The 88,211-nt window shown below is 44.3% G+C and carries 78 protein-coding genes and 1 other RNA gene; 53 read left to right on the top strand and 26 right to left on the bottom strand.

The features are described 5' to 3' along the window. Positions 1-1,668, top strand: a 1,668-nt coding sequence (locus AC1DVJ_RS15740; RefSeq protein WP_477592179.1) for an MMPL family transporter, incomplete at its 5' end; no start/stop codon positions are given. 50 nt (positions 1,669-1,718) lie between these two features. On the opposite strand, the gene AC1DVJ_RS15735 is transcribed toward AC1DVJ_RS15740, so the two are convergent. From AC1DVJ_RS15735 to AC1DVJ_RS15725, 3 genes are all read right to left on the bottom strand, one after another. Then, positions 1,719-2,366 carry a nitroreductase family protein gene (locus tag AC1DVJ_RS15735; RefSeq protein WP_477592178.1) on the bottom strand — a complete coding sequence of 216 codons (648 nt, stop codon included), beginning with the start codon at positions 2,364-2,366 and terminating at the stop codon, positions 1,719-1,721. Positions 2,367-2,515: 149 nt separating this feature from the next. Next, the gene (locus AC1DVJ_RS15730) at positions 2,516-3,694 is read right to left on the bottom strand and encodes an MFS transporter (RefSeq protein WP_477592177.1); all 1,179 of its coding nucleotides are present in this window, start codon (positions 3,692-3,694) and stop codon (positions 2,516-2,518) included. 20 nt (positions 3,695-3,714) lie between these two features. Further along, the gene (locus AC1DVJ_RS15725) at positions 3,715-5,049 is read right to left on the bottom strand and encodes a multi antimicrobial extrusion protein MatE (RefSeq protein ID WP_477592176.1); all 1,335 of its coding nucleotides are present in this window, start codon (positions 5,047-5,049) and stop codon (positions 3,715-3,717) included. A 170-nt stretch (positions 5,050-5,219) separates the two neighbouring features. On the opposite strand from AC1DVJ_RS15725, the gene AC1DVJ_RS15720 reads away from it, so the two are divergent. The 5 genes from AC1DVJ_RS15720 to serS all read left to right on the top strand — a co-directional run bounded on the left by AC1DVJ_RS15720 (position 5,220) and on the right by serS (position 9,858). Next, entirely contained in the window at positions 5,220-5,534 is a 315-nt protein-coding gene (locus tag AC1DVJ_RS15720; RefSeq protein ID WP_477592175.1) for a hypothetical protein, read from the top strand. A 28-nt stretch (positions 5,535-5,562) separates the two neighbouring features. After that, positions 5,563-6,195 carry a hypothetical protein gene (locus tag AC1DVJ_RS15715; RefSeq protein WP_477592174.1) on the top strand — a complete coding sequence of 211 codons (633 nt, stop codon included), beginning with the start codon at positions 5,563-5,565 and terminating at the stop codon, positions 6,193-6,195. A 49-nt stretch (positions 6,196-6,244) separates the two neighbouring features. Continuing rightward, positions 6,245-7,270 (top strand): tetraprenyl-beta-curcumene synthase family protein, encoded by a 1,026-nt coding sequence (locus tag AC1DVJ_RS15710; RefSeq protein ID WP_477592184.1) that lies wholly within the window; start codon positions 6,245-6,247, stop codon positions 7,268-7,270. Positions 7,271-7,306: 36 nt separating this feature from the next. Then, on the top strand, positions 7,307-8,275 hold the full coding sequence (pfkA, locus tag AC1DVJ_RS15705) for a 6-phosphofructokinase (RefSeq protein ID WP_477592173.1): 969 nt from the start codon (positions 7,307-7,309) through the stop codon (positions 8,273-8,275). Between the two features lie 302 nt (positions 8,276-8,577). Then, positions 8,578-9,858, top strand: a complete 1,281-nt coding sequence (gene serS / locus AC1DVJ_RS15700) for a serine--tRNA ligase (RefSeq protein WP_477592172.1) — start codon at positions 8,578-8,580, stop codon at positions 9,856-9,858. Between the two features lie 73 nt (positions 9,859-9,931). On the opposite strand, the gene AC1DVJ_RS15695 is transcribed toward serS, so the two are convergent. The 7 genes from AC1DVJ_RS15695 to AC1DVJ_RS15665 all read right to left on the bottom strand — a co-directional run bounded on the left by AC1DVJ_RS15695 (position 9,932) and on the right by AC1DVJ_RS15665 (position 15,331). Further along, positions 9,932-10,888, bottom strand: coding sequence for a D-2-hydroxyacid dehydrogenase (locus AC1DVJ_RS15695; protein WP_477592171.1), 957 nt, complete (start codon positions 10,886-10,888; stop codon positions 9,932-9,934). 122 nt (positions 10,889-11,010) lie between these two features. After that, the gene (locus tag AC1DVJ_RS15690; RefSeq protein WP_477592170.1) at positions 11,011-12,207 is read right to left on the bottom strand and encodes a putative glycoside hydrolase; all 1,197 of its coding nucleotides are present in this window, start codon (positions 12,205-12,207) and stop codon (positions 11,011-11,013) included. Between the two features lie 185 nt (positions 12,208-12,392). Further along, positions 12,393-12,626, bottom strand: coding sequence for a Sec-independent protein translocase subunit TatA/TatB (locus AC1DVJ_RS15685; RefSeq protein WP_477592169.1), 234 nt, complete (start codon positions 12,624-12,626; stop codon positions 12,393-12,395). A 122-nt stretch (positions 12,627-12,748) separates the two neighbouring features. Next, positions 12,749-12,943, bottom strand: coding sequence for a hypothetical protein (locus AC1DVJ_RS15680; RefSeq protein ID WP_028556555.1), 195 nt, complete (start codon positions 12,941-12,943; stop codon positions 12,749-12,751). Positions 12,944-13,073: 130 nt separating this feature from the next. After that, complete coding sequence (locus AC1DVJ_RS15675) at positions 13,074-13,895, bottom strand: YitT family protein (protein ID WP_477592168.1); 822 nt, start codon at positions 13,893-13,895, stop codon at positions 13,074-13,076. A gap of 147 nt (positions 13,896-14,042) precedes the next feature. After that, positions 14,043-14,732, bottom strand: coding sequence for a DUF4247 domain-containing protein (locus tag AC1DVJ_RS15670; protein WP_477592167.1), 690 nt, complete (start codon positions 14,730-14,732; stop codon positions 14,043-14,045). Positions 14,733-14,794: 62 nt separating this feature from the next. Continuing rightward, complete coding sequence (locus AC1DVJ_RS15665) at positions 14,795-15,331, bottom strand: DUF4178 domain-containing protein (protein ID WP_477592166.1); 537 nt, start codon at positions 15,329-15,331, stop codon at positions 14,795-14,797. Positions 15,332-15,617: 286 nt separating this feature from the next. Here AC1DVJ_RS15665 and cshA point away from each other — a divergent pair, with 286 nt between their 5' ends. The 3 genes from cshA (at position 15,618) to ssrS (ending at position 18,662) form a co-directional block, all read left to right on the top strand. Further along, entirely contained in the window at positions 15,618-17,243 is a 1,626-nt protein-coding gene (gene cshA / locus AC1DVJ_RS15660; RefSeq protein ID WP_477592165.1) for a degradosome RNA helicase CshA, read from the top strand. Positions 17,244-17,603: 360 nt separating this feature from the next. Then, positions 17,604-18,431 (top strand): YesL family protein, encoded by an 828-nt coding sequence (locus AC1DVJ_RS15655; protein ID WP_477592164.1) that lies wholly within the window; start codon positions 17,604-17,606, stop codon positions 18,429-18,431. A gap of 49 nt (positions 18,432-18,480) precedes the next feature. Then, a non-coding RNA gene (gene ssrS, locus AC1DVJ_RS15650) (6S RNA) lies at positions 18,481-18,662 on the top strand. Between the two features lie 53 nt (positions 18,663-18,715). Here the strand turns inward: ssrS and xylB are convergent. Continuing rightward, positions 18,716-20,254 (bottom strand): xylulokinase, encoded by a 1,539-nt coding sequence (gene xylB, locus AC1DVJ_RS15645; protein ID WP_477592163.1) that lies wholly within the window; start codon positions 20,252-20,254, stop codon positions 18,716-18,718. Between the two features lie 315 nt (positions 20,255-20,569). Between xylB and AC1DVJ_RS15640 the strand changes: the two genes are divergently transcribed. Both AC1DVJ_RS15640 and AC1DVJ_RS15635 read left to right on the top strand, forming a co-directional pair. Then, the gene (locus tag AC1DVJ_RS15640; protein WP_477592162.1) at positions 20,570-21,916 is read left to right on the top strand and encodes an Nramp family divalent metal transporter; all 1,347 of its coding nucleotides are present in this window, start codon (positions 20,570-20,572) and stop codon (positions 21,914-21,916) included. A 146-nt stretch (positions 21,917-22,062) separates the two neighbouring features. Further along, positions 22,063-22,452: a DUF1499 domain-containing protein gene (locus AC1DVJ_RS15635; RefSeq protein ID WP_477592161.1), complete on the top strand. Its 390-nt coding sequence runs from the start codon at positions 22,063-22,065 to the stop codon at positions 22,450-22,452. Positions 22,453-22,500: 48 nt separating this feature from the next. On the opposite strand, the gene tpx is transcribed toward AC1DVJ_RS15635, so the two are convergent. Beyond that, positions 22,501-23,019 carry a thiol peroxidase gene (gene tpx / locus AC1DVJ_RS15630; protein WP_477592160.1) on the bottom strand — a complete coding sequence of 173 codons (519 nt, stop codon included), beginning with the start codon at positions 23,017-23,019 and terminating at the stop codon, positions 22,501-22,503. A gap of 158 nt (positions 23,020-23,177) precedes the next feature. On the opposite strand from tpx, the gene gltC reads away from it, so the two are divergent. After that, positions 23,178-24,062, top strand: a complete 885-nt coding sequence (gltC, locus tag AC1DVJ_RS15625; protein WP_477592159.1) for a glutamate biosynthesis transcriptional regulator GltC — start codon at positions 23,178-23,180, stop codon at positions 24,060-24,062. 55 nt (positions 24,063-24,117) lie between these two features. Here the strand turns inward: gltC and AC1DVJ_RS15620 are convergent, their stop codons facing one another. Together AC1DVJ_RS15620 and AC1DVJ_RS15615 are read right to left on the bottom strand one after the other, a co-directional pair. Continuing rightward, on the bottom strand, positions 24,118-24,807 hold the full coding sequence (locus AC1DVJ_RS15620; RefSeq protein ID WP_477592158.1) for a zinc metallopeptidase: 690 nt from the start codon (positions 24,805-24,807) through the stop codon (positions 24,118-24,120). Between the two features lie 22 nt (positions 24,808-24,829). Further along, entirely contained in the window at positions 24,830-25,270 is a 441-nt protein-coding gene (locus tag AC1DVJ_RS15615; protein WP_477592157.1) for a MerR family transcriptional regulator, read from the bottom strand. Positions 25,271-25,576: 306 nt separating this feature from the next. On the opposite strand from AC1DVJ_RS15615, the gene AC1DVJ_RS15610 reads away from it, so the two are divergent. From AC1DVJ_RS15610 to AC1DVJ_RS15600, 3 genes are read left to right on the top strand one after another with little or no spacing between them, the layout of a single operon-like run. Further along, the gene (locus AC1DVJ_RS15610) at positions 25,577-26,962 is read left to right on the top strand and encodes an ammonium transporter (protein ID WP_477592156.1); all 1,386 of its coding nucleotides are present in this window, start codon (positions 25,577-25,579) and stop codon (positions 26,960-26,962) included. Positions 26,963-27,001: 39 nt separating this feature from the next. Next, a complete protein-coding gene (locus AC1DVJ_RS15605) occupies positions 27,002-28,084 on the top strand; it encodes a DUF294 nucleotidyltransferase-like domain-containing protein (protein ID WP_477592155.1) in 1,083 nt (360 codons plus the stop codon). A 49-nt stretch (positions 28,085-28,133) separates the two neighbouring features. Further along, positions 28,134-28,868 (top strand): exonuclease domain-containing protein, encoded by a 735-nt coding sequence (locus AC1DVJ_RS15600; RefSeq protein WP_477592154.1) that lies wholly within the window; start codon positions 28,134-28,136, stop codon positions 28,866-28,868. Here the strand turns inward: AC1DVJ_RS15600 and AC1DVJ_RS15595 are convergent. Then, positions 28,862-29,290, bottom strand: coding sequence for a M67 family metallopeptidase (locus tag AC1DVJ_RS15595; protein ID WP_477592153.1), 429 nt, complete (start codon positions 29,288-29,290; stop codon positions 28,862-28,864). The two genes, AC1DVJ_RS15600 and AC1DVJ_RS15595, sit on opposite strands and share 7 nt — an antisense overlap. Positions 29,291-29,333: 43 nt before the next feature. Beyond that, positions 29,334-30,590, bottom strand: coding sequence for an MFS transporter (locus tag AC1DVJ_RS15590; RefSeq protein WP_477592183.1), 1,257 nt, complete (start codon positions 30,588-30,590; stop codon positions 29,334-29,336). A gap of 177 nt (positions 30,591-30,767) precedes the next feature. Between AC1DVJ_RS15590 and AC1DVJ_RS15585 the strand changes: the two genes are divergently transcribed. After that, positions 30,768-31,304 (top strand): TlpA family protein disulfide reductase, encoded by a 537-nt coding sequence (locus AC1DVJ_RS15585; protein WP_477592152.1) that lies wholly within the window; start codon positions 30,768-30,770, stop codon positions 31,302-31,304. 60 nt (positions 31,305-31,364) lie between these two features. Here AC1DVJ_RS15585 and cimA read toward each other — a convergent pair whose 3' ends face one another. Beyond that, on the bottom strand, positions 31,365-32,984 hold the full coding sequence (cimA, locus tag AC1DVJ_RS15580; RefSeq protein WP_477592151.1) for a citramalate synthase: 1,620 nt from the start codon (positions 32,982-32,984) through the stop codon (positions 31,365-31,367). 237 nt (positions 32,985-33,221) lie between these two features. On the opposite strand from cimA, the gene AC1DVJ_RS15575 reads away from it, so the two are divergent. The 7 genes from AC1DVJ_RS15575 (at position 33,222) to AC1DVJ_RS15545 (ending at position 42,592) form a co-directional block, all read left to right on the top strand. Further along, on the top strand, positions 33,222-34,523 hold the full coding sequence (locus AC1DVJ_RS15575; protein WP_477592150.1) for a DNA polymerase IV: 1,302 nt from the start codon (positions 33,222-33,224) through the stop codon (positions 34,521-34,523). Positions 34,524-34,529: 6 nt separating this feature from the next. Next, positions 34,530-35,033 (top strand): molybdopterin-guanine dinucleotide biosynthesis protein B, encoded by a 504-nt coding sequence (gene mobB / locus AC1DVJ_RS15570; protein WP_477592149.1) that lies wholly within the window; start codon positions 34,530-34,532, stop codon positions 35,031-35,033. A 67-nt stretch (positions 35,034-35,100) separates the two neighbouring features. Next, the gene (locus AC1DVJ_RS15565; protein ID WP_028556576.1) at positions 35,101-35,334 is read left to right on the top strand and encodes a ferredoxin; all 234 of its coding nucleotides are present in this window, start codon (positions 35,101-35,103) and stop codon (positions 35,332-35,334) included. Between the two features lie 171 nt (positions 35,335-35,505). Beyond that, entirely contained in the window at positions 35,506-37,356 is a 1,851-nt protein-coding gene (locus AC1DVJ_RS15560) for a CHASE2 domain-containing protein (protein WP_477592148.1), read from the top strand. Positions 37,357-37,383: 27 nt separating this feature from the next. Further along, a complete protein-coding gene (locus AC1DVJ_RS15555) occupies positions 37,384-39,273 on the top strand; it encodes a FecR family protein (protein ID WP_477592182.1) in 1,890 nt (629 codons plus the stop codon). Between the two features lie 39 nt (positions 39,274-39,312). Continuing rightward, positions 39,313-40,935 carry an NHL domain-containing protein gene (locus tag AC1DVJ_RS15550; RefSeq protein ID WP_477592147.1) on the top strand — a complete coding sequence of 541 codons (1,623 nt, stop codon included), beginning with the start codon at positions 39,313-39,315 and terminating at the stop codon, positions 40,933-40,935. A 130-nt stretch (positions 40,936-41,065) separates the two neighbouring features. Further along, a complete protein-coding gene (locus AC1DVJ_RS15545; protein WP_477592146.1) occupies positions 41,066-42,592 on the top strand; it encodes a L,D-transpeptidase in 1,527 nt (508 codons plus the stop codon). 187 nt (positions 42,593-42,779) lie between these two features. Here AC1DVJ_RS15545 and AC1DVJ_RS15540 read toward each other — a convergent pair whose 3' ends face one another. Next, positions 42,780-42,914, bottom strand: coding sequence for a hypothetical protein (locus AC1DVJ_RS15540; protein WP_477592145.1), 135 nt, complete (start codon positions 42,912-42,914; stop codon positions 42,780-42,782). A gap of 373 nt (positions 42,915-43,287) precedes the next feature. Here AC1DVJ_RS15540 and AC1DVJ_RS15535 point away from each other — a divergent pair, with 373 nt between their 5' ends. From AC1DVJ_RS15535 to AC1DVJ_RS15500, 8 genes are all read left to right on the top strand, one after another. Beyond that, on the top strand, positions 43,288-44,637 hold the full coding sequence (locus tag AC1DVJ_RS15535; RefSeq protein ID WP_477592144.1) for an ABC transporter substrate-binding protein: 1,350 nt from the start codon (positions 43,288-43,290) through the stop codon (positions 44,635-44,637). Between the two features lie 88 nt (positions 44,638-44,725). Then, positions 44,726-45,631, top strand: a complete 906-nt coding sequence (locus tag AC1DVJ_RS15530) for a carbohydrate ABC transporter permease (protein WP_477592143.1) — start codon at positions 44,726-44,728, stop codon at positions 45,629-45,631. Between the two features lie 41 nt (positions 45,632-45,672). Then, positions 45,673-46,512: a carbohydrate ABC transporter permease gene (locus AC1DVJ_RS15525; protein WP_477592142.1), complete on the top strand. Its 840-nt coding sequence runs from the start codon at positions 45,673-45,675 to the stop codon at positions 46,510-46,512. 146 nt (positions 46,513-46,658) lie between these two features. Next, on the top strand, positions 46,659-48,104 hold the full coding sequence (locus tag AC1DVJ_RS15520) for a PTS transporter subunit EIIC (protein ID WP_477592181.1): 1,446 nt from the start codon (positions 46,659-46,661) through the stop codon (positions 48,102-48,104). 129 nt (positions 48,105-48,233) lie between these two features. Next, positions 48,234-49,067, top strand: coding sequence for a PRD domain-containing protein (locus AC1DVJ_RS15515; protein WP_477592141.1), 834 nt, complete (start codon positions 48,234-48,236; stop codon positions 49,065-49,067). Between the two features lie 155 nt (positions 49,068-49,222). After that, positions 49,223-50,320, top strand: coding sequence for a quinone-dependent dihydroorotate dehydrogenase (locus tag AC1DVJ_RS15510; protein WP_477592140.1), 1,098 nt, complete (start codon positions 49,223-49,225; stop codon positions 50,318-50,320). A gap of 26 nt (positions 50,321-50,346) precedes the next feature. After that, positions 50,347-51,144 carry a GTP diphosphokinase gene (yjbM, locus tag AC1DVJ_RS15505; protein ID WP_477592139.1) on the top strand — a complete coding sequence of 266 codons (798 nt, stop codon included), beginning with the start codon at positions 50,347-50,349 and terminating at the stop codon, positions 51,142-51,144. 3 nt (positions 51,145-51,147) lie between these two features. After that, positions 51,148-51,567, top strand: a complete 420-nt coding sequence (locus tag AC1DVJ_RS15500) for a DUF309 domain-containing protein (protein WP_477592138.1) — start codon at positions 51,148-51,150, stop codon at positions 51,565-51,567. 59 nt (positions 51,568-51,626) lie between these two features. Here the strand turns inward: AC1DVJ_RS15500 and AC1DVJ_RS15495 are convergent, their stop codons facing one another. Beyond that, on the bottom strand, positions 51,627-52,142 hold the full coding sequence (locus tag AC1DVJ_RS15495; protein ID WP_477592137.1) for a thioredoxin family protein: 516 nt from the start codon (positions 52,140-52,142) through the stop codon (positions 51,627-51,629). A gap of 184 nt (positions 52,143-52,326) precedes the next feature. Between AC1DVJ_RS15495 and AC1DVJ_RS15490 the strand changes: the two genes are divergently transcribed. From AC1DVJ_RS15490 to AC1DVJ_RS15460, 7 genes are all read left to right on the top strand, one after another. Further along, positions 52,327-53,853 carry an RsmB/NOP family class I SAM-dependent RNA methyltransferase gene (locus tag AC1DVJ_RS15490; protein WP_477592136.1) on the top strand — a complete coding sequence of 509 codons (1,527 nt, stop codon included), beginning with the start codon at positions 52,327-52,329 and terminating at the stop codon, positions 53,851-53,853. A gap of 6 nt (positions 53,854-53,859) precedes the next feature. After that, entirely contained in the window at positions 53,860-54,606 is a 747-nt protein-coding gene (locus AC1DVJ_RS15485; protein WP_477592135.1) for a pseudouridine synthase, read from the top strand. A gap of 237 nt (positions 54,607-54,843) precedes the next feature. Further along, positions 54,844-56,058, top strand: a complete 1,215-nt coding sequence (locus tag AC1DVJ_RS15480) for an S-layer homology domain-containing protein (RefSeq protein ID WP_477592134.1) — start codon at positions 54,844-54,846, stop codon at positions 56,056-56,058. A gap of 218 nt (positions 56,059-56,276) precedes the next feature. Then, positions 56,277-62,465 carry a PKD domain-containing protein gene (locus AC1DVJ_RS15475; RefSeq protein ID WP_477592133.1) on the top strand — a complete coding sequence of 2,063 codons (6,189 nt, stop codon included), beginning with the start codon at positions 56,277-56,279 and terminating at the stop codon, positions 62,463-62,465. A gap of 111 nt (positions 62,466-62,576) precedes the next feature. Continuing rightward, on the top strand, positions 62,577-63,377 hold the full coding sequence (locus tag AC1DVJ_RS15470; protein WP_477592132.1) for a Cof-type HAD-IIB family hydrolase: 801 nt from the start codon (positions 62,577-62,579) through the stop codon (positions 63,375-63,377). A gap of 80 nt (positions 63,378-63,457) precedes the next feature. Next, the gene (locus tag AC1DVJ_RS15465; protein WP_477592131.1) at positions 63,458-65,245 is read left to right on the top strand and encodes a hypothetical protein; all 1,788 of its coding nucleotides are present in this window, start codon (positions 63,458-63,460) and stop codon (positions 65,243-65,245) included. Further along, positions 65,242-66,675, top strand: coding sequence for a glycosyltransferase (locus AC1DVJ_RS15460; RefSeq protein ID WP_477592130.1), 1,434 nt, complete (start codon positions 65,242-65,244; stop codon positions 66,673-66,675). The genes AC1DVJ_RS15465 and AC1DVJ_RS15460 overlap by 4 nt, the downstream gene beginning before the upstream one ends. A 67-nt stretch (positions 66,676-66,742) precedes the next feature. Here the strand turns inward: AC1DVJ_RS15460 and AC1DVJ_RS15455 are convergent, their stop codons facing one another. Further along, positions 66,743-66,829: a YjcZ family sporulation protein gene (locus AC1DVJ_RS15455; RefSeq protein WP_477592180.1), complete on the bottom strand. Its 87-nt coding sequence runs from the start codon at positions 66,827-66,829 to the stop codon at positions 66,743-66,745. A gap of 154 nt (positions 66,830-66,983) precedes the next feature. On the opposite strand from AC1DVJ_RS15455, the gene AC1DVJ_RS15450 reads away from it, so the two are divergent. Then, the gene (locus AC1DVJ_RS15450; protein WP_477592129.1) at positions 66,984-68,069 is read left to right on the top strand and encodes a hypothetical protein; all 1,086 of its coding nucleotides are present in this window, start codon (positions 66,984-66,986) and stop codon (positions 68,067-68,069) included. A gap of 65 nt (positions 68,070-68,134) precedes the next feature. Here AC1DVJ_RS15450 and AC1DVJ_RS15445 read toward each other — a convergent pair whose 3' ends face one another. Continuing rightward, positions 68,135-68,764, bottom strand: a complete 630-nt coding sequence (locus AC1DVJ_RS15445) for a nitroreductase family protein (protein ID WP_477592128.1) — start codon at positions 68,762-68,764, stop codon at positions 68,135-68,137. Between the two features lie 212 nt (positions 68,765-68,976). Here AC1DVJ_RS15445 and AC1DVJ_RS15440 point away from each other — a divergent pair, with 212 nt between their 5' ends. The 7 genes from AC1DVJ_RS15440 (at position 68,977) to AC1DVJ_RS15410 (ending at position 76,551) form a co-directional block, all read left to right on the top strand. After that, on the top strand, positions 68,977-69,258 hold the full coding sequence (locus AC1DVJ_RS15440) for a hypothetical protein (RefSeq protein ID WP_310222541.1): 282 nt from the start codon (positions 68,977-68,979) through the stop codon (positions 69,256-69,258). A gap of 70 nt (positions 69,259-69,328) precedes the next feature. Next, positions 69,329-69,802, top strand: coding sequence for a 6-carboxytetrahydropterin synthase QueD (gene queD, locus AC1DVJ_RS15435; protein WP_056616183.1), 474 nt, complete (start codon positions 69,329-69,331; stop codon positions 69,800-69,802). Continuing rightward, positions 69,802-70,482, top strand: a complete 681-nt coding sequence (locus AC1DVJ_RS15430) for a 7-carboxy-7-deazaguanine synthase QueE (protein ID WP_477592127.1) — start codon at positions 69,802-69,804, stop codon at positions 70,480-70,482. The genes queD and AC1DVJ_RS15430 overlap by 1 nt, the downstream gene beginning before the upstream one ends. A 65-nt stretch (positions 70,483-70,547) precedes the next feature. Beyond that, positions 70,548-71,243, top strand: coding sequence for a 7-cyano-7-deazaguanine synthase QueC (gene queC, locus AC1DVJ_RS15425; protein ID WP_477592126.1), 696 nt, complete (start codon positions 70,548-70,550; stop codon positions 71,241-71,243). A 30-nt stretch (positions 71,244-71,273) separates the two neighbouring features. Next, positions 71,274-71,951 carry a response regulator transcription factor gene (locus tag AC1DVJ_RS15420; RefSeq protein WP_477592125.1) on the top strand — a complete coding sequence of 226 codons (678 nt, stop codon included), beginning with the start codon at positions 71,274-71,276 and terminating at the stop codon, positions 71,949-71,951. Continuing rightward, complete coding sequence (locus AC1DVJ_RS15415) at positions 71,948-73,345, top strand: sensor histidine kinase (RefSeq protein WP_477592124.1); 1,398 nt, start codon at positions 71,948-71,950, stop codon at positions 73,343-73,345. Before AC1DVJ_RS15420 ends, AC1DVJ_RS15415 begins: the two co-directional genes overlap by 4 nt. Before the next feature lie 101 nt (positions 73,346-73,446). Further along, positions 73,447-76,551, top strand: a complete 3,105-nt coding sequence (locus tag AC1DVJ_RS15410; protein WP_477592123.1) for an efflux RND transporter permease subunit — start codon at positions 73,447-73,449, stop codon at positions 76,549-76,551. Positions 76,552-76,625: 74 nt separating this feature from the next. Here the strand turns inward: AC1DVJ_RS15410 and AC1DVJ_RS15405 are convergent, their stop codons facing one another. Continuing rightward, positions 76,626-77,534 (bottom strand): AraC family transcriptional regulator, encoded by a 909-nt coding sequence (locus AC1DVJ_RS15405; RefSeq protein WP_477592122.1) that lies wholly within the window; start codon positions 77,532-77,534, stop codon positions 76,626-76,628. Between the two features lie 154 nt (positions 77,535-77,688). Here AC1DVJ_RS15405 and AC1DVJ_RS15400 point away from each other — a divergent pair, with 154 nt between their 5' ends. The 3 genes from AC1DVJ_RS15400 (at position 77,689) to AC1DVJ_RS15390 (ending at position 81,092) form a co-directional block, all read left to right on the top strand. Further along, positions 77,689-78,531: a sugar phosphate isomerase/epimerase family protein gene (locus tag AC1DVJ_RS15400; protein ID WP_477592121.1), complete on the top strand. Its 843-nt coding sequence runs from the start codon at positions 77,689-77,691 to the stop codon at positions 78,529-78,531. 1 nt (position 78,532) lies between these two features. Further along, entirely contained in the window at positions 78,533-79,552 is a 1,020-nt protein-coding gene (locus tag AC1DVJ_RS15395; protein WP_477592120.1) for a Gfo/Idh/MocA family protein, read from the top strand. A 157-nt stretch (positions 79,553-79,709) separates the two neighbouring features. Beyond that, positions 79,710-81,092, top strand: coding sequence for an MATE family efflux transporter (locus AC1DVJ_RS15390; RefSeq protein ID WP_477592119.1), 1,383 nt, complete (start codon positions 79,710-79,712; stop codon positions 81,090-81,092). A 167-nt stretch (positions 81,093-81,259) separates the two neighbouring features. Here the strand turns inward: AC1DVJ_RS15390 and AC1DVJ_RS15385 are convergent, their stop codons facing one another. From AC1DVJ_RS15385 to AC1DVJ_RS15375, 3 genes are all read right to left on the bottom strand, one after another. Further along, positions 81,260-82,021 carry a MerR family transcriptional regulator gene (locus AC1DVJ_RS15385; protein ID WP_477592118.1) on the bottom strand — a complete coding sequence of 254 codons (762 nt, stop codon included), beginning with the start codon at positions 82,019-82,021 and terminating at the stop codon, positions 81,260-81,262. A 49-nt stretch (positions 82,022-82,070) separates the two neighbouring features. After that, on the bottom strand, positions 82,071-83,414 hold the full coding sequence (locus AC1DVJ_RS15380) for an amino acid permease (RefSeq protein WP_477592117.1): 1,344 nt from the start codon (positions 83,412-83,414) through the stop codon (positions 82,071-82,073). A gap of 73 nt (positions 83,415-83,487) precedes the next feature. After that, positions 83,488-83,787, bottom strand: coding sequence for a Rieske (2Fe-2S) protein (locus tag AC1DVJ_RS15375; RefSeq protein ID WP_477592116.1), 300 nt, complete (start codon positions 83,785-83,787; stop codon positions 83,488-83,490). 110 nt (positions 83,788-83,897) lie between these two features. On the opposite strand from AC1DVJ_RS15375, the gene AC1DVJ_RS15370 reads away from it, so the two are divergent. Together AC1DVJ_RS15370 and AC1DVJ_RS15365 are read left to right on the top strand one after the other, a co-directional pair. After that, positions 83,898-84,989, top strand: a complete 1,092-nt coding sequence (locus AC1DVJ_RS15370) for a threonine aldolase family protein (RefSeq protein WP_477592115.1) — start codon at positions 83,898-83,900, stop codon at positions 84,987-84,989. Between the two features lie 347 nt (positions 84,990-85,336). Then, positions 85,337-85,582 (top strand): hypothetical protein, encoded by a 246-nt coding sequence (locus AC1DVJ_RS15365; RefSeq protein ID WP_477592114.1) that lies wholly within the window; start codon positions 85,337-85,339, stop codon positions 85,580-85,582. Between the two features lie 336 nt (positions 85,583-85,918). On the opposite strand, the gene AC1DVJ_RS15360 is transcribed toward AC1DVJ_RS15365, so the two are convergent. Continuing rightward, positions 85,919-86,137, bottom strand: coding sequence for a hypothetical protein (locus AC1DVJ_RS15360; protein ID WP_477592113.1), 219 nt, complete (start codon positions 86,135-86,137; stop codon positions 85,919-85,921). Between the two features lie 158 nt (positions 86,138-86,295). On the opposite strand from AC1DVJ_RS15360, the gene AC1DVJ_RS15355 reads away from it, so the two are divergent. Further along, positions 86,296-87,615 (top strand): ABC transporter substrate-binding protein, encoded by a 1,320-nt coding sequence (locus AC1DVJ_RS15355; protein WP_477592112.1) that lies wholly within the window; start codon positions 86,296-86,298, stop codon positions 87,613-87,615. Between the two features lie 88 nt (positions 87,616-87,703). Next, positions 87,704-88,211, top strand: a 508-nt coding sequence (locus tag AC1DVJ_RS15350; protein WP_477592110.1) for a carbohydrate ABC transporter permease, incomplete at its 3' end; no start/stop codon positions are given.

Below are 88,211 nucleotides of genomic sequence, written 5' to 3'. Positions count from 1 at the left end.
GTGGGCATTCAAACAGATGCAACAGCCCTGTTCAAAGGAGCCGACTTTACACTCTTGTTGGCAACGGTGCTTATCGTACTACTTCTTCTCATTTTACTGTATCGCTCGCCAATTCTGGCTCTAATTCCACTGGTAGGCGTTGGATTTGCTTATGGGATCATTTCACCTATTCTTGGTTTCTTAGCTAAACAAGGTTGGATCACCGTAGACGCACAGGCGATTTCGATTATGACGGTGCTGCTGTTCGGTGCAGGAACGGATTATTGTCTTTTCTTCGTTGCTCGTTTCCGACAATCTCTACTGGTAGAGAAAAACAAATATAGCGCACTTCGCGTGTCATTCGGTGGCTCAACGGGTGCGATCGGAATGAGTGGACTCACGGTAATTGTTTCCTTACTGGGCTTGTTATTCGCTCACTATGGCTCGAATCATCGCTTCGCGATTCCGTTCAGTGTGGCGATCTTCATTATGGCAATTGCCAGCTTAACGCTAGTTCCAGCACTGCTTGCAATCATTGGACGCGTATCATTCTTCCCGTTCATTCCTTTGACGGCAGAAATGCGTGCGGAGAAAGAGGCGCGCAAAGGGAAACGCATTCGTGAGCAAAAGCCTGTTGGGGCCATGAATGCTGCTCTTGGACGTGTGGTAACTGAAAAACCAAAAAGTGTGCTTGTTATCTCTTTAATCGTTCTTATCACGCTTGCTGCATTTGCCCCCCAGATCAAGTTTACGTATAACATATTGGAATCTTTCCCTTCCACCATGCCGTCACGTGAAGGTTTTACCTTGTTATCCGAGCATGTTTCACCTGGATCATTGGCTCCTGTTAAAGTGGTTGTAAATACGGAAGGTAAGAATGTGGATGTCACTGGTGCTCTTGCCAAGTTATCTTATGTAGAATCGGTGAGTAAACCAGAGGATAGCAAGAAAGACGCAAACTATAAGGCATTTGAATTGATTTTTAAGCAAGATCCCTACGATTTGGAAGTTATCAATCGGATTCCTGAGATTCGGAGCACCTTGGAGCAGAAGCTGGTAGAAGCGGGCGTCGCTGCACCACAGGTGTGGGTTGGTGGTGAAACCGCCACACAATATGATACCAAAACCGTCGTAGAGCGCGATACTAAGATTGTCATTCCCGTTGTAATCACCGTGATTGCGATACTCTTACTTGTGTATTTACGTTCCATTGTGGCTACTGTTTATCTGATCGCAACAGTGCTGCTCTCGTATTACTCAGCGTTAGGGGCAGGTTGGCTCATTTTGCACTACTTAATGGATACTTCCGCGATTCAAGGCTTAATTCCGCTTTATGCCTTCGTCTTCCTTGTTGCGTTAGGAGAGGATTATAATATTTTCATGATTTCGAGCATTTGGCAGGAAAAGAATCGCTTAAAACTGAAGGATGCCATTCGATTGGGCGTAAGTTCAACGAGCAGTGTTATCACCTCAGCAGGTTTAATATTAGCAGGTACATTTGCAGTCCTAGCCTCGCTGCCTATTCAAGTGCTTGTGCAGTTCGGTGTGATCTGTGCCGTTGGTGTCATTCTGGATACTTTCATCGTAAGGCCGTTCCTTGTACCTTCCATTACTATGTTGCTTGGGGATGCCGTGTTCTGGCCAAGTAAAGTGAAGCGCGGGACACAGGAGACTTTAACTGAAAACTGATTGTGATGTGAAAAAGGAGCTGCCCGCATTTGCGGACAGCTCCTTAGCATTTAGTCGATGATCTGAAGAATATCATCCACTTCTTTGCGTGCCATTTTACCAGGTCGATCCTTCGGATAGCCAAGGGAAATCACCATGTTAATTTGATATTCAGCTGGAATTTCAAGGTAAGCTCGGATTTGATCCTGTGCAAGCAGCACAGGGCCCGTCATAGGGCATGTTGCTAGACCTCTAGCATGTGCGGCAAGCATCAGGTTCTGTGAAGCTAGACATGAGCTCTTGATGCCTTCTTCCGCCCATACATGATCATCGACTAATTGAATCGGGTCGAAGATGCGATCGCGAAACTTGGATTCATACGGCGTTGCCAAGCAAATGATGAGAACAGGCGCATCCGAGAAGGCTGTCGCATAAGGACCGAAGGATCTCACGAGCATGCGTGCTTCTCTGGATAGGCCCTTCTCCTCTGCAGCCGCGGCACGCAGGTGCAGCTGATCCCAAGTCAATTGCTCAATATGTTTGATCTTTTCTGTATTTCGAATGGCGATAAATTTCCACGTTTGTGAATTCGTATCACTTGGCGCATAACGAGCACAATCAATAATTTCACGTATATCTTCTACTGCGACTGCTTGCTCAGTAAAGTTACGAATGCTGCGTCGTTCAAGGACAATGGCTTTGAAATCTTCATAATTCATAGTAAATGTGTACCTACCTTTGCTGCTCATATTATTCTGTGTTCTTTAATACTTGGTACTAAGACTATATCCTTAGTATAAGGGAGATGGGCTAGGAGTACAACTGCCGCGACACCCAATCTGCTCAAGTGGAAAGGCCTTCCCATGTATCATCGACTAGGAAGGGCGTCCTCATTCTTCTGAAAAAGATAAGTGCATAGAAAACCAATGGCTGACGTTATCGATAAGCACGCGGCAATGATATAGACGGTACTGCCGCCAGCTTCATTATAAATCCAACCACCTGCCGTGCCACTTATCAAGCCAGCAATACTGGACCAAGCTACCGCGAATATCGCTTGACCTGAGGAGCGATACTCGTCCGGAATAATCTGGCTCAAATAGCGATTCGCTGTAAATAAGAAAACACCGAAAGTTAGACTGTGCAGAAGCTGAATACCAATCACCCAAGTTGGATCTTGTATAATGCCCATCATGATAAAACGGAATGCATAGATAACGCCTGCAAAGGCAAGTAACGGCAGTTCTTTAAAGCGATGGCCATGCTTACTTAGATAGAAAAATACGGGAATCTCGCTCAGCGCCGATATCATCCAAGCATACCCAATCAATGAATCTGAAGCGCCTAGCTGACGCATATAGAGTGCTAAGAAACCATCATTGAACCGATGTGAAACCGACATGATAATCACGAGTATAAGAAACCAAATGAATTTTTTGGAGCGGATGATATTGACCATGCCACCGAAGGCCATCTTCTTGCCGCCTTGACGTGTGTCTTTTAGCAGAAAAAGGATAATCAATGTACAGCTGATCGTGATAAAAAGCAGGACAGGTGTTAGCCCTGTACCATATGCCCGAAGTAATAAGCCAAAGCCTCCTGCGGAAAGTGCGAAGCCGATGGAGCCATACACGCGGAAGGAGGCGTAGCTTTTTCCGCTGGAGCGGATGTGGAGCATGACTTGGCTGTCATTCAAGGAATTAACCGGCTGCTGGAAGAAGAAAAACGCCGCCAAGCAGACGTAGAGCAGGGAGAACCAGCCTGCTGTAAATACCAAGACCGCTGTTACGAGCTGTCCTAGAATCAGAATGATCATGATCTTCTTTACAGTTTGATAGCGATCGCTCAGGAAACCCCACAGCAGGTTGGTTGCAATACCGATCAACGGCCCAATGGCATATAGCAAGCCGATTTGGATTTTGGAGTAGCCTTTATAATCGAAATAAAGGGGGAAGAAGGTCACAACAATCCCCATCGTCATAAAAAAGGAAAGAGTAAACATTTTAAGCAATCGATCGTTCGTATCCACCGGATTTGATTTGGACAAGCGTAATCATCACCATTTCGTTACATATTTTCTTGAGGTTGGCTAGGTTGCGGAACATCGGCTGTTCGCTTGAGCACATAAATGACGACAAGCAGCTCTGCCAGCATGCCCACCGATTGTGCAAGCGCGCCAATCATCCCATTCCAGCCTGGAACAGTTGCAATGGCAACGAATAAAGTTAATATCGTAATAGTAGCATTCGCAGATTGGGAGAAAACCATGATTTTTGTTTGGCCGCGCAGCATAATAATTCCATTCATATAATCAAGCCATGGGAATACAATCGTCATAATCATGAAAATACGCATGGCACTCAGGCTGGCTTGTCTCAATTCGGCATTTACACCCATTACGTGTGTCATAAACCAGGGTCCAATCGGTGTATAGGCTAGTATGGCAATGAGTGCTCCTGGAATGAAGCTAAGCAGGAGAATGAATTTTTTAACACGCACAGGATCTTTGCGATAAAAGTTAAGGACAATTTGATGTATGTACGAGAAAAAACTCATCACTAGCTGCGTTAAGGACCCAGCAATCGCAAAGGATGCGATGGCAAGATGGATATGTGTTGTTTTGCCTAATATCGCATTAATGGACGGTCCGATAATTACAGCAATAACAGACGAATATAATAGCGGTTTATAAAAGCTGAAAATTTGTTGCTTCGTCTCAATCGGATGATTGGGCGCTTTCTCTGGAATGACTCGCTTCAGTAAGCTTGTCCCTTCCCAAATGGCAACCGTGGCCTCGATCATCATCCCGACAAGGAAGATAATGGCACCTACTTTTCCGCTAGAGACATTATCCGTTGTAATGAAATATAAAGATAAGAGGTACATCGCGATAATCCGGATACCCATACCAATGGTTAACCATTTGGTCCGCAGATTGAATATGATAATCCCATGAAATAAACAGCGCAGGCCGGAGAAGATGCTAACGTACATGAGAATGCGATATACACTTAATGTTGCAGCTAGCATTTCGCGTTCTACGCCGAAAAAATAAAGAAACACCCATTCGCCAACCGGTGTGTAGCAAAGTATAAGGCCAAGCAGAATGATACAAGCAAATACATAAGAGCTGACAACGCCCATGGCACGGAACGAAACCCGATCCCTGACGAGTGCAGAGCAGGCTTGTCGCAGCAATACAACTGGTTTTTCAGTCAGTCCTAGAAGACTTAGGGGGATGGCATAGCTGGCAATGACGAGCTCGGGATTATCAGCCCTAGCCAAAGTGCTATTAATAATAACATGAGAGAGGGTTACAAGCGTTGCAGAAAGTCCGAGGGGGAGGAAAAAGGAGATGAGCTGTTTCCATGTGATGTTTTCTTTTAATGTCTTAGCGGTCATCCAAATCGCACTCCTTCGCATTTTGCAAAACATTTCTTAAGTATATCAGAAAATGAAATCAGGATGACATACAATTTTAACTGGAAACCCAAGGTTTGAAGTGATACATTTAAAGGTAGAATGTTTCTTGAACAAGACAGACTGTTTTGCCTGCAAGGAGGTACATAGGAATGAATAGTTATTTTCAGTATGATGAGAGGTTAGGTATCGAGATCCCCGTTTTGGAATTGGAATGGGAAATGTATGAGGCTTCTATTCGCATAAATCTCTTGTTACAGTGGGAGCAAATACGAGGCGTTATCCCGGATCGCATTATGAAACTGGAAGCACAAATCATTGAAAAGCAAAATAAGCTCGATAAGGAAGATGATTTTGTAACCTCCTGCCGTTTGAACTCTGATATTGCTGACTTGGCTTCAATCATAAATGATCTTCATCTCTGGTTCCGTACTAATCAGGATTTAGAATCAAAAACCCACCATTAATGGTTGTCAATGAAGGGAGAATGACTGCATGCATAGCAATAAGGATGGGAATAACTGGGTTGGAACGATTGCAAAACAACTTCTGGAGCATCTCCCTGCTCTTTATCCRATTGAAGAGTGGGATGCCGCAATGGATACACGCATTGAAGCACTTTCTGCAGCGTTGATTACGGAAGGTAGCCCTGAGCAGTTGCCCTATGGTCTAGCTATTAAAGCAGGACTCTTTCTACTAAATGAAAGTCTGGATAAATCGCACGATATTTCGCAGGAAATTACGAATGCAACGGGTAGCTATTGGCATGCTCTCATGCATAGAATGGAAGGCGACTATAGTAATGCGAAATATTGGTTTAACGATGTTGGCCATCATCCTATTTTTTCGAATTTGATCCAATGTGTAAGAGATAATTTATCGCTTAAGGACTTCATGGAATTGGAAAATGAAGCCCTTCGTCATAAGCTTGAAGTACTTGTAACATCGCCCGTTTGGAATCCATACGTATTTATTGATGTAATTGAAATACAGGTTTCGCTTGTACAGAATCCCACAGTTGATAGTTGGTTACGTCACATACAGCGATCTGAAATGCAATTATTACTTCAATTCTGCTATGAACAAAGTTGTGGAGGAAGTTTACTTGAAGCAATTGGACAGAAGTAGGATAAGGATTAGGAGCCATGCGAAGGTTCCGCAAGGACCCATTCGGTTAATGATCAGTGTATATCGCTATATTTTACCAGATGTCAATGAACAGCTGACCCGCTGGAAGAGTAAAGCAGCGAATATTCCCGATGAAGAGCTTCGTACTCAAGCGTTAGCAAGCATTGCGACGAAGCAATTCCATTGTCAAGGAGGAGCTGTATATGCAGCTGCTCATTTATCGATGCGTCATGTGCTCATTCCACTTATCGTTGCTTTCCAATCCATAAGCGACTATTTAGATAATTTATGTGATCGCAGTACGTCGTTAGATCCTTTGGATTTTCGGCAATTGCATCAATCGATGCTAGATGCTGTTGATCCTGCGAAGCCGCAGCATGAGTACTATGCGTACAGAGATGAGAAAGAAGATGGCGGCTATTTAACAGATCTTGTTCAACAATGTCAGACTTCGATTAGCCAGATGCCATCGTATTTGAAAGTGGCTGATCAGGTAAAAGAACTCGTAGGTTTATACTGTGATTTGCAGGTGTACAAGCATATTCGTAAGGATCTGCGCGAGCCTCAGCTGCATCAATGGTGGGATAACCATCATCATAAGTATCGCCAGATTGATTGGAATGAGTTTGCTGCCGCTACAGGTTCAACTTTAGGTATGTTTATGTTGTTTTTGGCTGCTTGTGATCCAGTTCTGACGGACAAGCAGGTGGATTCCATTCGGGAAGCTTATTTCCCCTATGTTTGTGGACTCCATATCCTGCTTGATTATTTGATTGATCAGGAAGAAGATATTGAAGGCGGAGACCTGAACTTCTGTACCTACTATGATTCATTGGATACAACGGTAGAGCGTATTGCTTTCATTGTCCAAGAGGCGCGAAGTAAAATTTTGTTCTTGGAACATCCACGATTTCATCGTATGATAATCGAAGGTTTGCTTGCTCTCTATTTATCTGACCCCAAGGTCAACAGTCAACACCAGGTGAAGAAAATTTCAAAGCGTCTGATGAAAAATAGTCCCCTAACAAGGCTCTTTTTCTGGATAAATAGCATGTATATCCGTACGACATCATGAATGTCACTCACAAGAATTATGAAGGAGGAAATGTAAATGTCAGCAGTAAAGTCAATTGCCGTTTTAACTAGTGGAGGAGATTCTCAGGGGATGAATGCAGCCGTTCGAGCAGTTGTTCGAAGTGCATTATTCCATGGGCTGGAAGTGTATGCTGTTCAACGTGGGTATCAAGGTCTTATCAACGATGATATCCGTAAAATGGACTTGCGTAGTGTTGGTGACATCATTCAACGTGGAGGGACGATTCTTCAAACGGCTCGTTGTAAAGAATTTATGACGTCTGAAGGACAACAAATCGGCGCGGATAATTTGCGCAGACGTGGAATTGACGGCCTTGTTGTCATTGGTGGGGATGGTTCCTATCAAGGAGCGAACAAGCTTAGTAAGCTGGGTATCAAAACGATGGGTCTGCCGGGCACGATTGACAATGACATCCCGTTCACTGACTTTACTATTGGATTTGATACAGCGGTTAGCATCGTAGTGGATGCTATTAACAAACTGCGTGATACTATGACATCACATGAGCGCTCATCGGTTGTCGAGGTTATGGGTCGTCATTGTGGTGAAATCGCCCTGTATGCGGGACTTGCAAGCGGCGCTGAAACAATTATTGTGCCAGAGGTGGATGTGGACCTCACAGAGGTAGCTAATCGGATGAAAGATAACTTCAACCATGGCAAGCGTCACAGTATTATTCTTGTGGCTGAAGGTGCAGGAACTGGTGAAGGTATTGCCAAGAAGATCACGGAAACGAACGGTATAGAGCCTCGTGTGACAGTTCTTGGTCATATCCAACGCGGTGGAGCGCCTACGCACAATGACCGTATTTTGGCAAGCCGTCTAGGTGACTTCGCGGTTCGTAAACTCATGGAGGGTGATTCTTCCAAAGCTTGCGGCATCATCAAAGGTGAACTAGTAGCAACGGATATCGATTTAGTTGTGAACACGAAACGTACCTTTAACATGGAGCTTTACGAATTGGCAAGCCGTTTGTCTCAATAAGCCTAATTTCGTGAATGTGTCTTGATCTTCATGGTGATTTCAGCTATAATAGCCAACAACCTATACATCAACATCATGTCTATGAAGAGCATCCAACTCGGAGACGTTCATGATCGGAAGGCATGGAAAGGTCTTCCTTAAATAAACCGGCACCGCCCGTTATCGCGGAACCAAGCGGATGAATGACAGATCATGTCATCATCAAGTTGGGTGGCACCGCGAGCAGAACGCTCCTCGTCCCAATCGGACTGAGGGCGTTCTTTGTCTTTTTCACACATACGAAGAGGAAGCGGTGACGGGAAATGCTGGATATCAAATGGATTCGAGGCAATCAAGAGCAAGTGAAAGCAGCAGCAGTTCAAAAAGGGGTAAAATGCCACGTAGATGAATTGCTCGTAGTCGATGAGAAGAAGAGAGAGCTCCTGGGGCAAGTTGATGTGCTCCGTGCAGATCGCAATCGTGCTTCGGAGCAGATTGCGTTGCTGATGAAGCAAAAGATGGCTGCGGAAGCTGAAAGCTTGAAGGAGAAAGTGCGCGGTTGGAATCAGAGACTAGTTGGTTTGGAAGCTGAATTAACAGAATACGAACAACGATTTGATACGCTAATTCTGGAAATACCAAATTTACTTTCGCCCGACACTCCTTTCGGTAAGAGTGACGCAGAGAATGTTGAACTGAGGGTTGTAGGTGAAAAGCCAACTTTTGACTTCGAGATGCGAGATCACCTGCAGCTTGGGGAAGCATTAGATATGATCGATGTTGCTCGGGGAGTCAAGGTGGCTGGCAGCCGCAATTATTATCTCAAAGGGATGGGGCTTTATTTGCACAGGGCTGTCCAGCAGTTAGCAATCGACCTGCTAACAGATCGTGGATTCACCGTGATGGATGTGCCGCTAATGGTGCGGGAGGAAACACTGCTGAATGCGGCTTTCTTTCCAGCGGGCAAGGATCAGACTTATGGACTGCCAGATGACAACACTTGGTTAGTTGGAACTTCGGAAGGACCGCTCATTTCGTACTATGCTGGTGAGATTGTCGATCTTTCGGAGGGACCGATTCAATTAGCAGCAGTGTCGAATTGCTTCCGCAAAGAAGCGGGTTCGGCGGGCCGGGATGTAAGAGGCTTATATCGCGTTCATCAATTCGCGAAAGTTGAGCAAGTGATCCTTTGCGAGAATAATGCAGATGAGGCAGATCGCATGCTGCAGCAGATTACACAAAATGCCGAAGATTTACTTGCTCGCCTAGAGCTGCCCTATCGCGTTGTAGCGGTGTGTTCGGGGGACATGGGAGCCAAAAACTACAAACAATTCGATATTGAAACGTGGATGCCTAGCCGCGGAGCATACGGCGAAACGCATTCGTCGTCGAGCTTACTTGACTTTCAAGCAAGACGGAGCAATTTGCGCTATCGGGATAAGGTGGGAGAGTTACGCTATTGCTGCACGCTGAACAATACAGCTGTTGCATCGCCGCGAATCCTTATTCCAATACTTGAAAATCATCAACAGGCGGATGGTTCGATTTATATACCTCCTGCGCTCAGACCTTATATGCGAGGCTTGGAAGCAATTAGAGTTTAATAATAAGTAAGCACCTTATCCTAAGTTTTTCAGTAGGATAAGGTGCTTTTTTGTTGAAGGTGGCGGCTGCAGTCTAGTACCCTTCCGCTAAGTCCACGACATTGATCATATCGCCACCGTCCAGCATCACGCGTAAATTGTGATAGAAGATGGTGGATACGCGATCTGTATAATGTTCGGAGGACCCTGCGATATGCGGAGTCAGTATGACATTGCTCATTCCCCAAAGTGGAGATGATGAGGGTAATGGTTCTTGGGCAAAAACGTCCAATGCTGCACCGGCTAGCTTGCCTTCCTGCAAGGCGTGAATCAAGGCTTCTTCATCGAGGACATCACCGCGAGCTAAATTAATGAAAAAAGCACTCCGCTTCATAAGCTCTACATGCTCCTTACGTAGAAAGCCTCGCGTTTTCACCGTGCTCGGAAGAAGGACGACGATGAAATCGCTTTGTGACAGCAGATGCTGGAGGCCATCCTCCCCATGGACGGTTTCGTCGAAAGCGGCTTGCGGCGTCCCTGATCGATTCAGACCAATTACTGTCATATCAAATGCTTTTGCCTTTCGCGCGACGGCTTCGCCTATTGCACCAGCACCGATGATGCCGATCGTCTTGCCATGGAGCTCTCCGAAACGGATTTGATTGTCCCAGACATGTTGTTTCTGGTTATCATAAAGAAGGTTTGCTTTACGCACCCATTGCAGCATGAGACTTAGGGCGAATTCACTCATTTGAATGGTGTGAACACCACGGGCATTCGTAACGATTACTTGACGCTGTGAAAGCTCATCTAAAGGCAGCTTATCAACGCCTGCTGATATCGTTTGTACCCACTTCAGATTCGTTGCTCGTGAGAGGAGATCAGGGTGCAAGCGACCTGCTGTAAGTAGAACATCGGCACTCGGTAGCAGCTCAGCTGCTTCTTTGGTGGAGGAAAACCAATGGAAATGACAGCGTTCCTTTAAGTCATGGGGCATTTGCTCATGCATAGAAGTTAAATCCATGCCTGTCATAGCGACAATATTTAACATGTCATCACATCCTTTTGTTAATCGAAATGAATACCTACTATGATAAATGATATGGAAACCGAAAGTAAACTCGAGCCCTGCATGAAAATACCCCGAGAGCGTAATGCGCTCTCGGGGTAATGTTAATAGTTTACATTAGCCGTGTAGTTATTGTTTGCATTCCATAATAGATACTCGTTCACGCCGTTGTCTTTCAGGGCACGAATTTGCTCATCTAATTCATGCTTGCCGTATTTAATATATCCAGGCACCCATGATGCTGTGAAATCCTGTATCCAAGGACGAATAACCGGCTTCCAGCCCTTCTTATCAATGGCTTCCAGCTTCTTATTCGTATCCTTGGAAGCACCATTGATTGTAGCGTACGGTGCAGCATCAGGGACCTTGGAACCGAACCAGCCTGTGCTGTAATGGCTTGGGTAAATCATCGGAGCAATAACGTCGACATTCTGCGAGATTTTCTCGAAATCTTGACCAATCCCTTCAGCAGCAGGGACAGAAGCCGCATAGCCGAATATATCGACAGAAACGCGTACGCCTAGAGGTGATAATTGTTCTCTGGCATATTTCACGAATGAAGAGACCGCATCAATCCGTGAACGCTCATCTTTGGTATATTTGAGAATATCTGCTCTTTTCTCAAAGCCCTCAGGGAAACGGACATAATCGAATTGAATTTCTTTAAAGCCAGCTTTGACAGCTTCCTTGGCAACGGCAATATTGTAATCCCAAACTTCTTTGTTATACGGATTGACGAAGCTATCTGGTGGGTTCTTACCGTTCCCCCACACGGTGCCATCTGGATTGATGAAAGATAATTCCGGTTTCTTCTTGGCAAGAATGGTGTCTTTGAAGACGACAATACGTGCAATTGGATAAATGTTATGCTCTTGCAGTGTTGTCATAAGGCCGGGCATATTGCCAATGATTTTCTGAGTTGTTTCCATCGCATCAAGCTCGGCATTCCCGGTTTCCCAAGTAATGTAGCCCCAGTCATCCTTCACATCAATAACCATCGCGTTCAAATCGGTATCATCAAGCAGCTTTACAAGCGTATTAAGTCGCGAACCACCTGCACTATGAGCAGTGGAGTAGATCCCTTTAACAACAGGGGCATCCTTCTGTGGATCTATCTTGTTGACAGGTGCGAGTGGATCCGTCTCTTCCGTAGGCGTAGCAGGTGGTGTTACAGGTTGAACGATAGCTACAGCGTTCTTCGCATCGAGCGAAGCCTGTACAAGCTGTTCAAAGCTTGCCTCGGGGTTTGCGGCCGTAACATTACCCCAAATGAGGGCAAGTGAAGCGAGTAATATTTCCATGATGTATAAGTCCACTCCAATCCTTGTTTCTAGCTTTCATTATAAGGCAAGCGGGAAACTACGCACAGAGGAAATTTGTAGGCTTTTGTAGAACCTTGTATGAGCATTTTGACGCATGTGGAGTAAGCCGTTTGTAGGGTGAGAAATCAAAAACACCCAGAAGCTTGGCCTCCGGGTGTTTAGACTTACTTATTAACTTGTCCTGAGTCACTTTTCGATACTTCAGGGTTAACTTCTTTCCGTGCGATAGTGGGTTGATCATCCGTCGATGAGTTGTTGCCGTTCCCATTTGTTGCATCTTTGAACTCGCGGAACATTTTGCCAAAACCCCGACCAAGCTCAGGCAGTTTATTAGGCCCAAACAAAAGCAGGGCAACGATCGCAATTAGAATGATGTGCCAAGGAGATAGAGCTCCCATTCCAGACACCTCCAGTAAAATTTAAGTTATCTTCAGTATATCATGGACTTATCATAACCCATATAGCCTATTTATTACAATTTTAATAATATTGTCACGGATGGATGCAAAAAAAGACACCCTCAATGGTACAGGGTGTCCTTATGATGTTCCGAAATGCTGAATTGAATAATTTCCATGACATCTTCCGCTGCGAGTGCCTCTATACCGAACCGTAGGACGATCTCGGATTCCAACTCATAGCTGGTTAAAGAGGGATACAACTCGGGCGTTAATTTCATTACAATCCTGGATAATTTGACTGTCTCCACAAGCATCACCCTTCCAATCAGAAGATTAGAATAAGAACTACGCCTGAACCTACCATCGATGAAAACCAGAACTATATGAAATTACATTCATTATAACACAATTCAAACTGGAATAAAGGGGCAAATGGCTGATTTCTCACTTGGGCTTTCGAAATTCCCCTACAACACCAACTGTTTCCACAATATTCACGAACGCTTTCGGGTCAATCTCTTTAATAATTCGCTTTAATTCTACGAGCTCATAGCGCGTCGTAACCGTCATAAGCATATCATGCTGCTGTTTCGTATACGCACCTTCCGTTTTAATTAAAGTGACACCGCGGGGGATCATAAGCAGTTTATTAATGATGGCGTCCTTTTGTTTGGTAACAATGAACGCGGTTACTTTAATATGGCGGATATGTATCATATCTACAGTTTTCCCGCTAATAAAAATAGCTAACATTGAAAATAACGCGAGGTCCCAATTATCTTTAAAATAGCCGAGCGCGACGATGACGATACCGTTCATCGAAGAAAGGATAGTTCCAAGAGGGAAGTCGTATTTCCGGGTTAAGATCAGGCCGACAATGTCAAACCCGCCGCTGGAGCCGCCGATGCGAAGCGTGATACCGCTGCCGATACCGATAAGTACGCCGCCAAAAACAGCACCTAACATGGGATCTTGGGCAACGAAGTTCGTGGGAATAATTTGCATCATCCAAGTTGTTAAGACAACGGATACAACACTAATCATTATGAAACGTTTACCAATCGAAACAAGTCCCCAAATCATCAATGGCATGTTAAACAATAAGTAAAGAAATCCAATATTGTAGTCTGTAAAATAACCAATAATCATAGCAATTCCGGAAACTCCGCCGCTAAGCAGCTGATGGGGAATGAGAAACATATTGAAGCCGACTGCGACAAGCAGTGCGCCAACTAGAATGATTAGAACATCTAGCGCCTTTTTCAAAACAAATCACCTCTAAAATAGTATGCAGCATATTGCAAGTATAATTCATTCTTATAAAACTGCAATCATTATTTAACAAGTGGACAAATAAAAAAACGCATAAAAAAAGCTGTGTCCAAGATAGGGACAACAGCTTTAGTACAGGATTTATCGGCGCTTGAACGAGCCTGTTTTTTTGGTTGTGCTTGGCTTGCTAGTCGTTGGCTTCGTTACTTTATTTGGTGTTGAACCATCATTCTTACGGGCAGTGGAAGAACTTCCAGCGCTCGGATTTGCTGCGCCACTCGTAAATCCGCCCGTTCGATCGGACGTAGTTGGCTTCGTCTCCTTGGAGGAACCTGCCGCGGGTTTAGTCGTTGTTCCCGTTCCGGCATTGTAAGTCGGTGTTTTCGTGTAGCCGCGATAGTCATAGGAACCTTTTTTGCTATACCAGCCTCCACCAAATAAGGATTGAAGCAAGGTGGCTGTCAAGTAGCCTTGTAAGAATGAGGAATCGTAATGGCTCTTGGCATACTCGATACTATCTAGTTGAACTAATGTATTGTTATTATCGGCTGGATCCTTCTGGATATTGATTACCTTGTCCTTATAAACAAGGAACATTTGATCCTCAGATTCCTTACTCTTCTCTTTGGGGGTTTCTTTGGCAGCTAGTTCACTCGCGACAGTTGGCACGTTCTTGCCTTCAACCGAGTAAACCTTGGACATATTGCTTCCCTTGCCATCAACGCTTACTAATGGATATTCATCTTTGATATAACGCCCAGCGTCAGCGCCACATGCGGTTAGAAGAGCGATAATTAGTAAGAAAGAAAGCCATGAAGTCCATCTCTTCATTTTCTAGTAGTCCTCCTTTCAGGGTACATCCGAAACCTGTTTCAATGATAACATAGGTTCGTCTAAGGCGTCGATTTCAAAAATTTAATTTGATTGCCTGGTGTGCGCTCACCCTCTAGGGCAACGAATTTACCATCCTGCCATTGAAGGAAAAAGAAGCGCTGATCCGGTCCGAAATATCGCCAGAAGATGATATCATCCCCACTGCGGAAATCCGTGTTGCCTTCTGTTCGCGAGACATCGTTCCGATGGGATTCCAAGTCGAAAGTGACATCTCCATCCAACTCTAAGCGAGTAGGCACATCATTCGGATCATCTAAAGCTCCTTCAATAAAGCTGCACAAGAAGCAGTCATAGGTTCTGCCTTTTTCCACAATCAAACACTGAATATTTTTGCCGCTTTGTAGATAATAAGCATAGCGATGTGGCGCAAAGCCGCGGTCAAAATAAATGACTTTACCGGAGATCACATATTCCTCTAAGTCTACATTAACAATATCACCAACGCGTGAATCTTCAAGCGGATTACCGGTCGATGCGGTTGTTGGTACTTGCTTTTGACTGCGAAGAATGTTGCTGACACGTTTGAAAATGGACATAAGAAACTCTCCTCTGTACGATTCCGTTTTATTGTTCTCCCCATTAATACGAGTTACTTATTCAATCGGTTTCGTTCGATTCGTTAAAAGAAGCCACTGGCAATGTAGGTATCACTTGTGCTATAATATTTTAGATGTTCTTAAGGGCGGCCAGTTGGATCATGGAAGATGACGAATCGAAAGTGTATTCCACCAAGAAACTATAGAGACGGATAGGAAGTCGTACTTAAGGGTAAAAAAGATACAAGGCATTAGCCTGCCCTGTACAAAAGGAGATTGAATTTATTTGAAAACATTTCAGGAGTTTGGTTTAGACGCATCGGTACTACGTGCGATTACGGAAATGGGCTTTGAAGAGTCCACACCAATTCAAGAGAAAACAATACCATTGGCCATGGATGGCCGTGATTTGATCGGGCAAGCACAAACAGGAACAGGGAAAACAGCAGCGTTCGGTATTCCTTTGGTTAACAAGATCGATGTAAAAGAAGAACGTATTTCAGCGTTAATTATGTGTCCAACACGGGAACTTGCCATTCAGGTTGCGGAAGAGATTGAAAAACTCGGCCGTTTCAAAGGCATTCGTTCTTTGCCAATTTACGGTGGACAGGATATCGTGAAACAAATTCGCGCTTTGAAGAAGAAGCCGCAAATCATTATCGGTACGCCGGGTCGTCTTCTTGACCATATTAACCGTAAAACGATTAAGCTTGATGATGTTAAAACGGTTATTTTGGATGAAGCGGATGAAATGCTTGACATGGGCTTCATGGATGATATCCAATCCATTCTTAAACTAGTTCCAGCTGAGCGTCACACGATGTTGTTCTCTGCAACAATGCCGACGAACATTCAGAAATTGGCTCAACAATTCCTTACGAATCCAGAACACGTTTCGGTCATCCCGAAACAAGTTAGTGCTCCTTTGATCGAGCAAGCTTACATTGAATTGCATGAGAAACAAAAGTTTGAAGCTCTAAGTCGTTTGATCGACATGGAAGCACCGGATCTAGCTATTATCTTCGGTCGTACAAAGCGTCGGGTAGATGAGTTGGCAGAAGCTCTTCAAAAAAGAGGGTATGCTGCTGAGGGTCTTCACGGTGACTTGTCCCAAAATCAACGTGATAACGTAATGAGAAAATTCCGTGACGGCAGTATCGATGTGCTTGTTGCAACTGACGTTGCAGCACGTGGACTAGATGTATCTGGTGTTACACACGTTATTAACTTTGACCTTCCGCAAGATCCAGAAAGCTACGTTCACCGTATCGGCCGTACAGGCCGTGCAGGTAAAGAAGGTACAGCTTGGACTTTCGTTACGCCAAGAGAAATCGATCACCTTCACTTTATCGAGAAGGTTACGCGTCATAAAATCAACAAAAAACCTTTACCTAGCGTAGCGGAAGCTGTTGAAGGTAAACAAAAAATGACAGCTGAGCGTATTTTGGATATGCTTCAAAAAGAAGAGCATTCCGAATTTAAAGGCCTAGCTATTCAATTGCTTGAGCAATACGATTCCGTAAACTTGCTTGCAGCAGCGATGAAGCTTCTTACAGGTGATAAGAAAGATTTGAATATTGAATTAACACCAGAAGATCCGATTCGTGCAAGAAAGAAAAAATTCGACGTTCGCAGCTCAGGTAGACGTGTTGGCGGTGGATACGGTTCAGGATCAGGTTCAAGCGATCGTCGTCAAGGCGGCGGTGGATACGGCGGATCAGGTTCAGGATCAGGTAATTCCTCCAGCGGTGGCTCACGTTACCCGCGTAAGGATAGCAGAGATTATGGTTCAAACAGAGAAGGCGGAAGCAGCTCATCATCGAGAACTCGTGAGTACGGAAGCAATAACTCCGGAAACCGTGATCGTTCCAGAGCGCCGCGCAAAAGTGAAGATACAATTGTAAGCAAATAAAATGTTGCATTAAAAAGGCGGAGATCCTTAGGATCTCCGCCTTTTTTGCAAGTTTATATAGAATTAGAGTACGAAAGAGCTAGTGATGATAACTAACAAGATAAATAGCACCAAAATTGCACCTGCGGATGTTCCAACTGGATGAGACATAGTATCAACCTCCTGAATAAAGATATGGGGGCGGTGCGACTAGACACTACTATATTATGTAAAAGTACCTATAACGACTAGACGTCTACCTATATGATGAAAAATAGGCTATAATTAAGGTTATATACAATAAGACAGGCTTATCGCCATGTCAGAGCAAACAAACAACGTAGAAAGTTTCCAGAAGGAAACGCTAAGGAGGAAGCAGTTTTGGAGTTTAAGGGAGTTATGGGAGGACTGTACAGAATATCAGAGTGGATTATGCGGCTCTCCGTTATTAATTTGCTTTGGATGCTTTGCTCAATTCCGGTATTCTTTTTCCTCTTTATGGGGTTGGTAAGCCAAACACCGGACGCGTTGAAAGCTACGCTGCCGATTCTTGCAATTTTGGCACCGTTTACTTTATTTCCCGCGACGACTGCTATGTTTGCAGTAGCTAGGAAATGGGTGACCGGCGAAGAAGATGTACCTTTGTTAAAAACATTTTTCCGTGGATACAAAGAAAACTACCTGCAAAGCATGTTGGGCGGTATTTTCTTTGTTTTAATCTTCGTGATTATTGCTGTGAACTATTTCTTTTACTTGAAGCAAGGCAGCTCTTTGAAGGTACTAGCCGTCCTGTTTATTGCCTTCACGGTTATCATGATTATTGCTTTGTTTAATTTTTTCTCCATTATCGTTCATTTGCACATGAAGATTTTTCAAATTGTTAAAAATTCAATTTTGATTACAATTGGTAATCCGATCAATTCGATTGTTCTGCTCATTTGTAATGGTGTTATTGTTTATATTTGTTTAACGAAGTTCAATTTCTTCTTAGTTGTTTTCTTCATGGGAGCTATTGTTGCAACATTCTCGTTCTGGCAGTTTAACAGAAGCTTTACGAAGATTCAAACCAAGCAGCAGGAGCTAGAAGAGAAGGAACAACAGAAACTGGCTGAATCGGAAGCGGCTGAAAAGGGCGAAGATGAGCTTCTAGAAACCAATTCTCCGATTAGCTTGCATAAAAAAGATGAGAATGACAAGACTAAAGACTAATCCTGCCAGTTGATAATCAGCGAGGTTGGATCTATAATAAGAAAACAGAAGAAATCTGCGATGCTCGTAACGGTTTTAAGTTGTTTTAAACCAATGACTGTTTCTAGGGAGACCTATATTGAAGTGTGGCTGACATGCCCTCGAAAGGGGACCTCAAATACACCTCTGCGGACACCCACCTGCGAGAGCGGGTTTGAAGCACCAAAACCGGACGGCATAGGCGGGTTTCTTCGAATAAAAAAGAGGTTGAACAGGTGTATTACCTGCTCAACCTCTTTTTTTGTTCAGTTATCAGATAGCTCCGCAAGATCCGTTAACTGATGGAATGTGCTTTGCAGTGTAGGGTACAGGCTGCGATACACGTTATAATAGGCTTCATATTTCTGCTGATTTTGGGTGTTAGGCTCTACGCGATCTGTAACGTGAATCCAATCTTCGCACAGTTTGGTAATATCGACTTGCAAGACGCCTGAAGCAGCCATTATTGCGGCGCCATAAGCTGGGCCATCGGTGGAATTAACAGTGACAACTGGAATTCCGAAAATGTCAGCAATCATTTGACGCCAGAATCGGCTCCGAGCTCCTCCGCCATTAACGCGAAGCTCAGTTACTTCAATGCCGGATTCGCGAATCAATTCCATAGAGTCGCGAAGACCGAAGGTGATGCCCTCGAGAACAGCGCGGGTTAAATGTGCTTTCCCATGTCTAAGATTGAGTCCGATGAATGCGCCGCGTGCCTTCGGATCCGGATGCGGCGTCCGCTCACCAGATAAGTAAGGAAGGAACAATAAGCCTTCGCTTCCAAGTGGAGCCGTAGCAGCTTCAGCTGTTAGAATCTCGTACACATCTTTGCCTTCTTGCTGCGCGCGTGCAAGCTCTTCGCTCGCAAAGTGATTACGCCACCACTGGAACGAGCCGCCAGCCGCGAGCATGACACCCATGCGGTGCCACTTGCCTGGCACGCCGTGACAGAAGGAATGAAGTCGGTACGCTTCATCCACTTGATATGAGTCGTCGTGGACGAAGACGACACCTGACGTGCCGAGCGCCACCGAGGCGATGCCTTGGCGGACGACGCCAACACCAACGGCGCCACAGGCTTGATCTCCGCCGCCGACGACGATCGGCGTGCCTGGGGCTAGGCCGGTAAGAACTGCTGCTTCAGGCAGCAGGTGCCCGGCAATGTCGCCAGACTCATAGAGCGGCGGCAGCCATTCGAGCGGGATCTCTAACCGCTCAGCAACGGTTTGAGACCAGCTGCGATGGGCTACATCGAGCAGCAGCGTGCCGCTGGCGTCGGCCATGTCCATGCCGAACGCTCCCGTCAGGCGCAACCTGACGTAATCCTTCGGCAGCAGGAGATGCCGAACGCGGGAGTAGTTCTCCGGCTCATGCTGCCGGAGCCATAGGAGCTTGGGTGCGGTGAAGCCGGTCAGCGCCCGATTGCCTGTGAGGCGTCCGAGCTCGGCTTCGCCGACGGTCGCTTCGATGTAGGCACACTGCTCCGCGGTGCGCTGGTCGCACCAGAGCAGCGCAGGCCGGATGACCTGCTGCGCCTCATCAAGGAAGACCGAGCCGTGCATCTGGCCGGAGAAGCCAACGCCTGCTACGGCATCGCCAGATACGCCAGTGCTGGCCAGGAGCCCTTGAATGCCTGCGATGGTGGCGTTCCACCAATCTTCAGGATGTTGCTCGGCCCAACCTGGATGGGGTTGTTGCAGCGGATATTCAACGGAATGTGAGCCGATAACTGTACCGGCTTTATCGACTAGAATACATTTAATTGCAGATGTACCTAAATCTAAACCCATAAAATAAGACATGAGGATCACCCTTTATAATGAAGTATGGTCATTGCTTCGATATTCTTTGTTTGTTTATTGAATATACAAAGATAACTTAATCAATGTATTCGCCCATAGCTTCAAATATCCTTCTTTTTCTCTGATTTTTCTGCATTGAATTTTTGGTGAGAATGGCTTGCTTGCAATAACTAGTCCCAAATCTTGCCTTAGGGAAAAATAATTTCATTGGAACATAATTGTTTACCTGTAGCATAAGATGAGGATATGTAGTATACTTCAATTAAAAGTTTCCTTAGAACAACATTATTGGTCTTGCGAAAGAAGGGAAGAACGATGGAAGTTGCAATGAAAAAACCGGATCAGGAACCGAACGGATGGCGGAAAGATTCCTCCATGCCAAGTCTACCTGAAGTTCATCATAGTATGAAAGTACCTAAAAAGGCAGGGTTTTTCCGAAAGCTTCTAGCTTTCGTGGGACCTGGATATCTCGTAGCTGTTGGATATATGGATCCAGGAAACTGGGCGACGGATTTGGCGGGCGGTTCACAATTTGGATATACCCTGCTTTCAGTTATATTAATTTCTAATTTAATGGCCATTCTCCTACAGGCTTTATCCGGTCGTCTAGGTATCGTGACAGGTCGAGATTTAGCGCAGGCGTGCCGTGATCATTATAGTAAGCCCGTTTCTTATGCGCTTTGGTTTTTATGCGAGCTTGCCATAGCTGCATGTGACTTAGCTGAGGTTATTGGGGCCGCGATTGCGTTGCAATTACTTTTCGGTTTACCGCTCATCTATGGCGTTATTCTGACTTCACTCGATGTTCTCTTGGTGCTAATGCTCCAGAAGAGGGGCTTCCGTTACATTGAAGCAATGGTCATTAGTTTAATCGTACTAATTATGGTGTGTTTCATCATGGAACTTATTTTCTCTCAACCAGAATTTGCTGCAGTGGCAGCAGGCTTTATTCCTACAACTGAAATTGTAACGAATCCAGCTATGTTATATATTGCACTTGGTATTCTAGGTGCGACCGTGATGCCGCATAATTTATATTTGCACTCATCCATTGTTCAGACGCGTCAAATTGAACCAACGATCGAAGGGAAACGCGAAGCGATTAAATTCTCGACAATCGATTCAACCGTTGCCTTAATGCTCGCGTTATTCGTTAACGCGGCGATCCTCATTCTTTCAGCGGCAGCCTTTCATTCAGCTGGGAAAGAAGTTGCGGAAATTCAAGATGCGTATCATCTTCTTGGGCCGATGTTAGGTACTGGAGCAGCAAGTATATTGTTCGCAGTCGCCCTCTTAGCATCAGGTCAAAACTCAACGCTAACCGGAACACTAGCTGGACAGATCGTCATGGAAGGCTTCCTAAATATCCGATTAACGCCTTGGCTGCGTCGGTTAATTACACGCTTGATTGCAATTATACCTGCGGTTATCGTGATTGGTATTTATGGGGAAAGCGGAGCAACGGATTTGCTCATTCTAAGTCAGGTTATTTTATCCTTACAACTATCTTTTGCAGTGATCCCGCTTGTTACTTTCACATCGGATCGTAAAAAGATGGGTGAGCTGGTTATTCCGAAGTGGATGGCGATTTTAAGCTGGTTTGTAGCCATTGTAATTGCAGGGTTAAATGCCTATCTGTTATATAGTACATTTTTTGGATAATCGAATAGATCACATGCGAAAATCGGGGGCGTAATCCTCCGATTTTCAATTTCCTCTTTTTCTAAAGGCTAATCAATGGTATTATAGAGAATAGTGTTGAAATGGCAAGTGGTCTACATGCACTTCATTGAAGGGGGAAAGGGCTTTTGCTAAAGAGAACTTTAATCGGATTAGTACGTAGTCATGAAACGACAGGGGAAAAAGCCAGAGATCCTTTACTCAAAACTAGATATTTTAAGCTGCCGAAAGAGCAGGTTTGGGAAGAGGTAACGGCTGTATTGAAGAAAACGCCGGGGTACAAGCTACTTCACGAGGTTCCGAATGTGGGAGAAATCCTTGCTGAGCGTAGAACAGTGACTGGGAGAACCCAAGACGTAACATTGACGTTGTTTGCCATAAATCCTGTGAAAACGGCTGTTGATATTTATTCAGCTTCACGTGGGTCCATGGGGGACCTTGGTTCCAATTATCGTACAATTCTAGATATTTATAAACAATTAGACCGTAAGCTTGCTTCATATAAAATCGATGGATAACAAAAACAGCAGGGAAGCTTGGCCTCCTTGCTGTTTTATTTGTGTGTATTAAACTAATTTTTTAACAGCTTCAACAGCTGCTTCATAGTTAGGGTGAGCTGTCATTTCGCCAAGGTACTCAACGTATTGAACAGTGTCATTAGCGTCGATTACGAAAATAGCGCGCATATCCAATTGAATTTCTTTGATCAATACGCCATAAGCTTCGCCAAAGGATTTTGTTTTGTAATCGGACAACGTGATCACTTTGTCGATACCTGCAGCGCCGCACCAGCGAGCTTGTGCGAAAGGAAGATCAACACTGATTGTAAGAACAGCAACATTCTCGCCAAGGCCAGCTGCTTCTTCGTTGAAACGACGTGTTTGTGCGTCACAAACGCCAGTATCCAAAGAAGGAACTACAGAGATCAATTTCACTTTACCTGCATAATCAGCAAGTGTTACTTGTGTCATCAAATCTTTGTTAACTGTGAAATTTGGGGCTTTGTCACCCACTTTGATTTCGGGTCCTACCAAAGTGATAGGATTGCTTTTCAGGGTAGCAACACCAGTGCGTTCTTGTGCCATTGAATTATTTCCTCCTTTATTATCCATGCTAAATAACAACTCACTTATTATAAGCTTTTTCCAGATAAGTTGTCCAATTGTTGCTGTAGGGCTATAATCGGAGTCAAAGAACGGATTTTGTTTCGTCATCATGTAGTTAAGTCGGGGGATTTACTCACGTGGAATTAAGACAATTGCAATATTTTGTGAAAGTAGCGAGGAAACAACATGTGACCCAAGCAGCGGAAGAGCTGCACGTGGCGCAGTCTGCAGTTAGCCGACAAATTCATTTGCTGGAAGAAGAGCTCGGCGTTGATTTATTTGTGCAAAAGGGGCGGAATTTACATCTGACCTCTGTTGGTCATCTATTTCTAAGTCGAGTTGAAGGCATTCTAACTGACTTGGAGCGCGCTGTTGGCGAAATTCATGAATTTCTTGATCCAGAAGCAGGAGAGATTCGTATTGGATTCCCACATAGTTTAGTCATTAATTTACTTCCTGCGGTTGTTGCGGCTTTTAAGAAAAATCATCCGAATGTGAAGTTTAGATTGCGTCAAGGTACATACACCTCATTGATTCGTGATGTTTCGAGAGGGGAGATCGACCTCGCCTTTATTTCACCCTTTCCAGAATCACATGAGCATGTGACGGGTGAGATTCTATTAACGGAAGAGTTGTTCGCCATTATTCCTTCCAATCATATTCTCGCGGACTATACCTCGATTCGACTCGAGCAATTAAAGAATGAGCCCTTTGTTATGTTTAGTGAAGAATACACGCTTCGAACAATCGTGATGGAGGCTTGTCACAAGGCAGGATTCGTGCCGAAAATTGAGTTCGAGGGTGAAGAGACAGATACGATTCGAGGTCTTGTTGCCGCGGGTATGGGAGTCAGCTTGCTTCCGTCGATGGCTTTATTGGAAGGTGGGCAAATGCAACCAGTCAAGATTCGTGTTACGGATCCTCAGGTTACGAGGACGGTTGGGTTAATTTGTCGCAAAGGTGTGAAGCTGCCGCTGGTGGCTGAAGTGTTCCGACGTTTCCTAAATGAATATTTCAAATGAGAAAAGCTCTCCCAACAGGTGCCTTAGCAACTTGAAATGGGAGAGCTTTTTATTGTTAATCGTTGTTATTACGACCATTGAAAATCATGATGTATTTCAGAAGCTCAAGCACTGAGATCAACGCAGCGGCAACATAGGTTAGCGCGGCAGCATTCAAAACTTTAGCCACACCACGTTCTTCTTCATTAGAGATGAAGCCGTGTGCTACCATTTCATTGCGAGCTCTGGTGCTGGCGTTAAATTCAACGGGTAACGTAACTAATTGAAAAGCTACGGCTACGGCGAAGAAAATAATACCGATTTCAAGCAGCCAAGGAATCTGTTGAAAAATGAATCCTGCTATGATAAGGATTGGAGCCACGCCAGAGGCGAAATTAACAACAGGAAACATGCGATGTCTTGCAACCAACATAGGATAGTGAACTTGATGTTGAATTGCATGACCTACTTCATGACAGGCAACAGACACGGCTGAGATGGAGCTTTGGAAGTAGACGGGCTCCGATAACCGTACTGTACGTGCCATTGGATCGTAGTGGTCTGTCAACGTGCCTGGTACTGCTTCGACAGGCACCTCATAAAGACCGTTGGCATCTAACATCCTTCTTGCTGCTTCGGCACCCGTCATACGAGAGTACACCGGAACGCTAGACCACTTCTTGAAAGTCCCGCGCACTCGGAATGAAGCCCACATGGAAAGGGCGAACGCAATAATAATTAGAATATCCATCGGGTAATGAAACATAGGGCACTCCTCCGTAATTCAATTATGAGAACGGATTTTTACCTAGAAGAACAATAAGTGCTTCAATGCACGCTGCGGTCGGTTGTGTTAGGATGTGATACAGCTTTTTCAACTGTTTAGGCTTTAATTGCTGAACGAGCGGGCTCAGCTCCTTGGCTTCCTTCATTAATTGTTCAAGATGAAGTTGAAGGGATGTGAGCTTATCTGTCACTGTATCGTCGGAGGACACTTTACTCCATTGTTGTAAATTTACTTTGATTTCCTCTAAGGTATATTTCTCGTTCTTCATTGATTCAATACGCTTCAGTCGATGCAAAGTTTCATCGCTGTATAGTCGGTAGTTCGTTTCCGATCTCTTCTCTGGTTCAATTAAGCTCAGCTTGGTGTAGTAATCAATGGTACGAGGGCTGACATCAGCAAGCTTAGCGAGCTCTCCGATTTTGTAAAGCTTCTCATTCCCCATGCTAAATTCACCTCTACTCCAATGGTTTGAATTTCTTTCTTCTATATATAAACATGATAACTGATTGCAAACCGTACAGTCAAACGTGATACTTCGGAAAGCTGACATCGGAAAATGATGTAAATCGCGTGAATAAAGAACGCATATGAGGCTAAACACGAATTATGCCTGTTTCATGTCAGGTTATTTTTCGCTTTTTTCAATTTTTTGATGAAATTCCTATTGTCAAACCCAAATAACCTGTATATAATGACATTAAGAGTTTCATTACATGTTACTTAATCTAACATTAAAGGAAGTGGTCGTATGGTTAAGAAAATGTTGTTAGCTTTCGGTCTTATGTCATTATTGTTCCCTACACTCGCATTTGCAGCGGATGAGGCAACGGTACCACAATTACAGAGTGCAATTGATGCAGTGTGGGTTATGTTAGCAGCAATCTTAGTCATTTTCATGCAAGCTGGTTTTGCACTTTTAGAAGCGGGATCAACTAGAATGAAAAATGCCGGTCACGTAGCCGGTAAAACGATTTTAACTTTCGGATTATGTGCCATTGCATTCTGGGCTGTAGGTTTCGGTTTCGCCTTCGGTGATGGAAATGCATTCTTCGGAGAAACGGGCTTCTTCGTAACAGGTTTAGAAGATCAAGCTGCTGCAGCATTCGGATCTCTATCCTTCTCTGATGTGCCAATCGGCATTAAATTTTTGTTCCAATTAGCTTTCGCTGGTGTCTCCCTTGCAATCGCTTGGGGCGGATTCGCAGAAAGAGCGAAACTTCCAGTTTACTTCATCTTCGGAATTTTGTTCACAGTCATTATCTATCCAATCGTAGCGCACTGGGTATGGGGCGGCGGCTGGTTGAGCAAATTGGGTATGCAAGATTTCGCGGGCTCAACGGTAGTTCATTTACAAGGTGCGACAGCAGCTTTGGTTGCAACGATCTTGCTTAAACCGCGTATTGGCAAATATAATAAAGATAAAACGCCAAACTTGATTCCTGGTCACAACCAAGTATTGTCTGTACTCGGTGTTATCATTCTTTGGATCGGTTGGTTCGGTTTCAACCCAGGTAGTACGCTAAGTGCAATGGGCGACGGATTCTTCGGTTACATCGCGTTGACTACGAACATGGCTGCTGCGGCAGGTGCAGTTGCGGCGCTAGTGATCTCTTGGATGTACTTTGGTAAAGCGGATATTCCTAGTATGTTGAATGGTGTTCTGGCTGCACTTGTTGCCATCACGGCTGCATGTGCGTTCGTAGACGCTTGGGCTGCTCTTGTAATTGGTGCAGTAGCTGGTATCGTAACATTCTTCACGGCACAATGGTTCGAAAGAGCTGGAATCGACGATCCGATCTATGCTTTCTCTGTACACGGTATCGCTGGTATCTGGGGTACATTATCCACTGGTTTGTTCGCAACGCCTGAGCTTTCAGCTAAGGTAGGAGTCGGTGGTGCAGGTTTATTTTACGGCGGTGGCTTCCACCAACTAGGTGTTCAAGCGTTAGGTCTTGCAGGAGCTCTAGCATTCGTACTTGTTCTTTCCTTCATTATTCTAGGCATTCTTAAAGCTACTATTGGTCTTCGTGTTACAGAAGAAGAAGAAATCATTGGTCTGGATCTGTCTGAGCATGGTTCATACGGATATCCTGAGCAAATGAAAAAAGCAGCTCAAAACGGCGTGTCCGTTTAATAACACATATACTTTCTACTAGAGCAAAGGGGATGCAACATGAACCATCTCTCAATGGAACGGATCCTGGAACGCATTTATCAATCGGAGCAATTCGAAGAGATGCGTAAAACCAGAGATCAGGTGCATGAGATGTTTCGGGAGCATCTCCTTTTTTCCAATACTTCTGAAATAGGACAGCAAATCAATCAAGTACATGATGCGTTGATTCAGAGAACGGCTCAGCTAGCTGAGCATTTACTTGAGGATGAAGGTTACGGGAAGCCGCCTGTCGCCTATGCTTTTATTCTATTGGGCAGTGGTGGTAGAAGGGAACAGACACTCTGGAGTGATCAAGACAACGCACTTATTTATGAGGAAAGTGAAACGCATACGCAAGAAGAAATAAATGCCTATTTTGAAAAGCTTACTTCGTATATTCTTCGCGGCTTGGATGTGTTAGGTTACCCGCCCTGTGAAGGGAATGTCATTTCGAGCAATCCGCAATGGCGAAAGTCGCTGCATGGATACACGGAGATGATGAATGGCTGGTTTATGGAACCGGATTGGGAAAATGTGCGATATCTGCTCATTTTGGCGGATTTGCGTTGTATTTATGGTTCCGAGGCATTGGTAAAGAAGTTGAAAGAAGCATTTCTTACTTATGTCCAGGAGCATCCTAGTATCTTGAAATATTTGCTATCGAATACGTTACATCACAAAATTTCGTTAGGTGTATTTAGAAATTTAATTACAGAGAGATATGGCGAAGATGCGGGTGGATTTGACATCAAATATGGCGCTTATATTCCGATTGTAAACGGGGTTCGACTGCTTGCTATTCAAGCAGGGATTCTGGCTACTTCTACATTAGAACGAATTAAGCAGTTAAAGACCAACGCTGTCGTGTCAGAGCAACTGGCAAGTGATTGGGAAATCGCTTTTTCTATCGCGCTACAGCTTAGAGGTACGACTCCTTTCCAGTTAGATGAAGAGAAATATACGACCAGGGGTAAACTTACTAGGGCTCAGCTAGACAAGGAAACTCGTATGCAATTAAAGCGATGTCTGCGGACGGGGATTGAATTGCAGAAATATGTCAGTAAATCCATTGGATCACACATAGAGAGAGAAAAAGGTTAGATAATCGGAATCGGAAATCACGTTTCATTTGTAGGGAGTGGTGACTGAAGTGAAAGATATGCGTCCAGCAGGTCGTATGTGGCATTTGTATAAGATGGGTGGATTGACGCCAGCTCTAACCTCGATGTTTGATGCACAAAGTGCGCAGCAAATGGCCTTCATTCGGTCGATGTTGAAAGAGCAACGGAAGGATTCTTTGTTTGAAATTCCCCTACATTCGATGGAAATCGTGGTGTTTGATCTTGAAACGACGGGCTTCTCTCCCTATAATGGTGATGAAATTATTTCATTCGGCGCTGTCTCTGTTATTGGTGGTGAGGTGCAGACGCAAGATACCTTTTATAAAATGGTAAACCCAAAGCGTAAGATACCAGATGAGATCGTGAAGCTCACGGGAATTACGAATGAAATGGCAAGTGATGCGCCTGATTTGATTGGTGTATTAAGTGATTTCTTGGAATTCGTTCAGCAGAAAATCCTAGTGGCACATGCGATTGGCCATGATAAAAACTTTTTGAACTCGGCCTTGTGGCGTACGTCAAAAGTTAGCTTATCCCATCGTGTCCTAGATATTATGATGATTGTGAAATGGCTCATGCCCAAACGGAAAAACTTAAGCTTGGACTCCCTTCTTCATGCTTATGACATTCCTGTTACCGTGCGTCACCATGCGCTTGAGGATGCGCTCATGACCGCACAGCTTTGGTCCCGATTCATGGAAGAAATAAGAGCTAGAGATGTGGATACGCTAGGCGATTTATATGCTTTATTAAGCCATCATTGACCGATGACAAACGAAAGTTTGTGATATGCGGTAGTGGTGGTTTTTTTTAGGCGATAGACCTGGAGGTCGGGATTTCCTGCGCGTTGTAAGGATAAGATCCAGTAAGTTGGCATCATGTGCCAGAGCGTTTGGAGATCCTCAGCTGAAGGGATGGGGGGCGCTGTAGGGTGTGAATGAAATAGACCAACAATCGGACGATTGCGATCACTTAGATAGGGAAGCATATCAATGGGATTAATGGCAAATTGCCGAGTTGGATGTATAGCAGTATTGAGCAAAGGGATAAAGGTATGTACATGAAGTTCCTCTGTCTGCAAGGAGGGGTCTTCTCCTAGCAGGATGCCACATGCTTCATTGGGGAGCGAATGCAAGCTGTGCAATACCATTTCGTCATATAACTTCTTAGGTAAATGTACGCTCACGATCGCTCCCGCCCCTCACATTGCATCGAATGAGGTTAGTATATCATGTTTGTTCTTTCAATTCTGCCTTCGGCTTAATGAAGAAATATACGAGGGCGAGCATGAGAATAGCTAATGAGGCGACTGTGATGAAGAGTGTCTTGTGTGAGATACTCATGAGCCAACCGAATAGGGGCGGGCCAAAGGCGACGCCAATAAAGCGTAAGCTATTATATAGCGAAGTGATCATACCGCGTTGCTCACGCTCGACCGACCCGGTTATGAGTGTGTTTAGGCAGGGGAGGAGGAGTCCTGTCCCAATCCCGCTTAGTGATAATAAGCCAATGAAGACATACAGGTTTCCATTAAGGAAGGTTGCTAATGCAAGTGATACGATCATGATGATGAGACCGATATTCATGAGCCAACGCATAAGCTTGCCATTTTGTTTTATTTTAGCTCCCGTGGTATAAGAGGTAATGACGAGGCAGAGTAAAGGAATGGCGAGGATAAGTCCTTTGCGAACGCCTTCGATGTTGTAGGGCTTTTCTTCCAAAATTTGCGAGAGATAGAAGAGTACGCCGAATAAAATAAATAGCGTGATGGAACCAGCGACAAAAGCGGGTAGCAGCCAGCGGCCTTTGCTCCTCAGGATGGTTTTGATTTGGTTCAAATATTGTTTAAGGGGTTCGGCCTCTTTCTCTTTGGCAGGTTCTTTGATCATAAAAATAACGGCAAGTAGAGCAAGCAAGCAAAAAAGTGGAAAGGCAAAAAAAGGCGCGAACCAAATTATTAACGCTAGTAGAGAGCCTAAAATAGGACTAACAACCTTTCCGATTCCGTTGGAGGCTTCGATGAGGCCGAGAGCTTTACTGGCTTTGGGACCTTTATAGATATCTCCTACTAGGGCCATAGCAATAGAGGCTGTACCTGCCGCTCCGAGGCCTTGTATAGCACGGGCAGTGATAAGTGTAGGGTACGAGTTCCAGACGGCGCCAAGCCCTGCGAGTATCCCCGCAGAACCGTATACAATGAGTGAAGGGATAATAACAGTTTTGCGGGTGAAGCGATCAGATAAGTAACCGGATACCGGAATGAAGATGCCTGCAGTAAGCGAAAATAGGGTTATGATAAGTGAGCTTTGGAAACGGGATATGCTCATTTTCTCTTGCAAATCAGGGAGGATTGGGACAAGTGTAGAATTGCCAAGAACAAGCACCAAAGGGATGGACGCAAGTGCGAGATATTGCCAAACGCTCCCTTTCTCGCCGGCGTCTGTCTTTTTTTTGTCAGACGTTTCTTCGTGTTCGTAAATATTCATTCTATCTACAGGTGCCTTACCTTTATGTTTGATGGCAGCGTGCTTCATAGGAACATTTCCTTTCATCGCAAAGAGTAGGATTACTTTTCCCTAATTGGATGAAAGCATACTTATCGATTGTTATGTTGGAATTTACGTCGAATTGGAGATAATATAGAGGGAGTGGAGGTTGATACTGTGAAGAAGAATCTCATCGCAATCGCTTTCGTCTTCGTATTGGCGGGCTTTGCGGTTTATCAAAATGTGCAGAATGAAAATAAACAAACCCTAATGCCAAGCGAGCAAGCGGCAAAGGTTAATTTCTTAGCTCCTTCTTTTACATTGCAAGGCTTAGATGGGAAGGATTATTCCGTTGGCGGGCCGCGTGAAAAGCCGATGTTTGTGAATTTTTGGGCATCCTGGTGTGGTCCTTGTGAGGAAGAAGCGCCTGATCTGGTGAATTTGTATAAAAAATATGAGGGGAAATTCGATCTTTATGCGGTGAATGTGACGCCTGGGGATAAAATGGACAATATTAAAAAATTCGTGGATACCTATGAGTATCCTTTCCCCGTGCTGCTCGATAAACAAGGGACGAATGCGGATACCTATAATGTTATTGCAATCCCCACGAGCTTTCTTATTGATAAAAATGGCGTGATTCGGGAAATCATCCATGTGCTTTCCCCGAAGGAGCTCGATAAGAAGATGGCGAATCTTTTGAAGGAAGAATGATGTGAAATAATAAAAGCTGCAAGAGAGCAATTCATGCTCTTGCAGCTTTTTCGTTTAAGTTCAATGATTCACTAAGCCTAAGCGTTCCTGTTGCTCTGTTTTTGCAGGCTCAACACGTTGTCTGCTGATTAAAGCATAACGCAAGCTGTCTACGAGAGCGTACCAACTCGCTTCGATGATATTAGTGGATACGCCAAGCGTATTCCAAGTTGATTTGAAGTCGGTTGATTCCATGAGAACACGAACCTTGCCGGCTGTTGCGTCCTTCTCGTCCAATACACGTACCTTATAGTCAGAAAGATGAACATTCTTAATATCAGGGTAATATTGAATGAGTGCTTTCCGTAAAGCATTATCTAAGGCATTTAAGGGACCGTTCCCTTCGGCCGCGGTGTAAATCGTTTCGCCGTGCACCTTCACTTTAACAATAGCTTCGGAAACGACTGAATGGTTAGGCGTTTTTTCAACGAGCATTTTGAAGGATTCGAGGGTGAAAATTTCTTCAAGTCCTTCGAACGCCTCACGTAACAGGAGTTCAAGCGTGGCATCGGCACCTTCGAATTGATAGCCCTGAYGCTCCATGTCCTTAATCTTCTCAATCACTTCTTTTGTCTTCTGGTGTTCTTTATTGAAATCCAAGTTAAGCTCTTGTGCTTTGACAAGTACGTTGCTTTGGCCTGCAAGCTCTGAAACAAGCACGCGTTGTTTATTTCCTACGAGCTCAGGCTTCGTATGTTCATACGTACTTGCATCCTTGAGGATAGCGGAGACATGAATGCCGCCTTTGTGAGCAAATGCCGCATTACCAACATAAGGTTGGTTAACTGGCATATGCATGTTGGCGATTTCGCTGACATATCTCGAAACGGATGTGAGTGATTTCAATTGATCCGTGGAGATCACATCATAGTTAAGTTTCAATTGTAAATTAGGGATAATCGAGCTCAGGTTGGCATTTCCACAGCGTTCACCGTAGCCGTTAATCGTCCCTTGGACTTGTCTAGCACCAGCTTGTACGGCAGCGAGCGAGTTAGCTACACCTAATTCACAATCGTTATGGGCGTGAATACCTACTGGTGTAGAGACGTGCTGCGTAACTGTCGTTACGATCGCTGTGATCTCATTAGGTAAGGATCCGCCATTCGTATCACAAAGCGTAATCCAATCAGCTCCAGCGTCTTGCGCCTTTTTGATTGTTTGCAGCGCATAGTCGGGATTATTTTTGTAGCCATCGAAGAAATGCTCAGCATCATAAATGACTTCCATCCCGCTGCTTTTTAGGAAGAGAACAGAGTCATAAATCATATTCAAATTTTCTTCAAGTGTCGTTTGAATGGCCGTAGTTACATGAAAGTCCCATGACTTACCGAAAATCGTTGCGACTGGAGCGCCTGATTCTACTAGTCTATTTAGGTTAATGTCGTCCGCGGCAATTGAATCTTTCCGTCTTGTGCTTCCGAACGCGGTAATTTTGGCATTGGTGAAAGTCATCGTGCGAGCCCGCTCAAAGAATTCAATGTCTTTGCTGTTGCTGCCCGGCCATCCGCCTTCAATATAATGAACCCCCAGCTCATCGAGCTTACGGGCGATTTTGATTTTATCCTCGACGGATAGGGAGATACCTTCTCCTTGAGTTCCGTCTCGCAGGGTGGTATCGAAGATTTTGACTGATGTTGGCATGGGTTCCTCCTTCAAAAGCTAGCAAAGTGACTTCGGTGTAAGTAATGTGTGTAGTTTCGCTTGCTTTAAAGCGCTAATGTATAATTTACGATTATAACATAAATGTTCAGCTAAAGACATCATAATGTGAAATCGCATTGACTTAAATGATTATTTTTTTGACAACTCAGGATGTATATGTTTCACTCGAGTAGAAGGCTCTGAAATTTGATTCACTAACACTGGGAGGGAAAGCATATGGTGTCCGTAGAGCATCATTATCCCAAGCAAGGCAGAGTCATTTTACATATTGATATGAATGCTTTCTACTGCTCTGTTCATGAAGCTGTAGAGCCTGACTTATATAAGGGAAAGCCTCTTGCTGTTGCAGGGAGTGTGGAGCTGCGTAAGGGGATCGTCGTTACTTCATCATATGCAGCGCGCTCATTAGGGATCAAAACAGGCATGCAAGTTAGGCAAGCGTTAAAAATATGTCCGGATCTCATCTTAATCAGACCTGACTTCGATCTCTATCGTAATTTCTCCAGGCGGTTCATGCAGATAGTCTATGGATATTCACCGATGGTAGAATCTATGTCTATCGATGAATGTTTTGTAGATATCACAGGATCTAAACAGTTTGGAACACCGCTTGAAATTGCAAATAGTATTCAAAAAAGAATTATGCAAGAGTTGCAATTACCATGCTCCATTGGCGTTGCGCCCAATAAGCTGCTGGCCAAGATGGGTTCAGATATGAAGAAACCGAATGGGATTACGGTTTTGCGGTTGCGTGATGTGCCATCCGTATTTTGGGACAAGCCTTGTAATTACTTATATGGTATTGGGAAAAAAACAGCGGAAAAGCTTATGCGGCTTGGTATCCATACGTTAGGACAGTTGGCAGTAGGAGACGACACGCTGTTAAGTAAGCACTTCGGCGTGATGGGCGCTCACTTGAAGCGCGCTGCCAATGGTATTGATCCCTCTGTGGTGAATCCAGAGCAAGAGCAGAGTAAGTCAATCGGACATACGACGACATTGCCGCGTGATTATACGGATCGCGTCGAAATCCATCGCGTCCTTCTGAATCTAGCGGATCAGGTAGCGAGAAGACTGCGTAAACAAGAGCTCTTGACTTCAACGATTCAAATAACGATCCGCGATCCTGAGATGAGGACGATTACCAGATCTCTTACCCTGCCAACGCCAACTGAGCATATGGATGATATATATCGGACCTCCTGTCAGCTATATGATCATCAATGGGAGGATGGAAATCCGGTTCGACTCTTAGGAATTACGTTGCAGAATTTGATCGCCAAGGAAGAATCCTATGTGCAGCTCGATTTATTTGATTACGAGAAGCAGCCGCGCAGGGAGAACCTGAATAGAGTCATGGATGGATTACGTGATAAATTTGGAGAAGGTGTGATTCTAACGGCTGGGATGATGAGCGATGATCCATCGTCCTTAATTCGAAATCACAAAGTAAGAGGAACGTCCTTGCAGATGGACCATTTGCGAAATAATCCTCTTCATAAGGATAAGGGAGAGTGAGGGAGCATGGCTCATTGCTTGGGCTTCGCTGGATATTCCAATAGTGGGAAAACAACTTTGGTTGCTAAGCTTATTATTGAAATGAAACATCGCGGCCATCAGATTGCAGTGATGAAACATGATGCGCATGGACATTATAAAGAAGTGAAAGGAGCCGACTCAACAATTTTCGCCGAGTCTGGCGCTGATGTTGTGGTTACACTTTCACCTGATGCCATACACGTTTATGAGAAGAAGGAAACACCGAGCCTGGAAGAGCTTTTACTAACGTATGCCCATCTTGACTATATTTTTATCGAGGGTTTCAAGAGGGAAAAGCATCCAAAGATTGCCGTTTATCGTACAATGGAGCAAAGAGAGATGATTAGAGGATTGGTGTCAAGTCCGATTGCGGTTGCGACCGATCTATCTAATCTAGAAGATGACTTTGCTCATCCACGTTTTAATTTGAATGATATCCGTGGAATTGCAGACTTTATTGAGAAATATTTTGGAGATTGTCAATTTTAAGGTTTGAACTTTGTCCGTATTTATATTATATTTTACAATGAGGATAATTTGAGGAGGAGTAGAAAACATGGCTAAGTATACATTTGTTGATAAAGATACTTGCATCGCTTGCGGCGCTTGCGGAGCTACAGCTCCAGATATCTATGATTACGATGATGAAGGTTTGGCAGAAGTGATTTTTGATGGAGATGGAAACAAAGGGGTTACTGAAATTCCTGAAGATCTATTTGATGATCTGCAAGATGCTCAAGATGGCTGCCCGACTGACTCCATTAAAGTTGCGGATTCACCTTTTAGCTAATCATAATTAAAGATTCATTTTGTGAGAAAATCACGAAATGTCGAAAGAGCTCGTTTCCTGAAAAGGAACGGGCTCTTTTTTTTTGATGAAAAACAGTGAAATTTGTAACAATTTATTGCCAATATTTACATAGCATCTTACAATGAAACTAGTAAACTCGGGGAGGATTATATGGGTAAGAAGAAATGGATTAAGACTTTAGTAGTAGGACTCTTATTAACATTGTTATCGACATATTTCTACACGGCGCAATCGAACGGTTTATTTTACTTTGTTGAAAGTCCTCTTCAAGATAACTTACGTGGCGCGAAATCGGTCGATGAGCGTCAGCCGGATGATCGAATCAAGATTATTAAAATCGATGATAAATCACTTGCTGCCATCGGGAAGTTTCCATGGGATCGAAGTACATACGCACAAGTCATAGAGAAGTTGGAGCAATCAGGTGCAGCGGCTATTGGAATTGACGTTGTGCTCGCAGAGCCTTCGAAGAACCCTGCTGACGATAAAGCATTAGCTGATGTGCTAGCGAAGTACTCCAATATTATATTGCCTGTACAAATCAACTACCCCTCTAAACAAAAGTCAGAAGGCGAATTAGTTCCTGATAAAGTTGATTACCCTTCCTCGACCCTAACGACCAAAAGAGATCAAATGGCCAATATCAATGTGTTTGTTGATGAGGATGGCAAAGCACGCAAGCTGCCAGTCGGTTTACCAGATGAGAAAGGTACGTACATTCCGGCATTCAGTGTTGCTCTTGCGAATTTAGTTTTGGAAGATCATGAGAAGGTAAAGCGTGATGCTGAAACTGGCGAATGGTTGCGTGGTAATGAAATATTGCCAACCAACGAAAGAGACCAAGTGACAACAGAGTTCTTCACGGAGCCAAGACAAAAGATAGATGCGACAACAGGCTATGAAATGCTGTCATTCGTTGATGTTCTGAATAGCACCAAGCCGTTGGCACTCGAAGGTAGTATAGTGCTTGTGGGTCCATTTGTAACGGCCATGCAGGATGAATACCCGACACCGATTTCCTCCGTCAAGATGTTTGGGATTGAAATTCATGCCAATATGATTCAAACCCTATTAGAGAGTGTTTTTTACAAGGATGCTTCGAGCTCGGCTGGGATCGCTATTATTCTACTTATTTCGTTACTTGCCATTATCTTGTTTGAAAGGTTCAATGGGAAGACTGCTTTATTCATTTTCCTAGGCATGTTCGTGATCTATGGCATGGTATGGTTAGGATTCTATACCATTGGTTCCATGTTCTTGCCGCTTGTATATCCGCAATTTGCATTAGTTACCATCTATGTATGGTCATTAGTTAGCCATTACTTAGAAGAACGAAAAGAACGGAATCGGGTTACTGGTATTTTCGGTAGATTCGTTTCCAAAACGGTTGTGGATGAGCTTCTTCAGTCAGGTGAAGATGTAAAGCTTGGCGGAAGTCGCAAAGACATTTCATTGATATTCGTTGATATTCGCGGRTTTACCCCGATGTCGGAACGACTAGAGCCAGAACAAGTTATTCAAGTGTTGAATGAATATCTGGATGTCTGTACGAAAGCAATCTTCAAGTTCAATGGAACATTGGATAAATTCATTGGTGATGGCGTTATGGCGATGTTCGGCGCACCCATTGAGTATGATAATCATCCAGAAATGGCCGTACGCTCTGCGATCGAGATGAAATCACAAGCAGATCTTCTCGAGCAGAAGTTGATTAAGAATTATGGCATCGGTGTGAAATTTGGACTAGGGATTAATAGTGGTCCTGCGGTTGTTGGTAATATCGGATCTGAAGATCTAAGGCTGGATTATACAGCAATTGGCGATACCGTTAACTTGTCAGCTCGACTTGAATCTAATGCCAAACCAGGACAGATTTTGATTAGTGAACAGACGTATGAGCGTGTCAAAGGACTATTTGAGATTGAATCTATTGGTGAGATCAAAGTAAAAGGAAAAGAAAAACCGGTCACTGTGTATGAAGTTATCGGGTATTTAAAATAGAGTTGCTTGGAGGCGTGAAGAGTGGGAATGACAAAGAAATCATTTATTTCAGTATTGTTAAGCTTTAGCTTGGTGTTTAGTTTAGTATCTGTGTTGTTAGTTAAACCAGTGGATGCGAAAACGGTCCGCGTTGCCCTTATTTCGGCATTATCAGGAGACGTTACAATTAAAAAAGGCGGCGGCTCCAAGACCTACGATGCTTACAAGGATATGAGTTTAAATCAGGGGGATACCGTTTATACGGGGGAAAGCTCCTCGGTAACACTGAGCTTAGCGAGCGGGGATGCGGATGTCACATTAGGCGGCAATGCGGAGCTCAATGTATCAGATCTTAATTCATCTAATGGAAATAAGAAATCCAAGCTTAAGGTTTGGGCAGGTTCGATGTGGGTCAAAGTGAAATCGTTGGCCGGCGCGGAAGATGAATTTGAAATTGAAACGCCAACTGCAGTAATGGGCGTACGCGGAACGCAGTTCTTCGTTTCGGTTGACCCTCTTACTGGTAAAACCAAAATGGCTGTAGGGTCTGGAAGAGTTTCTGCATCTACTGTGACGTCCAATTCGGATGAGACGCAAACCACAACGATTACCTACTTAAACCCGACACAAGAAATTACGTTAGATAATCGTGAAGAAACAACGGACTTAGACTTGAAGGTAGAATTCCTTGATCTAGAAGAATTTATCAAACAAGCTTCACCTGAAATTATTAAAGAGCTACTACTGAACAAAGATCAGATTGATAAAGAAAACGAAGCGTTTATTGCTAAAAAGAAAAAAGAAATTCAAGAAGGTCTTATTGTTGATGATAAAACTTCCCTTAATATAAAAAATCTATCTGACTTAGATAAAGTAAAGCAAAATCTAGAGAATTTGATCGGTAATGTTGCTAAGGAAGCATTGGCTGAGAATAAATTAGATCAGAAGGAACTAGACAAAATTATTGAGGAAGCAAACAAAAAGATCACGCAAGAGGATAAAAAGCTGGATTTATCTAAAGTCAAACCGCTTGATAAAACGGCAGGTGTTGATCCGGAGTTAGAGAAAAAGAAACAAGAAGAGTTACGGAAACTAGAAGAAGCGAAATTGAAAGCAAAGCTTGAAAACGATAAAAGAGTTGAAGCTGCTAAGCAAAAGCTGGCTGCTGCTTTGAAAAAGCTTGAAGAAGAAAAGAAAAAGCTTGAAGAAGCACAGAAAGCTGCTGAAGCGAAAGCGAAGGCTGAGGCTGAAGCAAAGTTGAAGGAATCTTTAACTGAGCAGGAGAAAAAGGCGTATGATGCAGCTCAAGCTGAATCGAATGCTGGAAATAAGGACAAGCCTAGTACGGAACCAGAAACAGTACCACCAGGGCCAGGGCCGGATCCGGTAGTACTAACACCTACTGTTACTTTGAGTACAGATGCGATTGCTTCAGAAGATCTAGTCACGCCACTAACGCTAAATCCTACGGAAGGTGCCAATACATCTCCGATTGCTCCTTATTATCTAAATATCAATTTAAATAACTTTACAGGAATAAAAGATATTTATGCTGTAGAGGTTCATTTACAATACGGTTCTTATACAAGGTATCTTGCCTATCCACCTCTAAGAAATAAAGATGTTTTCCACACAACAGCAGAGGGTGGATCGAGTGCAGATTATATTAAGGCGTATGAGCTAGGGTATGGAAGTGAAGGCGATAATGAACTCGTTTACGCTGTAACTAATTTTGGCACTGCACCTAACATCGCAGTTTCTGAGACAACAAAGCTAGTAAGCATTCCAATGGTAACCTCTGGAGAGGATCAGATCCGTGTTGGTAAAATTGTGATCGTTAGGAAGAATGGTCAGACTGTCGAGAAAATTATTATCGACCCAGCTGATATTGAGGCAGTGGACGTTGAAGGACCTGAGTATACAGATATTCCAGAATAACCAGAAGCGTAAAGTTAACTAGATAAAAAGGAGAAACCAATGAAACCCTTACGACAAATATTTGTTTCAAGTATAGTTGTTGCTACCTTGCTAGGCGGGTCATCGGCTTGGGCTGCTGGTTTAGATGCTGATTCGTTGAAATCCAATACCGGTCAGATTCTATCCGATGTGTCGACCTTAGCCGGTATCGGTGATTTTGAAGATCGAGAAGGGGATGCTTTACAAGCGGCCTTTCGTGCCCCAGGTAGTGTACTGCAGCTTGCCGATGGAAGTTTTCTAATTGCGGATACGCGGAATCACGTGATTCGTAAAGTGAAGGATGGACAAGTGACTACTTTTGCAGGTCCAGAAATCGCCATATTGAAGAATAGCCAAGGTTTCCCGACAGGTGGACTCTTAGATGGGAAAGCATCCGAATCATTTTTTAATGAGCCGACGGGGCTTGCCTTGGATGCCCAAGGGAATGTGTATGTAGCAGATGCGGGTAATCATGCGATTCGTAAGATAGACGTGAATGGGAATGTCTCGACGATAGCGGGCAATGGCGTACCTGGAAACAAAGACGGTAAAGGTGCAGACGCTAGCTTCAATCACCCGAGTGATATTGCAGTTACTGCAGACGGCACGGTATTTGTCGCAGATACTCTTAATCATGTCATTCGTAAAGTTGCTGCTAATGGACAAGTAACAACATTGACTGCTCCAGTTACTCGTGCAATTCAAGTTCGGCCTGGTGAAGCTTCATTCGCGGGTGAGTATCACGATGGCAGCCTTTCTACAGCATTGTTCAATGAGCCCTCGGGGCTCGCGTTAGATGGCAAAGGGAATATGTATGTAAGTGACACGGGTAATCAACGTATCCGTTATATTGACTTTGCAACAGGTCTTGTATCGACGATTGCGGGATCAACCCCATCTGTCAGTGCTTCGACGATTTATGCGAAAAATGAGTTATATGCAGAAGGTGATTTTGCAGATGGCCAAGCGTTGAAGGCGAAGTTTGACTTCCCTAAGGGACTGGCTGTGACCACAGAAGGCGGTCTGCTTATCGCAGATAGTTTGAATCACTCTGTTCGCTATTTGTTGAATGGCCAAGTAACGACGCTCACAGGAACGCTTCAAACGGGGGAGGCAGATGGTGTTGAGCAATCCGCTGAGTTCTATAGTCCTTCGGATGTGATTGCAACTAGACAAGGTACCCTCGTTGTAGCGGATGCTTCCAATAACAAAATTCGTAAAATAACGCCTTATCATTTGCCTGCGAATGTTTCGAAGGATGGATTAGTGAAGGTGGTTAGCGGCAATAAGCTGATTTCATTTGATGCACAGCCAGAAATTCAAGATGGACGCACGATGGTGCCTGTTCGTGCAATCAGTGAAACATTTGGCTATAAGGTGACCTATGTCGAGCGGGCTGGTAAATCCGTTGTTCAGCTCTCCAAAGGTGATCTGACAGTGGAGTTAACCATTGGTGAAACAGGTATCGTTCGTAAGCAAGCTGGCGCCCCAGATCGTAAGCTAGAAACGGATGCAGCACCCTATGTGAAGCAAGATCGCACTTATGTACCCATTCGCTTCTTCGCTGAACAGATCGGTTTAGATGTACAGTGGGATGCGCCACATCAAACAGCAATTTTACGTGTGAAATCCTATTTGAAATAGGCTTGTAAATAGAAAAGGCTTGGCAAGGAGAACTCCTTGTCCAAGTCTTTTTCTCGTTTGACTTCAGCTTTGCACCTCTATTGCCGATAAAAACGGAGAGTAGTGTGAAGCGGATTGGGGGCATGAAACCTTGAAGTCGAATAATCGAAACGATCAATTTGAGCGATTCTTCCAACATAATCCGATCGAAGATCCTCAGTATCTCAAGAAATATGTCAAAGAGCATCCTGATCATAAAATGGCATGGTATTTATTAGGCAGAGAATACACAGCGCAGGGCAAAGCAGGGAAGGCGGCGTATTGCTTTGCACAGGCTGGTGAAATATATGAAGCTTTCGAGCAGCAAAAAATAGGTTTGGATGGGCCTGTGCCAACCAGATTAGCGGCGTCTATTTTAGACAAAGGAACTGTGCATGTAAAACGTCAAACCAAATCACGTGGCAGGCGGAAGTGGCTCGCATACCTTGTTATGTTTGTTTTGTTGGCTATTCCCGCGGGAATGGATCTAGCTAAATCGGATGTGATGGAGAATGTGGTGGAACAGCAACAACTGGTCGAAGAGACGGCAGTCATAACAAACATTCCAAACGACAATTCTGGCGTAAAGCTGTATTTCTCCGATGGAGACTGGGGGAAGAAGCTGCAACAGATTTTACTACCTCCTGTAAGACGAGCGGGGGAATCCGTAATCATGGACGTTCCTGCAAGTAAAGATGGGCAGTGGAAGGAATGGCACCGCTCTGTCAGTCCGCTCCTAAGTGTGGAACATACGGGAGCTGGTGGAAATGAGGCCGTACTGAAGTACTATCAGGCACAAATTTGCTCCTGTCAGGTTGCGGATAGCTCCAAATTGGTACATGTCATTGCTGCTTGGATGCATGAACGTGAAGAAGCGATTATTTTACAAAGTGCGATACAGGCTTATCAAACCAAAACAGGTGGATTACCGGAAAAGGCACAGCAATTGACGAAGCCTTATCCTGATAATCTGTTACCAGGTCTTACACCACAGATGAAAGCAGCTTTCCCAGAAGCCTTGCAAAGAATGGCCGAGCCTACAAAGGCGGGGCATGCTCAGGTGCCGAATCAGTCGGGGATCACGAAAGAGGAGCAGCCATCGCTGCCGAAAGAAGAGAAGGCAGTTGCCGCAAGTAACGATCAGTCCAAAGCCTCTCCAGAGCCGTTTGTAGAGCCTCTCAGGATTATCATTGATACTGAACAGCATCAACTGGCTGTTGTAAGCGGAGAATTTATTTTACGGCGTTATCCGGTTGGTTTGGGAGGAGCGAAGACGCCGACGGGGGACTTCGTTATCAGTGAAAAAGTGCGTAACCCGAATGGCAGATCGAATGGTGAGTTTGGCAGCCGCGGGATGACTTTGTCGAATACGCTTTATGCCATACATGGGACGAATAAGCCAGCTAGCATAGGCAAGGATGAGTCACATGGCTGTGTTCGAATGCTGCAAGCGGATGTGGAGGAGTTATATAATATGGTCCCCCAACAAACCAAATTGACGATTGGTAAGGGGGTGTTACCACCCTCAGGATCGGGAGAAGGCATCGGAGCAGGGGGCGGTAATCCTCAGCAAGCGATTGGACTGCCCTTAGAGACGAAGGATAACAATCCTGGGAAGGTTTATAGATGGTTGGATTAGAAAAAGGAGGGGCAAGTATGAAACTTGTTCCCTCCTTTTTACATGTTTTCTTGCAATCAGTTTGGTATGTAAGTTGCGGACTAAAACGGTTGCAGCCCTGTTTAGAAAACTACAAGTTTTCTTCTTGACAAGAAATGCGAAAGCGATTACAATTCGAATTGTGAAGTTTTCAATCACTTTGGTGAAATCATTTGTCCAAAATGAGCAGTAAGGTCATTATGATGATAAAAACTAACACAATTGATCCTGTCCAGTAAATAGCTTTCATATTCACTTCGTTTTTCTGTCTGCGAGAAGCGGCTACTGGTTTGCGTTTGGCCATTAGAATCACCTTTTCCATTAGGATTAATTGAGATGACTCTATCATAACATAAGTAAGCACATTCAACGAATAAGAAAAATGAGCGATTCGAAAAAAGAAGTATTGACGTTCATGTCATTTTATTGTAAGATTCAATCACACGGAACACCTAAAACAATTGAATATGTCAGTTTTGATAACATGTTACCGCAAGGGCATTAGTTATTAGAAGAAATGCAAGTCTTCTTCTATAACTATGCCCTTTTTATTTTGCCAAAAATGAATTATGAAAGGGGTTGATAGCGCAAACAAAAGGCAAGTTTAACTATCGGGTTTACGTTTCACCAATAAATAACTAGATGAATTAAAAAAGGGAGAAGATGATCACATGAACATGAAAAAATGGTCAACGATTGGTTTGGCAACGTCTATGGCACTCGTAGCTGCAGGTTGCGGAAAATCCACACCCGTAGAAACGACAAAACCAGCCGCATCTGTGGCTCCAACTGCAGCAGCTTCTGCAGCACCAACTACAGCAGCTAAAGCAAAACTAACTGGTGATTTTGAAATCCAATACTTTGTTGGCGGATACGGCGACAAATGGTGGAAAAAAGTAATCGCTGACTTCCAAGCAGCAAACCCTGATTTGAAAATTAAAGAAAGTGCGGGACCAAAAATCAACGAACAAATGAAACCCCGTTGGATCGCTGGTAACCCACCTGATTTCGTATACATCGATGGACCTGAGTTGTTCGACCGTCAAATGGTTACAGATGGACAACTGGAAGACCTGACTGATTGGATCAAAGATGCGAAAAACGTAGATGGCGAGAAAATCATTGATTTGCTTGCACAAAAACCACAAGAGTTTGACGGTAAGACGTATAACATTCCTTTCGTAATGAGCTCATGGGGTATCTTCTACGATAAAGCCTTATTTAAAGACAAAGGCTGGGCTGAGCCGAAAGACTTCGAAGAGTTCTTGGCTGTAAGTGAAAAAATCAAAGGTGCTGGCATAAATCCTTTCATCCATACTGGTAAATATCCTTACTACATCAACGGTGGCATATTGTTTCCAGCGATCGTTTCTGCTAACAACAATGACTACAAATTGCTGCAAGATATGTCCACAAACAATCTTGAAGCTTGGAAAAGCCCTGCAATCATCAAAGGTTTGAACAAAATCGTTCAAATGCGCGATAAAGGCTACATCGACAAAGCATCCGTTCAAATCAACCACACGGATTCCCAATCCTTGTTCCTACAACACAAAGATGCGTTTATCCCGAACGGTCTATGGTTACCAAACGAAATGGCGAAAGACGTTCCAGGCGGCTTTGACTTCGGATTCATTCCATCCATCACACAAGATAAAGGCGGAAAAGTTGTAGCTAACACGTCCACAGCTACTTTCGGTATCGCGAAAAAAGCGAAAAACAAAGATGCTGCTAAAGCATTCATGCAATTCGTATTCTCCAAAACACAAGCTTCTCAATGGGCTGAACTAAGTGGAGCTCCTTCCAATGTTAAAGGTGACATTTCTTCTTCTAAAGCTCCTAACTTCGTTAAGGATGCTGCGAAATTCTTGTCTTCTGCTGACACGGTTGTAGTACCAACAGTTTCCTTCGCTGCTGACGTTGATAAAGCTATGCAAGATGCTACAGTTGCTTTGACTATCGGAACTATTACTCCTGAACAATGGGTGACTCGTGTAACTGATGTTGTTGCAAAACAAAAGAAATAGGAACTGAATGAAGCAGTGCGGAGAACAACAAGGGCAAAGCTGCCTAAGGCGTTCTCCGCCATTTTAATGACAGGACGGTGACGATAGAATGAAGACCAACTCGAAAAAACTGAAACGGAATTTGTTCATCGCTTCATTCATCATTCCGACTTTTATATTCTTCTGCGTATTTACGATTTACCCCGTTATACAGGCTTTACAGAAGTCGTTCTATGATTGGTCAGGAATGTCTGAAAACAGCGAGTTTATTGGGTTCGACAATTTCGTTGAACTTTTCAAGGATCCGATTGTACTTAGAGCAATTGGGAATGATTACTTTCTAGTCGTAGGTAAAGTTATTGGGATTATGATTTTGGCGACTTTCTTCGCCGTTGCCTTAACGAGATTTAATTTGAGGGGTTCTGGCTTCTTCCGAGCAATTTTCTTTATCCCGAATGTCATTTCTGTCGTTGTTATCGGCGTGCTTTGGAATTTCATTTACAATCCGCAAATCGGTTTCTTGAATGCATTCCTGTCTCTTTTTACTGAAAAGAAAGTTGATATTACTTGGTTAGGATTTCCACAGCATACGATCTGGATGCTTCTACCCCCAACCATTTGGGCAGGTATCGGCTTCTATATGATCCTCATGATTGCTGCAATCGTGAATATTCCTGCTTCCTATTATGAGGCAGCTAATATAGACGGAGCGGGTCAAGGGTCGCAATTCCGACACATCACCTTGCCGCTCATCTGGGAGCAGATTAAGGTTTCCATTATTAACATCGTTATTACTACACTCAATGGATCATTCGTTATTGTTCAGTTGATGACCAATGGCGGACAGCCGGATAATACAACGCAAGTTATGGGTTCTTATCTGTATCGGATGGCTTTTCAACAGTATCATTTCGGTTATGGAGCGGCCATTGGTGTCATGATTCTCATCGTGTCACTCATTACGACACTGATCTTGCAACGTATCATGCGCCAAGAAACAATCGAAATGCACTAAAGTCATCATAGACAAAGATACTGAGGGAGGGAAACCATCATATGGCGATCAAAAATCCATTAGCGAAAATGTTAGTTTGGATCATTCTGATTATCTGGAGTGTTGCCGTGCTCTATCCACTTGTGTGGACATTGCTCGATGCGCTCAAAAATAATGAACAATTTTTCTTAAATGCTCCATGGGAATTGCCTAAATTCCCGTTACTATGGTCGAATTTCTCATATGTGTGGAGTAAATACAATTTCAGTACTTACTTCTTAAACTCGATTATAGTTACGGTAGGAAGTACGCTGCTGGGGATGATTCTAGCCGCGATGACCGCATACATTCTGGCGAGATATGATTTTAAAGGGAATAAAATTCTCTTAACCATCTACATCTCCTCGATGATGATTCCGTTCGCGCTTGCATTAATCCCATTATTCTTCTTATTGAACGATCTACATCTAATTAATACGTGGTTAGGGTTAATTCTCGTCTATGCGGCGCTCAACTTACCGTTCGGGATCTTCTTGCTTGTAGGCTTCTACAAGTCGCTGCCGAAAGAAATTGAAGAGGCTGCGATTATTGATGGAACGTCTCACTATGGCACGTTCTTCCGTGTTATGTTACCATTGTCACAGCCAGGTCTAATTACGGTTATGATTACGAACATGCTGAATAACTGGAATGAATACTTCCTCGGGGTTGTTCTAACGAACGAGCCTTCCAAGTACACGCTTCCAATTGGTTTGGCTGTTATGCAAGCTGAGATGCAATATCGTGTAGAATGGGGTCCGTTATTCGCAGGATTGCTGATCACAACATTACCGACTTTGATCGTATATATGATATATCAACGCCAAATTGCAAGTGGGATTACAGCAGGAGCTGTGAAATAACTGTATATGGCAATGCATAGAAAAAACACCTTTACCTAGAGGAATTTATCCTTTCGGGAGGGTGTTCTTTCTACTATAATGGGGATAGGTAAAAGCAAACAAGAAACGGCCAAACTTGTGGGCTATAGGTGAATCAGATGAGTGTAATGTATGCATTTCAGAAGATGGGGAGATCATTGATGATCCCTATTGCGGTGCTGCCGGCAGCATCCATACTTCTTCGAATTGGTAAAATGTCTTTTAATGATCCGTTCCTGATTCATGTGGCTCAGATTTTTGAGCTTGGCGGAAGTGCAATTTTTGATAATTTGCCACTGATATTCGCCATAGGGATCGCAATTGGATTAACTTCAGGAGATGGTATTGCCGCATTAGCGGCGGCCGTTGGATACTTGGTTTTTGACAATGTACTTAAACATTTTCAAGCCAGTTCAGGTGGATCAGAGCCACTGGATACTGGCGTACTTGGTGGCATGCTGGTAGGGATGTTTTCGGCCACTTTCTTCAATCGATATCAACATATTCGTTTGCCAAAGGCACTTGGATTTTTCGGTGGAAAACGATTTGTTCCGCTTGTAACGTCACTTGTGATGGTTTTCCTCGGGGTATTGATCGGGCTAATCTGGCCTCCTATACAGCGGGGAATTAGCGAAATAGGGTTATGGATTGTCGACAACGGCAATATTGKGGTTTTCATTTACGGCATTATGAATCGACTACTCATACCGACAGGTCTTCATCATGTCATTAATAATATCGCTTGGTTTCAAATTGGAGATTTCGTTACGCCTGCTGGCAAAGTTGTTCATGGGGATATCTCACGCTTCTTCGCTGGAGATCCTACAGCAGGGATGTTTATGACTGGATTCTATCCAGTTATCATGTTCGGACTACCAGCTGCGGCTCTTGCTGTAGTGCGAAGCACTTCATCAACCACGCGGAAATTTGTAGCCCCTGTGATGTTAACTGCAGCGCTAACAAGTTTTCTAACAGGAATTACAGAGCCGATCGAATTTGCTTTTATGTTTGTCGCCCCTGTCCTTTATGTGATTCATGCCGTATTAACTGGTTTGTCCATGCTGATCATGAATATCCTTCAGGTCAAAATGGGCTTTGGCTTCTCAGCAGGATTTATCGATTTCGTACTGAACTGGCATCTGGCGACGAATCCATATTGGATACTTCTCATTGGTGCAGGGTACTTTTGTCTATATTATATGACCTTTCGCGCGTATCTCCATTTCTTCCCGATGAAAGTATCGACGAAGGACGAAGTTGATCAACAGGACACAGTAGACATGGTGATGAATAACAACACAATCGTAGAAGATCGACCGTCCAGTATTCTTAAGTTTATTGGCGGAGCTTCTAATATTATATCCATTGATGCTTGTATTACACGACTGCGTTTACTTGTGAAAGAAGAGACCCTCGTCAAAGATGGAGAGCTGAAGGAACTTGGTGCTATTGGTGTTATCCGACTAGGAAAAGGCAATGTACATGTTGTTTTTGGAACGGAATCGGAACAAATTCGTGAAAGCATTAAACCTTTGCTGGGTACAAGTGAGAAAACTTCTAATCGAGGCCATTGAAAGATGAGCGACCGCGTTTAGAGGTAAGTTTTATCGCCAATAAGAAAGACGTTTTCGGGAACCGAAATCTTATTCTTTCTTATGTGGAGAGAAATAATCAGGACAAACCTAAGAACGCGGAGGTGTCTTATGATTGAACGGACGATCATACATGTTCTATCCCATAACGTCGTGATGGCGCATTTGAGTTCGGGCAAAAATTCCATCGCATTTGGTAAGGGAATAGGTTTCAAGAAAACAGCGGGCATGATGATCGATGAAGCTGAAATTACACAAGAATTTCTCTTACATACATCGGAAGTATTGAAGAACTATGAACAAATTCTAAATGCCGTAGATGTGAAAATTATCGGGATCACGGAGGAAGTTATTGCCTACGCACAAAGCATGCTAGAAGGTGATTTCTCAGAAACGATCCATGCATCGCTCGTAGATCATATTAACTTTGCTGTTGAGCGGCAGAAACGCGGAATTTTCATAACGAACCCATTTGCCTATGAAATTGGTTATATGTACCCCGAGGAATATAAGGTAGCTAAGAAATCCGTCGAATTCCTGAATGAACACCTGGATGTGAAATTACCTGAGGATGAGGTTGCCTTCTTGACGATGCATTTCAACAGTGCACGTAAGAAAGAGCAAGCATCCGATTCCCTTGCGGTGGTAAGAGTGGTTTCTCATACGATCGAATCGGCAAAGGAGCTTGGTTTTAATTTCGATGATTCGTTTTCAACACTTCGTTTTATCAGCCATTTAAAAGGTGTAATTGAACGGGTGAAGCAAAAGAAAACACTTCAAAACTCACTCCTTTCCAAAATTAAAGAAGAGTACGGCGATACGTATGTGAAAGCAAAGGTTTTATCGTTATTGCTAAGTGATTCCTTACAGTTAGAAGTACCTGACGATGAGACTGGATACTTGACGATGCATCTGGAGCGCTTGCTGCAACGTACCGAAGTGTAGGAGAATTAAATAAGCTTAGAGCATTCCCTTGCAACCTTCGTGGAGCAGGGATTTTTTGTTTGAATACGAGGTTTAAGACCTCGAGTGGATTGCATATTTCTACATTGTCAGCTAAACTGACTGTTAGAGTACTTAGAGAACGGAGTGCATAGGACATGCTGTATAAGAAGTTAGCCAAACCCGTTTTGTTCCGAATGGATCCGGAAAAAGCGCATCATTTGACGATTGACGGCCTTAGTGTTGTCGGGAATTTACCAGGTGGAAAGCAATTACTTAAATCCATGTATGGGGTGTCAGATTCATCTCAACTAACGCAAGAATTATGGGGATTACACTTTGGTAATCCAGTGGGTCTTGCTGCTGGGCTAGATAAAAATGCGAAAGCGGTAAAAGGTTTTTCGCAATTGGGTTTTGGTTTCATGGAAGTGGGTACGATTACGCCTAAACCACAGCCAGGAAATGAGTTGCCACGTTTGTTCCGTCTTCCGGAGGACAAAGCACTCATAAACCGCATGGGTTTCAACAATGTAGGCATGGTAGAGATGGCGTCTAACCTAGAAAAAACAGGTAAACGTACGATTCCAGTAGCCGTAAACATAGGAAAAAATAAATCAACGCCAAACGAACAGGCTGAAGAAGATTATCGGGCTTGTATTGGAGCGTTATATACATATGGTGATTTCTTTGTTGTAAACATAAGCTCACCAAATACACCTGATTTGCGTAATTTACAACATGGTGATGATTTGAAACGCTTGTTGTCTACTGTACGTGATGAGATGCAAGTGCAGCATAAACAGCATGGCGGTGCCGCGAAGCCAGTGCTTGTCAAAATTGCGCCAGATCTATCTGATGAGGAGCTAGTTCTTACTGTACAGATCATTAAGGAAAGCGGTATATCGGGGATCATCGCAACGAATACCACACTGAGCAGAGAAGGCTTACGTCATGCCAATCGCGAGCAAGCGGGGGGTCTGAGTGGTGTGCCGTTAACGGGGCGCTCAACGGATGTCATTCGACGTGTGTACCAATTAACAGAAGGCAAGCTGCCGATTATAGGGGCGGGTGGAATTTTCACTGCGCAGGATGCGTATGAGAAAATCCGTGCTGGAGCAAGCCTAGTTGAGGTATATACAGCATTAATTTACGAGGGGCCAGGTCTGTTAGGCCGCATAAATAAAGGTCTTCACGAGTTATTAAAGAGAGATGGCTTCACACATATTTCCCAGGCAATAGGCGTAGATTCGCACTAACTTCATTCAGAATGGAGGGTACATGGATGGATGGACGAGACTGGAAGAAGTTTCTACTGCCCTATGAGCAAGCGGTAGAAGAGTTGAAAGTAAAGTTCAAGACATTACGTGGTGAGCTCAAAAGTCGTGAAGAGTACGCACCGATTGAATTTGTAACGGGACGTGTCAAGAAAATATCAAGCGTTCTGGAGAAAGCGAAGCGTTTGAGCGTTCCAATGGATCAATTAGAGTCAGGCATTGAAGATATCGCAGGAATTCGCATTATGTGCCAATTTGTAGAGGATACTGAGAGTCTGGCTGAGCTCATCCGCAGCAGACAAGACATGAGTGTTGTCTATGAAAAGGATTATATTACAAATAAAAAGCCGAGCGGATATCGAAGCTTTCATATTATTATTGAATACCCTGTACAAACCGCACTTGGCATGAAGAAAATTTTAGCAGAAGTGCAGATTCGGACGCTGGCTATGAATTTCTGGGCGACGATTGAGCATTCTTTGAATTATAAATATAAAGAGCAATTACCTGTTGAGGTCCGGGCCCGATTAAGTAAAGCAGCAGAAGCGGCTTATTTATTAGATCAGGAAATGTCTAGTATTCGCGGTGAGATTATGGCCTCCCAACGGATGTTTGAAGATAACTCCAATTTGGTCAACCGTGTACTGAGCAACATCCAAGAATTATATTTTTATCATCGGGTAAGAGAAGCCGCTCAGTTTCAATTGAGATTTAATGAAATATGGGAAACGGAAGAAGGGCTTAGTGATTTATCTGCCGATATCGAGGCTGCCATTGCGAGAGCTAAAAAAGGAGATAATAGCTAATCTATGAGCGAGTATGACCGATTGTATGTCGCTTTTCTGTACTATTTTAACGATCAGCGGGATTATTTCGAATGTCATGAAGTGATGGAGGAGCTTTGGCTGGAGGAAGGCCGAAATCCGCTATATCAAGGTCTGCTGCAAATTGCAGTAGGCCTTTATCATCATTCGAATGGAAATGCGAGCGGTTCTATTAAACTGTTTAGCTCGGGGCTTGAGAAGCTGGCTCATTATCCTGAACATGTGCTAGGCATTGATCTTGGCCTTTTGATGAAGGATAGTGAGGTTTATCTGGGGAAGCTGCTGAGATTGCAAGATGAGCCGTTTCTTCCTTATGATTTGGACATTGTGATTCTTGAGCAAGAGCTTGTGGATCTACTGGATGAGTTGAGGTTGGATCCACCGCAAAGTATAGCACATGATTGAAACGAAAAAGGGACTTCTCACCACGGGGTGAAGAAGTCCTTTTGTAGGTTTAACTATGACTATTTATTGGACATATTCTTTTGGAAAAAAGCTTTGAAAATTTCTGGCGTATTGCCGCCTGTTGAACCTGCTTCTGGAATGCCGCCTTCTATGCGGGCAGCTTCTACACCATTTTTATAGTAAACAATGGTTGGTGTAGAGTTGATTTTGTAGTTATTCCAACCGTCTTTGAATTCTTCCAAATTAAACTGCTTCACGTCGATACCGAGTTCTTTCTGCATAGGAACTAGGACGGGTGTTGTTACTTTGCAATGTGGGCAAGTTGATGCATAATAATATTGGAAGAAAGTTTCTTTGTTCTTCAATCTTTCATCCAAAGCTTTGGGCAAAATCAAGTTCTGATAGTTCGGATCATTTAACTGCTTCACTGTCTCAGGATTTAGCTTGGATGCGGCAACACCGTATGGATTACCTGCATTCGCTTTATCCGAAGTTTTGGTAGATTGCTGATTAACGAAGTATAACCCACCGAATAAAATGACTACAATGCCTAAATAAATAAGCAACTTCTTCATGAATGCACCTCTTTATTATTTCTACTTTCTACTATCTTCTATAAAAAGTATAGCATATCCTGTCCAATATCGGAATAATATTGGCTGTTTCGTGACAAGTCAGCTATAATACCGTTACAACATAACAAGGAAATAACAAACTGCCTGATTTTAGAGGATTTTATATAGAAAGCGAAGATGTCGAATGGCGAAGCAGCTACCACTCCTTTTTAAGGAGAAAATGATTGATTTACTAGGTGAAGAAGAATTTGAGCTATTTCTTGCTTCTTATGATGAACCGCGAGTGTTTGGATTAAGGGTAAATACAGGGAAGGTGGATCGTCATGATTTTTTGGAGAAAAGTCCATTTCATCTGACGGCTGTGCCTTGGGCATCTGATGGTTTTTATTATGAAGAAGGTGAACGACCTGGTAAGCATCCCAATTATCATGCAGGGCTTTATTATATCCAAGAGCCAAGTGCGATGGCACCTGTGGGATTGCTTGAGGTAAAGCCTGGGGAACGGGTTCTTGATTTATGCGCAGCACCTGGTGGGAAATCGACGCAAATCGCCGCGAAGCTGAAAGGTGAAGGCGTGCTAGTCGTAAACGATATCCATTCAGATCGGGTTAAAGCTTTGGTTAAAAATCTTGAACTGCTCGGTGTGCGAAATGCTGTTGTTTTGAATGAGAAGCCAGAACGCATGTTGACCGTATTCGAGGGTTATTTTGATAAAATATTAATTGATGCGCCTTGCTCCGGTGAAGGGATGTTCCGCAAAGAAGAAGATATGATGGGCCAGTGGGAGCGTCACTCTGTTCAGGAATTTGCTGCGATGCAGCGAGAATTGTTGGGACAAGCCGCGGTTATGTTAGCACCGGGTGGCAGAATCGTGTACTCGACGTGTACGTTCTCACCTGAGGAAAACGAGGCGCAGATTGCTGAGTTTCTGGACAAGCATCCAGCGTTTGATGTCGTGCCTATTGAGGGATTCAGTCCTGGGCGACCGGATTGGCTGCGTGAGCCGTGGTGTGAGGCGGATGCGTACAGTTCAAGTGCTAAGGCTGCTGTGGCGGGGACGGCGAGGTTGTGGCCGCATAAATTGCGGGGTGAGGGGCATTTTTTGGCGGTTTTGGGGTTGGGTGTTGGGGCGGATGCAAGTGCAAGTGTGAGTGCAAGTGCAAGTGCGGGGGCTGCCGACTTTGTGTCGGCAGCTGGAAAGCGTAGCGGCCGTCAGGCGCTACGCGGGAAGGGTCGTGCTGAGGTACCGCCCAGCACAGGGGTGAGCTTGGAGCCGCTGGAGGCGTTCTCCGGTGAGCTGCTTCGCAGCGAGCCTTTCGCCCTGAGGCGGCTTGTCTGTTACGGCGAGCACGCGTATGCGTCGCCGGCGGGGTTGCCCGAGCTGCACGGACTGAAAGTCGTGCGGCCAGGCTGGTACATCGGCGCGCTGCACCGCGGCCGATTCGAACCGTCCCATGCTTTAGCCATGGGACTGCGTTTGCGCGAAGCCAAGCGAGCGCTGAGCTTGGCTTCGAGCGACGAGCGAGCCCTTCGGTACCTGAAGGGCGAGACGCTCGAAGTCGCGGAGAGCGAGATTCTCCGCGATCTGGAAGAGACCAAGGCAGCCAAAGGCTACTGCCTGGTCTGCATTGACGACCATCCCGTCGGCTGGGGCAAGTGGCTCGACGGGATGTTGAAGAATGAATATCCGCCCGGCTGGAGGTGGACCTAAACGGTCATGAAACAAACACAACGACTCGATAAAATACTCGCCCATGTGGGCGTTGGCTCTCGCTCTGAACTTAAGCGCCTTGCCAAAGAAGGCGCCATTTACGTTAACGGCGTGAAAGTCAAAGACAGCGGAATGCAAGTTAATCCGGATACCGACAATATTACGGTAAACGGGGAAGTCGTCACTTACCGTGAATTTGTTTATCTCATGATGAACAAACCGCAAGGGGTTGTCTCGGCGACTGAAGATAATCGGGACCGTACAGTTGTTGATCTATTGGACGAAGCGTATGATCCGTTCGAGGTGTTTCCTGTGGGCCGATTGGATAAGGACACAGAAGGCTTCCTTTTGTTAACCAATGACGGCAAACTAGCCCACAACCTGCTCTCACCGCGCAAGCATGTTCCTAAAACCTACTTTGCCAAAGTAGAATGGGCGGTTACCGAGGCGGATCGCGAAGCATTTAGTCATGGTGTAACCTTAGATGATGGCTACGAGACGTTGCCTGGTATATTGAAGATTTTAAGAACAGGAAATGAAGCTGAGGGAATCCCTTCCGAAATTGAACTAACGATAATGGAAGGGAAATTCCATCAGGTGAAACGTATGTTTCAATCCGTAGGCAAGCAAGTTGTCTTTCTGAAAAGAATTTCAATGGGCCCGCTGGCGCTTGATCCTGAACTGGCTTTGGGTCAAGTAAGAGAATTGAGCGCTGATGAGCTCAATGCTTTACGGAATGCCAACGAGAATTAAAATTAACTATACAAAAATACTAGAATATGGTATTTTCTTCTTAAGTGAATTTTTATGCGGAAGAACCGCCCAAGTATTGCTCTGTGTGAGCGATGTTTGGGTGGTTTTTGCTGTTTATAGTGAAAATAGGTAGACATTTACAAATATGAAATGAGATACTACCAATAATTGGATTGAGAGTTAGGAGGTAAATACTGGCTTTCTAAAAATAAAATTGATAGAGAAGAGGCATAAATTATGAAGAAAAAGTTACTTCTTTTAGTTTACACATTAACATTTGCTACCTCGACAGGCTGCAATGCTGTTGAAACGTCGGCGGCAGGTAGTTCTAATAATGTTATTTCTGTTCAATTTAAGGATATTGCAGGACATTGGGCTAAAAGCTCTGTCGAAACTGCGATTAAGAAAGGTTATGTCGATGGATATGAAGACCTGACGTTTAAACCAGAAATCAGCGTAAGTCGTGCAGAGTTTATTAAAATGGCGGTAACTGCCCTAAACTTGCCAGTTACAGGCGAAACTACTGGTTCAAAATGGTATGTCCCATTTGCTACAGCCGCTGCTACTCTTGGCATCTACAAAGGGTCTGATTTTAGCTTGGACGATATGAATCAGCCGATGACAAGAATGGAACTGGCTAGGGTTGCTTTACGTTCAGCCAACAAAGACTATCAAGATCCGAAGGCCATTACGAATGATCCGTCTATCATGTACAATGCGACTAAAATGGGTTTAATTCAAGGTCTGTCAGGGGGAGCACTCGGTGTTGATGAGGTAACTACAAGGGCGCAATCAGTTACGATTATTGAGCGTATTTTGAGTGTTAAAAGCGGAGGGAAGCTTGAGGTTGATCAGTCCGCGATTGCTAATGCGGAATTGGAGTTAAAGCATACCAACATCTTCACTAAGATGCCAGAATTCTTTGGTGGAGTACAGTACGGAGGTGCAAACTGGGATACTAGTAAGTTAATTATGGAAACTCCAGATGGGCTTTGGAAAGGCTCTATTGATGAAATTATTGCTATTGATCTTGCTGATCAGAAAGACCCTAACTTGTATTTGCTAGGTGACTTAAATAATATTCATTGGTTTGATTTAATGTCATACGAAACATCTCCCTTAATCATTGATGGCTACATGGATAGCTACGTTATTTATTACAAAGGACACGTTGACTACAATAATGATACCAATATTTACAGCGCACAGTCTAAGATGCCAGGGTTTACTATCGCTGGATTCGATGGTAATGCACCTGATTTGGCGGCGCATAATTTGAATCAAGTGGCCAATCTATATATTAATAAAATTGGTGATATGCACGCGTTTATAATTCCTAAAAAGTCAGTGAAATTTACTACGTCACTCGCTTTGATAGTTAGTGCACCAGCAAGGCCGCCACATGATATTTACCCTCAAACGGTAGTAACTGTACAGATTAAACCACAATAAGTTGGTGCATTTAATTTCTAAGATAAGGAGGTGTATTTAATTTGTGGTTTGCAAGAAGAAAAATAAGCTTGTTGGTAATAGCTTTAATGTCATTGCAGATATTTCCTATTCAGTATATTGACTGCAGTTGGCTAACAGTCCACGCTGCTACTGACACAACAATAAATTTGACTTATCCAAATTCAATTGTAGGTTATGAAGCTGTTTACAACAAAGAAGTGAGTGCTACAACTGACACTATAGCTATCCCTGCTGTAAATGGTAAATTGATTGCAAGTGTGTCTGTATTCCGCGATGGCATTCAGGTAGATAGTATTACAGCAGCAGAGGGACAAACTAGCTGGTCAGGAAAACTAACTTATTGGGGATCAGAGCGTGCTGTAGAGTCAAAAAACAACCTTTCAGCTCAAGGTTATTACGCGTGGTATCGTTATTTGCCTGGTGGCTCACAAGGAGTTAATTGGTACGCTGATGTTCCCGTTATAGGAAGAATTAATTGCGGCGGAGCAGTAACGGAACCTATTAATGGATATAACATGCCAAAATACCCTGGTTGTCCTGGTCTCACAAATTTAGAATTGTCAGGTGGACGCACTACGAATTACACAGCAGTTGACTCAGCGACAACGGTGCTACCGTCCGCGGTAGTTACAGAAGTTGGTGCAATTGGAGTCGCCACTACCGATAGCAGTACTCCTGTTCCTGGGCCTTCTGGACTTGACATTGACGGCAAAACTGATGGTACAACTACACCAATAACTGTCGTTATAGATACTTCTGATCACTTCACGGTAAAGTACACGCAAAGGTATGATCACGCGAGTATTTATGATAAAGAGCTGAACTCTCCACCAAATGGTGCTAAGGTAATGGTGTATTTTGCAGCTTTCAAAGTGACAATAACTTCTAAGACATACAAGTACCCAGATCACATTGAAGTTACATATTCAGGTGGGCCAGCACCATCTCCTACACCAACTCCCGTTCCAGTTTCAATCACTGGAGATTTCCAACTAACACCCCCAACAATAAACTATCGAGACCCCTTCAAATTTCACCCCTTACCTTTTACAATCCCATCTGGGTGCACCTACACCGATCACTACTACAAAATTGAACGTGGCGGCAGCTATGTACTAACAGCAAAAGTCTACACTCAAACCCAAGACACTTCTTTTTCACATAGCACCTATCCATCTAACATCGCAGTAGGTTCACATAATATCTCATTAATGATAGAAACATCCTGCGGCTCTTCCGGATTTATTTCTACTAAAACCCTAACAGTTAATGGCCCCGCAATAAACAGCCCGCCAGATTTTAAGATTGGTTGGGTAAAACCAACGAATAGAAATCTTCCGCTCCAAACTGCAGTTGTCGGTGATACCTTGGACTTAGTGTACATTGACGACCCATCAGTACCAACACCTAGTGATCCCGACGGCGATCTCATTTATTGGGATGACTTTAATTTCAACAACTCCGATGCATGGACTCAAACAGTTCCTAGCAAAAATGGTGTGAGTCATTACACTGATGGATACCATAACATTCTTATGGACACGCCTGGTTTTCATAGGGTAGAGGCTTCCATGCATGATCAGTGGGGCGCTTCAACAACACGGTCAACAATTATTGAAGTACTACCCCCTAATCCAATCCCCGTATGTGCTGCACCGAGTGAAATTAAGGAAAACAGAACCATAACAGCAGGTGCTATAAACGCAACATCCAGTTACAGTCCACTCGGACGTACGATCGATCACTCTAAAGATGTATGGTCGAACCTCAAAACAAGCTATATCAATGGTAGTAGTTCCGACATTGTGATAACCGTAACCCTCGTAAGTGTTACTGATTCAGCGGGTTTAAGCTCGCTTGCAGGCTCCAATTGCCACATTACTGTTCACCCCGATAAGCCCCCTATTGCGAAGCTTGGCGTTCCTGCATTCAGTGTACGAGGTGCTTCGACTCACATTCAAAATCAATCCTATTCGCTAGATGGCGACACGATTTCCTCAGCTTCCTACAAATACAAGTATGATGCACAAAACGATGGGTTCGATAATGATTCCTGGCAAGTTTTCAGCGGCAATGTATCAGGGGCAGATATTACTCCAACAAAGGTCGGTAAGTATTTATTTTTTGTAAATAGTTGTGAGAATTACGGTCGTTGTGGGGATAACAGCTCTCAAACCGCATCTGAAATTACCCTTGATGTTGTAAACAAGGATGGTCCTGTGGTTAGCTTCGATATTGCAGGAGAAAACAACCAACCAACAGTAGTTCCTGCTTTAAAATATAATGCGGGTGACATATTAACGAATTGGAATCTTTTTCAGACTAATACTTACACCCAAATCGGTAAAGGTGTTGGCTGGTCAGCCGATTCGTCCGATAAGTTAGTGGCTGGTTTAGGTCGTAACTCGGAGACGCCTTATTACCACAATTTCGATTATGAACAATGGGGAAGTATACAGTTCCGCCAATTTATTACACCAGCACAGGATTTCGGTTTGGGTGCAAATGGTCAGTCACCCTATCGATCTTTCGATAACTTGAGTAATCTAAACAAGCAACCGTTACTCATACCCAGCCCTTATGACAGCAGTGTTTGGAAACCCGTTGTATGGAGTCGTACACCACCAATATTTCAAACAACGGATACCCATATTTATTTTGGTACAGGCGTTGGCTATGGTTTCTATGAGTATGATGTTAGAAGTAACGGTGGGTACTCCTTCTATAGCTTAAATAAGGGTAAGATTGGGCGCTATTCAGGTCATAGTGTATGTGGAGACCCTTGCTATTTCCCAGGGTGGGGGCATGATTATCTAGATGGATCACCCTACGATTATATGATCACACCATACAAGTTGCTGTATGGTCAGGCAGGACCAACATTCGGTAACAAAGTAGGTATCCTGGGGTATAAGGTCGTTGGTCAAACTCTTTTCATGAAGGTGATATGGGCTAACACTGTTGATGGTTGGGATGCGCCCACAGGAGAGTTGCGGACCTACAATGTTGAGACGGGGCAATTTTTATCTAGCTCGTTGCAAACGGGGAGTAAACCATTTGAATACTCGGTGGTGAATGGTGGCCCCAGAACTGATTATAGAGAAATGATATCAGACAGCATTTCTGCCCCGCAGAGTATAGGCAACGACTTAGTAGTGCTGATAGGTGAGGGATATGATGGAAGCGCAATGCTGCGTCAAATTAACCCGCAGGGGCAGGTTGTTAAGTCTTTGCAGATGGGAATACCGCCTTGGAGTGACCCTTCTGTGAACCCAAACTCTGCATGTTATGATAATTTGCAGAAAGGTTTCAGAGGAGCAGATGGGGAGTTTTACTTCTACTCTGTCACAGGTTGCGGGTACTATGATAGTGGGGGGAACTATAACTCTAGAGCCACTGGGGTATATGTTACCAAAGTAAATGCGGACCTCACATATAGCTGGAGAGTTAAGCTTAAAGGTAATGGATTAACATTTGCTGGTTCTTTCTCGTATGCTACTGGTGATCATGCAGATGCCGTTGTGTTAATGGTTGACAACCCGACAAGAAACCAAATGTTGGTTCGTAGTTATTCAGTCAACGGTTTTGGATATGATGCTTTCTACGAGTCCATAGATAAGAGCACAGGTAGCACCACACCAACCGACTACGGTGCCTGGACGAATGTGACACAACCTACCATTAATTGGGACGGTGGTTACACTTCTGGGGTACGCACAATTGATGGGAATAATACAACTATTGATATGTCAGCAAATGCTGCAGTTACCCCAGCAGGTAGTATTGCCTTTAACGAAATGATAACAATGAACTTCCCCTACGCATCAAGTACGACGACTTTGTACGGTTCGCAGTATGTTGGTGACGGGATGCTCATGGCACTCTTAGGTTCGCAGTACGGTGGAAACGATACACACTCTTTCACCCCATGGCTGGCAATTGGCACGCCAAGTACTTCAAACCAAGTCGGATCCCCTACAAGATTGGGTCAATTTGTTTCGAACTTCACTGCAAGTGATATGGAGTTGGGGTTCACTCTGAACATGTCAAAGGCTACAGCAAATACAAACAAGGCAGGTTTTTCATTCCGGATGCAGGACCCTAAAAATCGATACGCAGCAGAAACGAATGGGTCAGTTGTGTATTTGACCAAGTATGTCAATGGTGTGCCCACAGTATTAGCAAGTGCGAATTATCCATTTTTAAATAAAACGGATTATACATTCACCATTTCCATGTTAGGCAATAAAATTGATCTTAAACTAAATGGCGTTCCTTATCTCAGTGTGCAAGATAGCACCTGGTTAAGCGGTACGATTGGACCCTTTACTGATAGGTCGTATGCAACTTTCTCGAACATTACAAAGAATCCTATCACGCCACCACAAACAGCTTGGTACGCTGGTTTCGCTCTTTGGGAAAGCGGATCTGCGACTGCTACCGTCAAGTACGATCATATTTCGTACACTGACTCTGAGAATGATCCAGCAAGCGGTACGTATCAATGGTTCTACAAGCACACAGCTAAATTCCTGAATAATCAGGGGATTTCAGTTCTAGATGGACAAACGTACAGCGGTTCAAAAACATCTTTTGATAAGGTAGGTGTCTATGATATCACGTTATCTGCCAAGGATGATCCGAATCCAGCGTTCCTTTATCCAAGCGCCTTATTTGACATGTATCGTAAAATGTCCAACACGTTCCACTCTTCCATTGTAGTTCATAGAAGACCGGTCATTCCTAATTTCACAAATTCCATTCAAAGTGATGGGACGGTAGTCTTTACGGATGATGCTTATGATTCAGATCGGTATAATCCCGCGACACTTGCTTGTATGGCGCCTGATGTGACTGGTATTGATTATTGCGCCAATCATGGCGTGTTATCCAGACAATATTCTTATGTAGATCCTAATGGAAACTTCTCGCAAGGAAAACCTTCGCGGCCTACGTTAGTAGGTACCTATATTGTATATTTGCAAGTTGTAGATGAGTACGGTGCTCTAAGTCAGCCTGTTTCAACCACATTTACAACAGTAACGATTGTTGCTCCAGTGCTTCCGCCAGTGGCCACTTTAACATTTCCAATTGGAACTCAAGTTGCCCCGTCATTGGTCGGAACATGTCCAACGATTACTTGGAATCAAGCTGATCCTGATGGATTTAACCTAACCGGATATGAAGTAAGGATTTTAGATGTCAATGGTGCGCCGGTAACCGCAAGCGGTAGGATCAGTCAAAATCAATTTAATGGCTCACAAAGTTGGAATGTGCCAATGACGCTAACGCTTGGTGCTAAATACCAAGTTCAGGTGCGGGTAGAAGATGTCTATAACTGGTCAGCATGGTCGAATATCGGCTGGATGCAAGTGAATAGTCCACCTACAGCTGCTGTAACGGTGCCAAATGGCACGCAAGAGGTACCAACCCATTGGAATACGCTGAGACCTACCTTGCAATGGAGTCAGACTGATCCTGATCCAGGTACAACCTTTCAATATTTTCAGATTCAAATTACGAATGAAGCCAATAATGTCATGTTTTTAGACTCAGGTCAGTATTGGCAAGGAAACGCTTCGAATATTGGAAGTTGGACGGTCAATCAAGATCTGCCAGCCGGGCAAAAGCTGCGTGTTCGAGTAAGGGTTTTTGACGGAAACATGTGGTCGAACTTTTCAGCTCAAACTTGGATGTACATCAATCGAGCGCCGATGGCCGATTTCAATTGGAATCCTAAGCCTGTATGGGAAGGAGATGAAGTGCAGAGCACCAATACTTCGATCGATCCTGATGGGGATGCGCTCTCCTATTTATGGACCATCGAAGGGCCCGGAGGGATTACCAAGTCTTATACATCCATAAATTTCACTCAAATATTCGTTGAGCCAGGTGCATATAAAGTGACGCTAACCGCATCGGATGGGTCACTCTCCACAACAGTAGTCAAAATAATTACAGCCTTACCACTAACTATACATTCTGAAGTGACTTACACGGATCAGTGGTTGATCATGCATAATCAGCAGGGCCATCAAACACAAGCAAATCCCAAACAATTTTATTCTGGTGAAATCTTTGTTGTTAAAAGCCAGAGCGCATTAGCTTCGGTTGAGGAAGTGACTGCTTGGTTAGATACGAATAGCGTAGACGGTCAATCCCTTTATGTGTCCCAGAAGCTTGTACCAGATACGGGGGACAGTACCCTTTTTAGCGGCGAGCTATTCGATAGCAAGTTCCAGTCATTTAACGATGGGATACCGCGAGGCGTACATACGATTCATTTTCAAATTCGATATAGCAATGGCGTTGTGAAAAAAGAAGATATCCCCATCGAAATCATTGGGAATGTCCAGCAATCTGTCGGTGTACATCGGGTTCAATAAAGAGGGACGGTTATCTTCGGATAACTGTCTTTTTCTTGTAAAAGCGGTGAACTAATCATATCCCTATGGTACAATTAGTCGATATAAAGCGAACGAGGGAGAGAGATTACCTTGAACTATCGATTAATCGCACTGGATGTTGACGGAACACTTCTCAATGATGATCACGAATTATCGGATCAAACGATTGAAACTATTCAAGAGGTTCATGAGCAAGGTTGTCATATTGTGCTGTGTACTGGTCGTGCACCCGCAAGCACGTTACCTATTCTAGAGCAGTTAGGCTTGGAAGGGACGATGATCACACACAATGGAGCCGTGACTGTTCATGCGGATGAGCGAGGACAGTCATTGGTGAATGAATTTTCTTTTGAGATTAGCGAGATTGAAGCGATGTTGGCGTACGCTCGCCGTGAAGGGATTCACTTCGATGTTTGTACGGCTTTCAATATGTATATCGAACGTGTCGGCGAGTATGAGAAGATGATGTACAAAAAGTTTCTCATCAGTCCTAAACTTGTGACTACAGTCTCAGAACTTGGCGTGCCGATCGTCAAATTCACACTTTTTGCTCAATCTGAGGTGTTGGATCGCGTTCAGCGGGAGTGGGAGGAACAGAAGCTTTACGGAGATTTGAGGATGATTCGCAGTGGTGATTTGTTCATAGATGTGATGAGTCCGATGGCCAATAAGGGGAATGCCTTGAAGGCGTTGGCTGCATCTTTAGAGGTTGAATCTCAAGAGATTATGGCGATAGGTAACTACTATAATGATCTGGAAATGATGGCTTTTGCCGGGTTAGGGATAGCAGTTGAAAATTCGCCGAACGATGTAAAAGAGGCCGCAGACGCAGTTACCTCTTCCAATAATAATGAAGGCGTACATGAAGCGATTCGAAAGTATAGTTTATAGCAAATATTCAGATAAAACACCTCAGTTTTTGAGGTTTTTTGTCGTTTTAGGGGTTTTTAGTATATTTTCCCTATGGTAGAATGGAAGAAAGAATAATAGATGATGGTGGTGTAATAATGGGGAAAATGAAAGGTTCAAGAAAAAAAGAGAGCCTCATCGGGACGATTGCTGGAGTAACTGCGATAGCTGCTCCGTTGATGATGGTCCCAGGGCAAATTAGTCATGCTGATAAAAATTATGAAATTGAACCTTTTGATGCTATACAAACGATTGTATTACCACTTGATGGTAAGAAATTTATAGATCTAAATGAACTTTACCATTATTGGGGTTTGGAAGTTATTGCAACTGATACCGATGCAACGGGTGTATTTTCATATCAGCAAGATGGGATTTATGAAATAACTGCGAATAGTGTTGGTAGAGCTACTTTCACAGTCATTGGGCACAATGAAGGAGAAAATCAAGAGGACATTGAAGTCGATAGCTTTAAAGTCATTGTTGTAGACAACACGGAAGATCCTGATGATTATAAATTTGATATTTATACTGCAATGCAATTATTGAACCAATCGACATATGATAAGCCACAAGTCATTGACCTACTTGAAAATATTAGTTCTATGTCTATTAATCACACGGATTCGTTTTCGTACAATAATAATAATAGGCCTCCTTCTCAACAAGATTCTACTCCGTCCAATTTATCTGGGAAGCTAGGAGTTCCGATAGACTTTTATGAAATTGAATATGTGATAGACAATCATTTTATTGATTATGATGAGAATATGGTCTCCCTTGTCTCCATCGAGAGTAATGCAGCATTTAATGTAACTCCGCGGTCTGAGGGTGATCGAATTGTGGACTACAAAATAATTCCTTTACTTGAAGGCGACGTTAATCTGGATGTTGTAGTTAAGGATGGTAGAGGTGGATTTACGAAAGGTCAAATACCTATACATATCGATCGAGTTTTCAAATCGACCAGCGTGCTTGCTAATCATTTTCTGTCACCAGGACTAACTAATCCGGTCTTGTACTTGTCTAACGATGCGGATATTAATTTAAAAGAAATATTCTACCGTGCTGATACGAACGCATTGAATTACAAATTATATGTTGAATATCAAGAAGGTTCAGAAACTACTATTAATCTTGGAAGTAATTATATATTTAATTGGCAATCACTTGAATATTTACAGCCATACATAACAAAAATCAAGCAAATTCTTGCGTATGATACTCCAAATTCTGAATTGCCATCTGCTGTGTTAAATGTAGATATTGAACGTACACAGTTAGATCCTTTCCCTACAAATCTAAATTTGTATCAATCCATTCAAGGTGTTGGTACAAGTAGCTATATTCTGGATTATAAAAGCGCGAAAGGATTTAATGACGCGTCGATTACAATTAATAATCCAGATTTACAAAATATGGCGTATAGCAGAGTTACAGCCGCTGTCTATGAAAATCATTATCTGAAATTTGACGCTGGATATGGGGCAGTGGATTATACAACAAAAATGAAAGTTTATGCACATGATTCAAATCCTGATCATCTGTACCTTGATGATTTTAATTTTAACCTGGTATCTACCTCACAGACGAAACGATTCGATGCGAAACCAGCGATTCAATTTAGTCAATTATATCCAACGAATAATTATGATTACTGGAATAATATCTTTTCTCCGCACATCAATGAGTATGTAATTCGTAACACACCGACTAAAATAGATGTCGGATTTGCTTCTGGTTCCATGACTGCTACCTACCAAGATGAGGCTCCTGTAGGAACTGGTGAGGTTGTAAAAATAGATCCGTACAATGGAACAAGCGTATTCTACATTCCTTTCAAGAAATGAAGTTGAACCATAATCGCATCATCACCCTTATCCAATCGCATAAACTCCAAGAAGCCGAAGCCGAGCTCTTCCAAGCGATCCGCCAGAAGCCGCTAGAAGCGCAGCTCTGGGTAATGCTCGGTGAAACGCTGCTCCTACAACATCAAGCAGGTGCCGCGAAGCGGGTGTTCGACCGTGCTTGGCTGCTGGATCCGCAAGCCAAGTGGGTCAATCACATCTACCCGCGCATGCAGCAGATGCCACAAGGAGATCCTCGACCGGATGTCGAGGATCTCCTGTATGTTCCCAAGGTGACGGTAACCGCGGCGATTTTATCGCATAATGAAGCTGCGAACATTGCGAAATGTATCGTTGCTCTGCAAAGAGCTGTCGATGAAATTCTGCTTGTGGATTCATCGACGGATGATACACGCAGGATAGCGATGCAGTATCCGAAGGTAAAGGTTGTCCCAATCGTGTGGGAGGACAACTTTGGGGCCGCGCGAAATATCGGCTTGCAGCATGTCCGGACGGATTGGGTGATTTGGATTGATGCCGATGAGGTACTGATTTCTGAAGATGTCAATGCGATCAGGGAAGTAGCAAGCGTTTTCGATCAACTCGAAATCATTCCTGCGCTGCATGTTTGGCATCTCAATCAGGTAAACGGTACGATCCAGCACGACTTCTCCCAGGTTCGCATGTTTCCTGCACAACGAGGACTACGTTACTACGGCCGCATTCACGAGCAAATCGGCACAGATAAGGGAATTTACCAGCTCGATACGTATCGACGAGCGGTCAAGATTAGGCTGGATCATCACGGCTATGAGCCAGCTGTGTTGCAAAGCAAAGGGAAGCTTGAACGGAACCTGCGCTTACTGAAGCTTATGCTGGAAGAAGAGCCAGAGAATCCGGGCTATTGGCTGTTTTATGGTCGTGAATCGCTGGGGCTCGGACAAGAGGAGCAGGCACTAAAAGCCCTGCTTGAAGCAGAACGTCTAGGTCTGCAAACAGCGATCTTCGGCAGGATGCCTGAGATTTACAGGCTCCTGATTCAAATCAAGATGCAACGCCAAAACTACACCGAGGCAGAAGTCTTCTGCCATAAAGCGTTGGCACACACACCTGATTTCCCTGATGCGCACTACTTGCTTGCGCAAGTACGGATTAGGCAAGCGGATGAGCTGCTCCGCTTAGCGGAGGCGAGCATAAAGCAATCGCTGACGAGCTTGCCGAATTACCGCGGCAGCGTTAGCGCAGATTACCACATTGGTGAGTGGAAAGCGGCAACGTCGCTAGGTGAATTAGCCATGCGATCTGGGAAATTAGCCAGAGCTAGAGAAATCTTTTCGCATCATAAGTCGAATCCAGGCGCAACCGAGACCATCACGGCAAAGCTCAACGCGATTGAAACGGAACGGCAACGGTTAAACCAACCCGAGAAGTAATACAAAATAAAGACGATCTCCATGCCTCAATTAGCCGGAGATCGTCTTTTTGCTTTTACATCACATATTAGATAACGAATGCGCTAGTTATGATAACAAGAAGGATAAAAAGAACTAATACCGCAGCTGCTGAGTTTCCTACATGTCCTGACATGGACATTACCTCCCTTCGTGGTGAGTGTTATAAGATAAGATATGTAAGCGGGGGCAGAAGTGTATAGACGGATACCCTGATTACTCATATTTTGGACGATAATGGGCATGATACAGAAGAATGACACAAGATCTGTAGAGGAGGCGAGTAAGTCGTGGCCGATATTATGCTAAGACCCGACCTGAAAACAGCAGGCGGCGAAGTCTGCGATATTATGTACAATGGGGAGTTTGTCGGTACGTTAACGCTAGTCTACAGGGAATCGGATCGTCTCAAGGGCGCGATTCATCTGGAGCAGCAATCCATTACGATTGTGAATAAGCAAGCGGTTTATGATTTTGCTCAGTCCTATATTCAGGATGTGATTGATGCGCTTGGAATCGCCCAGTGCGAGGTTACCGTCAGTTATAGTGATTATGATTATGTGATTGTGACGGAGCATGCGGTTCAGCCGTCTACGATTCAGGAGGATTTTATAGGGAGTGTGGATCTCCTTCATGATGATGGGCTGGACTATTCGTGGTTACGGGAAGATATCAGCTTGGATGATCGGGATTCGGAACTGCCTTCAGAGCAGTTGGATATGCTGGAGGAACGCAAGCAAGAACAGGGGTATGAGCTCGTTATCGTCAACGAAAATAGGAGCAGTGTGGAGTACCATGTGTATGATAAGGATGCAGAATTAATCGCTGAAGCTATCTTACACATCTATGGATCAGAGGTGATTGGAGACATTACGTGGAGATTTGATCCTTTTGATGACGAGATGGACATTGTTACTGAACTCATGGTGGCAGACTTCAACGAAGAACAAACGGACTCGTTCGTGTTCCATATGAACTATCAAGGCGAGACGGTCGATACGGTGGAATTAACGCATATCGATATGTTGGATTTGGTTGACGACATCCAAGCCGAAGATGATATGTGGATACCGACAAGTAACGACTATTCCATAGTTTTGGTCAGAGACGATTTGGATACGTTATCTTACGAGATATATCAACAATCTTACGGAAGCTTGCCAATCGGAACAGCAACGGTGGATATCAGCTCGCGGCAGCTAACAGGGTTTATTGATTTCCGTGAGCCTGGGGATTCCGATGATCGGGAATTAATTGCGACATTGCTTCTGGATGAGCTAGATAAGGAGAAGGAATACGAAACCTTCAATTTGTCTATGCTCTATCGGAATAAGTTGATCGACGAAATCATGTTCGAAACCGAACAATTTCACTAATTAAAGTGCAGAAAAAAGGCATGAACTCTCATCCTAACATGAGAGTCATGCCTTTCATGCATTTATTAGAAAGAGTTGGAAACAATGATTTGATCTAATGGAAGACGGCCAGACGCACGTGCTGGCGTAGCTGCCAAACCAACGCTGATCAACATAACAGGTACATAACGTGCTGGAACATTGAACTCTTCTACGAATTTACCAGCATCGTAGCCACCCATAGGGCAAGTGTCATATCCTAGTGCTTTCGCTGCAAGCATCAAGTTCATTGCTGCCAAGGAAGCGTTACGAATCGCTTCATCACGAGCAACTTGCGGATATTGGTACGCGCCTTCGATTTGTGCAACAAGCGTATCCATCACAGCTTGTGGAAGGAAGCCGCCAGCCACCGCTGGACCAAAAACAGCTTGCGCATTTTTGTTCGCTTCAAGATCACCCAGAACGGCGATAACAACGGAGCTTTCAACGACTTGCTTTTGACCGTAAGCGATTGGAAGCAGTTTTTCTTTCTGTGCTTGGTCGTCGATAACTAGAAGCTTCCAATGTTGAAGATTCCAAGCAGATGGTGCCAAGGTAGCAGAAGTTATAAGTTGCTCAAGATCAGCTTGTGGCATCGTGTGCCCAGCTTGGTACTGCTTAACGGAATGACGGTCTTCGATTACTTTCAAAACTTCATTTTGTACTTGTGTGCTCATTACGGATCCCTCCAAGGATTAGAATTAGTTCTTTATATTGTTGTTCATCTATCGAAAAGCATGTGTGTAAGTCATTGGTAATCAATCGATGAACTGTAAACTATTTTGTAACAATTTACTGTAATCATAAATGTTATAGTTGTGAATGTCAAGAGAGTCTTTCCCGTTGTCGTAAAATGTTGGATAATGGAAAAAGAAAGGGGTTGTTCCTCTTGAAACTAACGCAAAAAGAGTTGAATCACCTTGTTTTTTTGAGCGAGGTCGTATTAACAGGGAAAAAGAAGAGTCTCATGGACGAAACCCTGCAATGCTTACTTTATATTGTAAAATCACTTGAAGAAGTGGAGCTTCCTGATTCTGTAGTTGGACAGATTGAGCGGCTGACTGCTTTAATTGAAGCTGACTTGCGAGACGAGAATGAGCGCATGCAAGAGATCCGCGGCCACCTAGACTGGATGCAAAAGAAGGAGCGAAATTCTTCCATGCCATCCTAGTAAGGTGACAAACTGTCTATTTATGATATAATGTAGAGTACTGTTTTTTTGAATAGATGAGGTGATAATAATGAGCTATGAAATCCCAAGAAATGTGCAAGAGTTGGGGCGAGACATCCAAGAGAACCAATTGAAATATCACCATAAATCCGTTTTGATTTCCAAAGAATTTACGTTTGACAGTGCGCATCATCTGCATTGTTATGAGGGAAAATGTAAAAGTCTACATGGCCATACGTATAAACTGCAAGTGATTATGCGGGGAAAAGTGGATAGCCGAGGGATCGCGATTGATTTTGGGGATATCAAACGAATTACGAAAGAACGTGTGATTGATCGCTTGGATCACCGTTATTTGAACGACGTGTTGCCGCCGATGAATACGACGGCTGAGAATATGGTGGTTTGGATTTACGAAGAAATTCACCAAGCACTGCTTGATGAGAAGCTGTATCCTGCAATTTCATTGGACGAGATTCGCCTATGGGAAACGCCGACTAGCTATGCAGCCATCACGCGCTCGATGATGGAGGAGGATCTGTAATGCGAGATATCCGCATTCCCATGGTCGAGATCTTCGAGACGGTTGAAGGGGAGGGAACCCGTGCCGGGTTCCCGACGATCTTCGTCCGTCTTTTTGGTTGCAACTTGCGCTGCACATGGTGTGACACCACGTACAGCTACCCGCCGGCGGAAGCCGAGAACGTCATGACCATTGCTGAAATTATCAGCAAGGTCCAGACGTTCCGCTCCCGGCATATTTGCCTGACAGGCGGCGAGCCGCTCCTGTACGGCGACAAGTCGCTCGCGCTGATCGAGGCGCTCGCCGAGCTGGAGCAGGTCGACGACCTGCATATCGAGACGAACGGTGCGATTGACCTTGCACCGTTCGTGACCCAAATCACATCACCGAAGGTGCGCTATGTGATGGATTTCAAGCTGCCTGATTCGGGTGAAATGGATCAGATGATCTACAGCAATTTCGAGCTGCTGCGCGAGCAGGATGAGCTGAAGTTCGTGATCGGAAGTGATCTCGACTTCCGTACAGCAGTTGATGTACTCGCCCAGTATCCGACCAAGGCGCTGCCAATGTTCAGCCCTGTGTGGGAGACGATGCCGCCGCGCAAGCTGGTTGACCTGATGCTGGCCGAGGGGCTATCGAAGGTGAAACTGAATATGCAGTTGCATAAGATTATTTGGGACCCAGCGATGCGAGGCGTCTAGCAAGTAGGCATTGTACGCATGCATGTACAATGCCATTTTCTGATTCTAATAAAGAGGTGCTAACGATGAGTGAAAATAAAAAAAGAGCCGTCATTATTCTTAGCGGCGGTTTAGATAGTACGACTTGCATGGGATTAGCCCAAGAGGCAGGCTATGAGTTGTTTCCGATTTCTTTTGACTATGGACAGCGGCATAAGATTGAGATTGAGAATGCCAAGCAAGTTGCTGAGCATTATGGGGTAACCGCGCGTCACAAAATCATCAAACTAGATTTCTTACGTGATTTCGGTGGGAGTGCGCTCACGGATGATACGATTGATGTACCGAATGTGATGGACGGGTCTGAGCTAAATGAAATCCCGGTAACCTATGTGCCAGGACGCAATCTATTATTTCTCTCTATTGCTACGTCCTATGCAGAAGTTACAGGTTCTCAAGCTATTTATATTGGTGTGAATGCACTAGATTACAGCGGCTATCCGGATTGCCGTCCTGAATTTATTCATAAGGTAGAGGAAGTTATTGCTCTGGCTACTAAGGTTGGTGTGGAAGGTAAAGGCATTACGATCGAGACACCTCTCATTTCTTGGTCCAAAGCGAAGATTGTTGAGGAAGGCTTGAAAATTGGTGTACCTTACGAGTTGACGACTTCTTGCTACAACGGAAAAGCAGAAGCTTGCGGCGAATGCGACAGCTGTCGCCTGCGTTTGAAAGGCTTTGAAGAAGCAGGCTCGAAGGATCCGATTGCTTATTTAGCGTAGTTGTATGGTTTTTAGAAAGGCGGTGCATGCATGACTCGTATACTTGTTGTTGATGATGACGCTGATATCAGGGAGCTGATTCGCGTTTATTTGGCAGGGGAAGGCCTAACGGTTATGCAAGCAAGCCATGGGAAAGAAGCGCTCCAACTCATGGAAGCTACGCCTGCTGACTTAGTCGTGTTGGATATCATGATGCCGCTCATGGACGGTTGGGAGCTGTGCCGCGAATTGCGTACGCATTATCCAGATCTCCCTTTGCTGATGGTGACTGCAAAGAGCGAGTCTGTTCATAAAGTGAAGGGCTTCCAGCTCGGTACGGATGATTATTTGGTGAAGCCTTTTGATCCTGTGGAGTTGGTGATGAGAGTCAAAGCGCTGCTCAAGCGTTATCGGATTAATTCCTCGCAAATCATCATGATCGGCGGCATGACCATCGATCGAACGACATACGAAGTACGTCTACAGGACCTGCGAATGACGTTGCCATTGAAGGAATTTGAGTTGTTATACAAGTTCGCTAGCCATGCTGGACAAATATTCACCCGCACACAACTGATTGAACTCATATGGGGTATGGATTATGAAGGGGATGAACGTACCGTGGACGTCCACATTAAACGGTTGCGGGAACGCTTCGAACCTTACGCAGAGGGGTTTCAAATTACAACCATACGTGGATTAGGCTACAGGCTTGAGGTGAAGGTATGATCAAGACGCTCTATTTACGTGTGGTTGTTACTTTTCTAGCGGTTGTTGTTGTCAGCGTGCTGGTTGCATTTCCATTGGCCATGACTTTTTTTACGAATATCATCTCCACGCAATTCCAATCTGAGATGCTTGCGGTCGGGCGTCAAATTGTCAAGTTGAGCGATGAAGTTCAACCAGAGAACTTAGATGCCTTTGTCAGGGGCAGCAATCGGCTGAATGATAATTATTTGTTTACATTGTTTGATTCTCAAGGTGAAACCTCAGCACCGATCCCTATGGATACAAAGGGGAAGCCGCGCATCCAACCCTCAGAAGTTTCGGATGTGTTGAAGGGAAATATCTATAAAAGCTTGGATTCTAGTGCCCCCTTTAATGGCATTACCTCGATAAAAGTAGGGATTCCGATTACCGTCGGAGATCAGAGCCACGCCTTGTTTATACTTACGAATTTTACAGAAGCTGCACGCCATCAAGTTCAATCCATCATTATATTTGTGCTTATCCTTGTCCTGATCGTGGGCAGTATTCTCATTCTAATCGCATCGCGCTATCTAGTGAACCCGTTGAAAAAGCTGACTCTAGCGACAGAGAAGCTGGCTCGCGGTAATTTCAATGTCAGTGTTAGTGTGAAAAACAAGGACGAGTTGGGCAAATTAGCTGAGAGCTTTAATCATATGGCAGGGGAGCTCAAACAGCTAGAGCAGATGCGGCAGGATTTCGTTTCGAATGTGTCACATGAGATTCAATCTCCGCTAACCTCGATTCGAGGCTTTTCCAAAGCGTTAAGAGAGTCTGATGTGGATGAAAGCGATCGCAGCAAGTACTTGGAAATTATTGAACGTGAAAGTGAACGTCTTTCTCGCCTAAGTGACAATTTGCTAAAGCTAGCATCCTTAGAGTCAGAGCATCACCCTTTTCATCCCACGACCTACGATTTGGACGAGCAATTGCGTCGTATCGTCGTTTTCTATGAACCACAATGGTCAGTGAAAGAGTTAGATATGGACCTTGCCCTACCTCGCGTGAAAATCATGGCTGATAGCGATCAATTAAACCAGGTGTGGATGAATGTGATCGGCAATGCGATTAAATTCACGCCAGATCAAGGACATATTCACATCAAGATTGTCGCTTTGCGAGATCGGGTTCAAATTTGGATTCAAGATTCGGGAATCGGAATACCCATCGATGCGCAAGGACGGATCTTTGAGCGATTCTATAAAGTGGATCAAGCAAGACAGCGAGGTAGTGGAAGCGGTCTTGGTCTTGCGATTACGAGGAAAATCATTGACATGCATCATGGAACCATTGAGGTACATAGTGAACTTGGGAAGGGAACGCAATTTCTAATTGTGTTGCCAACCATGCAAGCACACTCTAAAAAGAATGAATAGGAATCTTGGTGATGTTCACCAAGATTTTTTTCGTTGTTCATATTGGGTTCATATTCGACCTGTATCTTTATCTCACAAAGACATAGTAAGGGGAGAAAAGAATGAATCTACTCACAAGATTTTCGATGAAAAATGTTTCAGCCATTTTTATCATTATGATTATGCTATTTGTAGGAGGTTTGTATTCAGCAACACAGCTGAAGGAAGAGAACATGCCCAATGTATCTTTCCCAGTTGTCGCGATTACAACAACCTATACAGGTGCTCCGAAGGACGTGATGGATGAAATTACGGTACCTATTGAGAAAAAGCTAGCGAATTTAGAGGATTTGGATTCGATGCAGTCCACGTCTAGCGATAATTTCTCCATGGTCATTGTTTTCTTCAAGCAGAATGTAGATATTGATAAAAAGAAGCAAGCTGTACAGGATGCGATTTCTACCGTTGCTCTGCCAGCGACAGCTAGTCCACCAAAGGCATCCACTTTCGGCGCGGCCTCCTTTCCTTCGAATTATTTAGTTGCCTATGCCAATGAGGGTGTCAGTCAAACGGAGCTGGACAAATCCTTTAAAGATACCATTAAACCTGGATTAGAAGGCATCAAAGGGATCGACCACATGGACGTGATCGGCGCTCGAGCGACCTCGCTCGATATCGAGCTAGATGCTGCGGCGCTTGCTGCGAATGGCCTATCACCAGGGCAAGTCAGCCTAGCCATTAATGGGGCCGCGACGAAATCGCCAATTGGAGCGATTGAAGTTGAAGGTACTAGCAAAATGACGCGTGTAACAGGCAATTTATCCAGTTTAAATGATCTGCAAAAAATAGAGATCGCTACTCCTAAGGGAGCAGTTGTTACACTAGATCAAGTTTCCAAAGTAAAAACGATCACCGAATCTAATTTCAATGGGCGATTGGATGGCAAGCCAGCGATTGGGATGATTTTATATAAAGCTGGCAGTGCGAATGCGGTTGAATTCTCCGAAGAAATTGAATCGCACATTGCGGAATGGAAGACGTCTTTACCGAACATTACTTTTATGAACACATACGACAGTGCGGATCAAATTAAAGAATCGATCTCAGGACTTGTTCGTGAAGGGATCATTGGCGCTGTGCTCGCATCCCTGATGATTTTGATCTTCTTACGTAACGTACGGATGACACTCATCGTGCTTGTATCGATTCCGCTTTCCATTTTGATCACCTTATTACTAATGTCGCAGTTAGGCCTTACACTAAATACGATGACGCTGGGCGGTATCTTTATTGCCGTAGGACGTGTTGTTGATGACTCGATTGTTGTTATTGAAAATATATATGCATCCTTAGAAAAAGCGCAGGAACGGAAAGAATCCGTTATTGCACTTGCAACGAAACAGGTATCGATGGCGATCACATCCTCTACCTTGGCAACCGTTGGGGTATTTGCTCCACTAGCCTTGGTCACAGGAATTGTAGGAGAATTCTTCCGGCCTTTCGCATTAACGATTGCTTGTGCGTTGTTATCTTCCCTAATTGTTGCGCTAACGGTCATTCCGATGCTTTCCAAATTGCTTGTATTACGCAGTAAGGCAGGCAAAGTACATCATGATGAGAATAAAGCTAGTAAGCTAACGACGTTCTATGAAAAAGTTCTCACATGGAGCTTGAAAAATCGCGTTAAAACGCTTCTAATTGCTCTAGTGTTACTTGTTGGAACCATGGCAGGAACAATTCCATTCCTATCTGTTTCGTTCTTACCTAACTCATCTGCATCGTCAACAATGTATTTCCAATTGAAATTGCCGAATTCAACTTCATTTGAAACAACAGATGCCAAAACGAAAGACATCGAAACCGTATTGTTAGCTAAAAAGGATGCCCAAGGCGAGCCCGTATTCAAGTTCGTAGAAGCGCTTGTTGGCTACGCGGGGAATGATGATGACCAGGTGCCATACGCTTCACAGATTTTCGTACAAGTAAATGAAGGCGAAGATCCAGAACTAGTGAAGGCCGACACGAAAGCGTATATTTTATCGCAATTACCGAGTGGTTCTGAGGCTGAACCGAAATCGATGGAAGGTGACTTTGGCGCTACCAGTACAGATTTCGCTTATACCCTTCAAGGGGATGATCAAGCGCAGCTGGAGAAAGCCGCAGGGATGGTTATTGAGAAGCTGAAAACCTTCCCAGAGCTTGCTGAAATTGAAGATAATCTAAGTGACGCCAAAGCTGAAATTGAAATTGTGATTGATCAGAAAAAGGCAAGAGAATATGGCCTGAGCGCTGCTACAGTCAGAGATACGGCACGTGCTTGGATCCAAAAGCAAAATCTAGGTGACATGCGTTTCGATAACGTGGTCTACACGACTACGGTTTCTATGAATCAAGCGGACAAAAACTCGATAGAGAAGCTTGGTAATATTCCGATGACGGGGATGACAGGCACGCCGCTGACGCTAAAAGACGTTGCCAAGATTAACGAAAAGCAAGGCGCTGTCTCCCTTGTCAGAGAAGCTCAAGCGCAGCTTGTCAAAGTTTCGGCCAAAATCAATTCGTCTGACAAAACAGCTGTAAGCTCAAAGCTGTCTGATGCACTTGAGGAGCTTACATTACCTGATGGGGTTACACCGAAAATCAGTGGGGTTTCGGAAGATGTCACGGAGAGCTTTACACAGTTGTTTGTTGCGATGGCCGCTGCCGTATTCGTGGTTTACTTGATTATGGTTCTGGCGTTCGGCAATGCAAGTGCACCGTTTGCCATCCTGTTCTCATTGCCTCTTGCCGTCATCGGAGGACTTCTAGGACTTGTTATTACAAGGGAACCGTTAACGGTAACTTCGATGATCGGTTTCCTGATGTTGATCGGTATCGTCGTCACGAACGCGATTGTCTTGATCGACCGGGCACAGCAGCTTCGCGAGGAGGGCTACACGGTCCGCCATGCATTAATTGAAGCGGGTAAAATCAGACTTCGTCCAATTATTATGACGGCTGGCGCGACGATTATGGCGTTAGTTCCTCTAGCACTCGGTATTTCAGGCGAGGGTGGTTTAATCGGGAGAGGTCTCGGGGTTGTTGTAATCGGCGGTTTGATTACTTCAACGATCTTGACACTTGTGGTCGTTCCGATCGTATACGAGCTGATTGATAGCGCCAAAAACAGACTCGGACGCATGTTTAAACGAAGTAAAAGAACTGATGGTCAACAAGTGAATATCTAATCGTCTAATGAAAAAGGCAGACCTTGCGTAGAAATAAACTACGTGAGGCTGCCTTTTTTACTTGTGAAAAGCGTCTATAGCTGGACTCTAGCTTTCACTGATTTCGCATAATCCGAGGGTGACATGCCAAGCGTTTTCTTAAAATCTCTAGAAAAATAATGAATGCTGGTATAGCCAAGCAGGTTAGCAATCTCTGTGATATTGTGCGTGCCTTCTCGCAAATACGTTTTGGCTTGCTCGATTTTGAGCGATTTGAAGGCTTCCATGACACCCATCCCCTTCTGGGATTGGAAAAGCTCCTTCATGCGGCTTTTGCCCAGATGAAAGGTTTGGCAGAGGTCATCTAGGGTAAAGGAATCAGCAAGATGATCGCTCAAATAATCGATAATCTGTCCTACCAACCMATGCTCAGCTTTTTCTTTTTGCAGAGAGGATTGCTTCAATTTCTGAGTTTCCTGAACGCTTACCCCTGCTTCTTGTTTACGGATGAGTGTGATGAGAAGTATTTCTAAATAAGCTTTGATGAGCTGTTCACTAGCAAACGGCGCTCCACCATGTCTTTCTAGTAAATGAACGGATGGCGAGTCGAACGGAGGTAGAAAGGCATGAAAGCCCTCTTGCGTGATGTTCGACAGGATATTGCGTTCGCGATCACCCAACGCTACGACTTTATTAGCTAGCTGGAACATGGCCTCAGAATGGCAGGCGAAGGCGATGACGATGAGATTCGGCGGCTTATGCGCATGTCTGACATGTACGGTGTGGAACTCCTCAGGCTTGTGAAAAATCATATTCCCTTGCCCGAGGGTATGAATGACATCGTCGGCGCGAACCTCTACCTCACCCTTGTCCACATAGAGAATTTCCCAGAAGTCATGCTGCTCGCCGTCGAAAACAAAGCCTTTAGCATATTCAAAATAGTGAAAGGAAATAAGCGCTTCGATCGAAAGTGATTCCTGTAAATAGATCCTTGGGAATTCCATGGTGTCCGTCCTCTCTAGGGGGATTATCTTCCCGATTACAGCTTATTTTACCACCACAATCCATATAGCTAAAGTGCAAATAATTCGGCTTTAAAGATAAATCCTATCGGACGATCCTCTTTTATAATTAAGGAAAGAAGCGGAGGAGATAACAATGAAAAAAGGGATTAATATTTGGTCATTCCCAGGCTCAATGAGCGTGAAGGATTGTATTACGACAGCGAAAAAAGCCGGCTTCGACGGCATCGAGTTAGCTCTGAATGAAACGGGCGAGCTTAGTCTTGAAAGTACAGAAAATGAAGTTCGTGCCTACCGTCAGCATGCTGACGAAACAGGTATTGAGATAAGTAGTCTTGCAACAGGCTTATTCTGGTCGTATTCGTTGACAAGCAGTCAACCGCAAATCCGTCAGAAGGCCAAAGATATCGTGAAGAAGCAGCTTGAGCATGCCGCGGTACTTGGTGTAGATACGATTCTAGTCGTGCCTGGTGCGGTAGGTGTTGATTTCATCCCCGATTCAGAAGTAGTGCCCTATGACCAAGCGTATGACTACTCACTAGAAGCGATTCAGGAGCTATCTAAATTAGCAGAATCCTTGAAGGTTTCAATTGGGATCGAAAATGTATGGAACAAATTCTTACTATCACCGCTGGAGATGCGGGATTTCATTGACAAAGTTAATTCCCCTTACGTTGGTGCTTACTTTGATGTAGGGAATGTCATATTCTCTGGGTATCCGGAGCATTGGATTTCTATTTTGAGTCATCGTATCAAAAAAGTGCATTTCAAGGATTATCGCCGCGCAGCTGGCGGCTTGCATGGCTTCGTTGATCTCCTTGCAGGTGATGTGAACTATCCAGCAGTTATGAATGCCCTTCAATCGATTGGGTATGAAGATTATGTGACCGCTGAAATGATTCCTGGCTATACGCATCACGGCGAGCAAATCGTATATAACACATCTGGCGCTATGGATGCTATTCTGGGGAGGAAATAAGATGTTAAGAATCGGACTAGTTGGATTAGGGTTCATGGGAAGAACACATTTGGAGAATTACGTACGATTGGAAGCAGAAGGCCTTGCGATTAAAGTCGTGGCATTATGTGATATCGATCCGGAGAAGCTAGAAGGCAACGCGGTTGCCGGCAATATTGATACAGGTGATTCTGCGATTGATTTTAGCTTGTATGCGAAGTACACTAGTGTATCCGAAATGATCGAGAAGGAACAGCTGGATTACGTGGATTTGGCCCTGCCGACTTATTTGCACCGCGATATTACGATTGAATGTTTAAATAAAGGATTGCACGTGCTATGTGAGAAGCCGATGGCTTCCAATTCTCAAGAGTGCGAAGAGATGATTGCAGCAGCAGAAGCGAATGGCAAGCAGTTGATGATCGGACAGTGTTTGCGCTTTTGGCCGGCGTATGTGTATTTGAAAGAAGCTGTGGAGAATGGGACTTATGGTAAAGTGACTAGCGGGTATTTCTACCGCGGCGGTGCTACACCGACATGGGGACCGTGGCTGATCGATAAAGAGAAGAGCGGTGGCGCCTTATTGGATATGCATGTTCACGATATCGATATGGTCAATTGGCTGTTCGGTAAACCAGAATCTGTTTCTTGCTTGGCACGAAATGTGGTTCCGGGCAGCGGTTATGATGTCGTGTCTACAAACTATTTGTACGGTGATGGCAAAGTCATTAATGCGCAAGCCGACTGGACAATGGAAGGCGATTATGGCTTCGAAATGTTGTTCCGAGTTAACTTTGAGAAGGCTAACCTTATTTTCAACGCGAGCGGTTTGAAAGTGAACTTGAATGATGGCCCTGGGTTCAGCCCGGAGATCTCACCAGAGATGGGCTATTACCTGGAGCTGAAATACTTCGTGGAGACGCTTCTCGCAGGACAATCGGTGACAACGGCAACGCCTGCAAGTACAATGGGAACCATTGATATTGCTGTGGCGGAGATGGCGTCTGCTGATAATAAAGGTGCTTGGGTGCAGGTGAAGTAGGAAGCTAGAATGTTGACCTTGGGAATCGATAACGATTTCCAAGGTTTTTTTGCATATATAAATGTGACGAAGGAATCGAAGTTAATCATTTTCATTGACTGCAATCGCTTTCGTATTCTATGCTAATAGCATTTGCAATAACTAGAGGTGAGTACGAATGACAGACATAGATTCAACAGCATCGTGGCAAAAGCTCCGTCTATTCGCAGTCACTTGGCCGATTTTTATAGACTCTGTTTTACGTATGATGTTAGGAACCGCGGATGTATTTATGCTAAGCCGAATTTCGGATGAAGTAACCGGAGCCGTGGGCTTGGCGAATGAAATTATCGTATTCTGTATTCTGATGTTTGGCTTTGTTGGTATCGGAACAAGTGTGGCCGTCGCGCAGCATCTTGGAGCAGGCAAGGTGAAGGAAGCGAGTCGGATTTCAGCATTAGCGATCACTATAAATCTGATTTTCGGTGTAATCGTGAGTATCGCTTTAGTCGTTTTTGGCGAGCCATTGATGCATCTGATTCATTTGGCACCAGAGCAAATCGCGATCGCTAAAAAGTATTTAAATTTAATCTCCGCATTTATCTGGATTGAAGCATTGTCGTATGCAATTTCTTCGGTACTGCGCTCCAATGGTCAGACGCGGGACGTTATGTACGTTACGTTGGGGGTCAATGTGATCCACATTGTGGGTAACTCTCTCTTGATTTTCGGTAACCTAGGATTCCCCGAGTGGGGGGTAACTGGCGCGGCAGTGTCAACGATTGTCAGTCGACTCCTTGGACTCATTGTTCTTGTCGTCATCTTGTATCGCCGCTTACAGGTTCCTATCCTGCTCAAGCATTATGTGAGCTTCAATTCTCGCATAGTTAAACAAATACTTAGCATTGGATTACCTTCCGCGGGTGAGCATGTATCTTGGCAGTCCCAATACTTGATGATTTTCAGCTTCATTAATATTATCGGGGCTACGGCATTAAGTGCACATGTTTACGTCATGAACGTGACCAATTATTTCATGGCGCTGGGTTTGGCGATTGGCATGGGGACGGAAATTATTATTGGGCACATGGTAGGTGCCGGGGCTTTTCAAGCGGCTTATCATAAATTAATCCGAAGCCTGAAGATTACCTTTGTTCTGACCTTCGTAATCGTTGGGATCACGTCGATTTTCCGTAAAGAACTGCTTGGACTATTCACAGATAATCCCGATATCATTGCTATGGGATCGACGATTCTACTTCTTTCTATCATTCTGGAGCCGGGGCGAACCTTTAACTTAGTTGTCATTAATTCCTTGCGTGCAGCAGGTGATGCTAGATTCCCGGTCATGATGGGGGTTGTCTCCATGTGGGGGATTGCAGTGCCCTTATCCTATTGGCTAGGGATTCATCTAGAAATGGGCCTGCTTGGTGTATGGATTGCTTTTACAGTCGATGAATGGACGAGAGGCGTGCTGATGTATCTACGTTGGCGAAGCCGCGTATGGCAAAGCAAATCACTGGTTAGACCAAGCAGCGAAGTTTTAGCCAAATCAGTTTAATCTTATCTATAAAAGCGAAGAATCCCAAAACTCTTTGAGAGAGTCTTGGGATTCTTTTGCATATAAAAAGGGTGACAAGAAGGGGTTGTGGCTGGCGGCTGGTAATAATACTATATTCAGTTTCTTGTAAAAGAATTGGATGTTTACAAGAAATCATAGAAAAAGTGCTAGTGTCCCCCTGTATATATGAGAATCGCATCTCTCAGAAATTCAGCCGTACCGGGTTGCTTCACATCATAGTAAGCTTTGAACCGCTCATCATCCACGTACATTTGGGCAAGTCCTGCGTGGGCTTCTTTGCTATATTCACTCCAATAGAACATGAGCCATTGTCTGTGTAAGTCAGCTGCTTTTTGAGCCAATTCACTGGCGGGATCACCTTGCTTAAAAGCCTCCGCTAACGTAACGGTTACTTCTTCAGCCAAACGTGTAACCTCTTCATGCTGCTCTTGCGTCATATTGGCTATCTTGTGATTGCTCTTATTTACTTGATCATCGCCGTATTTCTCACGAATTTCTTTCCCGTATTTCTTCTCGTTATCATCAATTAGCTTTTGTTTAAAGCCTTCAAATTTCTGTTTATTGGACATAGTAAGTCTCCCTTCTTTAGAAGCAATGGTTTGTTCTACATTCGCAATGAGTAGATCCAATTGTTTTCGCTTGTCGAGAAGCTGATCTCGATGGTCCCTCAGCGCACTGGTTCCGTCAAAGGTAGGCGACGACATGATGTCTTTGATCTGCTCCAAAGAGATTCCCAGCTCCCGATAAAATAGGATTTGCTGCAGCTTATCTACCTCCGCTTGCCCATAAATGCGATATCCGGATGAGTTGATTCTTGCCGGCATAAGAAGCTCAATCTCATCATAATAGCGCAAAGTACGAGTGCTGATTCCAGCCAACTTCCCCAAGTGCTGTACCGTGTATTCCATCTGCTCACCTCCTGACAACTTAACTTTAAAGCTTTACGTAGCGTTAATGTCAATACCTTTTTTTAGCGTTGGTTGGCCATGTGAAATGAACGACGTAGGTTATAACAGCAACCAGCACGATGAAAAGCAAGCTAACAAAGAAACCAGGACGCGTGGTAGGGTGAAAAGCCGCTCCGGAAATGGCGCAAAGAATGAGTAGCAGACCTGTCCACCGTTTGAACATTCGCAAAGGTGTGTGGGCAAGCAAACGTCCTGAAGAAAGCAAGATCAATAACCAGATAAAAAGCAAGGTAAGACCTGCCGCAGTGGATATAACCGTATACATCCCCTCAGGTAAAAGCAGAGAAAGCACAATAGCAGCAGCCATTCCTCCGGAAGTTAAAGCAAGAGCAGGATAAGGAATCTGCCTCTTTCCACTTGTAGTACGGGTGAATATCCGTGGAGCGTCATGATCCTTCGCGAGTGCGACCAGCATAGCAGTAACCGCGAATAAGGAAGCAACCATTGTGGAGAAGGCGGCAATAATGAGGATGCCATTGAACACATGTGGAACATAGGGTAGCGAGTAGCTTTCCAAGCTAACCTGGAAGGGACTCTTTTTATCATGAACGGCGTGTAAGGGTAGCAGGGTTAGGACTAGGAAAAGCGAGACCATATAGAGGATTGTTAAAAGGAGGATCATGATGGAACCAGATTTGTGAGCTTCGTTCGATTTCTTTAAGCGCATGGCGAAAAGCCCCATCATTTCCGTACCGCCGAAGGCGTAGAAGGCATAGATGAAGGATGACCAAGTGCCTTTGAGCCCCGCTGGCAAAAAGGTGTTAGCAGAGATCGGAAATGAAAGCGGATGAAGTCCGCCCGAGATCCAGCCTAGTACCGCGGCACCAGCAAGGAGGAGAAATATCAAGAGAGCAGATACCTTGATGAGCGCGAAAATATGCTCCGAACGCTCAAAAGCTTTCGCCCCGAGCAAGATGACACCTACGCCGAKACTGGCATAGATCAAAGCGAACACCCACATCGGGATCGTGGGAAACCAGAATCGCGTAAACAAGGAGAGTGCAGCTAACTGACTCCCCATGATCATCAACTGCGAGCCCCAGTAAATCCAACCGCAGCTGAAGCCGGCCCAGCGGCCATAGGCTAATTTGGCATAAGTACGAAATGAACCTTGTTGTGGATTCTCACTCGTCATAAGAAGTAAAACATCAAGAACGAAATAAGTGCCTATTGCCGCGAAAATGAACAAAAAGAGCATCGAAGCGCCACCCATAGTTAGGCCGATACCAGCTCCGAGAAAGTAGCCAGTTCCTAACGTACAGGCGACGCCGAGGAGCGATAGTTGCCACCAAGTCATCGTGCTGTTCTTTGTTGGGGTTGCTTTATTGGACATGCCGCCTCCTAAGCCGTTCAAGAGAGATTGACAACAGCCCATAGTATAGCTTGTCTATTGGTAAAATATACAGTTAGGATAGGTCCATCAGAGCGAATAGCAGCCCTTCTCTTTCGATAACTTCAAACGGTTTAAGCCTCGCGTTAGGGACATTATGGCACCGACCCGTGTGCAATTCAAAGGTCCAGCCATGCAGCGGACACTCAAGCTCGCCATTTTCAAGCTCAACCTCATAGCCGGCGTGAGGGCAACGACTGGAGAGCAGTGTGTAGACACCATCGGCTTCCGTAAGGAAGAAGCGATTGCCATTCACTTTGACTTCGGACGGGTTTGCAGTAAACTGATCTTTAGAACCAATATGGATTTCATTCATGGGAATGCTCCTTTACATAAGGGATTTCTTGTGAGTACATAACCTCATTATAATTCAAACGACAGTAAAGATCTCTATGCAAATGGCAAAAACAAAGGAGCACGATTCACATGAGTACATTATCTCCATTAGCAGCAGCATTTCGCCAAACCTCCTATCCGGTTGGAGGGCATGGTCGCAGGAATATCCAAATTCTGAAAGAAGCCTTGGATGAGCTGGATGGCCAGCTTGAAAGTGATATTTATGGAACAGGTGAAGGTATAGAGAGTTTTCAGGCAGAAATGGCCGCTTATCTGGGGAAGGAGAAGGCTGTATTTTTCCCGAGCGGGACGATGGCGCAGCAAATTGCCCTACGCATTTGGTGTGATGAGAAGGGAATCCGCAAGGTCGCGTATCATCCTTTAAGCCATTTGGAAATCCATGAAGAGGATGGCCTGAAGGAGCTGCACCAGATTGAATCGATTTTATTGGGCGAGAAGGATCGATTGATTCATTTGGATGAGATCCTAACGCTGGATCAAGAGATTGCATGTCTCTTGATTGAACTGCCACAGCGAGAAATCGGTGGTGTGCTTCCTCCGTATGAGGAGCTGGTTACGATTTCGGCGCATTGCCGTGCCAAAGGGATCAAGCTGCATCTGGATGGCGCCAGATTATATGAAGTGCTGCCGTATTATCGGAAGACCGCGACGGAGCTGTGTGCGCTTTTCGACAGTGTTTATATTTCGTTCTATAAAGGAATTGGCGGCCTTGCAGGGGCTATTCTGGCTGGGGAAGAGGCGTTTACCGCGAAATCGAAGGTGTGGAAAAGGCGGCATGGCGGTGATTTGATCAGCCTCTATCCGTATTACCTTAGTGCGAGCCACTATTTCAAGCAGCGTGAGCCTAAGATGAGGCAATACTATGAGGAAGCGGTAGAGCTTGCTGCGCTGTACAATAGCTGTCATCTCGTGACTACCTTACCGCGGGTACCCGTGACGAATATGTTCCACGTTCATATCGCGATGCCGAAAGAGAAGTTGGAGCCTATCCTCGTTGGGTTGTACGCGGAGACAGGCGTAGGGTTGATCCATTATCTGCGAGAGTCGAGCGATGGGAAGTGTTTGTTTGAGGTGAGCATAGGCGATGCTTATGCGGTAACTCCGAAGGATGTTCTGAAGCGCACGTTTGAGAAGTTAGATGCGGATTTGAAAGAGGCCTAACAGCGACTATAGAAGACTACGCTACCAATAGCGCACCGTTGTTTCTTGACCATTCGTGGTGAGAAACGATTGTGCGCTTTTTAACTACATCAGAATTAATAAGTTTCCGGTACTCGGAAGAACAAATTCTTATTGGCGATAAAAACAACATCTAAAACGCGGTCGCGCCTCGTCGAATTACTTCGATAGAAGTTTTTCTCAATATCGTAATATTGTTCACCTCAGTTCGTCAGATTGTAGGTGTTTGTTAGGTGGTGGAATCGGTATACTTCAAAAAGTAAGCCCTTACATTGGGTATCTATCGGTCAGAGGGAGGGGTATTTGCAATAGGCCGCTGCTAAAGTTGAATGGACGTTATTTTTAGCCAGCAAGGCGGACCTTTTCTGCTTTCACTCACGGATGGCTGGATCTTGTTAACTTCCAATGCGAATGTTCTCTCCATTTCCAATGATTACGGGAATACTTGGTATACAAACGATACAACTGCTTTCGGTAACTCTTTTTGGTCAGCGATGTATCAAACCGCAGCAAACGACTTTCTCGAATGGGACGATCGGAGTGCGTGGCGGTTTCGGCAACAGCGTGAGCTTTGACAATATTTCGATTAACTAATTAACTAAAATCAAATGTGAGAAAGAGCCTGCGGGCTCTTTTTTTTGCTGCAGCCCTTCAGAGCATGGCCGCAAGCCGAAAAGAGACTCTGACGCTGGAATATCCAGCTTCCGAGCGAGGCCGCTAGCCGAAATGACACGCTGACGCTGGAATATCCAGCTTCCGAGCATTGCCGCAAGCCGAAAAGAGACTTTGAAGCTGGAATATCCAGCTTCCGAGCAAGGCCGCTCGCCGAAAAGACACTCTGACGCTGGAATATCCAGCTTCCGAGCGAGGCCGGTAGCCGAAACGACACTCTGACGCTGGAATATCCAGCTTCAGAGCATGGCCACTAGCCGAAAAGAGACTCTGACGCTGGAATATCCAGCTTCCGAGCGAGGCCGGTAGCCGAAATGACACTCTACGAGATTGTCGATTATTTCGACTATCTCGCCCCAGAATGTCGCTACAGCTACGCCGTATTTCCCTCGTCCCCCACCACCCGTACGATTGCCCCCTCCAATCGTAACATCGTCTCCTTTTACCAGTAACACCATTTAATCTTTTCTTATGTTTGTTCCCTAAAGTTGAGGGTTTTATCGGTTTAGACGATGACCGATTCACTGTAAAGTTAGAACCAAGGAAAGCCCTTACAAGGAAGTGAAAGGGCTTTCGAAAAAAACATAAACCGAATGAGAGAGGGTTGTTTATCACTATGAAAAAGAAATTAACTAGCTTACTTACCGCAAGTATTGCGCTTGCTATGGTAGCGACAGGCTGTTCGAGTACAAAAGAAAGCGATACCAAAACGACAGGTGCAACAGCAACAACAGAGGCAACGAAAGCGGCAGAGACAACGAAATCAACGAGCCCGGTAGAGATCACCTTCTGGAATAGCTTCGGCGGTGGCGAAGGCGATTTCGTAGATCAGATTGTCAAAGGGTATAACGATTCCCAAAAGGAAGTCATCGTGAAACAGCTGCGCCTCGAATCCAATGAGTACTATGCGAAGCTAGGCACGGCGCTTTCTTCTTCCAAAGGGCCTGATGTTGCAGTCGCTCACGTGGATCGGATTTCTCCTTTCGTCAAAGCGAAGCAAATTTTACCTCTTGATGGGCTTGCCAGCAAGGTTGGCTTTGATCTGAAACAAGTCTCAGATTCCAATATCAAAAGCGTATCCTATGACGGAAAGCCGTACGCCGTGCCGTTAGATACACATTTCCATATGTTCTACTACAACAAGGATCTACTTAAGAAAGCCGAGCTGCTGAACGACGATGGAACGCCGAAGTTAGGTGATCTAACGCCGGATGGGTTTAAGAAAACATTGGCGCAAATTCAAGCGAAGGTACCTGGTGTACAGGCGCTAGCTGTGAATACACCTTACTTCCAAGAGCCTTTCCTGAATTTGTACTATGAAGCAGGCGGCGATATTTTGAATGGTGATATGACGAAATCCGCAATCAACAATGATAAAGCGTTGAGTGTCCTTAAGTTTTACATGGATTTATACAAAAACAAATACAGTGATTTGAATGATAAAACGCCTTGGGATTCGTTCCACAGCGGGAAAGCAGCACTTTGGTTCGGAGGCGTGTGGGAAGCGGGAATATTGCTCAATGACAAATCTTTGAATATTGGCGCCATGCCGCTGCCTGCCATCTTCGGTAGTCAAACGCACTGGGGAAGCTCACATTTGCTTGTAGTTCCTTCTTATGTAACGACAGAGAAACAAGAAGCTTCGGCGAAATTCATGAAGTACTTCTCAGAGGTTGGAGGCAAAACGTGGGGGCAAGCCGGACACGTACCATCAAACAGCGCTGTAACAACAAGTGATGAGTACAAAAAGCTGCCATACCGTAATTTCTTTATCGATGCTCAAAAAACGGTGAAATTTGCACCGAAAACAGATAAGTACACAACGATTATTACTACAGTATCTGAGTCGCTGCAGAACATCCTTTTCGGTAAGCAATCGCCAGAAGATGGCTTGAAAAGTATGGATAAGCAAATCAATGATATTTTAACCAATTAATACGCCGTTTCAAATCGGGTGTAGCTTCCATGAAAGCTAACGGGAGCTCCGCCCGATCTTATACAGAAAGAAACAAGGAGAAGAGCCAATGGAGACTAAAGTAAGTGAGCGTGATCGGACATGGGTCCTCCGCGAGCGTAAACCGTTCCGAATAGCTTTGGAATTGAAGGCAATGCTGTATCTGCTGCCGTTTCTGATCCCTTTTGCCATCTTCTATCTGTGGCCGGTAGGGCGAGGCGCTTGGATGAGCTTGCATGTATGGGGCATTCAGGGGATGCAGAGATATGTAGGCTTTGCGAATTATAAAAAGATTTTCACGGATTCCGATTTTTATCTCTATTTGTGGCACTCGATTTACTTTGTCATCATCTGTACACCGACAATTATTGTACTTGGCCTAGTCTTAGCGCTGTTGATTAATCAAAATCTCCGTTTCCGAACGCTTATCCGTTCCATGTTTTTCCTGCCTTATGTACTTTCCGTCTCAGTCATCAGTTTCATATGGCTCCGACTTTTCGACTCGAAGCATGGCCCGATTAATGCGTTCTTGCATCTCATTGGTTTACCTGGTGACATTCACTGGCTGACGGATAAAC

The sequence above is a fragment of the Paenibacillus sp. P4_A9 genome, assembly GCF_056402415.1.
This window is presented reverse-complemented; position numbering and strand designations above follow the sequence as displayed.

What these genes read in the sequence shown, in the direction of transcription:
- AC1DVJ_RS15455 (WP_477592180.1), bottom strand. Translation starts at nt 66,829, where the DNA reads ATGTCAGGACATGTAGGAAACTCAGCAGCTGCGGTATTAGTTCTTTTT.
- AC1DVJ_RS15550 (WP_477592147.1), top strand. Translation starts at nt 39,313, where the DNA reads ATGAAACCCTTACGACAAATATTTGTTTCAAGTATAGTTGTTGCTACC.
- AC1DVJ_RS15500 (WP_477592138.1), top strand. Translation starts at nt 51,148, where the DNA reads ATGAGCGAGTATGACCGATTGTATGTCGCTTTTCTGTACTATTTTAAC.
- AC1DVJ_RS15365 (WP_477592114.1), top strand. Translation starts at nt 85,337, where the DNA reads ATGGACGTTATTTTTAGCCAGCAAGGCGGACCTTTTCTGCTTTCACTC.
- AC1DVJ_RS15530 (WP_477592143.1), top strand. Translation starts at nt 44,726, where the DNA reads ATGAAGACCAACTCGAAAAAACTGAAACGGAATTTGTTCATCGCTTCA.
- AC1DVJ_RS15415 (WP_477592124.1), top strand. Translation starts at nt 71,948, where the DNA reads ATGATCAAGACGCTCTATTTACGTGTGGTTGTTACTTTTCTAGCGGTT.
- AC1DVJ_RS15670 (WP_477592167.1), bottom strand. Translation starts at nt 14,732, where the DNA reads ATGAAGAGATGGACTTCATGGCTTTCTTTCTTACTAATTATCGCTCTT.
- tpx (WP_477592160.1), bottom strand. Translation starts at nt 23,019, where the DNA reads ATGGCACAAGAACGCACTGGTGTTGCTACCCTGAAAAGCAATCCTATC.
- AC1DVJ_RS15610 (WP_477592156.1), top strand. Translation starts at nt 25,577, where the DNA reads ATGGTTAAGAAAATGTTGTTAGCTTTCGGTCTTATGTCATTATTGTTC.
- AC1DVJ_RS15360 (WP_477592113.1), bottom strand. Translation starts at nt 86,137, where the DNA reads ATGGTGTTACTGGTAAAAGGAGACGATGTTACGATTGGAGGGGGCAAT.
- AC1DVJ_RS15565 (WP_028556576.1), top strand. Translation starts at nt 35,101, where the DNA reads ATGGCTAAGTATACATTTGTTGATAAAGATACTTGCATCGCTTGCGGC.
- AC1DVJ_RS15555 (WP_477592182.1), top strand. Translation starts at nt 37,384, where the DNA reads ATGACAAAGAAATCATTTATTTCAGTATTGTTAAGCTTTAGCTTGGTG.
- AC1DVJ_RS15400 (WP_477592121.1), top strand. Translation starts at nt 77,689, where the DNA reads ATGAAAAAAGGGATTAATATTTGGTCATTCCCAGGCTCAATGAGCGTG.
- AC1DVJ_RS15370 (WP_477592115.1), top strand. Translation starts at nt 83,898, where the DNA reads ATGAGTACATTATCTCCATTAGCAGCAGCATTTCGCCAAACCTCCTAT.
- AC1DVJ_RS15640 (WP_477592162.1), top strand. Translation starts at nt 20,570, where the DNA reads ATGGAAGTTGCAATGAAAAAACCGGATCAGGAACCGAACGGATGGCGG.
- AC1DVJ_RS15430 (WP_477592127.1), top strand. Translation starts at nt 69,802, where the DNA reads ATGCGAGATATCCGCATTCCCATGGTCGAGATCTTCGAGACGGTTGAA.
- AC1DVJ_RS15720 (WP_477592175.1), top strand. Translation starts at nt 5,220, where the DNA reads ATGAATAGTTATTTTCAGTATGATGAGAGGTTAGGTATCGAGATCCCC.
- AC1DVJ_RS15490 (WP_477592136.1), top strand. Translation starts at nt 52,327, where the DNA reads ATGGCGAAGCAGCTACCACTCCTTTTTAAGGAGAAAATGATTGATTTA.
- AC1DVJ_RS15590 (WP_477592183.1), bottom strand. Translation starts at nt 30,590, where the DNA reads ATGAATATTTACGAACACGAAGAAACGTCTGACAAAAAAAAGACAGAC.
- AC1DVJ_RS15685 (WP_477592169.1), bottom strand. Translation starts at nt 12,626, where the DNA reads ATGGGAGCTCTATCTCCTTGGCACATCATTCTAATTGCGATCGTTGCC.
- AC1DVJ_RS15480 (WP_477592134.1), top strand. Translation starts at nt 54,844, where the DNA reads ATGAAGAAAAAGTTACTTCTTTTAGTTTACACATTAACATTTGCTACC.
- AC1DVJ_RS15535 (WP_477592144.1), top strand. Translation starts at nt 43,288, where the DNA reads ATGAAAAAATGGTCAACGATTGGTTTGGCAACGTCTATGGCACTCGTA.
- xylB (WP_477592163.1), bottom strand. Translation starts at nt 20,254, where the DNA reads ATGTCTTATTTTATGGGTTTAGATTTAGGTACATCTGCAATTAAATGT.
- AC1DVJ_RS15385 (WP_477592118.1), bottom strand. Translation starts at nt 82,021, where the DNA reads ATGGAATACACGGTACAGCACTTGGGGAAGTTGGCTGGAATCAGCACT.
- AC1DVJ_RS15395 (WP_477592120.1), top strand. Translation starts at nt 78,533, where the DNA reads ATGTTAAGAATCGGACTAGTTGGATTAGGGTTCATGGGAAGAACACAT.
- yjbM (WP_477592139.1), top strand. Translation starts at nt 50,347, where the DNA reads ATGGATGGACGAGACTGGAAGAAGTTTCTACTGCCCTATGAGCAAGCG.
- AC1DVJ_RS15725 (WP_477592176.1), bottom strand. Translation starts at nt 5,049, where the DNA reads ATGACCGCTAAGACATTAAAAGAAAACATCACATGGAAACAGCTCATC.
- AC1DVJ_RS15690 (WP_477592170.1), bottom strand. Translation starts at nt 12,207, where the DNA reads ATGGAAATATTACTCGCTTCACTTGCCCTCATTTGGGGTAATGTTACG.
- AC1DVJ_RS15510 (WP_477592140.1), top strand. Translation starts at nt 49,223, where the DNA reads ATGCTGTATAAGAAGTTAGCCAAACCCGTTTTGTTCCGAATGGATCCG.
- queC (WP_477592126.1), top strand. Translation starts at nt 70,548, where the DNA reads ATGAGTGAAAATAAAAAAAGAGCCGTCATTATTCTTAGCGGCGGTTTA.
- AC1DVJ_RS15390 (WP_477592119.1), top strand. Translation starts at nt 79,710, where the DNA reads ATGACAGACATAGATTCAACAGCATCGTGGCAAAAGCTCCGTCTATTC.
- AC1DVJ_RS15410 (WP_477592123.1), top strand. Translation starts at nt 73,447, where the DNA reads ATGAATCTACTCACAAGATTTTCGATGAAAAATGTTTCAGCCATTTTT.
- pfkA (WP_477592173.1), top strand. Translation starts at nt 7,307, where the DNA reads ATGTCAGCAGTAAAGTCAATTGCCGTTTTAACTAGTGGAGGAGATTCT.
- mobB (WP_477592149.1), top strand. Translation starts at nt 34,530, where the DNA reads ATGGCTCATTGCTTGGGCTTCGCTGGATATTCCAATAGTGGGAAAACA.
- AC1DVJ_RS15420 (WP_477592125.1), top strand. Translation starts at nt 71,274, where the DNA reads ATGACTCGTATACTTGTTGTTGATGATGACGCTGATATCAGGGAGCTG.
- AC1DVJ_RS15710 (WP_477592184.1), top strand. Translation starts at nt 6,245, where the DNA reads ATGATCAGTGTATATCGCTATATTTTACCAGATGTCAATGAACAGCTG.
- AC1DVJ_RS15540 (WP_477592145.1), bottom strand. Translation starts at nt 42,914, where the DNA reads ATGGCCAAACGCAAACCAGTAGCCGCTTCTCGCAGACAGAAAAACGAA.
- AC1DVJ_RS15615 (WP_477592157.1), bottom strand. Translation starts at nt 25,270, where the DNA reads ATGGGGAATGAGAAGCTTTACAAAATCGGAGAGCTCGCTAAGCTTGCT.
- AC1DVJ_RS15460 (WP_477592130.1), top strand. Translation starts at nt 65,242, where the DNA reads ATGAAGTTGAACCATAATCGCATCATCACCCTTATCCAATCGCATAAA.
- AC1DVJ_RS15695 (WP_477592171.1), bottom strand. Translation starts at nt 10,888, where the DNA reads ATGTTAAATATTGTCGCTATGACAGGCATGGATTTAACTTCTATGCAT.
- AC1DVJ_RS15375 (WP_477592116.1), bottom strand. Translation starts at nt 83,787, where the DNA reads ATGAATGAAATCCATATTGGTTCTAAAGATCAGTTTACTGCAAACCCG.
- AC1DVJ_RS15620 (WP_477592158.1), bottom strand. Translation starts at nt 24,807, where the DNA reads ATGTTTCATTACCCGATGGATATTCTAATTATTATTGCGTTCGCCCTT.
- AC1DVJ_RS15355 (WP_477592112.1), top strand. Translation starts at nt 86,296, where the DNA reads ATGAAAAAGAAATTAACTAGCTTACTTACCGCAAGTATTGCGCTTGCT.
- AC1DVJ_RS15515 (WP_477592141.1), top strand. Translation starts at nt 48,234, where the DNA reads ATGATTGAACGGACGATCATACATGTTCTATCCCATAACGTCGTGATG.
- AC1DVJ_RS15605 (WP_477592155.1), top strand. Translation starts at nt 27,002, where the DNA reads ATGAACCATCTCTCAATGGAACGGATCCTGGAACGCATTTATCAATCG.
- queD (WP_056616183.1), top strand. Translation starts at nt 69,329, where the DNA reads ATGAGCTATGAAATCCCAAGAAATGTGCAAGAGTTGGGGCGAGACATC.
- AC1DVJ_RS15680 (WP_028556555.1), bottom strand. Translation starts at nt 12,943, where the DNA reads ATGCTTGTGGAGACAGTCAAATTATCCAGGATTGTAATGAAATTAACG.
- AC1DVJ_RS15445 (WP_477592128.1), bottom strand. Translation starts at nt 68,764, where the DNA reads ATGAGCACACAAGTACAAAATGAAGTTTTGAAAGTAATCGAAGACCGT.
- AC1DVJ_RS15465 (WP_477592131.1), top strand. Translation starts at nt 63,458, where the DNA reads ATGGAAGAAAGAATAATAGATGATGGTGGTGTAATAATGGGGAAAATG.
- AC1DVJ_RS15525 (WP_477592142.1), top strand. Translation starts at nt 45,673, where the DNA reads ATGGCGATCAAAAATCCATTAGCGAAAATGTTAGTTTGGATCATTCTG.
- AC1DVJ_RS15495 (WP_477592137.1), bottom strand. Translation starts at nt 52,142, where the DNA reads ATGAAGAAGTTGCTTATTTATTTAGGCATTGTAGTCATTTTATTCGGT.
- AC1DVJ_RS15665 (WP_477592166.1), bottom strand. Translation starts at nt 15,331, where the DNA reads ATGTCCATTTTCAAACGTGTCAGCAACATTCTTCGCAGTCAAAAGCAA.
- AC1DVJ_RS15735 (WP_477592178.1), bottom strand. Translation starts at nt 2,366, where the DNA reads ATGAATTATGAAGATTTCAAAGCCATTGTCCTTGAACGACGCAGCATT.
- AC1DVJ_RS15485 (WP_477592135.1), top strand. Translation starts at nt 53,860, where the DNA reads ATGAAACAAACACAACGACTCGATAAAATACTCGCCCATGTGGGCGTT.
- AC1DVJ_RS15575 (WP_477592150.1), top strand. Translation starts at nt 33,222, where the DNA reads ATGGTGTCCGTAGAGCATCATTATCCCAAGCAAGGCAGAGTCATTTTA.
- serS (WP_477592172.1), top strand. Translation starts at nt 8,578, where the DNA reads ATGCTGGATATCAAATGGATTCGAGGCAATCAAGAGCAAGTGAAAGCA.